127 protein-coding genes, 2 tRNA genes and 11 pseudogenes (1 of these 140 only partly in view) are annotated in these 110,676 nt (G+C 47.0%); 67 read left to right on the forward strand and 73 right to left on the reverse strand.

Going from position 1 to position 110,676, the window contains the following annotated elements:
* Window positions 1-821, forward strand: a pseudogene (locus IPL71_RS25875) (IS110 family RNA-guided transposase); the annotation flags it as partial.
* 820 nt (window positions 822-1,641) lie between these two features.
* Here IPL71_RS25875 and IPL71_RS09790 read toward each other — a convergent pair.
* The 17 genes from IPL71_RS09790 to IPL71_RS09870 form a co-directional block, all read right to left on the reverse strand.
* The gene (locus IPL71_RS09790; protein WP_345321132.1) at window positions 1,642-2,091 is read right to left on the reverse strand and encodes a hypothetical protein; all 450 of its coding nucleotides are present in this window, start codon (window positions 2,089-2,091) and stop codon (window positions 1,642-1,644) included.
* Between the two features lie 331 nt (window positions 2,092-2,422).
* Window positions 2,423-2,827, reverse strand: a complete 405-nt coding sequence (locus tag IPL71_RS09795; RefSeq protein WP_345321133.1) for an SMI1/KNR4 family protein — start codon at window positions 2,825-2,827, stop codon at window positions 2,423-2,425.
* 218 nt (window positions 2,828-3,045) lie between these two features.
* Window positions 3,046-3,567, reverse strand: coding sequence for a hypothetical protein (locus IPL71_RS09800; RefSeq protein WP_345321135.1), 522 nt, complete (start codon window positions 3,565-3,567; stop codon window positions 3,046-3,048).
* Between the two features lie 182 nt (window positions 3,568-3,749).
* Window positions 3,750-4,337: a hypothetical protein gene (locus IPL71_RS09805; protein WP_345321136.1), complete on the reverse strand. Its 588-nt coding sequence runs from the start codon at window positions 4,335-4,337 to the stop codon at window positions 3,750-3,752.
* A 175-nt stretch (window positions 4,338-4,512) separates the two neighbouring features.
* Window positions 4,513-5,196 (reverse strand): hypothetical protein, encoded by a 684-nt coding sequence (locus IPL71_RS09810; protein ID WP_345321138.1) that lies wholly within the window; start codon window positions 5,194-5,196, stop codon window positions 4,513-4,515.
* The gene (locus IPL71_RS09815; RefSeq protein WP_345321140.1) at window positions 5,126-5,422 is read right to left on the reverse strand and encodes a hypothetical protein; all 297 of its coding nucleotides are present in this window, start codon (window positions 5,420-5,422) and stop codon (window positions 5,126-5,128) included. Before IPL71_RS09815 ends, IPL71_RS09810 begins: the two co-directional genes overlap by 71 nt.
* Before the next feature lie 380 nt (window positions 5,423-5,802).
* Complete coding sequence (locus IPL71_RS09820; RefSeq protein ID WP_345321142.1) at window positions 5,803-6,255, reverse strand: ribonuclease FAU-1 family protein; 453 nt, start codon at window positions 6,253-6,255, stop codon at window positions 5,803-5,805.
* Window position 6,256: 1 nt separating this feature from the next.
* Window positions 6,257-6,448, reverse strand: coding sequence for a hypothetical protein (locus IPL71_RS09825; protein WP_345321144.1), 192 nt, complete (start codon window positions 6,446-6,448; stop codon window positions 6,257-6,259).
* Window positions 6,449-7,265: 817 nt separating this feature from the next.
* Window positions 7,266-7,748 (reverse strand): hypothetical protein, encoded by a 483-nt coding sequence (locus tag IPL71_RS09830; protein WP_345321146.1) that lies wholly within the window; start codon window positions 7,746-7,748, stop codon window positions 7,266-7,268.
* 82 nt (window positions 7,749-7,830) lie between these two features.
* On the reverse strand, window positions 7,831-8,232 hold the full coding sequence (locus tag IPL71_RS09835; protein WP_345321148.1) for a magnesium and cobalt transport protein CorA: 402 nt from the start codon (window positions 8,230-8,232) through the stop codon (window positions 7,831-7,833).
* 26 nt (window positions 8,233-8,258) lie between these two features.
* A complete protein-coding gene (locus IPL71_RS09840) occupies window positions 8,259-8,657 on the reverse strand; it encodes a hypothetical protein (protein ID WP_345321150.1) in 399 nt (132 codons plus the stop codon).
* A 244-nt stretch (window positions 8,658-8,901) separates the two neighbouring features.
* Complete coding sequence (locus IPL71_RS09845) at window positions 8,902-9,288, reverse strand: hypothetical protein (RefSeq protein WP_345321152.1); 387 nt, start codon at window positions 9,286-9,288, stop codon at window positions 8,902-8,904.
* 675 nt (window positions 9,289-9,963) lie between these two features.
* Complete coding sequence (locus IPL71_RS09850) at window positions 9,964-10,290, reverse strand: TaqI-like C-terminal specificity domain-containing protein (protein WP_345321153.1); 327 nt, start codon at window positions 10,288-10,290, stop codon at window positions 9,964-9,966.
* Window positions 10,211-11,767 (reverse strand): Eco57I restriction-modification methylase domain-containing protein, encoded by a 1,557-nt coding sequence (locus IPL71_RS09855; protein ID WP_345321155.1) that lies wholly within the window; start codon window positions 11,765-11,767, stop codon window positions 10,211-10,213. The genes IPL71_RS09850 and IPL71_RS09855 overlap by 80 nt, the downstream gene beginning before the upstream one ends.
* Window positions 11,768-11,777: 10 nt before the next feature.
* Window positions 11,778-12,701, reverse strand: a complete 924-nt coding sequence (locus IPL71_RS09860) for a type I restriction endonuclease (protein WP_345321157.1) — start codon at window positions 12,699-12,701, stop codon at window positions 11,778-11,780.
* A 194-nt stretch (window positions 12,702-12,895) separates the two neighbouring features.
* Window positions 12,896-13,123, reverse strand: a complete 228-nt coding sequence (locus IPL71_RS09865) for a type II toxin-antitoxin system MqsA family antitoxin (RefSeq protein WP_345321159.1) — start codon at window positions 13,121-13,123, stop codon at window positions 12,896-12,898.
* 18 nt (window positions 13,124-13,141) lie between these two features.
* Entirely contained in the window at window positions 13,142-13,423 is a 282-nt protein-coding gene (locus IPL71_RS09870; protein ID WP_345321161.1) for a DUF4258 domain-containing protein, read from the reverse strand.
* Window positions 13,424-14,305: 882 nt separating this feature from the next.
* Between IPL71_RS09870 and IPL71_RS09875 the strand changes: the two genes are divergently transcribed.
* On the forward strand, window positions 14,306-14,674 hold the full coding sequence (locus IPL71_RS09875) for a hypothetical protein (protein WP_345321163.1): 369 nt from the start codon (window positions 14,306-14,308) through the stop codon (window positions 14,672-14,674).
* Here IPL71_RS09875 and IPL71_RS09880 read toward each other — a convergent pair.
* Together IPL71_RS09880 and IPL71_RS09885 are read right to left on the reverse strand one after the other, a co-directional pair.
* Window positions 14,619-15,167, reverse strand: a complete 549-nt coding sequence (locus tag IPL71_RS09880; protein ID WP_345321165.1) for a ribonuclease FAU-1 family protein — start codon at window positions 15,165-15,167, stop codon at window positions 14,619-14,621. The genes IPL71_RS09875 and IPL71_RS09880 overlap by 56 nt on opposite strands.
* A gap of 654 nt (window positions 15,168-15,821) precedes the next feature.
* Entirely contained in the window at window positions 15,822-16,148 is a 327-nt protein-coding gene (locus tag IPL71_RS09885) for an alpha/beta fold hydrolase (protein WP_345321166.1), read from the reverse strand.
* Between the two features lie 146 nt (window positions 16,149-16,294).
* On the opposite strand from IPL71_RS09885, the gene IPL71_RS09890 reads away from it, so the two are divergent.
* Complete coding sequence (locus IPL71_RS09890; RefSeq protein WP_345321168.1) at window positions 16,295-17,038, forward strand: integron integrase; 744 nt, start codon at window positions 16,295-16,297, stop codon at window positions 17,036-17,038.
* Window positions 17,016-17,267 (forward strand): tyrosine-type recombinase/integrase, encoded by a 252-nt coding sequence (locus IPL71_RS09895; RefSeq protein WP_345321170.1) that lies wholly within the window; start codon window positions 17,016-17,018, stop codon window positions 17,265-17,267. Before IPL71_RS09890 ends, IPL71_RS09895 begins: the two co-directional genes overlap by 23 nt.
* Window positions 17,268-17,343: 76 nt before the next feature.
* On the opposite strand, the gene arfB is transcribed toward IPL71_RS09895, so the two are convergent.
* From arfB to IPL71_RS09935, 8 genes are all read right to left on the reverse strand, one after another.
* A complete protein-coding gene (gene arfB, locus IPL71_RS09900) occupies window positions 17,344-17,748 on the reverse strand; it encodes an alternative ribosome rescue aminoacyl-tRNA hydrolase ArfB (RefSeq protein WP_345321172.1) in 405 nt (134 codons plus the stop codon).
* 185 nt (window positions 17,749-17,933) lie between these two features.
* Window positions 17,934-19,262 (reverse strand): MFS transporter, encoded by a 1,329-nt coding sequence (locus IPL71_RS09905; protein ID WP_345321174.1) that lies wholly within the window; start codon window positions 19,260-19,262, stop codon window positions 17,934-17,936.
* Between the two features lie 93 nt (window positions 19,263-19,355).
* A complete protein-coding gene (locus IPL71_RS09910; protein ID WP_345321176.1) occupies window positions 19,356-19,532 on the reverse strand; it encodes a hypothetical protein in 177 nt (58 codons plus the stop codon).
* On the reverse strand, window positions 19,513-19,914 hold the full coding sequence (locus IPL71_RS09915) for a hypothetical protein (RefSeq protein WP_345321178.1): 402 nt from the start codon (window positions 19,912-19,914) through the stop codon (window positions 19,513-19,515). The genes IPL71_RS09910 and IPL71_RS09915 overlap by 20 nt, the downstream gene beginning before the upstream one ends.
* Window positions 19,915-19,943: 29 nt before the next feature.
* A complete protein-coding gene (locus IPL71_RS09920) occupies window positions 19,944-20,411 on the reverse strand; it encodes a thiamine pyrophosphate-dependent enzyme (protein ID WP_345321180.1) in 468 nt (155 codons plus the stop codon).
* A 33-nt stretch (window positions 20,412-20,444) separates the two neighbouring features.
* Window positions 20,445-22,397, reverse strand: a complete 1,953-nt coding sequence (locus IPL71_RS09925; protein ID WP_345321181.1) for a 2-oxoacid:acceptor oxidoreductase subunit alpha — start codon at window positions 22,395-22,397, stop codon at window positions 20,445-20,447.
* A gap of 80 nt (window positions 22,398-22,477) precedes the next feature.
* The gene (locus IPL71_RS09930) at window positions 22,478-23,149 is read right to left on the reverse strand and encodes a FadR/GntR family transcriptional regulator (RefSeq protein WP_345321183.1); all 672 of its coding nucleotides are present in this window, start codon (window positions 23,147-23,149) and stop codon (window positions 22,478-22,480) included.
* Window positions 23,150-23,409: 260 nt separating this feature from the next.
* Window positions 23,410-23,910 (reverse strand): c-type cytochrome domain-containing protein, encoded by a 501-nt coding sequence (locus IPL71_RS09935; RefSeq protein WP_345321185.1) that lies wholly within the window; start codon window positions 23,908-23,910, stop codon window positions 23,410-23,412.
* A 189-nt stretch (window positions 23,911-24,099) separates the two neighbouring features.
* On the opposite strand from IPL71_RS09935, the gene IPL71_RS09940 reads away from it, so the two are divergent.
* From IPL71_RS09940 to IPL71_RS10040, 22 genes and pseudogenes are all read left to right on the forward strand, one after another.
* The gene (locus IPL71_RS09940) at window positions 24,100-25,665 is read left to right on the forward strand and encodes a hypothetical protein (RefSeq protein ID WP_345321187.1); all 1,566 of its coding nucleotides are present in this window, start codon (window positions 24,100-24,102) and stop codon (window positions 25,663-25,665) included.
* Window positions 25,666-25,667: 2 nt separating this feature from the next.
* Window positions 25,668-26,114: a hypothetical protein gene (locus IPL71_RS09945; protein ID WP_345321189.1), complete on the forward strand. Its 447-nt coding sequence runs from the start codon at window positions 25,668-25,670 to the stop codon at window positions 26,112-26,114.
* A 117-nt stretch (window positions 26,115-26,231) separates the two neighbouring features.
* A tRNA-Arg gene (locus IPL71_RS09950) sits at window positions 26,232-26,304 on the forward strand.
* Window positions 26,305-26,341: 37 nt separating this feature from the next.
* The gene (gene tpx, locus IPL71_RS09955; RefSeq protein ID WP_345321191.1) at window positions 26,342-26,872 is read left to right on the forward strand and encodes a thiol peroxidase; all 531 of its coding nucleotides are present in this window, start codon (window positions 26,342-26,344) and stop codon (window positions 26,870-26,872) included.
* A 44-nt stretch (window positions 26,873-26,916) separates the two neighbouring features.
* Window positions 26,917-27,150 carry an Hsp20/alpha crystallin family protein gene (locus IPL71_RS09960; RefSeq protein ID WP_345321193.1) on the forward strand — a complete coding sequence of 78 codons (234 nt, stop codon included), beginning with the start codon at window positions 26,917-26,919 and terminating at the stop codon, window positions 27,148-27,150.
* Window positions 27,104-27,298: an Hsp20/alpha crystallin family protein gene (locus IPL71_RS25880; RefSeq protein WP_514130762.1), complete on the forward strand. Its 195-nt coding sequence runs from the start codon at window positions 27,104-27,106 to the stop codon at window positions 27,296-27,298. Before IPL71_RS09960 ends, IPL71_RS25880 begins: the two co-directional genes overlap by 47 nt.
* Window positions 27,299-27,312: 14 nt before the next feature.
* On the forward strand, window positions 27,313-28,569 hold the full coding sequence (locus IPL71_RS09965; protein ID WP_345321195.1) for an LON peptidase substrate-binding domain-containing protein: 1,257 nt from the start codon (window positions 27,313-27,315) through the stop codon (window positions 28,567-28,569).
* Window positions 28,566-29,039, forward strand: a complete 474-nt coding sequence (locus IPL71_RS09970; protein WP_345321196.1) for an AAA family ATPase — start codon at window positions 28,566-28,568, stop codon at window positions 29,037-29,039. The genes IPL71_RS09965 and IPL71_RS09970 overlap by 4 nt, the downstream gene beginning before the upstream one ends.
* Before the next feature lie 16 nt (window positions 29,040-29,055).
* Window positions 29,056-29,888: pseudogene (locus tag IPL71_RS09975) on the forward strand (S16 family serine protease).
* A complete protein-coding gene (locus tag IPL71_RS09980; protein ID WP_345321198.1) occupies window positions 29,860-30,225 on the forward strand; it encodes a response regulator in 366 nt (121 codons plus the stop codon). The pseudogene IPL71_RS09975 and the gene IPL71_RS09980 overlap by 29 nt, the downstream one beginning before the upstream one ends.
* Window positions 30,225-30,659, forward strand: coding sequence for a GNAT family acetyltransferase (locus IPL71_RS09985; RefSeq protein ID WP_345321199.1), 435 nt, complete (start codon window positions 30,225-30,227; stop codon window positions 30,657-30,659). The genes IPL71_RS09980 and IPL71_RS09985 overlap by 1 nt, the downstream gene beginning before the upstream one ends.
* Entirely contained in the window at window positions 30,656-31,150 is a 495-nt protein-coding gene (locus tag IPL71_RS09990; protein WP_345321200.1) for a MogA/MoaB family molybdenum cofactor biosynthesis protein, read from the forward strand. The genes IPL71_RS09985 and IPL71_RS09990 overlap by 4 nt, the downstream gene beginning before the upstream one ends.
* Before the next feature lie 94 nt (window positions 31,151-31,244).
* Complete coding sequence (locus tag IPL71_RS09995) at window positions 31,245-31,529, forward strand: hypothetical protein (protein WP_345321201.1); 285 nt, start codon at window positions 31,245-31,247, stop codon at window positions 31,527-31,529.
* A gap of 1 nt (window position 31,530) precedes the next feature.
* A complete protein-coding gene (locus IPL71_RS10000; RefSeq protein ID WP_345321203.1) occupies window positions 31,531-31,722 on the forward strand; it encodes a hypothetical protein in 192 nt (63 codons plus the stop codon).
* A 299-nt stretch (window positions 31,723-32,021) separates the two neighbouring features.
* Window positions 32,022-32,183 (forward strand): hypothetical protein, encoded by a 162-nt coding sequence (locus tag IPL71_RS10005; protein ID WP_345321205.1) that lies wholly within the window; start codon window positions 32,022-32,024, stop codon window positions 32,181-32,183.
* 27 nt (window positions 32,184-32,210) lie between these two features.
* Window positions 32,211-33,275 carry an HAD family hydrolase gene (locus IPL71_RS10010; RefSeq protein WP_345321207.1) on the forward strand — a complete coding sequence of 355 codons (1,065 nt, stop codon included), beginning with the start codon at window positions 32,211-32,213 and terminating at the stop codon, window positions 33,273-33,275.
* 236 nt (window positions 33,276-33,511) lie between these two features.
* Window positions 33,512-34,752 (forward strand): annotated as a pseudogene (gene fabF, locus IPL71_RS10015) (beta-ketoacyl-ACP synthase II).
* A gap of 33 nt (window positions 34,753-34,785) precedes the next feature.
* Window positions 34,786-35,562, forward strand: a complete 777-nt coding sequence (locus tag IPL71_RS10020) for a beta-ketoacyl-ACP synthase III (protein ID WP_345321209.1) — start codon at window positions 34,786-34,788, stop codon at window positions 35,560-35,562.
* Window positions 35,563-35,564: 2 nt separating this feature from the next.
* On the forward strand, window positions 35,565-35,864 hold the full coding sequence (locus tag IPL71_RS10025; protein WP_345321211.1) for a 3-oxoacyl-[acyl-carrier-protein] synthase III C-terminal domain-containing protein: 300 nt from the start codon (window positions 35,565-35,567) through the stop codon (window positions 35,862-35,864).
* Between the two features lie 57 nt (window positions 35,865-35,921).
* A complete protein-coding gene (gene tatA / locus IPL71_RS10030) occupies window positions 35,922-36,107 on the forward strand; it encodes a twin-arginine translocase TatA/TatE family subunit (protein WP_345321212.1) in 186 nt (61 codons plus the stop codon).
* 119 nt (window positions 36,108-36,226) lie between these two features.
* On the forward strand, window positions 36,227-37,708 hold the full coding sequence (locus IPL71_RS10035) for a DUF1800 domain-containing protein (RefSeq protein WP_345321213.1): 1,482 nt from the start codon (window positions 36,227-36,229) through the stop codon (window positions 37,706-37,708).
* Window positions 37,709-37,717: 9 nt separating this feature from the next.
* Complete coding sequence (locus tag IPL71_RS10040) at window positions 37,718-39,070, forward strand: DUF1501 domain-containing protein (RefSeq protein ID WP_345321215.1); 1,353 nt, start codon at window positions 37,718-37,720, stop codon at window positions 39,068-39,070.
* A 40-nt stretch (window positions 39,071-39,110) separates the two neighbouring features.
* Here the strand turns inward: IPL71_RS10040 and IPL71_RS10045 are convergent, their stop codons facing one another.
* A complete protein-coding gene (locus IPL71_RS10045; RefSeq protein WP_345321217.1) occupies window positions 39,111-41,129 on the reverse strand; it encodes a thioredoxin domain-containing protein in 2,019 nt (672 codons plus the stop codon).
* Window positions 41,130-41,377: 248 nt separating this feature from the next.
* On the opposite strand from IPL71_RS10045, the gene IPL71_RS10050 reads away from it, so the two are divergent.
* Complete coding sequence (locus tag IPL71_RS10050; RefSeq protein WP_345321219.1) at window positions 41,378-41,800, forward strand: hypothetical protein; 423 nt, start codon at window positions 41,378-41,380, stop codon at window positions 41,798-41,800.
* Between the two features lie 273 nt (window positions 41,801-42,073).
* On the forward strand, window positions 42,074-42,205 hold the full coding sequence (locus IPL71_RS10055; protein ID WP_345321221.1) for a hypothetical protein: 132 nt from the start codon (window positions 42,074-42,076) through the stop codon (window positions 42,203-42,205).
* Window positions 42,206-42,557: 352 nt separating this feature from the next.
* Here IPL71_RS10055 and IPL71_RS10060 read toward each other — a convergent pair whose 3' ends face one another.
* The 3 genes and pseudogenes from IPL71_RS10060 to pabB form a co-directional block, all read right to left on the reverse strand.
* Entirely contained in the window at window positions 42,558-42,752 is a 195-nt protein-coding gene (locus tag IPL71_RS10060; RefSeq protein WP_345321523.1) for an aminotransferase class IV, read from the reverse strand.
* Entirely contained in the window at window positions 42,673-43,227 is a 555-nt protein-coding gene (locus IPL71_RS10065; RefSeq protein WP_514130765.1) for an aminotransferase class IV, read from the reverse strand. The genes IPL71_RS10060 and IPL71_RS10065 overlap by 80 nt, the downstream gene beginning before the upstream one ends.
* Window positions 43,228-43,278: 51 nt before the next feature.
* A pseudogene (gene pabB / locus IPL71_RS10070) lies at window positions 43,279-44,234 on the reverse strand (aminodeoxychorismate synthase component I); the annotation flags it as partial.
* Between the two features lie 173 nt (window positions 44,235-44,407).
* Between pabB and IPL71_RS10075 the strand changes: the two are divergent.
* Both IPL71_RS10075 and IPL71_RS10080 read left to right on the forward strand, forming a co-directional pair.
* Window positions 44,408-44,731 carry a VanZ family protein gene (locus tag IPL71_RS10075; RefSeq protein WP_345321227.1) on the forward strand — a complete coding sequence of 108 codons (324 nt, stop codon included), beginning with the start codon at window positions 44,408-44,410 and terminating at the stop codon, window positions 44,729-44,731.
* Window positions 44,706-46,034 carry an FAD-dependent oxidoreductase gene (locus IPL71_RS10080; RefSeq protein ID WP_345321229.1) on the forward strand — a complete coding sequence of 443 codons (1,329 nt, stop codon included), beginning with the start codon at window positions 44,706-44,708 and terminating at the stop codon, window positions 46,032-46,034. Before IPL71_RS10075 ends, IPL71_RS10080 begins: the two co-directional genes overlap by 26 nt.
* A gap of 88 nt (window positions 46,035-46,122) precedes the next feature.
* On the opposite strand, the gene IPL71_RS10085 is transcribed toward IPL71_RS10080, so the two are convergent.
* Window positions 46,123-46,887, reverse strand: a complete 765-nt coding sequence (locus tag IPL71_RS10085; protein ID WP_345321231.1) for a segregation and condensation protein A — start codon at window positions 46,885-46,887, stop codon at window positions 46,123-46,125.
* 44 nt (window positions 46,888-46,931) lie between these two features.
* On the opposite strand from IPL71_RS10085, the gene moaC reads away from it, so the two are divergent.
* From moaC to murI, 11 genes and pseudogenes are all read left to right on the forward strand, one after another.
* Window positions 46,932-47,408 carry a cyclic pyranopterin monophosphate synthase MoaC gene (gene moaC, locus IPL71_RS10090; protein ID WP_345321233.1) on the forward strand — a complete coding sequence of 159 codons (477 nt, stop codon included), beginning with the start codon at window positions 46,932-46,934 and terminating at the stop codon, window positions 47,406-47,408.
* 68 nt (window positions 47,409-47,476) lie between these two features.
* On the forward strand, window positions 47,477-47,725 hold the full coding sequence (locus IPL71_RS10095) for a MoaD/ThiS family protein (RefSeq protein WP_345321235.1): 249 nt from the start codon (window positions 47,477-47,479) through the stop codon (window positions 47,723-47,725).
* A gap of 21 nt (window positions 47,726-47,746) precedes the next feature.
* A complete protein-coding gene (locus IPL71_RS10100) occupies window positions 47,747-48,076 on the forward strand; it encodes a molybdenum cofactor biosynthesis protein MoaE (RefSeq protein ID WP_345321237.1) in 330 nt (109 codons plus the stop codon).
* On the forward strand, window positions 47,961-48,245 hold the full coding sequence (locus IPL71_RS10105) for a molybdenum cofactor biosynthesis protein MoaE (RefSeq protein ID WP_345321239.1): 285 nt from the start codon (window positions 47,961-47,963) through the stop codon (window positions 48,243-48,245). The genes IPL71_RS10100 and IPL71_RS10105 overlap by 116 nt, the downstream gene beginning before the upstream one ends.
* Window positions 48,211-48,441, forward strand: coding sequence for a GNAT family N-acetyltransferase (locus IPL71_RS25885; protein ID WP_514130763.1), 231 nt, complete (start codon window positions 48,211-48,213; stop codon window positions 48,439-48,441). Before IPL71_RS10105 ends, IPL71_RS25885 begins: the two co-directional genes overlap by 35 nt.
* Window positions 48,396-48,791, forward strand: a pseudogene (locus IPL71_RS10110) (GNAT family N-acetyltransferase); the annotation flags it as partial. The gene IPL71_RS25885 and the pseudogene IPL71_RS10110, both read left to right, overlap by 46 nt.
* A gap of 219 nt (window positions 48,792-49,010) precedes the next feature.
* Complete coding sequence (gene fabF, locus IPL71_RS10115; protein ID WP_345321240.1) at window positions 49,011-50,177, forward strand: beta-ketoacyl-ACP synthase II; 1,167 nt, start codon at window positions 49,011-49,013, stop codon at window positions 50,175-50,177.
* A gap of 111 nt (window positions 50,178-50,288) precedes the next feature.
* Window positions 50,289-50,636 carry a 50S ribosomal protein L19 gene (gene rplS, locus IPL71_RS10120; protein WP_345321241.1) on the forward strand — a complete coding sequence of 116 codons (348 nt, stop codon included), beginning with the start codon at window positions 50,289-50,291 and terminating at the stop codon, window positions 50,634-50,636.
* 58 nt (window positions 50,637-50,694) lie between these two features.
* Window positions 50,695-51,327: a gamma-glutamyl-gamma-aminobutyrate hydrolase family protein gene (locus IPL71_RS10125; protein ID WP_345321243.1), complete on the forward strand. Its 633-nt coding sequence runs from the start codon at window positions 50,695-50,697 to the stop codon at window positions 51,325-51,327.
* Window positions 51,328-51,347: 20 nt separating this feature from the next.
* Window positions 51,348-51,800: a DUF4442 domain-containing protein gene (locus IPL71_RS10130; RefSeq protein ID WP_345321244.1), complete on the forward strand. Its 453-nt coding sequence runs from the start codon at window positions 51,348-51,350 to the stop codon at window positions 51,798-51,800.
* A gap of 30 nt (window positions 51,801-51,830) precedes the next feature.
* Window positions 51,831-52,652 carry a glutamate racemase gene (gene murI / locus IPL71_RS10135; RefSeq protein ID WP_345321246.1) on the forward strand — a complete coding sequence of 274 codons (822 nt, stop codon included), beginning with the start codon at window positions 51,831-51,833 and terminating at the stop codon, window positions 52,650-52,652.
* Here murI and IPL71_RS10140 read toward each other — a convergent pair.
* From IPL71_RS10140 to IPL71_RS10205, 14 genes and pseudogenes are all read right to left on the reverse strand, one after another.
* On the reverse strand, window positions 52,621-53,724 hold the full coding sequence (locus tag IPL71_RS10140) for a saccharopine dehydrogenase family protein (RefSeq protein WP_345321248.1): 1,104 nt from the start codon (window positions 53,722-53,724) through the stop codon (window positions 52,621-52,623). The two genes, murI and IPL71_RS10140, sit on opposite strands and share 32 nt — an antisense overlap.
* 3 nt (window positions 53,725-53,727) lie before the next feature.
* Complete coding sequence (locus IPL71_RS10145) at window positions 53,728-54,495, reverse strand: methyltransferase family protein (RefSeq protein WP_345321249.1); 768 nt, start codon at window positions 54,493-54,495, stop codon at window positions 53,728-53,730.
* 80 nt (window positions 54,496-54,575) lie between these two features.
* Window positions 54,576-54,866: a hypothetical protein gene (locus IPL71_RS10150; RefSeq protein ID WP_345321251.1), complete on the reverse strand. Its 291-nt coding sequence runs from the start codon at window positions 54,864-54,866 to the stop codon at window positions 54,576-54,578.
* Window positions 54,863-55,180 carry a CYTH domain-containing protein gene (locus IPL71_RS10155; protein ID WP_345321252.1) on the reverse strand — a complete coding sequence of 106 codons (318 nt, stop codon included), beginning with the start codon at window positions 55,178-55,180 and terminating at the stop codon, window positions 54,863-54,865. Before IPL71_RS10155 ends, IPL71_RS10150 begins: the two co-directional genes overlap by 4 nt.
* Window positions 55,180-55,677 (reverse strand): acyl-CoA carboxylase biotin carboxyl carrier protein subunit, encoded by a 498-nt coding sequence (locus IPL71_RS10160; RefSeq protein ID WP_345321254.1) that lies wholly within the window; start codon window positions 55,675-55,677, stop codon window positions 55,180-55,182. The genes IPL71_RS10155 and IPL71_RS10160 overlap by 1 nt, the downstream gene beginning before the upstream one ends.
* Before the next feature lie 87 nt (window positions 55,678-55,764).
* On the reverse strand, window positions 55,765-57,273 hold the full coding sequence (gene accC / locus IPL71_RS10165; protein ID WP_345321525.1) for an acetyl-CoA carboxylase biotin carboxylase subunit: 1,509 nt from the start codon (window positions 57,271-57,273) through the stop codon (window positions 55,765-55,767).
* 23 nt (window positions 57,274-57,296) lie between these two features.
* Window positions 57,297-58,844, reverse strand: coding sequence for an acyl-CoA carboxylase subunit beta (locus IPL71_RS10170; protein WP_345321256.1), 1,548 nt, complete (start codon window positions 58,842-58,844; stop codon window positions 57,297-57,299).
* Window positions 58,810-59,226: a hypothetical protein gene (locus tag IPL71_RS10175; RefSeq protein ID WP_345321259.1), complete on the reverse strand. Its 417-nt coding sequence runs from the start codon at window positions 59,224-59,226 to the stop codon at window positions 58,810-58,812. Before IPL71_RS10175 ends, IPL71_RS10170 begins: the two co-directional genes overlap by 35 nt.
* Window positions 59,227-59,460: 234 nt before the next feature.
* Window positions 59,461-61,566: a DUF8728 domain-containing protein gene (locus tag IPL71_RS10180; RefSeq protein ID WP_345321261.1), complete on the reverse strand. Its 2,106-nt coding sequence runs from the start codon at window positions 61,564-61,566 to the stop codon at window positions 59,461-59,463.
* A gap of 49 nt (window positions 61,567-61,615) precedes the next feature.
* Window positions 61,616-61,936 carry a zinc-binding dehydrogenase gene (locus tag IPL71_RS10185; RefSeq protein ID WP_345321263.1) on the reverse strand — a complete coding sequence of 107 codons (321 nt, stop codon included), beginning with the start codon at window positions 61,934-61,936 and terminating at the stop codon, window positions 61,616-61,618.
* Complete coding sequence (locus IPL71_RS10190; protein WP_345321265.1) at window positions 61,927-62,058, reverse strand: hypothetical protein; 132 nt, start codon at window positions 62,056-62,058, stop codon at window positions 61,927-61,929. The genes IPL71_RS10185 and IPL71_RS10190 overlap by 10 nt, the downstream gene beginning before the upstream one ends.
* Entirely contained in the window at window positions 62,039-62,644 is a 606-nt protein-coding gene (locus IPL71_RS10195; protein ID WP_345321267.1) for an alcohol dehydrogenase catalytic domain-containing protein, read from the reverse strand. Before IPL71_RS10195 ends, IPL71_RS10190 begins: the two co-directional genes overlap by 20 nt.
* Window positions 62,645-62,648: 4 nt before the next feature.
* Window positions 62,649-65,765: a glycosyltransferase family 39 protein gene (locus tag IPL71_RS10200; RefSeq protein WP_345321269.1), complete on the reverse strand. Its 3,117-nt coding sequence runs from the start codon at window positions 65,763-65,765 to the stop codon at window positions 62,649-62,651.
* A gap of 10 nt (window positions 65,766-65,775) precedes the next feature.
* Window positions 65,776-66,944 (reverse strand): annotated as a pseudogene (locus IPL71_RS10205) (acyl-CoA dehydrogenase).
* 173 nt (window positions 66,945-67,117) lie between these two features.
* On the opposite strand from IPL71_RS10205, the gene IPL71_RS10210 reads away from it, so the two are divergent.
* The 6 genes from IPL71_RS10210 to IPL71_RS10235 all read left to right on the forward strand — a co-directional run bounded on the left by IPL71_RS10210 (window position 67,118) and on the right by IPL71_RS10235 (window position 70,285).
* Window positions 67,118-67,540 carry a DUF6992 family protein gene (locus IPL71_RS10210; RefSeq protein ID WP_345321271.1) on the forward strand — a complete coding sequence of 141 codons (423 nt, stop codon included), beginning with the start codon at window positions 67,118-67,120 and terminating at the stop codon, window positions 67,538-67,540.
* Between the two features lie 174 nt (window positions 67,541-67,714).
* A complete protein-coding gene (locus IPL71_RS10215) occupies window positions 67,715-67,912 on the forward strand; it encodes an SET domain-containing protein-lysine N-methyltransferase (protein WP_345321273.1) in 198 nt (65 codons plus the stop codon).
* A gap of 168 nt (window positions 67,913-68,080) precedes the next feature.
* Window positions 68,081-68,695: a CPBP family glutamic-type intramembrane protease gene (locus IPL71_RS10220; RefSeq protein WP_345321274.1), complete on the forward strand. Its 615-nt coding sequence runs from the start codon at window positions 68,081-68,083 to the stop codon at window positions 68,693-68,695.
* A 9-nt stretch (window positions 68,696-68,704) separates the two neighbouring features.
* Window positions 68,705-69,148, forward strand: a complete 444-nt coding sequence (locus IPL71_RS10225) for a GNAT family N-acetyltransferase (RefSeq protein ID WP_345321276.1) — start codon at window positions 68,705-68,707, stop codon at window positions 69,146-69,148.
* 10 nt (window positions 69,149-69,158) lie between these two features.
* The gene (locus IPL71_RS10230; protein WP_345321277.1) at window positions 69,159-69,734 is read left to right on the forward strand and encodes a ComEA family DNA-binding protein; all 576 of its coding nucleotides are present in this window, start codon (window positions 69,159-69,161) and stop codon (window positions 69,732-69,734) included.
* A complete protein-coding gene (locus tag IPL71_RS10235) occupies window positions 69,734-70,285 on the forward strand; it encodes a class I SAM-dependent methyltransferase (RefSeq protein WP_345321279.1) in 552 nt (183 codons plus the stop codon). Before IPL71_RS10230 ends, IPL71_RS10235 begins: the two co-directional genes overlap by 1 nt.
* A 185-nt stretch (window positions 70,286-70,470) precedes the next feature.
* Here IPL71_RS10235 and IPL71_RS10240 read toward each other — a convergent pair whose 3' ends face one another.
* The 4 genes from IPL71_RS10240 to IPL71_RS10255 form a co-directional block, all read right to left on the reverse strand.
* A complete protein-coding gene (locus tag IPL71_RS10240) occupies window positions 70,471-71,622 on the reverse strand; it encodes an acyl-CoA dehydrogenase family protein (protein WP_345321281.1) in 1,152 nt (383 codons plus the stop codon).
* 146 nt (window positions 71,623-71,768) lie between these two features.
* Complete coding sequence (locus IPL71_RS10245; protein WP_345321283.1) at window positions 71,769-72,107, reverse strand: DsrE family protein; 339 nt, start codon at window positions 72,105-72,107, stop codon at window positions 71,769-71,771.
* Window positions 72,108-72,134: 27 nt separating this feature from the next.
* Window positions 72,135-72,356, reverse strand: a complete 222-nt coding sequence (locus IPL71_RS10250; protein ID WP_345321285.1) for a hypothetical protein — start codon at window positions 72,354-72,356, stop codon at window positions 72,135-72,137.
* Window positions 72,344-73,186, reverse strand: coding sequence for a YwiC-like family protein (locus tag IPL71_RS10255; protein ID WP_345321286.1), 843 nt, complete (start codon window positions 73,184-73,186; stop codon window positions 72,344-72,346). Before IPL71_RS10255 ends, IPL71_RS10250 begins: the two co-directional genes overlap by 13 nt.
* A gap of 172 nt (window positions 73,187-73,358) precedes the next feature.
* On the opposite strand from IPL71_RS10255, the gene IPL71_RS10260 reads away from it, so the two are divergent.
* Window positions 73,359-73,904: a peptidylprolyl isomerase gene (locus IPL71_RS10260; protein WP_514130766.1), complete on the forward strand. Its 546-nt coding sequence runs from the start codon at window positions 73,359-73,361 to the stop codon at window positions 73,902-73,904.
* Window positions 73,905-74,075: 171 nt separating this feature from the next.
* On the opposite strand, the gene IPL71_RS10265 is transcribed toward IPL71_RS10260, so the two are convergent.
* Window positions 74,076-74,729: an Nmad2 family putative nucleotide modification protein gene (locus IPL71_RS10265; protein ID WP_345321288.1), complete on the reverse strand. Its 654-nt coding sequence runs from the start codon at window positions 74,727-74,729 to the stop codon at window positions 74,076-74,078.
* Window positions 74,730-74,767: 38 nt separating this feature from the next.
* Complete coding sequence (locus IPL71_RS10270) at window positions 74,768-75,034, reverse strand: hypothetical protein (RefSeq protein ID WP_345321290.1); 267 nt, start codon at window positions 75,032-75,034, stop codon at window positions 74,768-74,770.
* A 117-nt stretch (window positions 75,035-75,151) separates the two neighbouring features.
* Here IPL71_RS10270 and IPL71_RS10275 point away from each other — a divergent pair, with 117 nt between their 5' ends.
* The 6 genes and pseudogenes from IPL71_RS10275 to IPL71_RS10300 all read left to right on the forward strand — a co-directional run bounded on the left by IPL71_RS10275 (window position 75,152) and on the right by IPL71_RS10300 (window position 80,432).
* A complete protein-coding gene (locus IPL71_RS10275) occupies window positions 75,152-75,394 on the forward strand; it encodes a hypothetical protein (RefSeq protein ID WP_345321292.1) in 243 nt (80 codons plus the stop codon).
* 64 nt (window positions 75,395-75,458) lie between these two features.
* Entirely contained in the window at window positions 75,459-75,974 is a 516-nt protein-coding gene (locus IPL71_RS10280) for a hypothetical protein (protein ID WP_345321294.1), read from the forward strand.
* Between the two features lie 140 nt (window positions 75,975-76,114).
* Complete coding sequence (locus tag IPL71_RS10285; protein WP_345321296.1) at window positions 76,115-77,449, forward strand: MFS transporter; 1,335 nt, start codon at window positions 76,115-76,117, stop codon at window positions 77,447-77,449.
* 77 nt (window positions 77,450-77,526) lie between these two features.
* The gene (locus tag IPL71_RS10290) at window positions 77,527-78,396 is read left to right on the forward strand and encodes an FGGY family carbohydrate kinase (protein ID WP_345321298.1); all 870 of its coding nucleotides are present in this window, start codon (window positions 77,527-77,529) and stop codon (window positions 78,394-78,396) included.
* Window positions 78,335-78,895, forward strand: coding sequence for an FGGY-family carbohydrate kinase (locus IPL71_RS10295; protein WP_345321300.1), 561 nt, complete (start codon window positions 78,335-78,337; stop codon window positions 78,893-78,895). The genes IPL71_RS10290 and IPL71_RS10295 overlap by 62 nt, the downstream gene beginning before the upstream one ends.
* Window positions 78,896-78,944: 49 nt before the next feature.
* Window positions 78,945-80,432, forward strand: a pseudogene (locus IPL71_RS10300) (aminotransferase class V-fold PLP-dependent enzyme).
* 23 nt (window positions 80,433-80,455) lie between these two features.
* Here the strand turns inward: IPL71_RS10300 and IPL71_RS10305 are convergent.
* The 11 genes from IPL71_RS10305 to IPL71_RS10355 all read right to left on the reverse strand — a co-directional run bounded on the left by IPL71_RS10305 (window position 80,456) and on the right by IPL71_RS10355 (window position 90,108).
* The gene (locus IPL71_RS10305; protein ID WP_345321302.1) at window positions 80,456-80,872 is read right to left on the reverse strand and encodes a QcrA and Rieske domain-containing protein; all 417 of its coding nucleotides are present in this window, start codon (window positions 80,870-80,872) and stop codon (window positions 80,456-80,458) included.
* A 1-nt stretch (window position 80,873) separates the two neighbouring features.
* Complete coding sequence (locus IPL71_RS10310; protein WP_345321304.1) at window positions 80,874-82,082, reverse strand: multiheme c-type cytochrome; 1,209 nt, start codon at window positions 82,080-82,082, stop codon at window positions 80,874-80,876.
* Between the two features lie 30 nt (window positions 82,083-82,112).
* On the reverse strand, window positions 82,113-83,135 hold the full coding sequence (locus tag IPL71_RS10315; protein ID WP_345321305.1) for a cytochrome b N-terminal domain-containing protein: 1,023 nt from the start codon (window positions 83,133-83,135) through the stop codon (window positions 82,113-82,115).
* Window positions 83,136-83,513: 378 nt separating this feature from the next.
* Entirely contained in the window at window positions 83,514-84,713 is a 1,200-nt protein-coding gene (gene nrfD / locus IPL71_RS10320; protein ID WP_345321307.1) for an NrfD/PsrC family molybdoenzyme membrane anchor subunit, read from the reverse strand.
* 3 nt (window positions 84,714-84,716) lie between these two features.
* Window positions 84,717-85,490 (reverse strand): 4Fe-4S dicluster domain-containing protein, encoded by a 774-nt coding sequence (locus tag IPL71_RS10325; RefSeq protein ID WP_514130767.1) that lies wholly within the window; start codon window positions 85,488-85,490, stop codon window positions 84,717-84,719.
* 11 nt (window positions 85,491-85,501) lie between these two features.
* Window positions 85,502-87,733 (reverse strand): molybdopterin-dependent oxidoreductase, encoded by a 2,232-nt coding sequence (locus IPL71_RS10330; RefSeq protein ID WP_345321311.1) that lies wholly within the window; start codon window positions 87,731-87,733, stop codon window positions 85,502-85,504.
* 74 nt (window positions 87,734-87,807) lie between these two features.
* Entirely contained in the window at window positions 87,808-87,987 is a 180-nt protein-coding gene (locus IPL71_RS10335) for a hypothetical protein (protein WP_345321313.1), read from the reverse strand.
* 93 nt (window positions 87,988-88,080) lie between these two features.
* Complete coding sequence (locus IPL71_RS10340) at window positions 88,081-88,362, reverse strand: YeeE/YedE thiosulfate transporter family protein (protein WP_345321314.1); 282 nt, start codon at window positions 88,360-88,362, stop codon at window positions 88,081-88,083.
* A gap of 116 nt (window positions 88,363-88,478) precedes the next feature.
* Window positions 88,479-88,916, reverse strand: a complete 438-nt coding sequence (locus IPL71_RS10345; protein WP_345321315.1) for a YeeE/YedE thiosulfate transporter family protein — start codon at window positions 88,914-88,916, stop codon at window positions 88,479-88,481.
* 3 nt (window positions 88,917-88,919) lie between these two features.
* Window positions 88,920-89,744, reverse strand: coding sequence for a hypothetical protein (locus IPL71_RS10350; RefSeq protein ID WP_345321316.1), 825 nt, complete (start codon window positions 89,742-89,744; stop codon window positions 88,920-88,922).
* Between the two features lie 22 nt (window positions 89,745-89,766).
* The gene (locus tag IPL71_RS10355) at window positions 89,767-90,108 is read right to left on the reverse strand and encodes an ArsR/SmtB family transcription factor (RefSeq protein ID WP_345321317.1); all 342 of its coding nucleotides are present in this window, start codon (window positions 90,106-90,108) and stop codon (window positions 89,767-89,769) included.
* A 344-nt stretch (window positions 90,109-90,452) separates the two neighbouring features.
* Here IPL71_RS10355 and relB point away from each other — a divergent pair, with 344 nt between their 5' ends.
* Window positions 90,453-90,704 carry a type II toxin-antitoxin system RelB family anti-toxin gene (relB, locus tag IPL71_RS10360; RefSeq protein WP_345321319.1) on the forward strand — a complete coding sequence of 84 codons (252 nt, stop codon included), beginning with the start codon at window positions 90,453-90,455 and terminating at the stop codon, window positions 90,702-90,704.
* Window positions 90,705-91,208: 504 nt separating this feature from the next.
* Here the strand turns inward: relB and IPL71_RS10365 are convergent.
* The 5 genes and pseudogenes from IPL71_RS10365 to IPL71_RS10380 all read right to left on the reverse strand — a co-directional run bounded on the left by IPL71_RS10365 (window position 91,209) and on the right by IPL71_RS10380 (window position 95,754).
* On the reverse strand, window positions 91,209-91,559 hold the full coding sequence (locus IPL71_RS10365; protein ID WP_345321321.1) for a metal-sulfur cluster assembly factor: 351 nt from the start codon (window positions 91,557-91,559) through the stop codon (window positions 91,209-91,211).
* A gap of 16 nt (window positions 91,560-91,575) precedes the next feature.
* Window positions 91,576-92,199, reverse strand: coding sequence for a helix-turn-helix transcriptional regulator (locus tag IPL71_RS10370; RefSeq protein ID WP_345321323.1), 624 nt, complete (start codon window positions 92,197-92,199; stop codon window positions 91,576-91,578).
* Window positions 92,200-92,572: 373 nt separating this feature from the next.
* Complete coding sequence (locus IPL71_RS10375) at window positions 92,573-95,083, reverse strand: hypothetical protein (RefSeq protein WP_514130764.1); 2,511 nt, start codon at window positions 95,081-95,083, stop codon at window positions 92,573-92,575.
* Window positions 95,084-95,242: pseudogene (locus IPL71_RS25890) on the reverse strand (alkaline phosphatase); the annotation flags it as partial. It abuts the gene before it with no gap.
* Window positions 95,236-95,754, reverse strand: coding sequence for a metallophosphoesterase (locus IPL71_RS10380; RefSeq protein ID WP_345321325.1), 519 nt, complete (start codon window positions 95,752-95,754; stop codon window positions 95,236-95,238). The pseudogene IPL71_RS25890 and the gene IPL71_RS10380, both read right to left, overlap by 7 nt.
* 269 nt (window positions 95,755-96,023) lie before the next feature.
* On the opposite strand from IPL71_RS10380, the pseudogene sufC reads away from it, so the two are divergent.
* From sufC to IPL71_RS10415, 7 genes and pseudogenes are all read left to right on the forward strand, one after another.
* Window positions 96,024-96,798, forward strand: a pseudogene (gene sufC / locus IPL71_RS10385) (Fe-S cluster assembly ATPase SufC).
* Between the two features lie 77 nt (window positions 96,799-96,875).
* The gene (gene sufB / locus IPL71_RS10390; RefSeq protein WP_345321327.1) at window positions 96,876-98,303 is read left to right on the forward strand and encodes a Fe-S cluster assembly protein SufB; all 1,428 of its coding nucleotides are present in this window, start codon (window positions 96,876-96,878) and stop codon (window positions 98,301-98,303) included.
* Between the two features lie 2 nt (window positions 98,304-98,305).
* Window positions 98,306-99,715: a Fe-S cluster assembly protein SufD gene (gene sufD, locus IPL71_RS10395; RefSeq protein WP_345321330.1), complete on the forward strand. Its 1,410-nt coding sequence runs from the start codon at window positions 98,306-98,308 to the stop codon at window positions 99,713-99,715.
* Window positions 99,716-100,212: 497 nt separating this feature from the next.
* A complete protein-coding gene (locus IPL71_RS10400) occupies window positions 100,213-100,497 on the forward strand; it encodes a hypothetical protein (protein WP_345321331.1) in 285 nt (94 codons plus the stop codon).
* Window positions 100,498-100,545: 48 nt separating this feature from the next.
* Window positions 100,546-101,785: pseudogene (locus tag IPL71_RS10405) on the forward strand (cysteine desulfurase).
* Between the two features lie 3 nt (window positions 101,786-101,788).
* Complete coding sequence (gene sufU, locus IPL71_RS10410; RefSeq protein WP_345321332.1) at window positions 101,789-102,184, forward strand: Fe-S cluster assembly sulfur transfer protein SufU; 396 nt, start codon at window positions 101,789-101,791, stop codon at window positions 102,182-102,184.
* A gap of 5 nt (window positions 102,185-102,189) precedes the next feature.
* Entirely contained in the window at window positions 102,190-102,435 is a 246-nt protein-coding gene (locus tag IPL71_RS10415) for a Rieske (2Fe-2S) protein (RefSeq protein ID WP_345321333.1), read from the forward strand.
* A 147-nt stretch (window positions 102,436-102,582) separates the two neighbouring features.
* Here IPL71_RS10415 and IPL71_RS10420 read toward each other — a convergent pair whose 3' ends face one another.
* The 5 genes from IPL71_RS10420 to IPL71_RS10440 all read right to left on the reverse strand — a co-directional run bounded on the left by IPL71_RS10420 (window position 102,583) and on the right by IPL71_RS10440 (window position 107,046).
* Complete coding sequence (locus IPL71_RS10420; RefSeq protein WP_345321335.1) at window positions 102,583-103,002, reverse strand: hypothetical protein; 420 nt, start codon at window positions 103,000-103,002, stop codon at window positions 102,583-102,585.
* A gap of 118 nt (window positions 103,003-103,120) precedes the next feature.
* Window positions 103,121-104,845: a P-loop NTPase family protein gene (locus IPL71_RS10425; protein ID WP_345321337.1), complete on the reverse strand. Its 1,725-nt coding sequence runs from the start codon at window positions 104,843-104,845 to the stop codon at window positions 103,121-103,123.
* Window positions 104,846-105,018: 173 nt separating this feature from the next.
* Window positions 105,019-105,651, reverse strand: a complete 633-nt coding sequence (locus IPL71_RS10430; RefSeq protein WP_345321339.1) for a PIG-L deacetylase family protein — start codon at window positions 105,649-105,651, stop codon at window positions 105,019-105,021.
* 123 nt (window positions 105,652-105,774) lie between these two features.
* Entirely contained in the window at window positions 105,775-106,593 is an 819-nt protein-coding gene (locus IPL71_RS10435; RefSeq protein ID WP_345321341.1) for a class I SAM-dependent methyltransferase, read from the reverse strand.
* A gap of 75 nt (window positions 106,594-106,668) precedes the next feature.
* Window positions 106,669-107,046 carry an HIT family protein gene (locus IPL71_RS10440; protein ID WP_345321343.1) on the reverse strand — a complete coding sequence of 126 codons (378 nt, stop codon included), beginning with the start codon at window positions 107,044-107,046 and terminating at the stop codon, window positions 106,669-106,671.
* A gap of 50 nt (window positions 107,047-107,096) precedes the next feature.
* Here IPL71_RS10440 and hisS point away from each other — a divergent pair, with 50 nt between their 5' ends.
* The 5 genes and pseudogenes from hisS to malQ form a co-directional block, all read left to right on the forward strand.
* Entirely contained in the window at window positions 107,097-108,368 is a 1,272-nt protein-coding gene (gene hisS, locus IPL71_RS10445; RefSeq protein WP_345321345.1) for a histidine--tRNA ligase, read from the forward strand.
* Window positions 108,369-108,372: 4 nt separating this feature from the next.
* Window positions 108,373-108,837, forward strand: coding sequence for a GNAT family N-acetyltransferase (locus tag IPL71_RS10450; protein ID WP_345321347.1), 465 nt, complete (start codon window positions 108,373-108,375; stop codon window positions 108,835-108,837).
* 49 nt (window positions 108,838-108,886) lie between these two features.
* Window positions 108,887-108,961 (forward strand) — tRNA-His (locus IPL71_RS10455).
* 58 nt (window positions 108,962-109,019) lie between these two features.
* Window positions 109,020-110,444: a glycogen synthase gene (locus IPL71_RS10460; protein WP_345321348.1), complete on the forward strand. Its 1,425-nt coding sequence runs from the start codon at window positions 109,020-109,022 to the stop codon at window positions 110,442-110,444.
* A pseudogene (malQ, locus tag IPL71_RS10465) lies at window positions 110,441-110,676 on the forward strand (4-alpha-glucanotransferase) (it continues 1,269 nt past the right edge of the window). Before IPL71_RS10460 ends, malQ begins: the two are co-directional and overlap by 4 nt.

Consider the following 110,676-nt stretch of genomic DNA (forward strand, 5'->3'; position numbering starts at 1 on the left):
GAAAATGCAAGTGCTGAAGCCAATCCTGATCGTAGTGGAAGCGACAGGAGGATATCAGAGAGCCGTCGTGCTGGGACTGTACGAAGCAGGGTTGCCAGTAGCCGTGGTTAACCCAGTGCGAGTGAGGCAATATGCTAGAGCCAGTGGACTACTTGCCAAGACGGACAAACTGGATAAGCCTCAACCTGGCAGATTTCGGGAAGCAAATGAAACCGAGGCGGTTCGAGGTAAAAAGCGAGACCGAACGATACGTATCGGCCCCTGTTGGTGCGTCGCAGACAGCTGGAAGAGATGTTAAAGCGGAAAAAAAGCCGCTTGCGGACGGTTTCAGTGGAGATGAGAGAGTCTGTAGAGCGGATGATTGAGATGTTGAAAGAAGAGATCAAGCGGCTCGAAAAAGAACTGGACCGCTTCATGAAAGAACATGAAGACTGGCAAGAACAGGAAGATATTCTGCGCAGCGCCAAAGGAGTGGGGCGGGTGACGGCAACGACCTTGTTGGCAGAGTTGCCAGAGTTGGGGAAACTGGATCGGAAGAAGATCGCAGCCTTGGCGGGCTTGGCGCCAATGAACGCGGACAGTGGGAAAAAGCGTGGCTATCGCAAGACGAAAGGTGGACGGATGGAGGTGCGGAACTGCTGTATATGTCGACTTTGGTGGCGACGAGATTCAATCCGTTGATCAAGGCACAGTATCAAGAATTGCAAAGACGAGGGAAGGTGAAGAAGGTGGCGTTAACGGCGTGCATGCGGAAGTTCCTAACCATCTTGAACGCGATGATGCGAGATCAGCAGCCTTTCCGATACACCGTTGCGCCTTGATCCACGATCAACTCCCCTAAAAATCAAACAACTGCCTTGACATTCAAGACAGTTGCTGCACGCTTTGTTGGGTGAACCCGATTTGTGCAAGACGCGCCGCCTAAAAACCAGAACCCAGCTTTTCAATGACTTGATTTTACACGCTACAAAATATTTGGCAATGCTGACTTTGCAGAAACCAAAACCGCCGAAGTACAAAAACGCGAGAAGCCTAACTTACCAAAACGCTTGCTGAAAAAGACTTTGCAAGCCCAAACCTTTGCCAGAAAAAATGAGCCAGCCAAAAAGCCCGAAGCCGATTTACCGAAACCTTGATTGAAAACCTTGAAGCCGATTTCAGAAACCCGACTTTGCCAAAAATAAACCTTGCTGTGAAAACGAACTTTGGCAAATGAAACGGCTTGCTTGCCAGAACTTTGACGAAAACCATGAAGCCAATTTTAGAGACCTGACAAAACCGAAGAAGGAACTTTCCGAGAAAAAGACAAACGCCAATTTTTGAGAACGCCAAACTTGGAAGATAGCCACTGCGAAAAGACCTGACTTTGCCAAACCCGAAACTTTGCGAAAAACCCGAAACCTGATTTTGAAGATTCAGACGCCAATTTGAAGCGAAACTTAATTTGCACAATACCCAAAGGGTTTGATGAAAGGGGACACCCAACGGTTTGCGTTACCCGCGCTGGGGCGGGCGGCGGGACGCCGTCCGACTGGGAAAATGCTGAGGCGTAGAAAAATGCTTGGAATCGCGCCAGAATCCCCAGCGTCGGGTGCACGCTTTGTTGGGCGGCTTTTGTTGCGCCAGCCCCGATGGCTGTTATCAAATACCTAAAACCCATAAGGTTTTATTCTCTTTTGCGCAGTTTTCTATTAACTCCAAGAGAGTTTGGTTGATTTCTTTCAGCGCCTTCACTACCTGATTCCATTGTAATTTCAAGTTTACCTTATCTTCCGATGCAAGTTCGCCCAGAAAGTTATTTCCCATTGGTGAGGTTGAAATCGTTTTTAAGAAAGAATCAAAGTCGAAAATTCCGCTCATCTCAGAGCCGAATTCCTTCAGTTCATTATGCAAATTTATTAACTCTAATTCTCTAAATGCTGTTGGTCCATAGTAATTGAAGTTTTCATGACTGTTATCGAAACTGTTTGAGAAAACCCCAAATACTACTTCATCTAAAAAGATTGATGAATTATCCCAGTTCTCGCCTGTTGTGTTGAATTCAACATAAGGACCTCTCTTGCGATTTTTCAAAATCTTTAATTCCACCATGTTTCTCCGTGCAATTTCACTTGCAACACAATTATTCAGCGAGCCGCCCAACGGTTTGCGTTACCTGCGTTAGCGGGGACGGCGAAGCTGTCCAACTGGAAAAATGCTAAGGCGTAGAAAACTGCTTGAGATTTGCGCAGAATCCCCAGCGTCAGGTGCACGCTTTGTTAGGCAAACCCGATGGACGCAAGACTCGCCAACCAAAAAAGTAACGCCGCCAATTTGAATAGATTTTACTTGCAATTCAATTTATGGCAATTACCAAAATTGGAAAATGATAAACCTGACCTGCCAAAACATTTGCTAATTAAAAACCTGACTTTGTAAATTCCTAATAATCAAAACGACGCCCTATTGCTTTGACGAATTCTTCAAAATTGTTTGCGATAATTCTTGCTTCGTCAGGCGACATAGACACAAATGGAATCATCACGATTTTCCAAGACTTATCTTTTTGCATGTCGAAGGCTATTAATTCGCCGCCGCCACTACTTCCAAAACCAAAGAACTCTGGAATATATTTTTCGATTTCATAATCTTTATTAAGTTGAATTACATCTTCGGCAGACCACAATCGAAACCATCCAGGCTTAATGCCAAGTTCACCTTCGCCGCCATTGCAATAAAGTAATAAGTCGAGATAATCTTTTGGTAATTCTTTTCCTGCGTCATCTACCAATTTTTGAACCGCTTCGAGTTTAGCGGATTCTTCTTTATTCCAATTTGCGTCCTTCAAAATTTCGGAAAAATTTATCATGGTGAAAATGTTGAAAGGGTTTGCCTAACGGTTTGCGTTACCCGCCCCGGGGCGGGGACGGCGAAGCCGTCCAACTGGAAAAATGCGAAGGCGTAGAAAACTGCTTGAGATGTGCGCAGACTCCCAGCGTCGGGTGCACGCTTTGTTAGCCCGCTTTTAATGATAAGCACAATTTACTGTTAGTTTTCACCAAAGTTTTAATCTAAAGTCGATTCAATTATAGTTCTGTTTATTGATTCAAGACCACCTTTGCCTGTCGTTACAAAAAGATCTGAGAAGATACTTTCCTGAAATGAGCCGTCGTAAGCATTTAGTATGATAGCTTTTTGAGGAGATGCAAATGCAAACAATAAAATATCTGTGTTTGCATACCCAAGTTTCTCGAAGTTGTTGCTTAGAGCTTCGTTTTTCCAGTTGAATTTAGAAAACCAAATGCACAGGTTTGCTTTTCTAAAAGGGAAGACTTCTAATTTTTTTAGCATTTCGTGGAAGTCTTCGCCTTTGTAGTGAATATTAATATTTTTGTTTGCAAGTTTATTAAACATGAGACTGTTAGAAATGCCTAATGGGGTGGATATTTCAAACTCTCCCTCGCAAATTGCACATGGAGTATCGACAAAATTTTGAGATATTAAACCACTAACCAAGGACATGAATTTTTCAGGTGAAAGCAACATTCCTTCTGCTGGGGAAACGAACAAATCCATCCAAACGCCCATGAAAAATTACCTCCTTTTCGGTTGAATTTATTTTGCGCGGCGGGCTAACGGTTTGCGTTACCTGCGCTGGGGCGGGCGGCGGAACGCCGTCCGATTGGAAAAATGATAAGGCGTGTGAAACTGCTTGAGATTTGCGCAGAATCCCCAGCGTCAGGTGCACGCTTTGTTAGGCGCAGTTTATTTTATAGTAAGTGCGCCCGTAAATCCGCATACGTTTCACTAACCTTTTGAAAAGCGTTGGGAAGTTCTTCGTTTAGCATACTGTCGATTGTTGGCAGTAAAATATCGGGGGAATATCCTTCAATTGAAGTGGTTTGCCATACATCTGGAATAACATCGACATCATATTTTGATTGCCAGCGTACTATTTCTATCAAATCTGAATACCACGAAATATTCCCTATCTTAGACGATGTAGAAAAATAAGCCAAGATTGCCTCGGCAAATGCCTGTAAAGCCTTTATGTCTTCATTTTTCATTCCCGCCTTCTGAACTTTCTTGAGTTTCTCCGCCATATCATTTATCAACTGTCGCTCGTGAGCGTAATCTCTACGACGTTCTTTTAGAAAATCTAATAACTCGTTAGATGGTTTTGTTCTCTTGATTAAGTGCTGTCTGAATTCAGTAAATCCAGCAATGTAGTCTTTATGTATCACTATCATTTTCTCTAACAGCGGTTCGACCTGATTCTCAAAGACATCCTTTTTTGAAGGAATATATTTTTCCAATATTTTTAATGCGAGTTCGATTACTGATATGGCTTCAATCATTTTAATCTCTATAAAAGAATTGGTTAATTTATACTTGAAGATTTTTAGAAGATACACGATGAATTACTAACAATCTCATTCTTTTATTATCTTGTTTGAATTTACTTACTTCACCTCTGCTTTCCCTGCTTCATAATACATACTTGCCTTTGACATCAACAGACCAATTTGTTCATCATTCCCAAAGACACCCGGAGTCTTTTCCTAAATAAATTCTAGCACTTTCATAATCTGGCGTATACCAAATAAGTTTGCCCGAAACTAAATCTAATTTATAAGTCCAAGAATCTAATGTGTAGTCCCATCCTTTTATAGCTAAATCAAATGAGCGCCTTCCGTTCTGATATGACATTGGCCAAGAATCAATTGACGCATAGGTTGACTTGACTTCAACTAGTTGAGTTCTAAATTCTTGATAAGATACCCCTTGCTCGGTCATAGTGTTTAGCTTTTCGGCTTCCACTAAAAAAGCATTCAATTTGGTTTTGAATTCATTTGTTGCTTGTATGTTTGAATATACTGTTATCGCTAGTATCCCAACAACACATAAAGCCGCCATTGCTGCTATAGCATAAACAATAAGTTTTTTATCAATTGTTACAGTATTTTGAGGCTGATTAGCAGAGATTCGTTCTGTAGGCTGGCTGACACCTTCCGATATTTTTTGTGGTTGAGGTGGGATAACTGGTGAAGGTGATATTTTTCTTTCAGCTTCAGCAAAATATTGTTTCACACTGTATTCTGGATGGCTTGTAATTTTTTGGTAAACAAATCCAATGGGGGAAAACTCAGCATTCTTTATAGAAAGGATTCGCTCTGAGCCTTTCAGTACCCATGTTCCACCCCACTTCAAACGCATGTGTTCGCCTAAGTAACTTCCCCAAGCATTTGCTGTTCGAGAAACCGAAATCTTTGCTTTTTCGTCTTGAACACGACTGGACAGACTCTCTATAAGCCTGTTCCAAAAAGCCTTCTAACTTAACTATACTTTGTTGGGAAAAATCTAATTCTTGTCCAAATTTTTCTTTTGCCGCTTTTATTGTGTATTCAGCGGCTGTTTTCATCTCATCGTTGATATTAGACATGAAATCTCCATGAAGATTTAGATTATGTCGGAAGGTAGCGCCTAACGGTTTGCGTTACCTGCGCTGGGGCGGGGACGGCGAAGCCGTCCAGCCAGAAAAATGATATGGCGTAGAAAACTGCTTGAGATTTTCGCCAGAATCCCCAGCGTCAGGTGCACGCTTTGTTGGCTGGCGTGGACTTGCCTAAACCTTGTTTTGCAAATTATGCTCATTCAAATTTACTTCGTCCCAAAGTGGAGATAATTTTGGAAGACTCCATTTGGGGCTTGCCTGCCATGTAGCCCATTTCTTCATACATCGAGCGTCGTTCAGATGTTATCAATTTTACTGCTTTTTCACCTTCAGCCTAAATTTCACTGCTTTCTCTTTGGAATAGTAACCTACTTTTTGGGCTTCCTAAATTCGTCTTCATCTTTCCATTCCCATGTGGTCATATCAGGGCTGATAACAACATCAAGCATATTATCCATTGTGTCAAAACCAATTTTTGTCCGATGAACTGGTTCTTGTAAATTGACGTACCAACAATCCAAATTTTTTGTGCCAGTGTCCCACATAATATAAGTGCTAAAAGAATCACTTGGCACTATCAAAAACAATACATCAGTTCTGTTCCACTGGCAATCAACAATTTTTATTTTATCTTCAACCAAATACTCTTTTGGCGTAGGCTTTTGCTTTACGTTTTTCCCAAGAACGCCAGCGGGCATATATAAAACTATTAAATCAGAAGCGTCTTGAACAACTATAGTAGGAAATGCCCAAAGAACTTTTTTTCCAACACCGCGCAAAATTGCATTTTCACCCGCCAAACGAAACGATATTGGATTCAATTTATTTCTCCCGATTAATGACCAGCCAGCCAACGGTTTGCGTTACCTGCGCTGGGGCGGGGACGGCGAAGCCGTCCAACCAGAAAAATGATAAGGCGTAGAAAACTGCTTGAAATGCCGCCAGAATCCCCAGCGTCAGGTGCACGCTTTGTTGGGCGTTTTTTTGTTGCGCCAGACTTGCTAACCGAAGCAAAATACTACTGCCAAGATGCCCAAGTTTTACAAGCAACTCAATCTTTGGAAACTAATGCAAACTTTGATAAAACCAGGCAGAATTGACTCAAAGATTTCCTAAAACCAATAATTTACGGAAGCCTGCACTAAAGAATAAAATTTGACCAAAAATTGAAGAAAACATAACCAGATTCTTTGACGGAAACAATTTATCTAAAAGCATTAACCAAAGAAACTGAATAAATTAAGGAAACTCCCTACATTACATAGGGAGTAAGTGATTCGCCAGTGAATAATTTAGAGACGCTTAACGAGCAATCCCGCAACAAGAAGTTGCAGGAGACCAACAAAAACGAACCAGAACGCAAGACCACTAACAACGGGAATAGATACGAAAGAACCAATTAAACCGAGCGAGCAGACCAAGAACAACAGAAATCCAGAAAGTAATTTGTTTAGGCGGTGAAAGTTTCATCTTTTTCTCCTGTGAAAATTTTTTACATTGAATTGTCTGGCGAATCGCTTTTTTATAACACACTATTTTTGTAAGTACAACAAAGATTGCTAACTATTTTCTTGCTTTTGCAATATTTCGTTTGCGTTCATGCAAACGCCCAACGGTTTGCGTTACCTGCGTGTGGGCGGGCGTGGATTCTGCTTGGGAGCAGGAAAAACTTGAAGCCAGAAAATGCTCCTAAATCGCGCAGACCCCACACGTCAGGTGCACGCTTTGTTAGGCGCTTTTTGATTTCACTATTTACTTTGAATATCTTTTTGCTTTTTCCTTTGCTCGATTGATGTTTTCCATCAATAAAGCCCTTCTTTCTGTTATTGTATCAATTCGTTGCTCCACGCTTTTTATTGACTTTTTTAACTTCTTCAAATTCAGTTAGTAAACTGATGGGTGATTCTAATGACCCGTAACCACTTATTTTTTCTTCAATAATACGTCTATTGGTTCTGTATTTGCACAATAAATTTCTGTGGTGCTCTTCTTCTGTTTGTATTTCTTCCAACTCTTTCCCATCTCTTGCAAGTTGAGAGAGTGCCTCCCTGATTTCGAGTTCTTCAATCTGATCTTTGATTTCAATACCTTTGAATTCTTCTGGCAGGGATGTTGGTTGTTGTGTAATTGGAGAAGGATGGCTTTTGCTTCCTTCATTCGCCTTCGCAGAGCCACTTTCGTCTTTCTCCTGAGTTCCATAGAGAAGCCATTTTACGGCTGAAACGACTTTCTTTCCTAATTCGAAAATTCCATTCTTAATTTCTTCAAGGCTTGGAAGGTTGATTTTTTGAAAAAACCATTGAATAGTTTGCATTTTTATTCCCCTAAAGATTTATTTTGCTTTCCCGATTCAAGGATGTCTTGTCTGTCGCTTTCAGAAAGGAAGTTAAAGCAGATTAATTCCTAAGCGTTTCTGAAAGACTTAATAATATTTTAGCCTGCTCAGAAGTTGTCATTGTACTTATTAGTTTTAACACGCCTTGAGGTCTCATTACATTAAATAATTCTTCTCGCTCTGCGGTAGATATGTCTAGTAGTATTTGCCTTTGCTGATCGGCATTTAATGCCAGTATGAATTTTCTTTGCTCTTTGGCTGTCAATGTTAACCAAACAAAATATTGCAATTGCACGTCAATTGTTTTCCATCGCTCCTGAAAACCAGATTCAAACAACACGCCATCCTTTTTAGCAACTGCAAAATTAATTAATCTTTGATCGTCTGAGAAAATGCTTTGCCATAGTGCTTGAATTGAAAATAAATTGTCGATATTTACTCGAAAATCTAAGTCTATTGCCATGTTTCATTCTCCTTGTATATAAAGATTTAATTATTGACAACTATTTCCTTGTTGTAAATTTTTGCCAACGTAGATTTTAATTTCGTGACAACATCTTCGATGCCTTCTTCTGCTTCTTCAAGTTCATGTAGCACTTTGTAGGGTGTGTCAAGTGTTCCATAAATCGAGATTTTCTCTTTAGCAAGTTGATATCTCTTACTGTATGTGTCCTTTAGTTTCAACAAATGTTCAAGTTCTGAAATTTCATTCTTGAGGATATTTTCGGAAATCTGAGTAGACATTGCCTCATTAATCGACCCGATAGATTCTGAACTTCTATTATTTGAGGCTTGATGACTATCTTTATTGCTGTCTTGAACATTAATATTTTTTGAGGCGCGACGTTCTCTGCGTTCTTGCAGGATTTTTTGAGCCTCTCCAAACAAAAAATCTAAAGTTTTAAGAGAATTGGTAAACCTGTTGGGTCAATCATACCTGCTCCTTTGCTTTTGGAAATAACCTTTGTTAAATTTTATCAATGACTTGCAAGTCAGCGCCTAACGGTTTGCGTTACCTGCGTTAGTGGGGACGGCGAAGCCGTCCAACCAGAAAGATGAAGAGGCGTAGAAAACTGCTTGGGATGTGCGCAGAATCCCCAGCGTCAGGTGCACGCTGTGTTGGGCAGTTTTTTTACCATAACAAATTCCAATGTAAATCACAACTATACCAATTTTCCACAAAAATAATTTTAGAAAAGTTTACGCATACTTCTTCTGGTTTTTCACTCGGATCATATAAGTATCCTGGTCCGAATTCTGCCATCATGCCGATAGACTGCATGTAGAACACGCGCCCATCAACGAGATAAACTCCACCAGTGACAGAGATATGGCGATATTCTGAAGGTAAAGCGGCTTCTTCTTCATCTTGAATGGTAATCATGATTTTTGCTGACTCTTCAAAATCCCTTTGATGGATTCTAAAAGATAAATCTAAAGAACTTACTACAAATGGAAGAATAAAAAGTGTCAAAATCCAAGTGGCACTCGAAATAGCAATGGTATCCCTGCTCGCCATGAGTCCCGCGCATATTTGACTATAAACAAAAAGAAGGAATAAACAAAAACATGCTACCTGTGCAAAGCAATAATACGCCAGTTAATAAATCTGCCTTTGCTTTATCGCCAATTATCCACCCATTATATGGCGAAAAAGACTTCGACTAAAGTAGAGAAAACAAAGGCGTGAAACACAGCAAAGATTTTGATACTAATATTTGTAATTCCCCAAATAACGGAGGAACGGAAATATCAGAGCCCGGGAGTTGTTCGAAAAGTTCATCCAGATTTTTCCGCAGTTTAGACAGAGAACATCCTTCTCTGAACATTCCTGATCGCAATTGGGACATTCTCTTTATCTCTGGATTGAGAAACTTCTTTAACACAATAGCCACCTTTGTAGTTTACGGAGCGAACTGCCCAACGGTTTGCGTTACCTGCGTGAGCGGGCGGCGGAACGCCGTCCGATTGGAAAATGATAAGGCGTAGAAAATGCTTGAAAATGCCGCAGAATCCCACACGTCAGGTGCACGCTTTGTTAGACCCCGCCCTTGACCTGCAAGACTCTTTGCCATTAAAAGACCTGAACCCATTTTACTACTGACCTTCCACAATTTTGATTTCTTCTTCATTCAACCCGTATAAATCATAAACGAGTGAATCAATCGAAGAATCTGTATCTTGAATTTGGCTTTCAAATCTTCTTTTTTTGCGGAGTTTGCGCCTTCGCAAGTCTTTTATTTAATTCCATCATTCGCTCAACAAGATTTACCATTTTTTCATACTTCGCTTTTTCTGTTGGACTGGATAAATCAAGCGGAATAATGGGTAAACTCAATAAAGCATTTTTCAAAACATCAATCGTGATAAAGAATTTTTGATAATAGTAAGTTAGCAAACGTGAGTTTATTATTCCCAACAAATATTTCAGAGATAAGTTTTTATCCTTCTTCAATAAAAGCATAGCGTCTTTGACATACAAGCCGCCAGAATCGTAATCTGCAACAAGTGATTTTCCCATTCTGGAAACAATAATTTTTTCTGACCTTGAATCTTTCCTTATCGCCAGGGCGGGCGGTTTTTCGGTTTTGTGTCATTTTCTCTGGCACATACCATACAAATTCTGTTGGCGTTTCAGTCCAGTATTTACGAACTCCAGCACTTCTTACAAACGGCTTGCTTTCCTTGTACTTCATGGATGAATGTATAAATTGTTCATCGTCACCCGTTTTGAATCCATAAGCCAAAGATACCAACTCGGAAAGCGGAATACCTTTTTCTTGTATCTTTGAAATGACGCTTTTACTTTCATTCTGACCATACAATTGAAAATTGAATAAATAGGCTTGCTCAATTTCACGCTGATAAAACTGGCGTTCAAATTGGATATTTCCGCTTTCATCAAGTTTTTCAATTGCTATCGGATTTTCTGAATGATTGCTGTTTGAGTCTTTCTGGATTGCAAAAATACAAGTTTCAACCGTTGCGTCTTCAAAAACCTTTTTTGGCAATTGTGCAAGTTTGATAACCTTTGAATTTTGGATAAGGAACTCTCGGATTTTGGTAAAACTTTCAAGTGAAGTCCATGTATGCGGAACAATAAAAGAAAATATACCGCCGTTTCTTGTAATTGTAGTGTACCACGTTCCATAAAACAAGAATACATATCTGATTTTGCTACAAAAGTTGAGTAGGTTTTCCAAAGTGCTTGCTTTTATGTTGTCGGGGATGTTGTGAGGTCGAACATAAGGCGGATTTCCAAGTACAACATCAAAACCGCCTTTAGCAAAAACTTCTTTGAAGCCGTTGCGCCAGTTAAACGGGTTAACCTTTGCCTGCTCTTCTTCGTCGGGCAATAATTGACCTTCATAATAATCGTAGCCAATTAAAGAATTGCCGCACTTGATATTATTTCCCAAGTCGGGCAAAACTCGCTCCATGCCCAAACCTAATTGACCGCTGGCATTTTCCAACACTTTGAGCAAAAGAGAAAGTTTGGTCACTTCTACCGCTTGCGCGTCAATATCCACACCATGAATATTGTTGAGCAAAATTTCTTTCTTCTTTGCGGTGGTCAATCTGTAACCATCCCCAACTTTTACAATGGCTTTGTTTTTCTCTGCTTTTTCAGGCTCATTTTCTGAATACCAGTTCAAATGCCAATCCAATAAAACCTGATATGCGCCAATTAGGAAAGTACCAGAACCGCAAGCAGGGTCAACAATTTTGAGTGAAACAACATCTTTCGGGCTTTTGTTTTCTACCTGTTTTCCAACAGTATTTTTTACGATGTACTCTACGATATAAGTAGGCGTATAAAACACTCCGCCCGCCTTGCGGACTTCAGGCTTTTCTTCAACTTTGGCTTGATGTCCCGCTGTCAGGCGAATCACTTTACCTAGAAAACGCTCGTAAACCTGCCCTAAAATATCGGAAGGAATATAAAGGAAAGCATACGGGCTTTTTGGATAATACAAGTTTGAAATGATGTCTTTCAAAACCTTATCATCAATATCCAAGAGAAAGAGTCAAATTATCGTGGCGGCTGACGATTTCTTTTTCCTGCTTGAAATGGAATAAGCCAGAGTTATATTTTGTATCTGCCCGTTTGAATAACTCGCATAATTCTTCATACGAGTTTTCATTATTGGCAATTTCCAATAACTGATTTTCTGGCTCGATTCCACGTTCTTCACAGATTCGCAAAAATACAATGCGGTCAATCGTCATTTGCACGGAATAATTCAAGCCTGCAATATCAATATCATCATTTCGCAAGGCGATATTTTTAGCAAGCAATTCCCGCCAGCGTTCAATTTCCTGTAAAAATGCGTCGTCAACGTCCGCTGTACCTTTTTTGCCTTTCATGCTTTCGGCATATTTGGCAAACGAACCTTTGCGCACCGCTTCGGGCGAAAAGATTTCTACAATCTCATTCCATCTTGAAACAAAATCTTTGTAATGAATGAGCATGATTCGCCCCATTGAAGCCTTGTCATTTATGTTTGGCTTCGTGCGGCAATCGTAAACAGCGAAATGCTCAAAGTCGGTCAAAATATTAATTGGAAGTTTTGCGCTCCAACCATAACGGCGGATTTGGAAAGCCGCTTCTTGGCTGGTTTCAACTTTTACCGATGGCTTTTTTGCTTCAACCAGAAAATCGAATTTTTCCCCACGCCCAACACGAAAAGCATAATCCGCTTTCTTCTGCTGACCTGCAACATCTACCGAAAACTCGTGGGTTACTTCTTTCCCCAATTCATCATAGCCTTTTTCATTTGCAACATCCCAACCCAACGCAGTAAAAAACTTCTCCAAAAATTCACGGCGTAATTCGGTTTCGTTTTTGCTGGAACGATACGAATCTAAATTCTGCTCGAAAGTCTCAACCAATTTATGAATAATTGCGGGGGCAGTAGTTTGTGATGTCATTCCCTGATTTTACCTGATAGAAAAAAATGAGATAGTTTTGCACGAGGGGTCTAACGGTTTGCGTTACCTGCGCTGGGGCGGGGACGGCGAAGCCGTCCAGCCAGAAAAATGATAAGGCGTAGAAAAATGCTTGAGATTGCCGCAGAATCCCCAGCGTCAGGTGCACGCTTTGTTAGCCCGCCGATTTTTGGAAATTACACAAATTCTGCAATTGCTACTTCCCGCTTTTCCGCAAAACTTTTCCGATGAAGTTTAATTCGCTCAATTTCATGTAAGGTATCCGCAGTAAAGTAACTTTCGCCACAATTAGAGCAAGTCACCATTGGGATATTTTCAATAATTAGTAAATTTTCACCTTTGCCATAGTTACGAGTAACTTGGCGAATACGAGCGCCTTCTTTGCCACAAATATCGCAAATCATAGTTTTCACCTTTACTTTTTATAAACGATAGGTCGTTATGAAAACCAATTTTCCAGTAGGGCTAATTTTGACGACAGCCACGATTTTGCCGTTGGTAACAGACTGACCTTCAACCAAATATTTCGATTCACCAGTTTCTTTATCTTTTTGCCGTTCAACAATCTCGCCTGTGAGAACACACCGTTCAAGGTCAAAAATACTTAACTCATCGTCGTTCATTTCTTCTTCGGCGTGAGCGGTCATGATGTATTGTCGAAGCCGAATCTTGTCACGGATTTCTGTCAAAATACGTTCAAACACAGTATTCTCCAAAAACAAAGTAGCGTAGTAAATGAAATGATGTAACTTTAGAAAAGTATACCAGATGGGATTGACACAGGCGGGCTAACGGTTTGCGTTACTGGCGGGTGGTGAGGAAACTGCAAGAGATGTAGAAAAAAACCGAAGCCAGAAAAATGCCAGTAAGTGACTGCGGAACCACCCGTCCAGTGCACGTATTGTTAGACCAGATGGTTGGCAGAAAAAACAAACAGACGAGAAAATGTAATTGGGGCGGAGGCACTAAACCCAGCAGGCAAGACAACGCCGCCTAAAGACCTGCCGATATTATGACACGATTGCGAGCAAGACGCCACAACCAAAAAGACCAATGCCAAAGAAATCAACTTGACGATTAGGGTCTGCCAATGAGCAAGAAATGCCATCAGGCAGACCAACTGATTACGAAGAAAAAGCTAACAGACTGAAAAATGCAAGGAGCAAGACACGGCAGACAAAACGATTGCAGGGCAAACCCGATTGCGAGCAAGGACAAAGAACGCACATTTAACAAGTGACACTGTATTCAAAAGAAAAGAAAAACATGTGGTCTAACGGTTTGCGTTACTGGCGGGTGGTGAGGAAACTGCAAGAGATGTAGAAAAAAATCGAAGCCAGAAAAATGCCAGTAAGTCGCTGCAGAACCACCCGTCCAGTGCACGTATTGTTAGACCACATGGCTGGCAGAAAAAACAAACAGACGAGAAAAATGTAATTGGTGTGGAGGCTCTAAACCCTGCTGGCAAGACAACGCCGCGAAAAAACCTGCCAATATTATGACACGAATGTGAGCAAGACGCCACAACCAAAAAGACCAATGCCAAAGAAATCAACTTGGCGATTAGGTCTGCCAATGAGCAAGAAATGCCATCAGGCAGACCAACTGATTACGAAGAAAAAGCTAACAGACTGAAAAATGCAAGGAGCAAGACACGGCAGAAAAAACGATGGCAGGGAAAACCCGATTGCGAGCAAAGACAAATAACCGATATTTTAACAAGAACGTTGTTTTCAAAAGAAAAGAAAAACATGTGGTCTAACGGTTTGCGTTACCTGCGCTGGGGCGGGGACGGCGAAGCCGTCCGACTGGAAAAAATGAAAAGGCGTAGAAAACTGCTTGAGATTTGCGCAGAATCCCCAGCGTCAGGTGCACGCTTTGTTAGCTGGCGTTTTGACCTCACAGAACCTCAGCTGTTTGAAGAAGTGCTAGACGATGACTCTGGCATAAATTGAAAAGCGCAAATCTGTCTTCAGAAATATCAACCATTAACTTCTCGCTTTCACTTATAGCCAAATCATATTCGTTCTTTGAAATTTCAGCAACAGCAAATGCGTCTTTCAATTCTTCAAAATCAAGCAATTCTATTTCGCCAGTTGGAAAAACGACAATATCTAGAAAAAGGTCGTCTAGCCAGGGAATATTATTTTCAGTTATTCCATGCTGTGAACAAATATCAATATACCATTGGACGATTTGACCTTGTTCATTGAATTGAGCAGTCATGGCGTAATATTTATCTTTTGGAAAGAGTTGTAACCACGAATAATTGTTATCGACTATACAAACTTTCTTTTTGCTTGATTTTGCCCAAAGCGGCTCACGGACTTTATCTAAACAAAGCAAAGTTGCGTAACCTGTAAATTCTTTTGATTCAAAGTAGGAACAATAAAAACGCTTTTGTAAAATTCTTTTCCAATCAGGACGATTTGCGAGAAGTCGCTTCACGAGCCATGTTTCCCTAATTTATTGTTTTGCACGAAGCCAGCTAACGGTTTGCGTTACCTGCGCTGGGGCGGGGACGGCGAAGCCGTCCGACCAGAAAAAAGCTAAGGCGTAGAAAACTGCTTGAGATTGCCGCAGAATCCCTAGCGTCAGGTGCACGCTTTGTTGGGCAGGCGGGTTTATAAAGACTCGATAAATTTATTCACACCTAACAAAGATTCACCAGATGGTAAACCATGTCCAATATCTTGCATATGGACAATATTACAATTTTGAATACGTTCCGCCATATATTTCCATATCTTTCATCATTCAAGGCTGCCAAGTTTAGGATTGCCTTGAATTAGCAAAACCTGACAAGCAATTTGCCTGAGTAGAGCGTCAGTATCGTAACCTTCTATATGACGGTCTTCTAAAATCGTCAAAACTACACCGGGGTCAACATGAGATAAAGTTACGGCTCTATTTTCCTTCTTTGCTCATCCATTTTGGGATACTGTTCAGCCATGCAGCCGTCTATTTCTTTAGCCGAATGGAATGAATTGATAACGTGATGCAACTCCGTGAAAGGCTCATACCAGATAGTATCTTTCATGGTCATGTTGTGATAATAAAACGGAATATCACCTAAAACAAGTGCCTTGACATAGTTGGGTGCTAGGATGTCACGGCTATTGCAATTTGAGCACCTAACGAATGACCATAAAGTATGCACGGCTGTCCAATATGCTTTTCAAGGAAATACTTTATATCTTCTGCATAATCGAATAGGCGATATTTTTCTGATACCCAACTTGACCCGCCATGTCCACGTAAATCAAGGACAAATACTTTGAATTTCTCAGCAAATATGGAGATTAATGGCGAGAAAGATTGCCATTCAGAAGCAGTACCATGAAGCAACACAAGAGGCTGTCCAGAAGTAGATGCTTGGATGAAATTTATCTCTACACCATTGGCATTGAATTTTTGTTCTTGAAACATGACTCTCTCTAGCCTGCCCAACTAGTGTTTATACGTCATGTCGTATAAACACCCAAAATGGGGTGTTATACGGCAGTTTTGCTGTATAATATCTTATATATTACATAACTTCATTATACAGTTACCACCAGAAAGGGGCAAGACACATGGAACAAACCTCAAAACCAAAAAAACTTCTCGACCAATACAGAGACAGCATTCGCCTCAAGCAATATTCCTTTCGCACCGAAAAAACTTATATTACCTGGGTTCGCGAATATATCCTCTTTCACAGCAAGCGCCACCCCCGCGAAATGGGCGTTATAGAGATCAACCAATTCATCACCCATCTTGTCGTTGACCGCAAAGCCTCAGCCTCCACCCAAAATCAGGCCATCAGCGCCATCCTTTTCCTATACAACAATACCTTGCACATTGAACTCGATAAATCCTCCCTCAACTTTATCAGACCCAAAAGAGGAAAGCGCGTTCCCAATGTACTTTCCGTCTCAGAAGTCCGGACCATCATCACACACATGACCGGTGTCCACAAACTTATGACTCAGATCATGTATGGCAGCGGACTTCGCCTCATGGAATGTTTACGCTTACGCGTCAAGGATTTTGACTTTGAAAACCATCGCATCATTGTCTACGACGGAAAAGGGGGTGACGACCGTATCACCATGCTCCCCGACAGCATCCTCGCCCCGCTTCGAGAACATCTAGCCCGAACAAAAGCCATACACCAAAAAGACCTCGCCAATGGGCATGGTTCCGTCCACATGCCCTTCGCCCTCGACAAAAAATACCCCACCGCCCATAAAGAATGGATCTGGCAATATGCCTTCCCCCACCACCTTAAACCCAGACCCCAACACCGGAATTGTGCATCGTCATCATATTCATGAAAGCGCCCTGCAAAGAGCCATTAGAGAAGCTACCAAACTCGCCCAAATAGACAAGCGCGTCACCCCGCACACTTTCAGACACTCCTTCGCTACCCATCTGCTGAAAAATAACTACGACATCCGCACTGTCCAGGAATTACTCGGCCACAAAGATGTAAAAACAACCATGATCTACACCCACGTCTTGGAGCGTGGCGGACTCTCCGTCAAATCTCCCCTCGACCCTTAAGTTATCAGCGTTCATCTGCGTCCAGAATTAAATTCGGGATGTATTATGGTGTTAACACGGCGAAACTAAAAATAGACTACTCGAAACTATTCCTTGAATTCCCGCGATACTTTTTTGTCTCGCCCCGCTTTTTTTTCTCTTTCAATCGTTCCTCTTTCGAGGCTTTGGTTGGTTTTGTTTTGTGACGCAGTTTCGGCTTTTCGCTGGCGTTGCTTACCAATTCATTTAATCGTCGAATGGCATCTTCGCGGTTCTTTTCCTGCGTGCGGAATTTACTGGCCTCGATGATCAGAACACCCGCATCTGTCATGCGTTTGCCGGCCAGTTTGAGCAGACGTATTTTCACATCTGCCGTCAGAGCAGGCGAGTTGGTCACATCAAAGCGCAGCTGCACAGCCGTAGCGACTTTATTTACATTCTGCCCGCCCGGCCCGCCAGCGCGGATATAGTCCAGTTGAATTTCTTGTTCAAGAGATTTCATAGAACAGATTATAAAGGGAAGAGAGTGAAAAAAGCGAAAAGCAAGTTAACCCAAAGCCGCGAAATTGCAGGGACTAAACTCTCTCCCTCACAACCTCACGGCTTCAAATAACTGATAACTGATCACTACTCACTGATCACTACCCACTTTTTACTTATTACTTCTCACTCATTACTCATCACTCATCACTTCTCCCTCACGACCCTCGGCAAAAAGAACCATAACACCGCCAGAATTCCACCGCCGACTAAAAACGGAACAGGCCCACCGAAAAGCTGGAACAGCGTCCCATAGAATAGTGGCGCGATGGCATTTGCCAGACTATAAACCGAAGTGGATACGCCCAGCATTCCGCCCACTTCACTTTTGTCAGAAGCCTTCGTGATCAAACTATTAATTGCCGGATGTAACACGCCGCCGCCCAACGCCGCCGGAAAACTGGCGATCAGTAACCAGATGATTCCCGTCCAGCCGCGTGCAGATGCATCGGGTAGCTGAATGTCTATTGTTTGCGTGGCAACTCTCAGTTCGCCCTGACCCGCCAAACTGTCGAGCACTTTTACCTTGTCATACCAGGGCACAGGCACGGCAGGCGTGAGTCCGGTTGCAATTAATCCAATGGCTAAAGTAGAGACACCCAACAGCACCAGCCAGCGGTCTCCTTTTTGTTTTGACCATCTTCCGATCAGCCCGCCCTGCACAACGATGATGAACAACCCCGCCAGAACGAACAAGCCTGATGTATCGCGCGCGTCCATACCCAGACGGGTGAGCGTGAAGAGTGAAAAAAGCTGCTCATACCCGCCGAATGCAATTTGGTAAAAGAACATGATGATTAACAAAAAGCCGATGGCGGGGCGTCCGAGGGCTTGCCGAATTGCGCCAAAAGAAAAAGGCCGTTTGCGTGCAGCTGCGGGGTCTACACCTTCCACCAGTGTTTCGCGGAACCAGAAGGTGGTTAACATGATGGACGTGAATGAGAAGAAGGCAGCGGTAAATGCAACCATTTGATAATTTTGTCCGGTGGCGGCCAGCACGATAAACGCGATGATCGGACCCAGCACAAAACCCACGCCGAAAGCTGCGCCAACGAGGCCAAGTCCTTGCGTGCGAGTCTTTTCATTTGTGCTATCGGTGATGGCAGCTTGCGCGGTTGCAATATTTGCGCCGGAAAGCCCATCAATGATGCGCGAGAGAAATAAGAGCCAGATGGAATCTGCAAAGCCGAGCAAAATAAAACCTGCGAGCGTTCCGATCTGACTGATCACCAAAACCGGTTTACGCCCGAAGCGATCTGAAAGACGACCCAAAATAGGCGCGCCTAAAAATTGCATCATTGGATATGTAGCCTGCAAAATACCGATCACCAATGGCGATGAACCAAAACGCGCCGCATACAAAGGCAATAGCGGAATAATGATGGAAAGTCCCATCAAATCAACCAGCACGATGACCAATACAGGCAGAATACGTTTGAAATCCAGTTTTTCGGTGTTTGGGGTTTCTATTGTCATTTTTTCTCTTATGATAAAAATCCTCCCCCAAATTCATCCTGAGCAAAGCCGAAAGATGAATTTGGGGGAGAACATGTTGATGCTGAGTTGGCGTTAGAACATTAACGCGTTGACTTTATCGATCATCGAACGATCAGGGCGCAAGTCTGCTTCGGTTAAACGGTTAAGCGGCGTATCTACAAGATCATATCGTGAGATCAGATTTGGTTTGGTCGTATCCAAATAAAGCAGACCGGTCAAAAGCCAATTATTACGCTGCGATTCTTCCATCACACGCAAAGCTTCGATAACGACTGGAAGTGTCATAACCTTTTTCAAGATTTTTCAAGATCACGATCGAGCCGTCGTGCATGGCAACTTCGCGCACTTCGCCCGCTTCCATTTCACGTTCAAGCATGATCTCATTGCGCGGCGCGATATAGGAAATCTCCTGCAAGGGTTCTTCATGATCCTTGCCCCACGCGTATGAGTGATAGGCATTTTCCTGATTGTTGAAGGTCACACACGGACTGATAATATCCAACACCGCAATCCCATTATGCGCCAGCGCCGCTTTAAGCAATTCCTTTACCTGCTTGGGATTGCCCGCAAAGGAACGCGCCACAAAGGTCGCATTTGAAACAAGCGCTTCCATACAAATGTCAACTGGCATGTATGGGTTTTCACCCTGCTTCTTCAGGCTTAATCCTTTTCAGCCGTCGCAGAAAACTGGCCTTTTGTCAGCCCGTATACGCCATTGTTTTCAATAATATAGACCATGTTTACATTGCGGCGCATCACATGTTTGAACTGACCCATGCCAATGCTGGCCGAGTCACCATCGCCTGAAACGCCAATGCCTTTAAGATGATAGTCGCCAAAGAGCGCGCCCGTCGCAATCGACGGCATACGCCCGTGCAGACTGTTAAAGCCAAAGGAACGGTTTAGAAAATAAGTCGGCGATTTGGAAGAACAGCCAATACCGCTGAATTTCACCACGTTCTCCGGCACAACATTCATTTCATACATCGCGGTAATGATCTGGTTCGAGATCGAATTATGTCCGCAGCCCTGGCAAAGTGTGCTGGGATTTCCGCGATAATCATTTTTTGAAAGACCGGCAAGGTTTGCATTCGCAGGTGTGCCAGCCATGGGGAGTGCTTCTGTCATTTTGTTAACTCCTTTTGATTAACGTACCGATAACTACTTCCGCTTCGATTTTGCGGATGACTTCGACTTGACAACCGCCTTCTTTACAGGCTTCTTCGCATCTTTCTTAAGCTTTGAAGCTGGCGCTGCTTTCTTTGTCACTTTCTTCGCTGTTGCCTTTTTCTTCGAAGCAACGGCCTTCTGCTTTCCGTCCGCCTTTACATACTTCGCAAGAATTCCCTCACGTACCCATTTCGCAGAAGCCGGCATTCCATCACCAAAAGCAACAGATCTAAGATTCACCGCGTATTGCGCATACTCAGTCAGCAGGATTTGATGCATCTGACCATCGCGATTCATTTCCACTACGAAGATCTGATCGTACTTCGCCAGAAAAGCATCCACTTCTTTTGTGAAAGGCACAGAGCGAATACGCATGAAGTCAGTTTTGAGTCCATGCTCAGCATCAAGTTGATACTGCGCTTCAAGCACTGCTGCTTCAGTGGAGCCATAGGCAATGATACCGACCGTCGCACCCTTCATGCTGTGCATCATTGGAGCGGGAACGTATTTCTTGGCGGTTTCATTTTTTCTCTTTAATCGATCCATGTTATCCAGATACACACTTGCTTCCTCAGTGTATTTGGCATATTCATCGTGACCTGTGCCGCGCGTGAAATATGAACTTAGCGGATGCTTATTCCCGGGGAAGGTGCGATACCCGATCCCGTCACCATCTTTATCAAGGTAACGTCCCCAGCTTCCTTTCAGGTCTTCAATATCTTTTTCAAGCAGCACTTTGCCGCGATCCATTGGCACATTTGGATATTCAAAAGGCTTGCTGATCCACTGATTCATACCCATATCCAGATCGCTGAGTACAAACACAGGGGTTTGAATTCGTTCGGCAATATCAAAAGACTTCCAGCCAAATTCAAAGCATTCAAAAACATCGCCCGGCAGAAGAATGACCGAGTGCGAATCGCCGTGTCCGATGAAATGCGTAAAGGTCAGATCGCCTTGAGATGTGCGGGTCGGCAAACCTGTGCTCGGACCAATTCGCTGCACATCCCAGATCACCACGGGCACTTCGGCATAATATGCCAGACCCGCAAACTCAGTCATCAAGGAAAGCCCCGGACCCGAAGTGGAGGTCATCGCGCGCAAACCAGCCCAGCCAGCGCCAATTGACATGCCCAAAGCCGCCAATTCATCTTCCGCCTGGATCACAGCGTATGTATGCTTCCCATCTTCACGTTTGCGAAGCTGCGGTAGATAATCATTCAAAGACTCTGCAACAGAAGTTGCAGGAGTAATTGGATACCATCCCACAAATTGCACACCGCCGAAAATGGAACCAAGCGCCGCGGCCGTATTTCCGTCCGCCATGATCAAGCCATCGGTCTTGTTCATCGGCTCAAGATAGAACGGGTCTTTCTTTTCGAGATTGGCCTTTGCCCATTCAGCGCCGGCTTTCAGCGCATTGAAGTTCATATCAATTGGCTTTTGCTTGCCCTTGAAATGAAAGGTCAACGCGGCCAGTATCTTTTCCATATCCATGTTGATCATTTGAGCAAGCACGCCCACGTAAACCATATTGCCGACCAGATCACGAAAATCTGTAGGCACATTCGGGTCGTTCTTCACAATGGTCTTGATCGGCATCGGATAAATGGCGATGTCTGTACGGGTGATGGGCTGCCTGATATCGTCCGAGTAGAAAAATGCTCCGCCCGGAACAACAGATGCCAGGTCACGCGCGAACGAATCGGGGTTCATCGTAATAACGATATCGCGTTGTTCGTGGTGGGCGATGAAACCATTCTTATTCGCTCGGATGGTGTACCAGGTTGGCAAACCCTGAATGTTGGAAGGAAAGAGATTCTTACCTGAAACGGGGATGCCCATCTTGAACACGGAGCGCAGGATGGTGTTGTTGGCGGTTGAACTGCCTGAGCCGTTCTTTGTGCCAACGGTGATCGAAAAATCATTCACTATTTTGTTCATGGAACTCCTTGTAGATTATGGAGTCTATCGGAAAAAATAACGCCGATGGATTGTGGAGCACTTCTCCACGACTCCAAAAATTATGGACGATGATATAAAAGATCGGTATGTTTGACCAACGCTTCATACCCGACCTGAAACTGGTTGCTGCAAATGGAATCAACCATCTGCTGATGATATTCCCACACTTCCTGCAAGTACTCATACCCGCCGGCAAACACATTCAAACCCACGGCTTCGTAGGCTTCCCAGTAGGCTTCAAATACACCAGTGACAAATGGATTGTCAAGCCGGCTGAAAATATGCAGATGTAACTTGCGATGTTCTTCGTGTGGCACTTGCACCGGCGTACCGCGAATTTTTTCCAGAGCGCGGGCAAGAATCGACTGTAACTCTTGCTTATCTTCATCTGTCAGCAAGGCAACAGCCTCATACCAATATGCGGCTTCAAGGTGATTTCGCATTTCTGCGAACTTACGGAAATAATCATTGTTCAATGCCAGCGCGTATCCCAGGCTTTGACGAATGGCGGGCGTGAATGAATATGTCAATCTTCGTGTGCCGGTGCGGGGACGTACTTCCACCATGCCCAGCGCACGCGCAACTTCGAGCTGTTCACGCAAAGAAGCAAGGCTCACGCCAAGTTCACGCCCTAGTTCACTTAAAGAGGGAAGTCCGCTATCGGCCTCAGCGTGAGAAGCAAGATAACGAAAAAACTCAGAAATGTCAGGGGAAACGCGCTCGCGAAGCATAAGTATGATTAATCCGATTAATAGAGTATACGAGTTTGAAACCGAATCGTCAAGGGACGAAGGTTACAAATATGTAATGATGAATGAATAAAAAAACATGCTGCATTCCGAATTTAATTTGGGATGCTGACGAGCGTGGAACAGGACAAAAAACCGCGTTTTCAGCGTTTCGCTTTGCGTGCGTCCCATTTGCTCTTAAAACAAACTCACCCGCGAAACCTTAATTTCGGGGGTGAGTCATGTTTTCTATTATGAAACGATTAGTTATTAAGTGCGCCCGCGTTAACCCAATCAATGATGATTTGAATGTCACTGTCTGAGAGTCTGTCTTCGCGTTTGGGCATTTCACCCTCAATGATCTGCTGGACAAACAAACTGTCGTTGGCATTTCCGGCTTCAAGCACTGATCCATTGAATGACCCGGCCATCAGACCATCATACGTTTTTAAATCCAGGCCTTCCTTGGTTTTTTCACCACCATGACATTTTATACAACTTGCTTCAAAAATAGGCATGACATCATTTGCAAAACTCACTTCACTTGCAGACGCAGCAACCGGAGCTTCAGTGGGCGGGGGAACAGCAGCGCTGTCTGTTGGGAGTGGCTGCGCTGTTTCCGTTGCGGCTGGCAGCTGTGTGGGCTGAATTGCTGTTTCGGTTGCAGCAGCAGGCTCAAGCGGAGTCTGAGCCGCTTGTTGCCCGCATGCAGAAAGGGCGGTAACGATCAGAATGGTCAGGATGAGTGGAAGTTTTCTTTTCATTTTTTGTGCATTCCTTTTGAACTATGATTTAACTTGGGCAAAATTTACTATATTTGTTCTGAGAAATGATGTGAAAATTATGTGTTTTCTTACGTTTGCCATGTTTTGTGAAAAATATAGAAAGTATATGCAAGGTAAGGTATAATCGCCGTGTCGCGCATTAAGCGAAAATTCATTTCAAGGCTGAGTATGGCAGGCGCATTTTCACTCCCCAACGAATACTGGTTATCTCTTCAGATCACCCCGCAAGATGTTGAAAATTTACACACTTTTCTGTTTGAGCGTGAGACGCCGTTAACCGCGCGCGATCTCTCTCTTGAGTTTATAGAGTCGCGCATTAAAGCAGAACGTGCCATCGCCGAAAGCAAGCAAAAGGCCGGCGGTAAAAATTTTCTTCCGAAAGACAAATATCAGATCGGCGACGACCTCATTTTCCCGGCACTTGCCTGGAAGCGGGGTGTGGTTACCGCATTACGTGCGGGTGTTAATCCATCTGCTGATGGATTTGATGTGATTACCGTCGCAATGGAAGATCGTTCAGAGCGAATGTTTGCGGCGAATCTTGCCGTGCATTTCCTTAATGATGCTCCAGTTGTGACTCCGGAAAATGACGAGATGAATCCCTTGTCTATTTTGCGTGAGCATGGCGATCTGGTTGAGAAAAAACTCGAGGCTGCATTTAATGCAGATGACGGGCTTGTCAAGATTGCCGGGCGCTGGTTTCCGCGCGCCTTGTTGATCGATATTAATCAGGGCCAATTAAATCTGGCTGAAGCTGTTTTGGATATGACGGGCGGCGAGCCTTTAACCACTGAAGCGTTATTTAAAGATATTGAACTGCCTGTTGGAGTGAACCCCAAGCTGGCAGAATTTTCCTTGAACTATGCCTTGCAGGATGACGAGCGTTTTGATGAGGTAGGTCCGGCGGGTCAGGTGTTGTGGTGTTTGCGCCGCCTTGAGCCGGATTTTGTAAGAGAGGTTCCGCCTTCCCTGCAATACACCAACATTGAACATGATCGCCAAAACCTTAATGATGCGATGTTGAATCTCGAAGAACAACTGGATGATGAACTGACTCCGCAGGGAGGCATTGATTCACAAAAAGAGATCACATCTGTTACGGTGGCTTTGATCTATCCACATTTGCGGGCAGGGACTTTACCCATGTCTGCCCGGGCGCAGAAGTTATTTCCAACTGCCTACGAAACTCCGCGCGTTCGTTTTACATTGGTGGATGGCAAAACCAAACAACGTATTCCCGCCTGGGTCGTTCTTGAGCATGGATATGTCTTCGGCTTGCGCGAATGGTACAAGGCGCATCAGTTAATTCCCGGTTCGCTGGTACAGATCAAACGCGGCGAGAATCCCGGTGAAGTGATCGTGGAAGTGAAGAGTCAGCGCTCTTCAAAAGATTGGGTACGCACTGTCATGGTTGGCAAGGACGGTGGATTTGTATTTGCCATGTTGAAACAGCCGATCACCGCTGAGTTCAATGACCGCATGACCATTCATGTCCCCGATTTCAAATCGTTGGATCCCGTTTGGGAAAAGAAGCGCTCCTTTGAAGAGCTTGTCCTTTTGGTGATGCGCGAATTGACGAAATCAAATCCGCAGGGTCATGTACATGCACAGGAGTTATATGCTGCGGTAAATCTCGTGCGCCGCGTTCCGCCTGCTCCGCTTTTCGCTTTGCTGGAGACCAACCCCGTCTTCAAACATGTTGGCGATCTGCATTTTCGCTTGAATGAGGAGTAGCCATGAGTTTACTGAAACCTTCCATAAAAACACCTTTTCACATTGATTTTGAATGGTGGAAGCAAAACGAACGGGATTGGCATATATTTTTACGCTCCTTGTTATGTGCTGAACATCAGGAAGCCTTCGTAAATATCGAAGAAGATGAAATGATCGATTGGATCGACCCTGAAACCGCCGAAGTAAAGCCCGTGGACGGCATCCAACACGCATTAATGAGTCATTGTGCTCTGCAGCCAGAATTCTCCAGCGACCGCACCGCGGTGGTGGAGGCGGTATTTAGGATCTTTCTCATCAATGGGAATATTCCCATGTCAGCAGAAGACATCGCGAAAAGACTTAATCGATCTGCAGATACCATCTTAAAGACGATCTCCGGTCCGCGTGTATATCGTGGCTTGAGGCCATATCAATCGAATGTTCCAGTTGTAGAAGAAACAACTGAATAAACATTATCGGAAATTAACCACGGGGGGGGGTTGGGGGGGGGGGGAAGAAAAAAAGAATTTTCCGTGCGTCCAAAAATGTCTCTGGTTTATAGCCGCTAATGTCTAATAATTAAAATTGCCCCCGTAGCTCAATGGACAGAGCACCTGCCTTCTAAGCAGTAGGTTGAAAGTTCGAATCTTTCCGAGGGCACTGATAAAAAAAACACAATTATTTTAGGAGTGGTTTCATGGCAGTCAAGAAACGTCCAGGATTAATAAAGTTTTCTGGAATAGAGCGAACCGTAATTGGGGATGATATTGTAGTAGGGCAAAAAGCCCCCGATTTCACCATTCAGAAAAACGACTGGTCAACCAGCAAGGCTTTCAAGGAAACAAAACGCAAGGTTCGTATTATTGCATCAGTTCCTTCTCTTGATACACCAGTATGTGACCGTGAGACCCGCCGCTTCAATGAAGAAGCCGCCAAACTCGGAAAAGATATTGTGGTCATGGTTGTCAGCATGGATTTACCAGTGGCGCAAAAACGCTGGTGCGGCGCGGCGGGTGTCGACCAGGTAATGACTGTGTCAGATGTTATCAAAGCTGATTTCGGCAAAAAATACGGCACACTTATGGAAGAAGTCCGCCTTTTGCGCCGCGCAGTATTCGTAGTGGATAAGAAGCGCATTGTGAAATATGTGGCTTATATGCCAACTAATGGCGATGAGCCAAATTACGAAGAAGTGTTAGCCGCCGCCAAAGAAGCTTTAGGAAAATAACCAGCACAAAGTTCATGTGGATGCGTATGTAAGGAGTTGGGAATATGCCCGCTGTCATTCGTAAAACCGGGACGGCTCTTTTACAAAATCGTCGCGAAACCCTTCATGCTGTGGGTTGGCATCTGCGCTCAACGATTTGGAGTCCGCCGACCGATGGATACGAAACAGACGAAGCATACATCGTCCGTGTGGAGATTGCAGGCATGCGCGATGAAGATTTTGTAGTGGCGGTTGAGAACCACACGTTACACATTTCCGGGAATCGTCCTGATTTTTAGAACCCGTGCATATCATCAAATGGAAATAAGGTTTGGGAAATTTGCAACCGCCATCTCCCTGCCTGAACCGGTAAACGTGGAGCTATCCCACGCTGAATATAAAGATGGATTCTTAACTGTTGTCCTCCCAAAAACCAAATCAAATTAAGGTCGAATAACAATATGCCCGCTGAACGGTGGCAATCCGGTATTCACGAATTTTTTCAATCCATCGGCGAAACAGATGATGAACTTATAAAAACGTTCATGATGTCTGCTCTTTCACGTATTCAGAAGAAGGAGGACGCATCATCCGCACCGGAAACTGGTGATAAAAACGAAGAGCAAATCTTCCCTGACATACTTCCGATCCTGCCGTTGCGCGGAGTGGTTGTATATCCGAATACCGCTGTCCCGTTGACGGTGGGACAGGCGCGCTCGATCAAATTAGTGGATGACGTTGTCGGCGGAGATAAACTCGTTGGCCTTGTGGCTGCGCTTGATCCTGAAAAGGAAACGCCCGGGCCGGGTGAGTTGTATCAAGTGGGCACAATCGCCACCGTGCATCGTTTACTGCGTGCGCCGGATGGCACAGTCCGCTTGTTGGTGCAGGGGATTAAGCGCTTCAGGCTCGGCGAATTTGTTGCAGAAGAGCCATATCTCAAAGCTCATATTCATCTGGCTCCTGAAAGTGATGAAGAAAATATTGAAACCAGTGCGCTTGCCCGTAATGCGCGCGACCAATTCCAGGAGATCACGCAGATGATCCCGTCTTTTCCAGATGAATTGGTGGGTTCAATTACTTCGCTTGAAGACCCGCTTCAAACAGCGTATACCATTGCAAATTTTCAACGCATCGCATTGAAGGACGCTCAGGAGATTCTTGAGCTTGATTCTGTTTATGAAAAGCTGAAAAAATTGATCGGGCTGCTCGTCCGTGAATCTGAAGTATTGCATATTGGGCAAAAGATCCAAAACGAAGCGCGCGGCGAGATCGAAAAAGTACAACGTGAATATTTCCTGCGCGAGCAGATGAAGGCCATCCAACGCGAGTTGGGTGATAAGGATGAACAGGCTGTAGAGACCGAAGAGTTTCGCAAAAAGATCGAAGATGCGAAAATGCCCGAAGAAGCGCTGAAGCAGGCAAAAAGGGAGTTGGACCGTTTGTCACGTCTGCCGACCGCAGCGGCTGAGTATGGCGTCATCCGCACCTATCTGGATTGGCTGGTCACGCTTCCGTGGGATAAATCCACAACTGATAATCTTGAGATCAAACACGCGCGTGAGATATTAAACAAGGATCATTTTGGGCTTGAGGATGTGAAGGATCGCATTCTTGAGTTTCTTGCGATTCGTAAACTTCGGCTTGACCGAAAAGATGACGAGAAAGAACCTTCGGAAGATATGATTCGCCGTGAGCGCGAAGGAGTGATCCTGTGATCGCGCGCGCCATGGAACGCAAATTTATCCGCGCTTCCTTGGGCGGCGTGCGTGACGAAGCCGAAATCCGTGGGCATCGCCGCACGTATATTGGCGCGATGCCCGGGCGTATTTTGCAATCCCTGCGCCGTGTCGATTCAAAGAACCCTGTCTTCATGCTTGATGAAGTGGACAAACTCACTTTTGATTTTCATGGAGATCCGGCTTCAGCTTTACTTGAAGTGTTGGACCCCGAACAGAACAGCGAGTTTCGAGATAACTACCTTGAAGTCGCTTATGATCTTTCGCAGGTGTTTTTTATAACCACCGCCAATACTCTTGAGACCATTCCAGGCGCATTGCGTGATCGTATGGAAATTATTTTCCTCTCTGGTTATACAGAGAATGAGAAGATGGCAATTGCACGCGGTTATCTTATTCCACGCCAGACCCGCGAGAACAGCCTGCGCGAGGGGAGAGATTTCCATTAATGATGATGCATTAAAGATGCTCATCCGCCAATATACGCGTGAAGCGGGAGTGCGTAACCTGGAGCGCAAGATTGGTGCTTTGTGCCGCAAGGTGGGCACAAAGATCGCAGAAGGAAGCGTTGAGAAATTCGAGATCACGCCTGAGCTTGTTGAAGAATATCTCGATCATCCCATTTTCTTTGGCACGGAAGAACTCAACAAACGGACGTCCATTCCAGGTGTGGTTCCCGGTCTCGCATGGACTTCCTTTGGCGGCGATATTCTTTTCATCGAAGCCACTGCCATGCCCGGCGGACGTGGTTTTCAAGTCACCGGCTCCATCGGCAATGTGATGCAAGAGTCTGCCCGCGCAGCTTTGTCTTATGTCCGCTCGCGTGCGGCTTCTTTGAATATTCCGAGTGAGTTTTTGAAAAATTTGATATCCACATGCACATCCCATCTGGCGCACAACCAAAGGATGGCCCTTCGGCAGGTGTGACCATGGCCACTTCTCTGGTGTCGTTGATCTCAGGGCGCAAGGTCAAGCCGCAAATTGGCATGACCGGCGAAATCACTTTACGAGGTCAGGTTTTAGCGATTGGCGGCGTCAAGGAAAAAGTGCTTGCAGCTCATCGTAATGGTCTAACCACCGTGATCCTGCCCAAACGAAATGAACAGGATATTGACGATGTGCCCGACGAGATCAGGCAATCCATGAAATTCATTTTTGCTGAATCTGTGGAAGATGTGATCGAAGCCGCTCTCGAAAAAGCAAAGCCGGTTAAAAAACAAGCCAGCAAGCCGCTTAAGAAAAAATCCAAATTAAAGAAAGTAAAAAATAATGGCAAAAGCAAAAGTACTGCTCGCTGAAGATGATATAACCATGGTCTCACTCTTGAAAACCCTGCTGAAAATGGAAGGGTTTGAAGTTGTTGCATTACAGGCTGATGCAGATGTTCCTGCCGCTGTAATCACTGAAAACCCCGATGTGCTTTTGCTGGATGTACATTTATCGCATCAGAGCGGCATCGATATTGTAGACGCACTGAGAGGTTCTCCGGTCACATCCAGTGTGCGCGTTGTGATGTCTTCAGGCGCGAATGTCAGGGAAGAATGTATGCGGCATGGCGCGGATGGATTTTTACTAAAACCATACATGCCCGATGATCTTATCTCAATATTAAAGCAGACCATGCGAAGCGCCTGATGTCTGCTCGTATACGCATACGAGAGTTTTGTTTTCCAGACGATCATGAGGCTGCGCTGAAATTATGGGGCTCCATGGAAATTGGAGTTCAAGTGGGCCGTTCGGACACACTTGAAGAGATACAAAAAAAATTACAGCGTGACCCCGATCTGTTTTTGGTTGCAGAAGAAAACGAAAATATTGTAGGCACGATCATTGGGGGATATGATGGCCGCCGTGGCATGATCTATCATCTTGCGGTTCAGGCCGGCGCTCGTCAGCGGGGTATTGGCGCCGCGCTTCTTCAGGAAGTAGAAAAACGCTTGCAAGCCCGGGGTTGTAAAAAATGTTATTTACTCGTTCCCGCTGATAATACAGAAGCAATGAAGTTTTATGAACATTATGCTTGGCGTGAAATGACCGAAGATCGAGTTTTCGGAAAAGAATTCCCATGACCATTCGAATTGGAATTTTGACTCTCTCAGACCGTTCCTCGCGCGGCGAACGGGTAGACGCATCCGGACCTGCGCTGGCGCATCTTGTCCTCGCTCAAAACTGGTCGGTCATCGAACAAGCCATTCTAGCGGACGATGAATCCACCATCCGTGCCGCATTGACTGCCTGGGCAGACAGCGGCAGATTTGACGTGATCCTCACCACAGGCGGCACCGGCTTTGCTCTGCGTGATGTAACCCCGGAAGCCACACGCGCCATTATTCAGCGTGATGCTCCCGGTCTGGCTGAAGCCATGCGCGCAGACAGCTTGAAGAAAACCCCTCATGCCATGCTGTCACGTGGAATTGCCGGCATCCGCGGCCGCACACTGATCGTCAATTTGCCCGGCAGCCCAAAAGGTGCAGTCGAAAATTTACAGACCATATTGCCCGTGCTTCCTCACGCGGTGCAACTGCTGAATGATGACCCGAATTCCGAGGCTTCTCACTAACAAGGTTTTCTCAACCTAGCCATGACCTGTAACTCATTGGTATAATCCGCCCGCTTCATAAAAAATAAATCAAACAAATAAGGAAAGTGCAAGCATGATTGATGTAAACGAACTTCGTAAAGGCGTCACATTTGAATTGGACGGTAATCTCTTGAAGGTTTTGGATTACAGCCATAATAAAACAGGCCGCGGCAACGCCAATATTAAAGTCAAAGCCCGCAATTTATTGACCGGCTCAACCATCGAGCGCACATTCAGCTCAGGACAATCTGTTCAGGATGTCAGCCTTGATTTTGCCAATGTCTCCTATTTATATAATGACGGCGACTTGTACTACTTCATGGACAATGTCACATTCGAGCAGCCCGGCATTTATTGACGTGGAACTCCCCACCTCCGTAGATTTGAAAGTTGTTGAAGCAGAAATGGCTATTCGCGGCGATACCGCCACCGGCGTGACGAAGAAAGTCACCACCGAATCCGGCGTGACCGTTCAATGTCCAAACTTTGTAGTGGTCGGCGACACCATTCGGGTAGACACACGCACAGGCGAATACGTCACACGCGTCTAATTTGTTGCACCCCGAGCGGAGCCGATGGACATTTTTTACCGCATTTTATAATTATGCATCGATTGTGTTCTTTAAAGAAATGCTCATCACTTCGCTCTGGTTGTTAAATATTAATAATTATCCAATAACCCTATGAAAACACCTGCCGGGCGCGAATGCCCACACTTCCACGGTGATTACTTTCGTGGACGCAACGTGGAAGAATGTCGTCTGCTGAAAGCCAGCGGCGAAAACTGGACAAAAGATCTGTGTAAAACCTGCCCTGGTACCGGATATTGCGCGCGAATTCCTGCAAACACATGAAATTAAATATAACAGTTGCACGGCCGCTCATTGCGCTGTTTCAGCGCCTGGTGCAGGTGAATGCATTTTGCGAAAAATCAAAACGCAATGTTGCGGAACCGCAGATCGGCTGTGGAGAGTGCCACGACTTGCCCTTCAAATTTGAAATAAAAGAATAACTCTGACTCCGGGGGAGTCTAAACCTTATGACACTAACATTACTGCTTGATCTTGATGACACACTGCTAAATACAAATCTGGAATCTTTCATCCCGGCCTATTTCCAGGCATTGGCAAGAGAACTTGCGCCGCAGATTGCTCCTGAAATTATGTTCCGTGCGTTGATCTCAGGTACGCAGAAGATGAACGAAAGCGAAGATTTTTCACACACCTTGCAGGATGTTTTTGATGCGGAGTTTTTTCCGCAAATAAACACTCCCCACGATTTGCTTGAAACCGCCATAGAAAATTTTTACGATAATATTTTTCCAGGCCTGTCGGGGTTGACCTCTCAAAAACCGGAAGCAAAGCCGTTTGTTGAGTGGGCTTTCTCTCAAGGATATCGCATCGCGATTGCAACTGATCCGCTTTTGCCGCGCAAGGCCACTTATCACAGATTACGCTGGGCGGGCTTTGAGCCTGAACAATTTGAGCTTGTTTCAACTTACGATCATTTTCATTTTTCAAAAACACACCCCGCTTACTATGCCGAAGTCCTCGGGCGCATGGGCTGGCCTGATGGTCCCGTATTGATGGTGGGAAATGACATGGAGCGCGACATCCGCCCGGCACAAATGCTTGGGCTGGCTACCTATCACGTGGATGATGAATCCGCTTCAAAGTCTGGACCGGAAGCGGGGGCACGCGGCAAATTGTCTGATCTGCGTCTGTGGCTTGAGTCCGCCGATCTCTCCGCCCTGATTCCATCCTTCAAATCAAGAGAGTCGGTTCTGGCAGTGTTATCCGCCATCCCCGCCGCGATGAATGGATTAACGTGCCGGATTGATCTCGCGGCCTGGGCGCATAAACCGACACCCGATGATTGGGCTTTGATCGAGGTGATCTGTCACCTGCGCGATACTGAACGTGAGATCAATCAAATGCAGATCAAATTATTCGCAGAACAAAGTGAGCCTTTTATTCCACGCCCTGATACCAGTGTGTGGGCCAGCCAAAGAAATTATTTGCACGAAAATGGACTTTCCGCCTTAAAGGAATTTAATGACGCCAGGCGTGAAACAATGGACTTGCTAAAAGAATGTCACGATTGAAGATTGGGAAAAAAAGCCCGCCATGCCATTTTGGCCCGACAAATTTTCTGGAAGTGGTCAGCTTTATTGCAGAGCATGACCGATTACACATCCAACAGGCTGGAACACCCTAAAAAAAATGTGATTTTATGCGTGTCTTCCAGACGATTGCAGTGTTATTACGAGAGTGAGGGACGGGTTTTATCCTTGTCCCTCATTTGTTTATAAATTAATACTTTAATTTAAGGAGAACACGAATGAGAAAACGTGTAGTTGTAACCGGGCTTGGTTGTATGAGTCCGGTGGGGAATAATGTAAAAGATACATGGCAGGCTTTGCTGGCTGGTAAGTCTGGTGCTGCCCCCATTACTGCGTTTGACGCAAGCGCACATAAAACCACATTTGCTGCCGAGGTAAGGGCTTCGACCCTGTTGCCTTATTTGGTACGCGTGATGCCCGAAAAATGGATCGTTTCACACAACTGGCTACTGCCGCCACATTGCAGGCGCTTGCTCAATCAGGTTTGGTAATTGATGAATCGAATCGTGACCGTGTTGGCATTTTGATTGGCTCAGGTATTGGCGGTATCCTTACTTTGGTTGAGCAATATGAAGTAATGCGACAACGCGGGCCTGACCGTGTCAGTCCGTTCCTGATCCCGATGATGATCTCCGATGGCGCTGCGGGGAATATCGCAATTCGTGTTGGCGCGCGCGGGACGAATATGTCGCTTGCAACGGCCTGCGCTTCAGGCACAAATGCGTTGGGTGAAGCCGCTGAAATGATTCGGCGCGGCGCGGTAGATGTGATGATCGCCGGCTCTTCAGAGGCTGCCATCAGTGCGATTGCGATGGCTGGAATGAATGCCATGACCGCTTTGTCCACGCTCAATGAAGATCCACAAAAGGCTTCACGTCCGTTTGACAAAAACCGTGACGGTTTTGTGATGGCGGAAGGCGCCGGAATTTTGATCCTTGAGTCTCTTGAATATGCACAGGCACGCGGCGCAAATATTCTATGTGAATTTACAGGCTACGGAACAACCGACGATGCGCATCACATCTCAGCACCAGCGGAAGATGGCGCGGGCGCCGCAAATTCCATGCGGCTTGCTTTGCAGGATGCCGGTTTGCAACTTGAAGAGATCGACTACATCAACGCGCATGGCACATCAACTCCGATGAATGACAAGAGTGAGACCAATGCCATCAAAGCCGTGTTTGGTGAGCAAGCCTATAAGATTCCTGTTTCCTCCACCAAATCCATGACCGGTCATTTGTTGGGCGCGTCAGGTTCGTTGGAGGCGGTTGTCAGCGTCATGACAATTTTGAATAATATTTTGCCGCCAACGATCAACTATGAAACCCCCGATCCAATTTGTGACCTGGATTACATTCCCAATCAGCCCCGCAAAGCTGAACCGCGGCATGTCATGTCCAATTCATTTGGTTTTGGCGGACACAACGCCACCCTCATCTTAAGCCGCTTTAATAAATAAAGGAGAGAGAATGCCATTCGCGCATATTACTGGTTGGGGCATGTATGTCCCGAACCCGTGCTGACCAACGATGATATATCCAAACTTGTAGACACCAACGATGAGTGGATCCGCGACCGCACCGGCATTCGCGAACGTCGCATTGCCCGCGAAAATGAATTTCCATCCACCATGGGCGTGGAAGCTGCCATCAGAGCTTTACAGGTTGCAAACCTCGCTCCAACTGAATTGGACCTGATTATCTGCACTTCATCTTCTCCAGAATATATTTTCCCTGCCACCGCTTGTATTATTCAGGATCAGATCGGCGCCACCAAGGCGGGCGCGTTTGATATTCAAGCCGCCTGCACAGGTTTTATTTTTGCAACCAACATGGGCGCGCAGGCCATTCGCAGCGGTTCGATCAAAAATGCATTAGTTGTCGGCACCGAAGTACTTTCGCGTTTTGTTAATTGGAAAGACCGCAATACCTGCATTTTGTTTGGCGATGGCGCCGGTGCATTTGTTTTGCAGGCCAGTGACGTGCCCGGCGGTGTAATGTCTGCGGTGATGCACTCAGATGGCTCCGGCGCAGACTCGCTGACCTTGCTGGGCGGCGGTTCGCGTCATCCTGCAACCGAGGCGACCATTCACGAAGGCAAGCATTTTGTTCAAATGGATGGGAAGGAAGTTTTCCGCTTTGCTACACGTGTCATGGGGCGTGCCGTATTGGAGGCGTTGGAACAGGTCAAATTGACCACCAACGATGTGCAATGGATCGTTCCACATCAGGCAACTACCGCATCATTGAAACTGCCGCAAAATATTTAAAAATGCCCCTGGATCGATTTGTGATCAATGTTGACCGTTATGGAAATACATCCACAGCTTCGATTCCAATTGCCACAGTCGAAGCGCTGCAAAAATCCCAGATCAAGCCCAAAGACAAAGTCGTGTTTGTTGGTTTCGGCGGCGGCCTCACCTGGGGCGCGATGGTCGTCGAATGGACAGGCCCGCTTCCGGTGAAGAAGTCAGTTCATCCCGAGCAATATCGTATCTTTGCACGGCTGCGCTCATTGATCCGCCGCGCCATTCGTTATATCGAAGGGCTCTTCGGAGGCAGAGAACTTTAATCACTTTTTATTCAATTGTGGTAGGATAAGATTGAAATTCACTAAAAGGAGTGTTTTATGCTAGGTTTACCGCGTGGTGCAGAATGGATCGTCATTCTCGTTATCGTCGTTCTCTTGTTTGGTCCGGGGCGTATTGGCAAAATTGCTGGGGAACTCGGGCGCAGCATTAAGAACTTCCGTGAAGGATTGGGCAATAAAGACGAGCAGACTGAAAAAGACGAAACTCAAGAAGAAATGAATTAGATAAATAAAAAAAGAAGAATGTCGCCGTTATTTTGGCGGCTTTCTTCTTTTTATTTAACAAGTTTACATAAAATTTACAGACCGCTGCTTTATTGGTAATATAATTTGAATAAAATTACATGATGAATCGATCCTTTTCCCGTCGCGATTTCCTGAAACTTGTCGGCTATACATCCACTGCTGCTGCCTTGTGGGGGTGTGCTCCGCGGTCTGCTTCGCCGACCTTTACCCCTGTCCAAGCGCCATCCAATTCAGAAGATGAATTTATTGCTGCCGCGTTAAGGCGCATCACACTCGGGCCGCTTCCCGAAGAGATTGCTCACGCAAAGCGAATCGGTTTCAAAGCCTTTGTGGAGGAGCAACTTGCGCCGCAAACATTGGATGACTCTGCGCTTGTACAGCGTCTCGAACATCTGACCGTATTGGACATGTCGGCTTCAGAACTGGTTGCGCTGGAGAAACGCTCTCGGCCAGTCACTGAATTGGTGCAGGCAACTCTGCTGCGCGCAGTGTATTCGCGCCGGCAATTATATGAACTCATGGTCAATTTCTGGTCTGACCATTTTAATATCTATGTTTTAAAGACCAAAGACCGGTTTCTTAAAGTCGTGGATGACCGCGAAGTGATCCGCCCGAATGCGCTTGGCAGTTTTCGTGAATTACTGTCTGCATCCATGCATAGTCCGGCCATGCTGATCTACCTTGATAATGCATCCAGCACAAAAGACGGCCCCACTGAAAATTATTCACGTGAATTAATGGAACTGCACACATTGGGAGTCAACGGCGGCTATTCACAAACCGATGTGGTCGAAGTTGCTCGGGCGCTCACTGGCTGGTCAGTTACCTTGCCGCGCAACGGGGGCGAAATCGGAAAATTTATTTTTCATGAACACACGCACGACAATCAAGCCAAGCAAATTCTAGGCGTGGATTTCCCTGCCGGGCAGGGCATCCAGGACGGGGAACAACTGGTGGATTTGCTTGCCAGCCATCCTTCCACAGCCGATCACATCTCTTACAAACTCGCGCGACGTTTCGTTTCAGACTCGCCGCCGCCTGCTCTTGTTTCCCGGGCATCGTCAGCATTCCAAACATCCCGTGGAGATATTACTGCCGTCCTGAGAGTTATTTTATTTTCAGATGAATTCCGCGCTTCATTGGGATTAAAACTCAAACGTCCATTTGAATACTTTGTATCCGCACTCAGACAAACCAATGCAGATGCTGCATTAAGTGGCGCTTCAAGTAAAATGCTGCGACAAATGGGACAAACCCCCTTCTTTTGGCCTTCTCCCAATGGATACCCGGATACAGCTACTGAATGGCTAAATTCAAATGACCTGATGGCACGCTGGAACTTTGCACTCGGTCTGGCCGTAAATGCATTTCCCGATACCCAAATTGACTGGGAAGAACTGGCCGGCTCCACATCCCACGCAGAGATACTTGATACATTAAGCCTGCGGTTGTTAGGTAATATTTTGGAAGAAGATATACGTCAATACATGCTTGAGCAGGCTTCAATGATCACAGGCATGGATCCTGCTTTTTCCATTGGCGCACTATTACTCGCATCCCCTTATTTTCAATATCGGTAATGAGCCCTCATGAAAAATAAATTTTCCCGCCGCGACTTCTTAAAATCAGCACTTGCCATGCCCGCCTGGATCCTTGACTCACGAACGCCGAATCAATATCGTCCGCGTTTCACTGTCCTCACGCCCAAAGGACAGGAACCACGCGCAAATATTATGGTCTGCATTTTTCTCCGTGGCGGCATGGATGGATTGAATGTTGTCATTCCGCATGGCGATGCAGATTACTATCGCTTGCGGCCATCTTTAGCCATCGCTGAACCAGACTCAGGAAAAGACACAACCGGCATTGACCTCGACGGTTTCTTTGGTTTACATCCCGCCTTGCGCCCCTTGAAAGATATCTGGGACGATAATGGGCTGGCCTTTGTTCACGCCGCCGGCTCACCCGACCCCACGCATTCCCATTTTGATGCCATGGATTACATGGAGCGTGGCACGCCCGGAGAAAAACATATTCCCACAGGCTGGCTGGCGCGGCATCTACAAGTTGCTGCAAATGAAAATGGTTCGCCCTTTCGCGCCGTAGGTTTTGGCACGCTGTTACCCTCCTCGCTTCGTGGACCAGTCCCAGCGATTGCGCTGCAGTCGATCGCCGATTTTCACTTAGGCGGAAGATATCAAGGCGGCGAAGTGGATGAATTTCAGACTGCCATTTCTGAAATGTACGCCGCCGACCCAACTCTCGGCGGCCGTGCAGATTTTACCTTTGGCGCGGTTCAATTGCTTGAGAGTGTTGTATCTGGTGAATATCAAGCCTCCAATGGAGCTAAATATCCTGAATCAGAATTTGGACAATCTCTTAAACAAGTTGCTCAATTAATAAAAGCGGAAATCGGCCTCGAAGTAGCCGCTGTAGACTTGGGCGGCTGGGACACGCATGTCGATCAGGGAAGTCTGGCGGGAAATATGCCAGGGTTGCTGGCTGACCTTTCCACCTCACTCGCCGCTTTCTATCATGATCTCGGTGACACAATGAAACGCGTTACGGTCGTCGCCATGTCTGAGTTTGGGCGCCGCGCTTCTGAAAATGGCGGGCAGGGAACCGACCACGGACACGGCAATGTGATGCTCACCATGGGCAAATCGCTCAACGGTGGAAAAGTCTATGGTCAATGGCCGGGGCTTTCCCCTGAGGCTCTTTCCGCCCCCGGTGACCTTGCCATCACAACTGATTTCCGTTCGGTGTTAAGTGAACTCGTTTCCAAACATTTGCGCAACCCCGCACTAGACCAGGTTTTTCCAGGCTTCACAGAAGCGCAGATGCTTGACCTTGCGAAAAAATATAAAAATCATCATCAGGCGGAATTTTTTTCCGGCTATGCTTTTATCTTCATCATCTGCTGGGGCCCCCCGCCCAACTGATCACACTGCACCCGTTCCTCGTGTTTTAGCGTAAATTATTTCAAATATTTCCATTCGGTAGTGGTTGGCTGCTTGCAAACACAAAGCCTTCGCAAACATAGGCCGTCGCTTTTCCATCGATCAATGCGCGGTCTTGCAATAATGCCGGCGCATCTTCAGGTGGGGGATAAGGGGAAGCGGCCACCACCACGCCCGGTCTGTATTCTGCTCGAACGACTTTGAGCAAACGCTCGAAATTTTCCTCGCCCGCTTCGCCCAACACTGCAACCTGCTTCATGTTCCCCTGCGCATTTTCCGCCGCTGACAGCCAGCGCGCAAACCCAAGCGGATAGCGCAGCGCAGAGTCGCCCATGATCGCCAGCGCCTGTTCTGCGAGATCGCGATATTTTCCATTGTCTGTGTATGCAGCCAATTTTAACAGAGCTTCGCAGGCCAGTGCATTTCCTGAAGGTGTGGCGTTATCAGAAATATCCTTCGGGCGGATTAACAATGTCTCGCCATCATGCGGTGTGTCAAAGAATCCGCCGTCGGGGTCGTTGAATTTTTCGATCATTTCATCAGTCAACTCAACCGCAGATGTGAACCACTTGTTGTTAAAGTCAGTTTGATATAACTCAAGCAGACCTAAGATCAGAGCGGCATAATCTTCGAGAAAAACGGCGTTTGTTGTTGCGCCATTGCGCCACACACGCCGCAGTTGACCATTAGGCCGCAGCGCCGTCAGTAGAAATTCCGCGCTGCGTGTAGCCACGGAGAGGTAGGTTTTGCTCTCGAAAATTCTTGCGGCTTCGGCGAAGGCTCCGAGCATGAGTCCGTTCCAGGCGGTGAGGACTTTGTCGTCGGTGCCGGGGCGAATGCGTAAGGCACGGACGGTATAAAGCCTGGAATGAGATTCTGTCAGTTTGACGGGAACAGTTTCAACGTTAAGTTTGAATCGCGCGGCGAGGGCGGAGTCATCTGCTACACGTTGGAGAACTGTCTTTCCCTCCCAGTTGCCGCCTGCGGAGATTCCGTACGCCGCTTCAAAAAAATCTGAATCTTCTTTGAGTGTTTCGCGAATTTCATCAAGCGACCAGACATAAAACTTTCCCTCTTCGCCTTCTGAATCAGCATCAAGCGAGGAAAAGAATCCGCCTTGTTCGTGAGTCATTTCGCGCATGGTGAAGCTGAGCGTTTCATCAACGATGCGTTTGAAGTGAGGTTCTTTTGTAACCTGCCACGCATGCAAATAAGCGCGGACGAGGAGGGCGTTGTCGTAAAGCATTTTTTCAAAGTGCGGCACGCGCCAGAATTTGTCGGTGCTGTAACGCGAGAAGCCGCCACCGACCACATCGTACATGCCGCCGCGTGCCATTGTTTGCAGGCAATGTTGAATGAGTTTGATGTGCTCATTTTTTCCGGTTGCGGAATCATGCTGAAGCATGAATTCGACTGCCATGGCCTGCGGAAATTTTGGCGCGTCACCCCAGCCGCCGAATCCCCAATCGTAGGAGCCGGCGATTGATTTTGCAATGGCGGCAAAATGTTCGCTTGTGAGCAGGTCGTTCTTTTCGTTTTTGTTTTGACGCAGCAGGTGACCGATGATCTGCTCACCGACTTTTTCAACTTCGCTTCTGTCGTTCTTCCACGCATTTGCAAGACCCGACAGAACATCTTTGAAGGCGGGCATGTTGTAACGGCGCACCGGCGGGAAGTATGTGCCCGCGTAAAAAGGTTTGAGATTAGGCGAAAGAAAGACAGACATCGGCCAGCCGCCGGAGCCTGTCATGGCGATCACGGCTTGCATGTAGATACCGTCAATGTCGGGGCGTTCCTCACGATCCACTTTGACGTTGATGAAGAACTCGTTCATGAATTCCGCGGTCTTTTCATCTTCAAAAGACTCATGAGCCATTACATGGCACCAATGACATGCGGCATACCCTATGCTCAGAAAGATGGGTTTATTTTCTGCTTTGGCTTTGGACAGAGCTTCTTCGCCCCAGGGATACCAGTCCACGGGGTTGTTTGCGTGTTGAAGCAAATATGGGGAGTTTTCGTTGATCAAATGATTGGACATGAGGCACCTTTAAGTATGGTTCTTGAAGTTGTTTCTAAAATTATAGTCCATGCTGTTGTAGAGTTGAGGACTGTTTGTTTTTGAAATCGGTTGTGAGGTTGGGCGATTACCATGCATTTCTTGACGTATCTTCTCTTGCTGTGTAATATAACCGAATAAAGTTCGGGTATATTGTGATAAGAAACAACCCCGATGTTTTTCATTAAAAATGTTGAATGCTTTATATCTCAAGATATAAAAGGATTTAGATGAAGAAAATTACTTCGATCGTTGTTATGCTCGTTTTTCTTTCCATCGCAGGGTACTTTATTTACGCCACCCGGCTGCCCAGTCAGGATGCGCTTACGGACGAAACCGCCTGGGTGATGGCTGTTACAAAACAAAAGAATTGGGGGTACGAAGCCAGTTTCCAAACCCAAAGCGGTGTGACCTTAACCTGCCGCGCAAAGAAAAATCCGAATGCCTGGGCAAGCCGTTGCCCGGTAATAGAACTGGAAGGGTTGGTGGGACAGCCGGTTAAGGTTTGGTATGACTCTGAAAGGCTGTATGTTATTGAGCATGAGGGTGTGGAAATACTTGGCATGGATCAACACCGGAGTGCGCAATATACCGCCTGGGGAATTGGTGTGTTGATGCTCGTCATGGCGCTTGGAGTTATGCTTATGCTCTGATCGAGAAAAGAAACGTTCTCGCCGCAGATATAAATGCGGAAATTTTCCCTTTGAGACTCTGTTTTCCCTGGGCCGCCCGTGGATAAGTGCGTATGCATGTGCCGTTGGAAGACGCGAATGCCGCCTGGGGTCAAAAACTGGCCCGTGCCGGGGACCCAAAACAGGTGTAAAGGGGAATTGGTGTTTTGTTTGTGAAAATTATACTGTATGGGGGATTAACTTCTGTTGTGGAATCACTATAATTTGAACATCTTATACCAAAGGAGAACAAAAATGAAGAAATACAGCACTTTTCTTGCCATCGTTGCTCTTGTCGTGGCTTCGCTTGCCTGTCAGACCGTGATGGGCGGCGGGGATAATGATTTTAAGTGCCCGATGGCCAAATGCGACTGCGGTTCCCGATGATAGTGGAGAAACTCACCCCCGGTTACAACTGTGACGGCGGGAACCGATGGGACGGTCAGAATATTCCCGCTGGCGGCGATTCAAATTTCCGTGGGCAGCGACCAACCGAGTCATCACGGCGATCCTAGGATGTTGCTAACTTTCAAACCAAACCGAGCATTTCAGATGATGTATTGAAAGTTCAACAGGATGAATTTTCCGCCAAGGTTACGAGGAAGATACTTCGACTGGCGATCACCTTTCTGCAAAAGCTCACGCTGGCATTTACGGAGACGCCAGCGGAAACAGGTTGTTGTCATGTTGTAGGCGCTGACTCGGGTGACGGCTCGACCTAGATTTCCGTAACGCTGCTTCAGTAATTTTGACAAGGCCAAAGGTCGCAAATTTCCTTTATGAATTTTTTTTTACGCACCCATTTTCTAACTGAATTGACAAGGTATATTTTTGTGCAGTGCGTCAATTCATCTTTATGGATTACGCGTTCCTTGATTTTTCCTGTTTCCAGCAGATGCGCTCGAAGTGTGCCGGCGAGTAATCCGCATAAAATGGGCGGCGTGACCCAGTTCGCCGTTTAACTCAACGACCAGATTGCCAATGGTGAATTCTGTCAGCTCGCTGCGCTCGTTGTAAAGCAGAACATCATCAGCCAGCGGATGCGGCGCACGCATAATTTCGTAAATTTCGCGGCGCGTGGTTTTGTGAAAGAGAAACCGGTCTCTTGAGTCTACGGGCGCATCGGCCAGGCGGACTGTGAAATTTGGCTTGTTCTCCTGGTGTGGTTTATCTTCCGCGCTTAAGGTTCCGTCACGATCAAGCAAGATACGCACCCGGCGCGCAGACTGAAATCCTGTGGCGAGTTTATTCAGATAACTTTCAAAAATATCCTGCGAAAAAACGAACCCGAAATACTCAGCCGGATCGCGGATGCGTTCGAGATGTTTCTCGCGTAGAAAATAACCGTCGGCGGGAGTCCACAACAGGGTTTCGATTAACGAAAATTCCAGCGGAGGTTCTGTCAGCACACGGGCCTTGAGCAGAGCCTCGCTGTATTCGTCTGCGCTGGTTGAATCCCAGACAATGCCGCCGCCGACTCCATATTCCAAGCTTTGCGTTTCCCTGTCAATTAATGCGGTGCGGATGGCGACATTAAATTGTGCCTTGCGATTTGGCGAAATATAGCCAATACTGCCCGTGTAAATTTTACGCGGCGTGGTTTCCAACTCCGCGATGATATTCATCGTGCTGACTTTGGGCGCGCCGGTAATCGATGCGCAGGAAATAACGCTGAAAAGATTTCATCAAGCGATGCGTGAGTCTTGGCTTGCACAGTGGATGTCATTTGAAACAGGGTGGGGTATTTCTCAATTGTGAATAACTCTGGCACCTGCACACTTCCAACTTCTGCGATGCGTCCTAAGTCATTGCGGATCATGTCCACGATCATGACATTCTCGGCGCGGTTCTTGATGGAATTGTGCAGCCATTCGGCCTGCGTTTTATCTTCACTGGTGATTTTTCCGCGCTGGGCTGTGCCTTTCATCGGGTGACTATAAATTCTGTCACCATCCAGTTTGAAAAATAATTCAGGTGATGCAGAGCAGATCACATGGCGGCCAGTGTCCATATACGCCGCGTATTTATTTTGAGTCTGCGCGAGCGTAGAGAATAAGTCCCATTCACTTCCGCTGAATTCTGATTGCAGACGCATGGTGTAGTTGACCTGATAGGTTTTTCCCAGCGCGATGTAATCTTTCACTTTTTCGATCGCGGCGTTGTAACTTTCACGCGCATCGAAACTTCGGAAGTCTGGTTGAAATCCTCCCAATTTTAATTCGTCAGAAAAGACTTCCGAAGTCTCCATGTGATTTGGTTCGGAATACAAGCCAAACCACAAAAGTGGAAAGCCCTCAGACTTCAAAACATGCAGGGCGTTGTCAAAAGCTGGCGCGGCTTCATAGCTGATAAATCCTGCCGCGTGCCAGTTATTTGTCTCGATCAGTCTTTCGATCTCGCGCAATGCTTTGCGCACATCATTAATATTTTCCGCGCTTATAATCTGATGCGGATTTGCAAAATGCAGCCACTCGTTATTGTGCTTCAATAAAACTTCGTCTTTTTGGATCAAGGCAGCCTCAAAATGAATAAATTCCTCTCAATTGTACCGCGCTGGGTTCCGGCATTTTTTCTTATGGTCGTGATTTTTTGTTTTCATCACAGTCTGGTGATGAGTTACCCAACTTCCTCGGCTGGGATTATTTTATAAAGAAATCGAGTCATGCGATTGGTTATGGTCTGCTGGCGCTGTCGTTTTTGCATTTTTTCCAATATGATAAAAAACGTTATTGGCTCGCATGGTTGATGGCAGTCGCTTATTCTACAACGGATGAGTTTCACCAATCATTTGTCGCGGGGCGCAGTGCCTCGGTCTATGATGTAGTCGTATTCGATAACCTGGGCGCGCTTATTCTGCTGTGGTTACATTTTAATTTTTGGAGAAAAGATGAAAAAGAAAATAACCAGACGTGACTTTTTAAAAGCTGCATCCATTGGGACTGCTTCCGCGATTGCATTATCCTGTGGATTAATTGAAACCCCGCATCTTTCACCGACCGAGGAGCCTGATACCATGCCAACAAACATTCCCCAATCTGATACAGGTCCGCGCGAAGCGGATGTCATTATCCTTGGCGCGGGAATCTCCAGCCTTGCCGCCGCCCGCACACTGGTTGACAGCGGACTGAGCGTGATCGTCCTCGAAGCACGTGATCGCATCGGTGGCCGCATGTGGACAAATTCCTCGCTTGGTTTGCCGCTCGACTTGGGCGCATCATGGATCCACGGTGTGAAGGGTAATCCCATTACTGATCTGGCGAAGGAGTTCGGCGCTGAAACCGTTGTCACCGATTATGAAAATGGTGTGCTATACGATCTTGATGGGCATGAAATGTCTGATGATGAATATACGGATATTGAGCAGATGTTTGAGACGATTTATGCTGAAGTTGAAGTGATGCAGGAGGATACAGATAATGACATGTCTTTGCAGCAGGCCTTTGACAAGGTTGTATCCCGCTGGAGTCTTTCTAATGAAGAATTGCATCAATTGAGTTTTTACATTCAACAGGAAACCGCTCTCGAATACGGCGCGGACCCTGATGATCTCTCACTGTGGGAGTGGGATCAGGATGAAATCTTTGGCGGTAAGGACGTTGTCTTTCCACGTGGATACAACCAGATCACAGACGGACTTGCGAAAGGCTTGGATATCCGCTTGAATGTAAAAGTGACCGGCGTCTCCTATGGCGCAGACGGTGTGGATGTGGAAACTTCGTCAGGGTTGTTTAGCGGGGATCAGGCTGTCGTTACACTTCCGCTTGGGGTGTTGAAGCAGGCCACAGTTAAGTTTGATCCGCCGCTGCCTGAGTCGAAACAGTCTGCCATTGATCGTCTGAATATGGGCGTGCTTAATAAAGTCTATTTGAAATTCCCCGCAGTGTTTTGGGATGAAGAGATCGAGATGATCGGGTATCTTGGCGAGGAGATTGGTGAGTGGTGCGACTGGCTGAATTTCACGCCATATACAGGCCAGCCTGTTCTGATGGCTTTTCATGGCGGCTCAAAAGGGTTTGCGCTTGAAGAACTTTCTGATGATGAGATCATCACCGGCGCGATGAAGACCGCCCTTCTCCAGCGGAAAGATTATGACCTGCTCGCAGAACCCGTGGACGATGTTTTATATTTTGCCGGTGAAGCCACTTCACGGAAATATCCCGCCACGGTACACGGCGCTTATTTATCAGGTATCGCCGCCGCCGAAGAAATGATGTGATAAAAAACGCGGATGTAACGTAATCGTTACATCCGCGTTGCCTTTTACTTCTCACTTATTACTTTTCACTTCTCACTTATTACTAACCTTACTCAAACTCAATTTCGATCTCTTCGTCATCTTTCCAATCGCCCATTTTCTCAAACTCAATTTCTCCGAACAATTCATTTTGAACTGCCGAGATATGATAGCGCTTGATCAACTCAAGCATGGCCAAAAACGTGACCACAATTTCAATGCGCGTGGATTTATCGGTGATCAGTCCGCTGAATGACATGCGCTGAATGTGCTTCATCGTTTTGGTGATGAAATCGATCTTCTCGCGGATGGTGATTCGCGGCGCGGAAATAATCGTGCCGAGCGCTTCTTTTTTCTTGCCTTTTGAGAAAGCAGATTCAGCGGCAGCGAGTAACCCTTCAAGTGTCAGGTTCGAGAGATCAAGTTTCGCTTCCACTTTTGGTGGCGGAGCAACGCGCAGATAGGTGCGTAAATTATTTTCCTGTCGTTCCACCAGCCATCCGGCAATTTGTTTGTAGCGTTTATACAGGATCAACAATTCAACCAGCTCAACGCCAGGGTCTTCTTCGCCCGGTTCACGCTCGATCGGGCGCGGTAATAATGCTTCTGATTTGATCTGCACCAGTTTGGCCGCGATCACCAGAAACGACGAAATTTCATCGGGCTTCATTTGTTCAAGCCCGTGCAAATATGATAAATATTGATCCGTTACAGTCGCAAGCGAAATGGCGGTGATATTTAATTCAGAGCGTTCGATCAGGCTTAGCAAAAGGTCAAGCGGACCTTCGTAAACAGAGGTCTGCACCTTGTAGCCGGTGATTTGATGTCCTAACATGTTTTCCATAGCGCGCGAATTATACCCAGTGTATAATCCTGCCCATGTCAAAACTTACTCATCTTGATGAACAGGGCCGCGCTCACATGGTGGATGTCGGCGCGAAGCCGGATACCGAGAGAACTGCTGTGGCACGCGGTGAAATCCACATGAAGCAGGAAACTTTTGAACTGATCCGCGACGGTCAGATCAAAAAAGGGGATGTCTTGACTGTGGCACAGATCGCCGGAATCAGCGCATCAAAACGGACCTCGGAGCTGATTCCGTTATGTCATCCGCTCTTCCTTTCAAAAGTGGATGTAGACCTCGTGCTCGACGAATCTCTTCCGGGTGTTGTCATTACCGCCACTGCAAAAGTGACCGGCAAAACCGGCGTCGAAATGGAAGCGCTGACCGCAGTCTCTGTCGCTGCGCTGACGGTGTACGATATGGCAAAAGCCGCCGAGAAGACCATGCGCATTCAGAACATTCGTCTGCTTGAAAAGCATGGCGGGCAATCGGGTGATGTGGTGAATGAATAAGAATTCTGTCAAAGGTCAAAAGTCCAAATCTTGCTGTCGACTTTGACTTATTGACAAAAGGACTTTAAATGAATCGTATAAAACTTTTATTTTTTGCTACCATTCGTGACCGGGCAGGAGTGAAAACTCTTGATCTTGATATTCCCATGGATCTGACCATTCAAGGCCTTAAAGATAAATTGGCGGCGGATTATCCGAACTTGAAAGAATCCATGAAATCTGTGTTGATCACCATCAATCGTGAGTATGCATTTGATGAAGCTGTTGTGCCGCAAAATGCTGAGATCGGCATGTTCCCGCCTGTATCTGGCGGATAAAATATTTACGGACTTGAAGATATGTCATCTTTCCCAACTGTTTACTCCATTACCGAATCTGAAATTGATTTAAATGATTTGCTGGCTCAGGTTACGTTAACATCCACGGGCGCGGCGGCCATCTTTACAGGTATGGTGCGCGGTGAGACCAAACGCGGCGATGCGCACGATACAGAATACCTTGAATACGAGGCATACGTCCCGATGGCTGAGGCGAAGATGAAACAGGTCGCAGATGAGATCCGCGAACGCTGGCCTGTCATCGAAGGCATTGCAATTGTTCAGCGCATTGGGAAGTTGTATCCCAAAAACGCCAACGGTGTTGATCGCCTGTACGGCGGCACATCGTGATACGGGTGTGTTTGATGCGGCGCGTTATGGCATAGACCGTTTGAAAGAGATCGTGCCTGTCTGGAAAAAAGAGATTGGTCTCGGCGGGGCGGAGTGGGTGGAGGGAGAGTACATTCCCAAGCCGGGGAGTAGGGATGTATCTGCAAACAGAGCGGTTAACCCTGCGTAATTTTATAGATCAAGATCTTGAGACATTCTTTGCGTATCGGAATGATCCAGTTGTTGCAAAATATCAAGGCTGGGGAATTCCGTATCCGCGCGAGAAGGCAGAGGCTTTTGTTATTTCCGATGAAGGAAAGCAAAATCCCCTAAACAGGGCGGCTGGATCCAGTTTGCGGTGGCGCCTAAATCCACGGATGAGTTGATCGGCGATCTGGGTTGTTATGTAAAAAAAGACGATCTTCGACAGGCCAAAATCGGGTTTACGCTTGCCGCCAAATATTGGCGCAAAGGATATATTACCGAGACAATTCCAAGTTTGTTGGAATATCTTTTTGATGATCTGGATATGCATCGTGTCGCGGCAGATTGTGATGTGGAGAATGTCGCTTCCTATCAGGCGCTGGAAAAACTCGGATTTCGAAGAGAAGCCCATTTTCTGGAAAGTTATTTGATCAATGGCGTTTATTACAGTGAATATCATTACGGCTTATTGCAGCGGGAGTGGCGGGAAAATCTAAGGGAGATAATGCCTATTTTGGGTGAGCAGGTTTGAGGGCGCTTGATGCGCTGTTAGTCAGGCGTCACGTTTTTTGTGTTTTGGGGTTTTACAGATTGCCGCAAAATACCATCAAGTCTTCACTTAATTGCTTGCGAATTTGCGCATAACTTATAAATTTAAAAATCATCATCGGAGGCGAAATGCAGGAGCGTATCGTAATTACAGGAATGGGGAACAGTTAATCCTCTTGGTTTGAATGTGCAGGAGACGTGGGTGAATTTGGTATCTGGGGTATCGGGCGTTGGGCCGATCACGCTCTTTGATTCATCTCCTTTGCAGGTGCATATTGCCGCCGAAGTAAAAGGGTTTAAACCCGAAAACTTTATGGACGCAAAAGAAGCCCGTCGGCGTGATCGCTTTGAGCAATTCACAGTGGCGGCGGCGCGTGAGGCTTTGCTCAGCTCCGGTCTTGAGATCACAGATTCAAATGCCGGCCGTGTCGGTGTTATTATTTCTTCCGCGATCGGTGGGCTACATTCCTTGCAGGAAGCTATTTTGATGAATCATACGGAAGGTCCGCGCAAGGTCAGTCCGTTTTTGATCCCGATGTTGATGGCAAATGGCGGTGCAGGGATGACCGCGATTGAGTTTGGAATCAAAGGCCCTTGTTTTTCTGTAGCCTCTGCCTGTGCCTCCGGCTCTGATGGCATTGGTACGGCATTGATGATGTTACGCACAGGTATGATCGATGCTGCGCTGGCGGGTGCTTCGGAAGCCACCATCACATCCACGGGTGTGGCTGCGTTTGACCGCGTGGGGGCGATGTCTCGCAATAACAATGATTATTCAATGACCCCGCAGCCTTTCGATAAAAATCGTGATGGATTGGTGATGGGTGAAGGCGCTGCGGTGCTGGTACTTGAGCGGGAGTCGGATGCGAAGGCGCGCGGTGCAAACATCCTTGCTGAATTGGCGGGCTATGGCGCAACAGCCGATGCTTATCATGTGACTGCTCCGCACGAACATGGAGCGGGCGGTGCCTCTGCCATTCGCATGGCGCTGGCTTCTGCCAAAGCCAATGCGCAGGATGTAGGCTATATTAATGCGCACGGCACGGGGACTCTTCTAAACGATCAAGCCGAAACGCGCGCCGTAAAATCTGCCTTTGGTGATCTGGCCTACAAAACCCCGATCTCATCCACCAAATCCATGACAGGGCACATGATGGGCGCAACCGGCGCGCTGGAGGCGATCTTCTGCGTGCAGGCTATTCGGGAAGGTATTTTGCCGCCCACGATCCACTATGAAACGCCTGACCCTGAATGTGACCTTGATTACATTCCCAACAAGTCGCGTGAGGCTAAAATCTCGCTCGCGATCAGTAATGCGTTTGGTTTTGGCGGACACAATGCTGTTTTGGCGGTCAGAAAATACGCGTAAAATTGGCGACTCAAAAACCAAAATAGTCTTGTGATATCAGAAAATGCGTGCTATACTTCGCAGTCGCATTTCAGAAATCTAAACAAATATAAAACGTAAGGAAGAGCGAAAATGACAGACTTTATTAAGGCCGTTGAGGCCAAAATTAATGAGAAAATCCCACAATTGAATCCCGGTGATACGGTCAGCGTCCACGTCAAGATCAAAGAAGGTGACCGCGAGCGTATTCAGGAATTCAAGGGAATTGTGATCCGCCTTCGCAAGAGCGGCAACGACGCGTCTGTAACAGTGCGTCGCATGGCCAGCAATGGTGTGGGTGTGGAACGCACATTCCTGCTCCGCTCTCCGCGCATCGACAAGATTGTGGTGGAACGCCACGGCAAAGTCCGCCGTGCGCAGTTGTACTTCATGCGAGACCGCACAGGAAAGAGCGCGCGCCTCAAGCAGAAGTTCGACTAATCAATATCCAAAAGAAGGGCGCCAATCAGCGCCCTTTTTGTTTTCAAGGAGCAGACACATGCCAAAACCATTGATTGGAATTACGACACGCAACGGCAAAGATTCTGACGGGCATCCCACGATGGTAGTTCAGCATTCCTATATAAATGCTGTCGTCAACGCCGGCGGAGTTGCGATCCCGATCCCTTCCATTTTGCCTAAAGAGGATTTGCAACAGTTGTATTCCCAACTAAATGGGATCCTCTTTACTGGCGGCGGGGATGTCTCTTTGGATTATTTTCCCGGATCTCCCCACCCGAGAATTGATGGCGTGGACAATGCGCGGGATTTTACTGAGATCAGTTTGATGCGCGCATCGGTGAGCGATGGCAAACCTTTATTGGGAATTTGCCGCGGCGCACAGGTGATGAATATTGCTTTGGGCGGAACCCTTTACACACATATCATTGATCAACTCAAAGGCGCGATCGATCATGATTACCCCGGAAATTTGCGCAAGACAATCGTCCACCCGGTGAATGTGGACGAGTCTTCCCGCTCTGCTGAAATATTTGGCGAAACTCTGTTGAATGTGAACAGTCTGCATCATCAAGGCTTAAAGGATATTGCCCCCGGATTGCGCGTGGTGGGTCACGCTCCCGATGGATTGGCAGAAGTGTGGATGCCTCTGCAAAATAGAATGTTAATTTAACAGGGTTTCTTTGAGAAGAAGTGAATTCCTTCCTGTTTCGTCTCCGTGAAAGACTTGTAAATTTTTATCCGCCGCTTTTTGGAGCCGGAATACGTTCCCGTAATGTTGATCAGTACACGATCCATGTTGAAATGAAATTAACTGCGTTCAACCGGAATATTGTTGGTGTGCATTTTGGCGGTTCCCTGTATGCAATGTGTGACCCATGGTTTATGTTGATCATGATGCGCGGACTGGGCTCTGATTACATTGTGTGGGATAAGGCCGCAAGCATTAAATTTATCAACCCGGGGCGCGGAACCGTGAAAGCGGTGTTTCAAATTTCACAGGAGAAGATCGAAGATATCCGCGCTGCTGCGGATGGCGGCGGGAAGATTGAACCGGTATTTTCCGTGGATGTGATAGATGAACAGGGGCAGGTTGTGGCTCAGGTTGAAAAACTGCTTTATGTGCGCCGAAAATTGCCGCAATAGTCAAGCATTTTCCCGTAGTATGATTGTCAAATGAAATCAACAAAAAATCCAATTGGTGTATTTGATTCAGGTGTCGGCGGACTCTCTGTCCTGCGGGCGATCCGGGCTTTGATGCCATCAGAGAATATGGTGTATGTTGGCGATCAGGGGCATGTGCCATATGGTCCACGTCCGATGGGGGAGATACAGAAATTCTCAGAAGGCATTACACGCTTTTTACTTGAGCAAAATTGCAAGCTGATCGTTGTGGCTTGTAATACCGCATCCGCTGCTGCATTAACGTATCTGCGCGGCCAGTTTCCTGATGTCTCATTTGTTGGTATGGAACCGGCAGTTAAACCTGCGGCTGAGATAACAAAAACGGGCAAGGTTGGTGTGCTGGCAACGCCCGCAACTTTTCAAGGCGCTTTGTATGCTTCAGTGGTTGAAAGATTTGGCGCAGGTGTTGAATTATTTCAACACACCTGTCCAGGACTGGTTGGTCAAATTGAAAAAGGGGAGTTGGTTACCAATGATACGCGTATCATTTTAGAAGATGCGCTTCTCCCCATGCTTGAAAAAAATATAGACACTGTTGTCTTGGGCTGCACCCATTATCCGTTTGTGATTCCGCTGATCGAGCAGATCGTGGGTGGACATGTTCGGGTGATCGACCCGGCCCCATCGGTGGCGAGACAGGCTAAACGTTTGCTTGAGGCGGGGGGGAATCTGAATCAGAGTAGTGAAATGTCTGAAATCCGATTTTTTACTTCCGGTGATTCTGACTCAATGAAATCCCTGCTGCCTTTGTTGTTGGGAATGAATGCTGATGTTGAGTCGATCACGTGGGAAGAAGGTCGAGTGACTCGATAACCTGTACGCCCATTTTTTGCATATCATCAAACAATCTTACAGGTTCAACAATATGCCCCATCATGTAGACGCCGTCCTTGCGCGATGTGCCGTCAAGATATTGTTTTAGATACGCGACAACGGGAATTGCGGTGAGTTCGTATCCATCGGGATGCGCGATTCGTGCGTGGACTTCGGCCGGGCTGCCGTTTAATTTGCCTTTGGCTTCCACTTTGAGAGCCACCAGATACGGCGGCTTTGTTTTCCCCATGGCCCACCACATTAATTTTCCCAGCGGACGGATGCCGCGTTTGGGCGCGAGTTTGAGTCCCACTAGAACTAATGGAGTGATGATGAGGTCTGAGAGCCAGTTTGAACCTGAGATATAAAAACCGGTTTCTTTAAGGGACGGGATCATATTTGGTATGTCACGCAGCTCTTCAAAGAACATGGAATAGGCCGTACGTTCTCCAATGTCATCACCAAAATTGAATTTACACGAATCCCATGCTGTGGGTTTTGTCCATGCGCCGTTTTTATAGACCTGTGCCTGATACTCGATGAAGCCTTCCATGAGTTCGTCCACGGCTTCGGTGTAGGGCAGGTTTTGCATGTTGAGATAGCCGGCCGTGATGGCAGATTCAAGAATATCCAATTTTTGCGCGGCATAGCGGATCAGTGCAGCGGGCAGGCCGGGGTGATAGCCTGCTTCGGTGATGAAGCACAGACCGGCTTTTTTTATTTCTTCTTGTGCATCGTATAAGGCTTTTAATTTGCTGGATGAATATTGCACATCGAGATAATCCACGCGGGCATCGATGCACGCGCGGACGACTGTCTCAGCGTGGTGAGTAGTTGGGGCGGCGACCAGGCATAAGGTCACGTTTTGAAGCGCTTGTGTCAGGCTGGTGAGATCGGCTGCGTCGGCTTGTCTTGCGCTTACGCGTGAGTCGTGCAATTCATCCGCAAAGGATTTTGCTTTTTCCAGATTGCGGCCGGCAATGATGATTTCCACATCAGTTTGAGCGAGCAGATGTTTGGTAAGAAACTTTCCAGTGTATCCATACCCGCCCAGGATCAGGATCTTTGACATTTTTTATCTCCCTGTGAAAAGAAATTTATAAAATTTCCCCGTGTTTTGTAAGCGCGGCCAAAAAGCAGGGACTTGTTTTCTGTAATCAAGATACGGTTTGCCAAAGCGTTCGATCAATTCCTTTTCTTCCACGAGGCGGATCCAGCCTGTGAGCCCGAGCGGCACAAAGATCGTGAAGATGATCGAGTTTGCATTACCGTTTAGAAGTGCAAGCCCAACCCAAATGCGCAGCGCACTGGCGTAGATCGGGTGACGTAGAATGCTGTAAATACTTGAGGTGACAATGTGACCCTCTTCGGGATGGTAGACGTATAAAAGCATGAGATTATCCACGCCAAATGTGAATACACTCCGGATCCATAATAATGTACCGATGCCGACCATGAACCAGCCCAGTGCAGAAAAGACAACGGTCCACCAGCCTACAGGCACAAATGGACCATTCATGTAGCCGGCATGAGCTACTGCGCTAAAGATGAGTGCAAGGCCGGGGATTGCAAAATGAGCAAAGGCGTTGCGATAGGCGAGTTCTTTATATTTTTCTTTGTAGGTTTGCTTGCGGGAGAAGAAGAAACTGAGGATGAGAAATCCCAGGGCGCTGATGATGATCTCGCTGTCTATGCTCCAGGTGGGGATATTGTCGGAGACGAGAAAGTAAGCTGTCACCAATGCGGACAATCCCAGTGCATAGAGGATGATCTTTAATTTTCCACCCGTTGAGTTTAATTCAGGAACGTGTCTGGCAAGTGCATCGAAACCATTTGATTCCATTTTTGCCTCCAGCCGGAGTATAGTATTTTGTTGGGCGCTGTCAAGCGAAAATCTGACTTAAACCATCCTGAAGGCTTGTATTAATCTGCAATGCGCAGATCCAATTCTTCGGGAGTGGGTTTCTTTTCGCCAAGCGCCTCAAAGGTCAGATCACTGGGGGGAAGCCCATACTTGAGATTGTAATTATCGAATATTCTTGAATACCCGGCACCGGCTGCTGCTTCAAAATTTAATTCGAGCTGGGATGAGACCATGCGAATTGTTGATGTATCTGTACCTTCAACTTCAACGAAGTCACCGTATGGAAGTTCGTCCAGCATAATGTGGCAGCCATTTAGATCGTACGTGGCGCGATACTTTTCATAGATCATGATCTGAACATATCCCAATGCTTTAAAAGACGCTGGGTAGTTTCAAAATCACCAACTGTGGTTTCCAGTTCTGTGCGTGAGAATACTCCATCCACAATTTCGCTTGGGCCTTTGTAGGTCAGAATGGCATTTGTATCCTGTCTTAATCGCAGTACCCGGCCATTGGTTCTCATGCTTCCATCGGGCAGGTCGTAGCGAAAGTTGATTTCATGCACGCGGGGTTGAATCAATTGCGCCTTCAAATCAAGAAGGCGCAATTCGATCTTTTTTAAATCACGGACGTAAAACTTAACTTCAATTTCCTGGCTGTTCATTAATGCACGCTCAACAGGGTTTGTCTTTGTTCCACGCTCTCGCCGGCCTTGACGCGCACACGTCCCATGATGCCGTCACGCGGGGCCTTGAGTTCGTTCTGCATCTTCATGGATTCGAGGATCAGCATGACCTGTCCCTTTTTCACTTCTTCGCCTTCATTAATGAGAACGGAGACGACAAGACCCGGCATCGGCGCTTTAAGATGGAACTCGCCTCCTTCCACGGACCCTCCGCCTGCTGCGGCTTTCAGACGCTTTTCCCGTTCATCCTCGATCTTGACCTGGTACTGTCTGCCGCGGATCTGAACTTCCCAATCTTCCTCGCCCTGATATACAAAAGACTCGTATGATTTGCCATCGAGGATCAGTGAAAAGACGGGTTGTCCGCTTACGGATTCAAAGTCAACTTCAAGCAGGCGGTCACCAATGCGGATGTGACTCTCATCCACGATCTCAATTTCAAATTCCTTGTTGTCAATCGTTGTAATATATTTCATTATTTAACCTCAATCGTGGTTTTTGCACGACCTCTAAAATCGTTCAGGTTACTTAACCACTAATCGCAAATCCAAAATCGCTAATCATTAGCGGTGCATACGTTCCCAGCGGCCAACCCATTTCCAGTTGCTTGTATCGCGTTCGTTCCTGCGGACAATGTTTGCATTGCGTTCGCTTTGTTGATGAGCAACCAGTGTGGCGAGAATGGCTGCAATTTCAAGGTTCTCCGTGCGTGACTCCATCGCATCATCCATTGAGAATCGTTCTTCCACGAAGCGCGTGTCAAACTGTCCGCCCATGAAGCGATGTGAATCCATCAATGTTTGGTGGAATGGAATGTTGGTGCGCACGCCGACGATGCGATATTCTTCCAGTGCGCGGCGCATACGCAGAATGGCCTGTGCGCGTGTTTCACCCCAAACGATCAGTTTGGCGATCATCGGGTCGTAGAAAGGCGTGATCTCGAAGCCGGGATAAACACCTGTATCCACGCGCACACCGGGGCCGGTGGGCAGCAGACTGTGTGTAATACGCCCTGTGGACGGCATGAAGCCGTTGAAGGGGTCTTCCGCGTTGACACGACACTCGATGGCATGCCCGTTAAATTTGATCTGTTCCTGGGTGTAGCTTAGTTGTCGTCCACGCGCGATGCGGATCTGCTCGGCGACAATATCCACGCCGGTGACCATCTCTGTAATGGGATGTTCCACCTGCAAACGTGTGTTCATTTCAAGGAAGTAGAAATTGCGATCCTTGTCCACCAGAAACTCGATCGTGCCTGCGTTGACATAATCCACAGCTTGTGCAGATTTTACGGCAATGCTTCCCATTTTCTCGCGCAGTTCATCATCAATAAAAGATGAGGGTGATTCTTCCAACAGTTTTTGATGACGGCGTTGAATGGAACATTCACGCTCGCCCAGATGAATCACGTTGCCAAACGAATCCGCCATGATCTGGAATTCGATATGACGCGCGCCTTCAATTAATTTTTCAAGATAGACATTCCCGTCACCAAAAGCGGATTCCGCTTCGCGTCTCGCGGACGCAAGCAGGGTCGGCATTTCCTCCAGGCTTCTTACTTCTCTCATGCCTTTTCCGCCGCCACCCGCAGTGGCTTTGATCAGCAATGGAAATCCGATGGTCGGAGCGATGCGCAGAAGATCATCGTTGGTCATGTTGCCAACATCTTCCGTGCCGGGCACAACCGGCACGCCGGCTTTGATCACCGTGGCGCGTGCCTTGCCTTTATCTCCCATCGCCGCAATGGAAGAAGGTTTTGGTCCAATAAAGGTAATGCCCAGTTCTGCGCATCTTGCAGCGAAATCTTCGCGTTCAGCGAGGAAGCCATACCCGGGGTGGATCGCATCCGCGCCGGATTTTTTTGCAACTTCAAAGATCTTGTCGGCCCGCAAGTATGATTCGCGTGAGGGGGCAGGTCCGATCAAATAGGCTTCATCTGCATAGCGGACGTGCAGTGCGTTACGGTCTGCTTCTGAAAACACAGCGACCGTCCCAATGCCAAGTTCACGGCAGGCGCGAATAATACGCACCGCGATCTCGCCGCGATTTGCAACCAGAACTTTTGTAAACATGAGTGATTTTTTTGTTTTCATATTTATAACGGTATGTTTCCGTGTTTCTTGGCTGGATTTCCATCACGCTTGTTGCTTAACATTTCCAGCGCATTGATCAGGCGCGGACGGGTTTCCTTCGGCTCGATCACATCGTCAATATATCCACGCTGTGCAGCGACATAAGGATTTGCAAATTTCTCTTTATACTCCGCCACCAGTTCAGCCTTCCTTTGGATGGGGTCTTCAGCGGCATCAAGTTCCTTGCGGAAGATGATATTTACTGCACCGTCAGGTCCCATGACGGCGATCTCGGCTGTCGGCCATGCGAAGTTTGCATCACTGCGGATGTGCTTGGATGACATAACACAATACGCGCCGCCGTATGCCTTGCGTGTGATGACTGTCAACTTGGGGACTGTCGCTTCACAATAGGCGTAAAGCAGTTTTGCGCCGGAGCGAATAATGCCGTGATGTTCCTGGAAGGTTCCGGGCAGGAAGCCGGGCACATCTTCAAAGGTGATGATCGGAATATTGAACGCATCACAGAAGCGCACAAAACGTGCCGCTTTTTCACTTGCGTCAATATCGAGTACGCCAGCCAATACTGCAGGTTGATTGGCAATGATGCCAATTGAGTGTCCGCCCAAACGGGCAAAACCTACAACAACATTCTGCGCATAATTCTCATGGATCTCATAAAACTGTCCGTTATCCATGATCATATTAATAACTTCTTTAATATCATAAGGCTTGTTCGCATCATCAGGGACGATGGTATTTAGTGCCTCTTCCATTCGCAAAGGATCGTCACCTAAAACGAAAGGAGCATCTTCCATATTGTTTTGCGGCAGGAAGCCGAGCAGTTTGCGGATGAGATACAAGGTGTCTGCTTCACTGTCAGCGGCGACATGGCACACACCTGATTTTTCAGAATGCACACTCGCGCCGCCCAGTTCTTCCTGCGTTACTTCTTCGTGAGTTACTGCCTTTACAACATCGGGACCGGTAACAAACATATAGGAAGTATCACGCGCCATGAAAATAAAATCAGTCAGCGCCGGAGAGTAAACTGCGCCGCCGGCGCATGGCCCCATAATGGCCGAAATTTGCGGGATGACACCCGAAGCCATTGTGTTACGCAGGAAGATATCAGAGTAGCCTGCGAGAGCCACTACGCCTTCCTGAATGCGCGCGCCGCCTGAGTCATTCAGACCGATCATCGGTGCGCCGTTTTTCATTGCCATATCCATGATCTTGCAGATCTTGGCGGCGTGTACCTCACCCAGGCTTCCGCCAAAGACTGTGAAATCCTGTGAGTACACATACACAAGGCGGCCTTCGATCGTGCCCCAGCCGGTCACCACAGAGTCACCGATAAATTTTTGTTCATCCAACCCAAAGTCATGTGTGCGATGAACGATGAAAGCGTCCACTTCGCGGAAGGAGCCCTTGTCTAATAGTAGATCAAGGCGTTCACGGGCGGTCAGGCGTCCCTTCTTGTGCTGCGCATCAATGCGGGCTTGTCCGCCGCCAAGGCGTGACTGTGCTTTCAGGTCAGTTAACTGTTGGATTTTCGATTTTTTGCTCATAAGCCTCTCTCGACAATGTTTTTATATTGAACAGGATGAAAATAATTACTGCCAGATTTACTATAACAGCGAATAACCAGTTTGGATGCGGATTTTGCCAGACGAACCGCTCGGTCCAATACCAGACGGTGTAGCCTGCTGCGGCCCCGATCAGCAGTTTCGTGGCCCATGCTTTTTTCTGCAAAATGCTCCAGACGAGAATGATACCTGTAATTACCCAAAATGCGCCGCTGCTCGCTGTGACCATGGGTGATGGCTGTACTGAGAACTCGTTTAAAACATTCTGCCACGCAAGGGAAGTCCACAGGCGCAGGGCATTCCATGTTGTTAGGGATAACACCATCAATAGCAGGAGGGTTACTCGTAAAGGTAATTTGTTCATTGGTTTTCTTTCGTCAAAATAATTGTATGGCGGGTAAAAAAATTTGCAGGTCTTTTTCTGTTGATCATCAAAATAGTTAATTGAAATCCTGAAGGGCAAATATTGAAGCTGGGATATTTTTTCGAAACAGGAGCAGGTTATCGGCCTGGATGATGCGTTGTTTGAGGACGAAGCATACTGGAGGTGAAATTAAATCTGCTTTGGAGGGGAATCTGGCGGCGAAGCCATCCCTCACTATTTTTGTTGTGGATATTTCGGCTCCGGCCAGAGATACAGCAATCCTTTTCCGCCGTAAACGGTGTAGCTTTCAAGGTATGGATCGAATTGACCAAAGTAGGGCGGTTGTTTGAGCAGGCGTGTGTTTGCAAAGACGATGGTCATGCCGCGTTCGCTGAGGAATTGAGAGGCTTCTCCGTTTTGCAGTGCCTGGAAATATTCATGGCTGTTGATCAGTCCGTCCATGTTGACGATGGTGCGGTCTCGAATAAAGTACCCTACATTTCCACCGCCTGTCATGCCGATAATTGCGCCGGGCGGTGTATTCTCTTCAATGTAAGTGGCGACTTCCATATAAGATTGACTTTCGGGGTAATAGTTGTGGCGCATGATGGCAGCAATGTAAGTTGTGTGGGTGTAGGCTAGAGAAACGCAAAGCGCAAGTGATGCAAATTCAAATATACGGCGGGTGTTTTTTATTTTCTTTGTTATCGGTCGTAGAACAAGGTGAAACAGAAGGCTGCCGATCAGTACGATCAATATCATTTCGCTTGCCCAGTACCATTCTTTTGCGCCGCCATACGCGGTGGTGGTGTATGAGAAAATTTGCAATCCACAGCCTGCTATTAATGGAATGAGCGCCATATTTGAAAATGCGCGCAGGGTTTGACGGGCGTTGGCAAATAAAAGGATGAGGATCACGATTGAAAAAAACAGCATGGCGATGTAGTAGCGTTCGTCAAGTGTGTCAGCGCCAGGGTAGATCGGACGCAGTAGTTTGGCAACCGGTATTAATAGATTTGATGCAGGTTTCCAGGCGTCGTATACCCACTGATAGTTGATGCCAAAGAAGGAAGGCCAGTTTGATGCGGGGTAGTCGTAGACTGTGTTTTTGAGCAAGCCCCACCAGCGTTTGATCTGCCCGCTGACCGGACTGCTTGTGCCGAATGTGAGTTTGTTGTACAGCATGTATAAGGCAAGCGCGCCGCCGACGATTCCGTAATAGATCAGCGCTTCTGAGAACCAGTTTTTCCAATTGGATCGAAATTCTGTCATGGGTGTTGGTTGTTGCAATTCAATTTTTATTTTCTCATTGCCAAACCAATGCGCGGCGAGACGAACGGCAAGGATGAGTATGACGCTGATTCCCCAATCAAGGAGAAAGGCGCTGCGCGGAAAACTTTCTCCAATTCCAAACCGGGAAAGAATGAGATATATGCCGGCGATCAACACGGTACTTATCGTAAGCGCGGATAAAGTTTGCCGAATGATTTTCCAGATCGGGTTTGTACGTGGATGTTGGTATGCTCCCAAAAAATAGAGAACACTGAGTTTAATTCCCATCGCGATGAGGGTAACTTCCACGGCTGATGCGGCATAGGTGCTGTTGTAGGTGTCCAGTCCTGTGCGAATCGCGACAGAGAAGGTCATTGAGATGAAAATAATGACCATATCGAGCGGTGCAAGAAAACGGACCGGGCTGCCACGCAGGATGATCCAAAGCCCGCCTAGAATTGCGATAAAAACAAGGTCCAGGCGGCTAAACATAACCATGACCGCAATCAGCGCCAGCAGACTGATTTGATGTGCAGTGACTGGTTTTGCTCCTTTGGGCTGCCATTCTTTTTCAAATTGTGAAAGTTTGTAAATGAAAAGTACGATCGTAAAAGCGGCGAGTGGAGTTTCAAGGCCGGTTTCGTAAACTGTGGCGTGAATATTTAAATTAAATGCCCAGAATGAAGCGGCGAGATAAGCCGCCGAAAGTGACAGGTTTTCCTTGACCAACCTGTAAATCAATACCGCAGTTGCGGCATTGAAGAGCGCCATGACTACCAGCAGAACACGCAGCGGCAGGATCAGGTCAAAACGGGCAAGGGCAAAGATCGGAATGCAAACGATCATCCATAACGGATGATACCCATTGGATAAGTTGATACCGTCGAAGGTGCTGCCGAGTCCCTGCGTAATATTTTGAGCGACCTTAAAATAATAATACGCATCGTCGCGCGTAAACCAATTGTTTGGAAAGTTATATGCGTCTGAAAAAGCGGCATAAAGATGAGTGCCAAGAATTACCGCGATCAATAGGCTTTCAAAAAGAGAGAATCGTTTTAAGAAATTCATTTTTATTTTTTATGCACAGGCATTCGAGAAAGCCCGTTACCGGTTCCTATTAAATATGGAGTGTGATTTTACCGAAGTTTTCGCCGTTCCATAATCTTTCCTGAGCAGCGGCGGCTTCTTCAAGCGGAAATGTGCTGTCCACGACAGGCTTGAGTTTACCTGAGATCACCAAACTCATCACTTCACTAAAATCTGCAAGTGTGCTCATGGTGGAGCCGATGATCGAAAGATGTTTGGCGAATATAAAACGATTGTCAATTTCAAAACGCGGTGCGCCGCTATTTCCAACGGTCAGCAGGCGTCCGCCTTTTTTGAGCGCTCGTAAACTGAGCGGAAAAGTAGTTCCCACATTATCCACAATTACATCCATGCCGCGTTTTTATTTGCGATAAATAAAGCCTTTGCCCAATCTTCGTTTTGCGAGCGGTCGATTAAGATGTCTGCGCCGAGCGCTTCTGCATTTTTTAATTTTTTAACGCTTGACCCGATCACAGCGACGCGCGCGCCAAGATATTTGGCGATTTGGATACTGGCGGAATTTACGCCCTCCTCCCGCGCCGACAATTGCCACTGTTTCTCCGGCTTTTATCTCCCCGCGCTTGACCATTGAATGCCATGCGGTTTGATAGACCAATGCGCTGGCCGCCTCGGCATGGAAATCAAAATCTTCCGGCAATTTGAAGAGTTGACGCTCAGGCACACAAATATATTCAGCATATGTTCCGCGGATCGTTTCGCCCAGCAAATGCCAATTGGAGCACAGATTATCCCGCTGACTTAAGCAGTACTCACATTCTCCACAGCCAATATTGGCATTGATGACGACTCTGTCGCCGATTTCAAAATCGTTTGTATCTGTCCCCAGGCCTGCTACTTCTCCTGCACCGTCTGCGCCATTGATGTGGGGTAATTCCAGCTTTAGTCCCGGCCAACCGTTGCGGACGAAGATATCCATGCGGTTAAGTGCCGCAGCGTGCAAACGTACGAGGACTTCACCTGCTTTGGGTGCAGGCATAGAAAACTCAGTGTATTCAAGAACTTCCGGGCCGCCGTGCTTATAAAAGAGGACAGTTTTCATATCACTACGGTTTGATTTCGATCACAACAAAATTCGACATCACAGGAGCGTGCCCGAGATTGTCCACGAGATTCTGTTCTCCGTCCACGCTGACCTGGCATTGATAAATGCCAGGTTCCAGATCAAGCGCTATCTGTCCTGCGCTTTGTCCGCCGGGAAATAAGAAGTGTTGTGCCGGAATCGGCGCATAATAATTTTGTTCCGGCATTAGATTCACATCGGGGGTAAAGACAAGTGTATCAAGGAAGATCGCCATAAATCCAGATGGATCATCCATGTAGGGCCGTGTGATTATCAGTGTGTTCTTGTTTTCAGAGATATCAAATGGGCCGACCCGTTCCCAGACCCATTTGTTGAGATTATCTTCAACCGTCTGGCTGACAGTCCCTGCCTGCCCGTTGACTTGTAATTGCAGAGGCGAATGATCCGCTTCTCTTTTCAAGGTGCGCGCCCAAATATAAATTTGTCCGGCGGTGGAGGTTTCAAATTCATAAAGCACTGGTTCACTTAAATAATTATCAGCCAGATACCCGCTGGCGTTCCAGCCTTGTACAAATGCAGTATCTGCCTGCCAACCTGACGGTGGTGGAAGTGTCTCTGCTTCAAGCCAGACATGTTCTGTGGTTTGCACTCCGCACTGAAGTGAAAGGCTTGTCACTGTGCTTTTTGACAACTCCCAACTTAATTGTTGGCTTGAGTTGGTTTGATGAAGTGTTAAGTTCGCGCTCAAGCAGGCTGGTTCTGCCAATGCTGAAGCGGGCAGGCTAAAACGGTCAAAGAAAATCCCTTCGATCAAGATGCCTTTCGGGTAGCAATGCTTTAATGTTTGGGCAATTTCATCCCGTTTTATGCGATCGCTGTCAGTGACCTTGTCGAGAATGATCTCAAGGTTGGGGCGGTCTGTCAGGTCATCGGGCAGGGCTGGCATCAGGTCGTCCAGTGCCACGTATTGATAGGAATTTTGAATTTCCTCCGTGGGTATTTTGGCGAGCATGAAAAGCTCGATCATTTGATATTCATTATTTAATGGTTCGTTACCGTGTGGAATGTTCGGTAGAACAATGAGTGTATCCATGTCTGCTGCACTGCCGGCGATCTCGCCGATCTCGCGCCGTACTTGACGATTCTGCTCATCGCCAGTTTCATTGAAATAAATATAAAGGTTCATCAGCGGCAGCCAGATCAATACAACGAGCGCAATGGTGACCGATAAAGGCTGGAGTATTTTCCCGATAAAGCTCAGACTGTCATACGCGAACAGGAATAATCCCAGCGCCGCCAGCGCATAGACAGCCGGAAGCCCGGGATAGTACACACGTCCAAGCGGGGAGTGTGCTGCGATGGGCACAGGAAAAATAAATACAGCGAGCCAGATCAATGTCCAGTAGGAGAATCGCTGGCGGAGGGTTGCCAGGGAAACGAAAAACCCCATTGTGATCCAGGGAAGCAGGAATGCGTTAACGAGCGGTCCCATGCGGTTGTATAGAAAATCTACATTGGCGTAGATATACCAGCTTTTAAGTACTTTGGAAAAATATAACCAAAGCGTTGAGAATCCTTCTTCCCAGCCCTTCGCGTTGAAATCGTAATAACCCAGGCGGCTTGCAAGGTATGGAAGCAGAATGGGCAGTGCAAAGATGGAAGGCGCAAGCAGGGCTGTGACGAAGCGAGCCTTTTCTGTTCGAGTAACATCCTGACGATTGATCTCAATCATACAAATGCTAACTGCCGCCAGCAGCAAAGGCCAGACTGTGTCATACGTGAGCAGTCCGAGCGCCAGCGCGATACCACTGACCGCATAGAGATGCCAACGGCGCGCACGAATTGCCCAGGCCAAAAGCAACAGTGTAAGGATCGGCCACAGCTTAACGTGACTTTCCACATTTGCGAGGCGGCTGGCGCTGATATCAAAAATGGAAGCACTTAATAGCCAGGCTGAAAGCAGGGCCAGCGGAATATTCGTGAGGCGGCGCAGCAGCAGATAGAAAAGAAAAGTTGCCAGAATACTAAAGAAGGCCACTTCAAAACGTGCTGAAAAAATTGACGGCCCCAATAATTGATGGAACGGAGTTTGCATAAAAAAACTGACAGGCAGCGCGTCGCGATGATACAGCCCTGAATAATCAGGTAGACCGCGAATTCCCAACCAGACCACTTCGCCCGTCCATTTGGCTTCGTCCCCTTCAATGCCGTATGGAATGGAATCCAACTCAAAAAGACGCCCAAAGGATGCGAGTGCAATAACGGCTACGACCAGGGTGATCTCAAGACCGCGCTTCACATAAATAGGCTGATTCAAGCTGAATACGATTTGTTGCTTTGCCAATTGTGCCCAAATGAAAAACCCAAGAGCCGCCGCCAGATATAACTCAATCCCCATTCTGTGTTCAGGTTCTCTGCCAAGACACCACTGCGCACACATGGCCAGACTCAGTGAAGTCCAGAGCAGGGCGGTTTTTATGCGGCTTGGTGAACGGCGAACCAGGGCCAGAATTACAATGGATAATGCCAGCAATCCTGTTAGGACTGTGCTTGCAATTGCAGCTTCATAGTAGAGAAAATTCAGCGAGCCGCGCTGCCAATGCAGGAAATAAAACGGGCGGCCAGGTTCCATTGGATTGATCGGAATTCCACCCGCCATTTGTGCAGGTGCAAATATCAAAAAATAAGCTGCCAGCATTGTTACCACACCAGCCAGCAGAATTTCCCAACGGAATTGTGAAACATAAAAAGTGAGACGTTGTTTTAGGATCTGCCTATTAACATGAGTCTCCGCTTCTTTTTCGACGTGAGGAGTTGTTTCTGTCACCGGTACATCAACCCATCTTTGACGATGTGCCGCGACAAAAAGCAACAGTGTTCCAGCCAGCGCCAAAAGAGTTGGGATCAGACTCCAGAAAGGTATGTGCTTGTAAAAGACAAAATATAAATGTCCAGCCCAAACCGTCCACAATGTAATTATGAAGAGTTCAAATTTGTAATTCTTTATCCAGGCAGAAAAATTTGCAATTCGAGCCCATGTGAGGATATGAGCATGGGGCTTTCTCCGCCTGATTAAAAGCCAATCCAAATATACAGCCGTGAGAAGCGCGAGGATCAATACCAGGTAACCGGAAGACATTAAAACACCTTTAGCGAAGACCGGTTTCCATGCGCGAAATGACAAGGCGTTGAATTTCGCTTGTGCCCTCATAAATCTCTGTGATCTTTGCATCACGGAAATATCTTTCGATTGGCAATTCCTTGCTATATCCCATGCCGCCGTGGATCTGTACTGCTTGATGTGTAACGAACATGGCGGTTTCAGATGCAAACAACTTCGCCATGGATGCTTCAAGGGAATATCTTCCATCCGTTTGTTTGGAATTTTCTTTTGCAATCGCCGCATTGTAGATCAGCAGACGCGATGCCTCAATGCGTGTTTTCATATCTGCGATCTTGAATCCTGTTCCCTGAAACGCGCCGATTGGCTGACCAAACGATTCACGCTGACCCACATACTGGCGGGAAGCTTCGTATGCCGCTTCTGCAATTCGAGCGCCTGAGTTGCAATGCCGATACGGCCCGCATCCAACACGGTCATGGCGATCTTGAAACCTTCGCCTTCCGCGCCGAGTCTGTTGTCAGCTGGGACCCTGCAATTGTCGAAGATCAACTCACTGGTAGCCGAGGCGCGGATTCCAAGTTTCGGTTCCTTCTTGCCGCGTTTTAATCCGTTTGTTTTTCCATCCACCAAAAAAGCGCTGACCCCTTTTTGTTTTTTCTCAGGATCGGTCATCATAAAGACCACGAAATAATCGGCTACTGGGCCGCTGGTAACCCAGGATTTGGAGCCATTCAAAATATAAGAATCACCGTCGCGGGTGGCGCGGCTTTTCATTGTGCCCGCATCTGAACCGCTTTGAGCTTCGGTCAGGGAATATGCGCCAATAGCCTTGCCCGATGCAATGGGTGTGATAAATTTTTTCTTCTGTTCTTCTGTGCCAAATTTTAATATGCCGTGACAGTATAAGGAATTGTTTACCGACATGATAACGCCGTGTGCTGCATCCACTTTGCAGATTTCTTCAAGAGCCAGAACATAGGCGAGTGCATCCATACCCGCGCCGCCATATTGCTCGGGAACTTCGATTCCCATAAATCCCATTTCTCCCATTTTTTTCATCGTCGCGTGCGGAAATTCTCCGCTTTCATCATGTTCGGCTGCGATTGGGGAGATTTCTTTTTGGGCAAAATCGCGCGCCGCATCGCGGATCATTTTGTGTTCGGCTGTAAGTGGGTGGATGGGAAGATCGGTCATTTGTTATCTCTCCGGAAGAAAATAGTTTTCAAGATTATACCGCTTTGGGCGTGTAAGCTGGCGCGTTGTAATAATCGGAAAATGGCAATTGACTTCTCTCCATCGTCCAATATAATTACGTGATTAAGATGGCTTATGCAAAGGCGGTTTGAAACTATTTTATAATCTCTTATATGAACTCTCGCATCTGGCAATTTGAAACTATATTAACAAACCGCCTTCTCGTCTGGAGCATTCTCAGCGTTCTCTTCGGACTTGCAGCCTGCTTCGCCTCCGATAACTTTTTGCGCGGCTTCGGCATTCAGGGCGTCGCCTGGGGACTCATTGATTTTGCCATTGCTTTCCTCGGCGCAAAATCTGCCGCTCGACGCAAATCCACAGCCGACCCGATGCGTGAAGCGCAAAGCATCCGCAAAATCCTGTGGGTCAACTTTGGTCTGGACGTGTTGTATATCCTCGCTGGATTTTTTATTATCCAAAATTATGCTGAAGCGTTTTGGATTGGCACGGGCTGGGGTATTATTCTACAAGGCGCGTTTTTATTTTTCTTTGATCTTATTCACGCGTTAAGCGTGCCCAATATAGAGGCTATATGATCTTTTCCTATCTTAACTCCAAGTGCGAAGCTCGTGACCATGCCGAAGGCGGATGTGAGTCTTCGCGGTTGCAAATATTACCAAAGGTGAACTCGTCTCTCTCTGGGGCGGGCGGATTGTCCGCAAAGATGAGCTTGATCCATCCATGCCGCGCTTCACGCAGCGCGTCCTTAAATGGACGAAGATCTGTATTTGCTGACCGCGGAAGAGAAGGAGCCCAATGATTGTTTCAATCATTCCTGTAACCCCAATTTGGGATTCTTCGGACAGATCGGTTTGGTGGCTTTACGCGATATTAAGACAGGCGAAGAATTGATGTTTGATTACGCGATGTCTGAGGGCGGAAGATACGAGGAGTTTGAATGTTATTGAGGCGCGGTGAAGTGTCGAAAAAGAGGGACGTGCAACGATTGGAAACTTCCTGAATTGTGGTAGGAGTATAGAGGTTATTGTTGTCCCTATCTCGAGCGGCGGATTAAATCGTTGCGTGCCAATACCCCCGTGGAGCGCGGAATTTAGTCCGCACTATAAGACATTGAAATGAAATATTTACTCGGTGAAAAACTAAATATTGACTGGAAAGTTGCGATTGTCACCATCGTCAGCACTTCGTTGTTGATCATTGACCATTACTATACGTTTACTGACTATAAATACTGGGATCGTTTAATTCTTTATTTTGCCATTCCGCTATTGCTGATATTGATTCTGTTTCGTGAAAACCCGAAAGAATATGGCTTCTCCTTTGGCGACTGGAAACTGGGATTAACCTACACCGTGCTCGGGATTCTTGTCATGGCTCCTGTCATTTATTATCTGGGAAGCGGCAACGCGGCCATGAAGACATATTACGAAAGATTTTTGCCCGGCCTGCCGTGGACAACTTTTATTGATCTGCTTGGTTGGGAGTTCTTCTTTCGCGGTTGGATTCTTTTTGCCTATACACGTAAATTCGGGCATGACGGATTGTGGCTGCACGCTGTTCCATTTGCGCTGGCACATATTGGCAAACCAGATATTGAAACACTCTCCACCATCTTTGGCGGATTCGCATTTGGCTGGGTGGCATACCGCACAAGGTCGTTTGTCTGGCCCTTTCTGATTCATTGGTTTATTGCTACGTTTGTCATTCTGGTTGCTGCTGGCGTGATATAAAGAGTAGATATGAATACTTATCCTGTTCGTCCGGCTTTGGAGTCAGAATCCTCTCAAATTAAAGGCTTGATCAATTTGGTCGGGATCAATCCCACAGGACTGGATTGGAAGCGTTTTATCGTTGTGGTCAATGAAAAGGGGCAGGTCATTGCCTGCGGGCAGATCAAGCCTCATGGAGAAGACATCCGCGAACTGGCTTCGATTGCAGTTAACCCTGAATATCGCGGGCAGGGATTAGCGCGTGTTGTGATTGAGATGCTTTTGCATGAAAACCCGAGACCGTTATATCTAATGTGTGTTTCGCATAATGGGCCGATGTATGAAAAGTTTGGCTTTCAAGTGATCGCAGATAAGGCCATGCCGCGCTATTTTGCGCGAATTAAAAAGTTGTTTAAACTTTCCGATGTATTTAGAAGATCAGGTCAAGAATTGCTTGTCATGAAGTTGGAGTAAAATCATTCGTATGAAGAATGCTTTATATGTTTTGCTTGGAGTGATGGCGGGCTTTGTGCTGGCGGGTGTGCTTGTTTTTGTGGCGCGTGCGCCGGCTGGAGAACCGGTCGTTTTACTTCCTGCGCCCACCAAGGCACCAGTTGCTGTGCATGTGATTGGCGCAGTGCCGCGCCCGGGTTTGTATGAGTTTGCTCAGGGCGCACGCGTGCAGAATGCGATTGATGCCGCCGGTGGAATTCTGGCCGAAGCCAATGTGGATGCGGTCAATTTGGCCGCGCTGCTTGAAGATGGTCAGCAGTTGGTGATTCCATATCAGGATGGCAGCGTACCTTCTGAAGTACCATCGGTTGATCTTCCATCTTCCACTGAAGAGCCAGCCAATAATTCAGGAACGGAACTCATTAATATCAACACTGCCGGTGTTGACGAATTGGATACGCTTCCCGGAATTGGACCGACCACCGCGCAAAAAATAATCGACTATCGCACCGAAAATGGACCATTCGCAAGCATAGAAGATATTATGAAAGTTTCTGGAATTGGTGTATCTACATTTGATAATATTAAAGGACTGATAAAAATCTAATGCCTGCTTTCGATCATTTTTCAGCCATCGCTTCGATCTATGCCCGCGTAACATATTCAAAAGCAAATCTTATACGCGAAGTTGGCGCACTGCCTATTTCTGGAAAACTGCTGGATGTGGGCGGCGGCACGGGACGTGTCGCATCCGCGATCCGTGATCTTGTGGACGAAGTGATCATTACGGATGTATCTTTCGGAATGCTGGACAAAGCGGATCGCTCCGCGTTCAAGCCTGTCTGCGGCGGTTCTGAATCATTACCCTTCGCTGATAATTCCTTCGAGCGTGTCATCATGGTGGACGCACTGCATCACGTGATCGATCAAGTTGATAGCGCGCGTGAAATGCTGCGCGTGCTCAAACCCGGCGGACTGCTCGTGATCGAAGAACCCGATATCCGCACCTTTGGCGTGAAGTTAATTGCGATTGCAGAGAAACTTCTTTTAATGCGCAGTCACTTTCTTGCGCCAGATCAGATCGTAAAATTATTTCCAGATCAAGAGACAAATATCCGCGTAGAAGATGGGACAGCCTGGATCATCATCAAAAAATAAAATCACGCTTTTTTAATAAAATATAAAAAACATCCCAAAAATTGTCATCAGACAACCTTCGGGATGTTTTCTTAATTACAGAGTATCAGCAACTTGCAATTATGGAGTCCATCAGCTCATGTGCCCTGTGGGTGCTGATGGTTTACACGGACAACACCCAACACGGACGGCAATCTAGCCCTTTTTTACTCACTCGCCAGTACATGCCTTGCAATGACCAAACGCTGAATTTCGCTGGTGCCTTCGCCGATGGTCATCAGGCGCGCATCGCGGTACATTCTTTCTACATTGTATTCGCGGCTGTATCCATTTCCACCGTGGATCTGGATCGACTCATAACAGACGCGTTCTGCCATTTCGGTGGCGTACAACTTCGCCATCGCGGCTTCTTTATTGTAGGGGCGTCCCTGATCTTTGAGCCACGCAGCTTTATGCAGAATGGTTCGCGCGAGTTCGATCTCTGTTGCCATGTTAGCTAATTTAAACTGAATAGCCTGAAACTCCGAAATAGACTGGCCGAACGCCTTGCGCTCCCGCGCATAGTCTACAGCGGCTTCGAGTGCGGCTTGTGCCAGCCCGATGGAGATTCCGCCAATGCTGATGCGGCCTGCATCGAGTGTGGCGAGGGTTTGCTGTAATCCGCGTCCTTCCACGCCCACCAAATTCCCCAACGGCACGCGGACATTGTCATAGGTGATGCCGTGAGCGGGGGAGCCGCGCAGTCCCATCTTTTTTTCAGCGGGACCAACTTTCATTCCCTTCGTATCAGTTGGGACAAGGATCATGCTCAAAGACTTTGATCCGCCCTTCGGGTCTGTGCGGACTAAAGTAATCACATATTCGGCAATGCCGGCGTTGGTACACCACATCTTCGCGCCATTGATTACCCATTCATCGCCCTGTTTTTCGGCTTTGGTAATGACTCCGCCTTGAATATCAGAGCCGGCCCCGGGTTCGGTCAATGCGAGTGCGCCGAGTTTGTTCTTGCCTTCTGAAACCAATGGCAGCCATTTTGCTTTCAACTCTTCCGAGCCATACAAAGCGATGGGCGCGGTGCCCAGCCCGTTGTGGGCGGTGAAAGCCAAAGCAGTGGAACCGCAGCCCCAGCCCAATTCTTCCATGGCAATGGCCGATGAGATCATGTCCACGTTTGAGCCGCCGTAGGCTTCGGGAATGCTCATGCCGAGCAGACCGAGCGGCCCGCCCTTGCGGACAGCGTCCCAGTTGAAGGTTTCGTTTTCATCCATTTCACGTGCTTTTGGTTTTACAACCTTTGCCACAAACTCGTGGACAGATTTCTTCCATGCTTTTTGTTCGTCGTTTAGATCAAAATCCATAATACTTCTCCTGCGTTGATTTATTCAGTTTGCGATGGAGTCCATCAGCTTGCTGATGGGTTAATTTCTGCAGGTAAAGAAACCCACAAAGCGATACACGGGTAGCACCCACGCGGACAGCAAGCTGTCCGACTCCATAGTGTTTTCTATATTGTAATCACTTTGGCGGCTTTTGTTTGCGCCTCGATAATATCCGGCATACCGCCCACGATCCCAACCTGATTCTGCCCGCTGAGATTGTAAAAATCAAGACAGGTGGAGCAGATGATCAACCGCACGCCTTTGGCTTCCAGCGCCTTAAGCTGCTCCAATACTGGAGAATCTGCTACGGTCAACATTACACCTTCGGTGTAGAAACAAATTGCGGCCGGCGGATTTGTATTTTGTAAAAGCAATTCAAAATATTTAGCGGCCAGTTTTTGTTGTAACGCAAGGTCTGCCTTGCCCATGCCGTTATTGGTGACGAGTATGACTGTGTCTTTCATATTTATCTCCTTTGATTTATTCCGAATCTATTTTTTTGTCGTATTCTGCAAGAAGACTACGCGCCTTTTTGCATCCTTCTTTTCAACGTAAATTTCCACTCTGCCAAAAGTGACCGGCATGACGTTCAACGAGGTTGCTTCCTGAAACAATTCCACTTCGATCTCATTAGACTGGAAATAGAGTTTCAACAATTCAGCTTCCATTTGTCCCAGCACTTCGGTTAGAAGTTCGTACTTTAATTCGTCCATGATGTCCTCCAGCAAATGATGAACAGGATCGTCCACAAGGTGCTGACCACAAACTGACGCATTCCAATGCGGACGGGTTTCCAGCCAATGGATGGATGGGTGATGCCCCAAAGTGTTTCAAGCCATTGAATTAAAAACGGGATGAAGATCAACTGCGGAATTAAATTTGCCCAACCCAATAAAAGCGACGCGCATAAATTGAATGACGTGTAGACGAGCGCGCGTCTGCCCATCTTCCACAAAACGCTTCTTTCCTGACCTGTAGCCTGATCCTGTTTCAATTCGCGTTGTTCCAGCCTGAGATATGCATAGACGATGCTCGCCGCGGCTTGCAGCCATGTCCACACGAGGAGCCACCAGCCAAGCGGATTGTACTCTCCGAGCCCGACCCAATAGGCGGCGGGTGCTGCAAGTGACAAGACACCGGTGGCGACGATCTCAATGCCGGCCTGCTTTCGTTCAGAACGTTGACTCACCAGCCAGAGATGCCAGGCAAAGACCGGCGCGGCGGGAATTGCCAGATAGAGAATATAGCCAAAGCCTGCGAGGATTAAGGCGGTCAATGCCAGGGCTGAGATGATGCCATAGACCAGCGCCCAGAAACGGGCGGGGGGTAGATCCGTGTTTGGGCGTCTGCCAGAGATCACTTTGACGATCACTGTGATCGGTTGACGAATCATGAACGCAGACATGGCCGCGATGATCAAATTAAATGTTGCATAATTGAATGTGCCGCTTGCAAAGATCCCAACCAGTAGAGGGGTGAGGATGAATACCCACGAGCCGTGGTCTTGCGGAAGAGCAATCTGCTTTTTGAAATTTGCAAGCATTGTTTAACAAGCATAAAGAAAACCCCGATGTGTGCAAGGTTGTTATAATATCTGTAAATCATTTAAGGAGAGATACGCATGGCAAAAAAGAAAAGGTAAATCAGACACAGACTCAGAAGGCGAATAAGACGATTCAATACGCGGCTCTGGCTTAATGCTGGTTGTTGTGGCTATGGTTGTGTGGGTAAACTCCTCTGGCACTTCGGGGCCGAAGCAATATACAGCTGCACCGCCCATGACCATTGATGTGAACAAGACTTATATGGCTACTGTAGAAATGGAAAAAGGCGGGCAGTTTGTGCTTGAGTTGTACGCCGATAAGGCGCCGATCACTGTGAATAGTTTTGTGTTTCTTGCGCGTGAAGGATTTTATGATGGTGTGACTTTCCATCGTGTGCTTGATGGCTTTATGGCGCAAGGCGGCGACCCGACGGGTACGGGTCAGGGCGGCCCCGGTTATGAATTCGTAAATGAAAACAGTGACCTGGTCTTCGATAAGCCCGGTGTGTTGGCGATGGCCAACGCCGGCCCCGATACGAATGGCAGTCAGTTCTTTATCACGTTTGATGCAGCTGATTTTCTGAATGGCGGTTACACCATCTTTGGTCAGGTGGTCGAAGGCATGGATGTGGTCAATGGCATCACGCGCCGTGATCCCGATCAAAACCCGTCCACACCTGGTGATGCGATCAAGACGATCACAATCACTGAAGAATAAGCAGTTTATACGGAGTCAGGCAGCTCATGTGACTTGTGGGTGCTGTTTGTGAGACAGCCATCAGCGAGCTGATGGACTCCATAAAATAAAAAGAGAGGATGAAGTTTTATCGCTTCATCCTCTCTTTTTCTCTCTTTTTGCGGACTGAAGTCCGCGCTCCAGTTTTACTGGTTAATCGTCTTCTTCCAGATCGCGCATGGAGCAAAGGGATTGCAGTTCTTTTTCGCGTGCGTATTGTTTTTTGAGCAATGGATCAGCAAGGACTTTATTTGGGATCACATCTAAATTTTCGATCCAGTTTACAAATGATTCCAGATAAGGTTGATTTTCGTCTGATTTGTGTCCTTGTGTTGAATGCATGATTGGGCGGAGCTCATCCGGAAGTTTTTCAGGCTCATTGCCGAAATAATAGAATTGCTTGGAGGCAAGCGCGTATAGCCCGCTCAGGTCTTTTTCCTTATTTTCTTCCTTGTGGACGCCGGTGCGCATTTTGGGATCTGAGCCGCCTGTATAGTTATAGATGCAATCGCCCATGCGCATACGATAATCGATATTGCGCCAGTCTGGTTTTTTCTTTGGCACAAAGGTCTTGCAGAACTGGTCATACTCTTCCATTGTCATTTTGCTGGTGACTTTCATGGCATACACTAAATGGTCTGAAATATCACCGATGGGAGATGTCGCTGACCCGAGGCCGACGACCCAATCATCCACTTCAGCGGCGCGGCGGATGGCGGGTTTACAGATCACAAGTGTGCAAATGCCCCAGAATGGATTGGGGGCGGCTCCGCCATCATAGCGTACTGTGTACGAAAATAATTTCATAAGTTTCCTTTTTTTGAAACGTGATTATCAATCCGAGATCAATATAAATCTTCATCGTCTACAATGGCGGGCGGCTCGGTGACCAGCGCATGAGGCCAGGCTCCGCTTTCATTTAACATGGCAGCCAGTTCGTAGGGTGTGAGTAGATATTCCAACTCCTGCGCTTCAAGAAAGTCCACGATCAGTTTGTGAGGCGGTTTTTCCGTTTTGAAGCTTTTTTGAACGCGGCCAAGAAAGAATTTTGCGCTTTCCTGTGAAATTTGAAATCGCGAAGCGATTTTCTCGAAGGGTTTGTGGGTATCCATATTTTTATTTTACCGCTTGTTGCGTAAATTGTTTTATTCCCCTTTGTGCGATACTCCATATCTGAAAAAGTGTTGTAAAGTGTTGTATAGTATGTATAAAATAACGGAGGTGCCCCAATGACTGAGAAATACACCAAAGGCGAAATGCATGGCTGCGTTGTCTGCGGAAAGTTGTACCAACTTTATGTGATCACAGATGCAAACGGAAAATATGTGGATGCAAAAGTAATGAGCGCGGGTGGAAAACTTGTGCCTCATTCGCAGCGTCCACTGGTTGCGTGTGATACTCATCCAGATGAGCAGGTCGAGCTTGCCGTGTCGCGTGCGTATGGTCTGCAAAAAGAGGACGATGAAGATTGACAGTCATTTAAGAGACGGATTATATTAAAATGGCTATATATATTATTATGACTGGAGGTTTAGAATGAAAAATAGAATCTTTGGAGCTGCGTTGGTTTTTCTGTCTCTGGTGCTTGGTGCATGTAATTTACCCAGTGGCGCGCCGGTTACAGAAGCCCCGTCTGTTCTGGCAGATACGTCCACGCCGACCGCCGCGCTCTTCGTTGAAACATCTACATCAACACCTGAGGCTTTGGTAGTGTCTACAGATACCGCTTCGCCGGTGCCGCCGCCGCAGGATCCGCTGGTGCTGCGTGCTACTCTGTGCTGGCAGGGTCCAGGTCCGATATATGATGTGGTCAGCGCATTGAAGCAAAATGAACGGGTAAAACTACTCGGTCGCGGCAGTATTTCTGGCTGGTTTGTAATAGAGAATCCCATCTATAAAGATCCGTGCTGGGTTGCAGAAGGTGAGTTGCAGATTGATGCCGGAACTGACCTGACGAACTTAAAGATATTTAATCCGCCGCCCACTGCCACTCCCACCAAACCGCCAACATATACACCAACACCTGTGCCAACCCTTACTCCAGTTCCTTAATTTCCCGCAGTTTTTAATCCCCAAATAACACCTTCCAGTTCGGGAGGTGTTATTTGATTCGGGCTGATCACCTTAATTTGTAAGAAAATCACATACCTGACAGTCTCAATATTTATCTTGCACAAAAGGAAACCCCTGATTTGAACGAAAACATCGAACGCCCGTCCTTGTTACAAACCTATACACGTAGTTTTAGTCCGCTCAAGAATCGCAACTTACGCATTTACCTTGGCGGACAAGCGATTTCCCTATTAGGCACATGGATGCAAACTGCCGCGCAAAGTTGGGTCATCTGGGAACTTACCAAATCTGAAAAAGCGCTTGGCATTGTGGTCATGTTAAACAGCCTGCCGTTGTTACTGCTTGCTCCCTGGGCCGGCGGAATTGCTGACCGCTTCAACCGCCGCTTTATTCTGATCGCCACACAGATCATTGCCATGCTTTCGGCTTTTACCCTCGCAATTCTGATCCAGACCGGTCTGATCGAGATCTGGCATATTTACGTTTCAGCTCTTGTCCTCGGTATTATCTCCGCACTGGATTTCCCCGCACAACAGGCATTCATCGGTGATATGTCTGGTATGGGGCAGGTGCGTCAGGCGGTGACTCTCAACATTATGGCGCTGCAACTCGCCCGTATGCTGGGCCCGGCTCTCGGCGGTTTCCTGCTTAAAGCTGTGGGCAATTCCATTTCTTTTTGGATCAATGGCTTTAGTTTTCTGGTGGTCATTATTAGCTTGATGTTTGTCCGCTCACATCAAGCCGAGCACAAAGGCGGAAGTTCACGCGGACAATTTCGCGAGACCGTGGATTTTCTCCGCTCGCAGCCGCGCATGATCGACTTAATGATCTTCGCTTCGCTCGTGACCTTTTTCGGGCTCTCCATCTTCAACATTCTCCCCGCTGTGGCAGACCACGTGCTGCACGGAGATTCGCAAACTTACGGGCTTTTATTCGGCGCATCAGGCGCAGGGGCATTGATGTCCACGCTGTTCCTGCTTCCGCTTTCGCAAGCCGCGAAACGCATCGGCCTCATCATCACTGCCGCCGCCGCATGGATGGGAACTTTCTTCCTGCTATTGTCACAGTCCTCATTTATTTCGCTTTCGATGGTTTCCATATTCTTCGTCAGCCTTGGCGCACCATTGGTATTAACCACAGGATTGGGTGTGATGCAGCTTATGGCCCCCGGTGACATCGCGCGCATCATCAGCCTCTTCACCATGTTAACCTTTGGCTTACAGCCCATTTCCTCCATCATTATTGGTTACTCTGCAGAAACTCTGGGTACGCAAAATGCGATCTTGCTCAATGCTTTGTGCCTCATTACCGGCGCTTCACTGATGTTCTTCTTCCGTAATGGATTACGTCAATGGGAACTGAAACCCATAGTCCCGCCGATCATCTCTTCAAAGGAAATTAAAAAAACATACCGATCAAAAAAGTTCTTGAGGCAATCTCAAGAACTTTTTTGATCGGTGATTATATTTGGCTTTAATTCATGTTGGAGTATCATCGCCGTATTTAAAAATCCCCAATTGAGGTGTGCAAAATGTCATCCGCAGATAAATTCATTCTTGCAATTGATCTTGGTACGTCCGGTCCCAAAGTTGCCCTGCTTTCTGTACAAGGTGAATTGATTGGGAGTGAGTTTGAAGAAACGCCGGTTTTACTTCCACCTGGCGGAGGAGCCGAACAGTCGCCGCAGGTTTGGTGGGATGCGATTGAAACCGCGGGCAAACGTCTGCTTGCGAAAGGGCTTATCTCCAATGATGATATTGTAGCCATTGCATCTACGTCGCAGTGGTCGGGCACGGTAGCTGTCGATCGGGAGGGTGACGCAATCGGTAACGCCATCATCTGGATGGACTCACGCGGCGCACCTTACATCCACAAACTGATGGATGGTCCGCTCAAAGTAGAAGGATATGCGCTCACCAAACTTATCAAGTGGATTCGTCTAACGGGCGGCGCACCGGGGAATTCCGGCAAGGATCCGCTCGCGCACATTTTATATCTTCAAGATGTTCACCCTGAAATCTATCAACGTGCATATAAATTCCTTGAACCTATTGATTACATCGGGTTGCGGCTTACCGGTCAATTTGCTGCATCGTTTAATTCAATTACTTTAAATTGGATGACAGACAACCGCAACATTGAAAATGTGACTTATCACGATGGCTGGATGACTTGTCACGTCCCGTTTAAAAGACAGACCTGTTTCATAATCTGGCCGCTCTGCCTTCCGCTATTCCCGGCCGCTATCTTCTCACAAATGAACAGGAATGTGCCGGCGGATGCCTGCAATATTTGCGTAATAATATTCTTTTTCCACAAGATGAATTATCTCAGGAGAGATGCCCGCAAATGCTTATCAATTACTCGACCAAATTGCCGAACGCACGTCCGCAGGCAGTGATAAATTAATTTTCACACCCTGGCTTTATGGTGAACGCACTCCCGTTGACGATCATCTCGTGCGCGGCGGATTTCATAACCAATCCTTAAATACAACCCGTGCGCATATGGTGCGCGCTGTTTTTGAAGGGGTTGCTTATAATATGCGCTGGTTATTGAAGTATGTGGAGCAATTCAACAAACGGCCGGTGACTTCTCTTAATATGGTTGGCGGCGGGGCGAAATCAAATATCTGGTGCCAGATCCATGCGGATGTATTGAACCGGTCCATTCAGCAGATGAAAGATCCGATTGAAACCAATGTGCGCGGCGCGGCACTGCTTGCGTCGGCCGGACTTGGATATTTGAAGTACGATGAGATCGGTACACACGTCAAGATTGCAAACACATATACGCCTAATCCCGATCACCGCAAAATTTATGATGAATTATTTGCCGAGTTTATTGCGATCTATGAAAGCAACCGCAAAATTCACGCACGATTGAATCGGCAGCATTAATTATTTACAGCGCGGACTTCAAAGTCCGCGTTATATTGGAGGATCATTCATGAGTTGGAAAGACAGCATCTTTAAACAACTGGGGAAACTTAATCCGCGCTTTTTGGCTTCGATTGAAAAAAGCATGAAAGCTATTCCCGGCATTAGCCAAAGAATAGACGGTGAATACGCAGAGATCATGGTTGAGTTGGAAAATTCGGCCAAGCCATACAGAAATAAATTTACAACCTTTGCGCAAATCCCGCAAAAAGGACGTGACCACTCTGATATTTTGCGTGAAATGGAATCGATGCGTGAAATGGAAGAATCCCACTGGAAAGACGGGTTTATTTCAGGCGCGGTCTATCATGGCGATCAGGAGCATATTGATTTTCTAAACCAAGTCTATGCCATTAACTCACAGAGCAATCCACTCCACGCAGATGTCTGGCCGAGTGCGACCAAATTCGAAGCCGAGATCGTGGCGATGACCGGTGATATGCTCGGCGGCGCAGGACAGGATGTCTGCGGTACGCTTTCATCGGGCGGCACGGAAAGTATTATGCTGGCGATGAAAACTTATCGTGATTGGGCGTTGGAAACAAAGGGAATCACCAGACCCGAGATGATCGTTCCGATCACTGCACACGCGGCGTTCGATAAAGCCAGTCAATACTTTAATATCAAGACCATCCATGTGCTCGTGGACGAAAACTTTCGTGCGGATGTGAATGCAGTGCGAAAGGCGATCACATCGAATACGATTGTCATTGTCGGTTCCGCGCCGTCCTTTCCGCACGGAGCAATTGATCCGATTGAGGAGTTATCCGCGCTTGCGCTCAGAATAAGATCGGCTTTCATGTGGATGCCTGCCTCGGCGGATTTATCCTGCCGTGGGCTGAGAAATTAGGCTACCCTGTACCTTCGTTTGATTTCCGTCTGCCAGGTGTGACTTCCATGTCTGCGGATACGCACAAGTATGGATATGCAGCAAAAGGCACCTCGGTCATTTTGTATCGCGGACAGGAATTAAGGCATTTTCAGTATTACACCACCACAGAGTGGCCCGGCGGTTTGTACTTTTCGCCAACCTTTGCCGGCAGCCGCCCCGGTGCATTGAGCGCCGCCTGTTGGGCTGCGCTGACCACCATCGGCGCGGAAGGATATTTATCTGCGACCAAAAAGATTATGGAAACAGCAGCCATGATCAAGCAGGGAATTCGTGAGATTCCCGAACTGCACATCCTGGGTGATCCGCTCTTTGTTGTGGCATTTGCGTCAAAACAAAGTGCTCGATTATATGTCTCATAAAAAATGGAGCTTGAATGGTTTGCACAAGCCGACTTGTGTGCATATTTGCATCACTTTAAGGCACACACAGCCCGGCGTTGCAGAACGCTTCCTCTCTGATTTGCGTGAGGCAGTTGAGCACGTCAAAGCAAACCCGTCTGAAAAAGGGACCATGGCGCCTGTTTATGGAATGGCTGCAACATTGCCTTTGCGCGGCATGGTGAGTGATTTGCTTAAGAAGTATTTGGATGTGATCTATAAAGTTTGATGTGTATCTATTGATAAACCCCATTAACTTGTGAATAAATATAAATGTCCATCGGGTGTTTTTTCGACCCGCAATGATTGAAGTTTTTTATTGGCTGGCCCCTGTTTCACCTTCCCGTCCGCGTCAAACTTTGATCCGTGGCATGGACAGGTAAAGCCATCTGTTTGCGGCTCGACGGCACAGCCGAGATGTGTGCAAACCAGACTCAAGACTGAAAATCCGCTTTCGGTGTGCAGCAGAATGGCAGGGATTTCTTCAAGCACCGTGCGTGAATTCAATGGATACTTTTCTACAGGGCCAAGGTTAAATTCTGTTTGACGGGCAGGTTCAGTTTGGAAACTGAGAAAACGAAGCAAGCCGCCCAGTGTGAGTGCGCCGCTTAAATAGAGAAATCCATCACGGGTTAGTTTTAGAAAATCACGGCGGGATAGGTTGGTCATCTTATTTTTCCACGGCATGGCATTCGTGACAATATTGCGAGCTCTGTTCATCGGGTTTTTGCTCACAGGCTGTGCCCATTACAGGGCGGAAATTAAATTTCTGATTCGTAACTTTGCCGATCATTTCATACGTTCCGTCTGATAAGACATGGGTATTCCAAAGCGGTTCGCCTTGTTCAGTGACAAGGATCGTATCGCCAATTTTTAGATCAACCACGGGGTTGAGGAATGACATACGGAAAGCAACATCGTTTGGGTCGTTCAATGTTTTGGTCAGCGGTAATTCTGTCAGCGTACCGTGGCATGTTTGGCATTGCACGTATTGAATATCTTTTTGATTGTTGTGCAAGTCACCATCGCCCATCACCTCAGAACGCGTGTGGCAATCTACGCAATCAAGTGTATATTCGCATTGCGTAAATTGTGCGATCGGCTGGTAGTAATCTTCAATACGTTTTGTCGGGGTATCGGTTCGTTCAATAAATGTCATTGTCCGCAGGTCGTAGTTGCCGCGATTGTGGCAGGCATTGCATTGGGTGTATGGAATGGCGGTTGTGAGTTTATGCTGCTCAGTGGAATGACACGCGGCGCAGCCCGTTTGGCGTGCAAACGATTCGCCTTCACGCGGCACGGCGTTGATATGGCATGTCAAACATTCTTCGCCAAATTTTTGAATCATTGGATTGGTTTCCAACGCAGGGTCAAATACATCCAAAGATGTGATGCCCGTTTGCGTGTGTTCATCCGTAATGGCGTTGATGCCAAAGCGGGATGTCAGATCAGTCTGTGCGCCAAACGTGTAGCGGATGTTTGCAATTGCGCCCGCATACGTGGATTGGACACTGGTCATCACACGCTGGATATGATGACGATCATCCGCTTCGCTGCCGCTGTGACAGTTGCTTCCGCCGCAGGAAGTTTCTACTACGCTGAGATCGGATGGGTTCGCTCCGCCGCGCATGGGGCTGTGCGCGAGGTCGGCGTTAAGCGCGAGTCGTTCGCCGCCATGACAACTGACGCAGCCAAATGTTTCGACAGGATGTGAGGCGCTGATCTCTGGCAAGTCTGCATGGCAGGTAGTGCAATATTCGGTTTCGCCTGAGAGGGTTGGGGTAAGGGCGATAGGGTTGGGTTGGCGGGAGTCGTTCCACCATACAAATAAGATGGCGAGAAGTAAGAAGAAAGAGGAAAGAAGTAGGAGGCGGCGCATGGAGGAAAGGATGAATACCTGTCTATCTGTCTACCTGTTTATAACTGTGAGAACAAAAATGAACAAGGCAATAAATCCAATGGTTACTTGTGCCACTCGATTTGATTTTGGGAACCAGGTGCCGATGTCAGAGTCAGCGGGTTTGGGGAAAATGTATGGGATAAGGGCGACGAGGGTGAGAATGCCAAGCGGGACAAGAATACCAAAGATAAACGGGTCGCCCCATTTGAGCATTTGTTGAATCCAGAGGAAGAACCACGGAGCTTGGGCTTCGCCTGTGACGGTGGTGCCTTGTGTCATTGCTGCGGCAATGGGTGCGGGAATAAAAATGGATAGCAGAATAAGCGCAATGCCAACGATGAACATTGCCAGCACTTCGCGGCGGACGAGTTCGTTGCGGGAGATGCGGGCATTATCGGTGCGGACTTGCGGCGGTGGGACAGCAATGCCGCCATCTCTACGGACGCGGAAGGCGTGCCAGATGCCGAGGATGATGACGGGCAGAGTCAAGCCGAAGATATGCCAGACGTACATGCGCAGCAATCCTGTGGAGCAGGCTTCGCCTCCGCCGATGGCGATGACATGCAGAGAGTCTCCAATGAGCGGAATGGTTTTGAGCAGGTTCGTGCCTGTCAACAGCGGATAGCAAATGTCCACGTCCCAGCGCAGGATGTAGCCTGTGAAATCCAGCAGAATGGAGATGACGAAGAGAGCCAGCCCAAGCAGATAGTTGAAGCGGCGCGGGTGGCTGTATGAAGCGGTAAAGACAACGCGCAGAAGATGAACGGCTGAAACTATCAATAATAATTGCGCCGACCAGTAATGCAAGTTGCGGATAAATCCACCGAAGGGAACGTGATATGTGAGGGATTGAACTGAAAGCGCGGCTTCGGCTGGATTGGGAACGTAGTAGAACATTTCCAAGATGCCGGTGACGCCGAGAATGAGCATGAGGAAGACGGCTGTCCCGCCTGCGCCTAATGTGTGCCGCCAGCGTGCTTGTTCGGTTGGGATGGTTGGGGGGTGAAGGTGATGGAAGAAGGAGGGGCGCATGTGGGAAAGGATGAATGATAAATGATGAAGGATAAAAGAGTAGTTAGTAATTGGTAAATCGTGAGTGGGGATTGTAACCCCGAAGAGTGAAATGATTAAAGCAACGGTATGTTTTCAAAACCCGTAGGGTTGACATAGTTTGTAGAGACAAACACCTCCCGCTGGATGTTCGAGCGGGAGGTTTCTCAGTGTGAGTAAATGCCTGACGAAACAGAATCAGGTTTCAGATTAAGACAGAAGCGCTTCTCTTAATCGCCTGCTCAGGCTGCTGTGAGATGTTAATCCTCGAAGACGGGGAAGTTTTACTTACTCCGTATGTAGGTTGATATGTAAATTAAGAAAGCAAGCTGCGAGTTTATAAGTTAGTTCTCTATATCATTAATCTGCCGCAGAAGATGGAACAAGTTTAAGTGCAACGAGTTCAGATTGCGGGAGGTCTTTGACGGGCAGGGTTTCTGAAAATACCGGGAAGAAATGCGCCGCCAAGGAGAAAAACACGATCAAACCAGAAGTTACGCCCACAAGCAGAGCAATTTCTATAAATGAGGGGAAATAGGTTGCGCCATCGATTGACTTCATGGCAAACCAGGTGACATCAAAACGATTGAGCACAATACCCGCTGCAATAATTAATGCGCCATTCAATGCGTTTTTGCGAGTGGCTCGCAATTTTTTGACGGAGAACCAGATGATCGCAGCCAAAGTCAAAAGCAGTTCTGCAATATACAGGACGCTGAGTATTCCACTTGTGAAAAGCAGGCCCAGTTTATTACCGAGAATCAGGTCGCCAATTTTCATCAACAGATAGAGACCAAATATCCACGGGACAAAACTTCCCAGTTTCTCAATAATTTTTTCACTGAGAGTCTGCTTGAACATCCAAATGCTGACATAAGAGCCGATAATAATGGTAGAGATGCCCGCAGCCATGGATGATACGAGGAAGAACTCTGGCTGTGCGAGAGAATACCATAGTGGATGCAGGCGGTGAATTTGAATTACGAACAGGGAACCGAGCGACGATTGATGCATGGAGGAAAGCGTGATGCCCGCAATGACCATCCCAATGGTCATTTTTTGGACAATTTTTGAAATCTTCTCGTTCTTGAATTTATCCAAAATCACCGGACTGAATTCAAAGGTCAGAATTGCGCTGTAGATGGCGATACACCAACTGACTTCAAAGAGAGCTGAAGAAAGATTGGGGTAGACTAAAAAGTGCCAGAAGCGATCCCAACGTCCAAGATCAAAGAATAGAATAACCAAAACCGAACTGTATCCCAGCAGGCCAAAGAGTACCGTGGGACGAACTGCAGCGTGCAAGTCATGCATGTGGAAGATATAAACCAGCATGGATAAAGTAAACGCCGCGCCGGAAAATGCAACATTTGTCAAGTCAAAACTAATCCATAATCCCCAGGGGAAGACAGTGCTTAGGTTTGTAGTGTCGGCAAGCCCTGCGTATAAACGGTATAAACCTGCGCTCATCCCCAATGCGGCAATCACGGCCAGAACATAAACAAAGCGCGGCAGACCTTTCAGTGCATTAAAACTTTTAATTTTGATATTGATACCCATGGCTTACTCCTTGCCTGCGCTGTCATGTTTTGTCTCAACATGTTCAATTTTATCTGTGCCGTTTTTCTTTTGGTTATGTTCAATAGCCAGATAAATACCCGTCATACCAATCGCCGCGCCTGCGGCAATAATAGGAGTACCTTCTTCAGTAGCGATGCGATTGAAGTGAGCCGGGGATTCCATGGTTTCAGTGGAGGGGAAGCCAAGTTGCTCGAATGGAACGGGGGATATATAGAAGGTGGATGTGCCGCCGTTCTCATGTTCACCAAAGACATGATCAACGTAACGCGAAGACTCGTCCTTGATGCGATTATGTGCCATTGCCAACATATCTTCCCGTTTTCCGAACTGAATAGCATCTGTTGGACAGGTTGCAGCACAGGCGGGTTCCGCCTCGCCTTCTCCAAGACGGGAGACGCACAAGTCGCATTTGGTAATCAAAGCAAATTGCTGGTCCCATTCAAAATGAGGAACTTCAAAGGGGCAGGCATACATGCAATAACGGCAGCCAATACAAGCTTCATTGTCGTATGTAATAATGCCGTCTTCATTTTTTTGTAAAGCGCCAACTGTACAGGCAGATACACAAGATGGATCTATGCAATGCATACAATGAAAGGGCGCTGTATGGCGCTCCAAATTTGGAAACTCACCGGTAACACCGCTATCCTTGATCCAGATACGCGTGCTCTTCATTGGGACATTGTTTTCTACACTGCAAGCCACAAGACAGGCGCGGCAATCAATACAGCGTGATGCGTCAATTAAAAACCGTATTTAGCCATTTTCTACTCTCCTAAATAAAGTGGTTTGAGTGTCTCTGCGTTTGATGCGTCTTCAACCTTTTTTACCGTTACAAATGTCTGGCTGAGCGCTTGTCCACCGCTGATCGGATCGGTGTAGGTGACATGTAAAACCGAGTCACTTGCGCCAACACCGTAGGCCGTTGTCAACCCTTTGGAGAGATGTCCGTAGCCTGGCGTCATAAATACACAATCTGAACGAATAGCTTGTGTCACCAGCACCGGAATATGGATTTGGCCGACCTCACTTGTTACTTCAACCCAATCATCGGTAGCAAGGTCAAGTTTGGCTGCGACTTGAGCGTTTATCCACATACGCGGCTCGTCTGAATATTTATTAAGCAATTGATTATTCTGCGTACCAAACTGGGTTGATTGTGCTACTTTCCCTGTCAATAAATAGAATTGACCTTCGGCGGGTTGGGGTGGTTCATCCCATGTAGGCACGCCAGAGAAACCTACTTTGGCAAGTGTGTCGGAGAAGAGTTCAATTTTTCCACTGGGAGTGTTCCAGCGTTTCTCGGCGGATTCTCCAGCGTGTGGAGTTTCGGGCGCTTCGGCATAGCCTTTGGCTTTGACTTCTTCCAGGGTAACGCCGAGCGGTTTGAGCTGCTGGCGGATGTAATCTTCTTCATCTTCGTACTGGAAGTAATCGCTGAGTCCGAGGCGTTCACCCAACTGCTTGTAAATCCACAATGCAGATTTGGCTTGGCCTTGTGGTTCGATCACAGGTTGGCGTAAAAATACTTTGTCGCCAAATGGAAGGAGTGGATCGTAGCGTTCAAGGTAGGATGCTTCGGGTAGAACTACATCGGAGAACCAGGCGGTATCGTTTAGGACAATATCCACGGTGACGATGAAATCCAATTTACCAAAGGCTTCGAGTGTCTTGCTGCGATCGGGTATTGACATGATCGGATTCTGGCGTGAGATAAACCAGCCATGCGCCTGATATGGGTCGCCGCTGACGATGTTGTCGCGCAGTTCCTGAAATACACCGATCTTGAACGGCACAACGGGATATTTCCACGGCACGCCGTCAAGACGTAGTGCAGAGACACGCGGGTAGGCAGGCTGCGGAGGTGCGCCTAATGTACCGCTTTCTTCGCCGCCGCCTTCGGTTAATACGATATCCCAGTTTCCAATCAATGCGTTCAAGATCGAAATGGCGCGTTGGGTGTGGAATGAATTGACAAAGTTGGATGTACGCCAGCCGTTGTGCGCCAATGCGTGAGGCGCGGCGTCTGCAAATTCATGTGCGATGCGTGTGATGGTTTCGGCAGGAATACCAGTCAATGCAGCAGCCCATTCAGGGGTGTAGCGGCTGACTTCTTTTTTCAGTTCGTCAAAGCCAACTGTGTTCTTTTCAACGAAAGAGCGGTTGTATAACTTTTCACCGATGATGATGTGCAGCAAAGCCAAATGAAAGGCGAGATCATTTCCGGGTTTGATGGGCAGCCACTCGGTCGCTTTTGAGGCGGTCTTGGTGTAGCGCGGATCGAGATAAACCACCTTCGCACCACGGTCAATTGCGTGACTTAAGTCAGATGTCTCAGAGGTGGAAATCGCTTCGAGCAGATTGCGTCCCGTCAACAAAATGTATTTGAGTTTGTCATCGTAGATGCGTGCGGGTTCTTCCATGCCGTAGGTCATCGTGTTGGCGACGATCATCGCGTTGAAACACAGTGAGCGCTGGGTGCCGTAGTTTGGCGAACCGAATGCATACAATAGATTTTCAAACAACGGTTGACTCAAATTGTGCGTGGATGAAAAGACCATCGCTTCTGCGCCATACTTGTTCTTGATCTCGGTCATCTTGCTCGCGACCAGATCGAGTGCCTCTTCCCACGACGCCTCGCGGAATTTTCCTTCGCCGCGTTTGCCCACACGAATGAGCGGAGTCAACACACGGTCAGGATCGTACGTGTTCATTAATCCAGATTGCCCGCGCGGACAAAGATTTCCGTTTGAATGTGGATGCTCAGGGTTGCCATCCAATTTGACGACACGGCCATCTTTGATTTTTGCCAATACACCGCAGCGCCAAACGCACATCTCGCACATGGTCGAGATAACACCATCACCAGCAGCATTTAATACTCCGCTTTCTTTGGCGGCTTTCGCCACCATTGGCGGAAGCATTTGGCCGACAGCCAACGCTCCAACTGATGCCGCGCTTATTTTTAGAAAATCTCGTCTTGAGATTGTTTTTGTCATAGAATTCTCCGAAGTCAGTGGGAAGTTTATGATGGATAGTTTTGTTCTTCCTGATAACTGGCACTATCCACTGCTTACTCGCCTTTTTCAGCGCGTTTCCATCCTGCACGATCGATCAAATAGAAAAGCAGAAGTGACATCAGTGCAAAGACCAAAACTGTCAGGAAAGGATTCAAATTCCACAGATCAGGCATGGTCACGTTGCCATAATTTGCAATCGCAGAGATCGCGGGAAAAACTTGTTGATAGGTCAAGCCGTAAAGTACGGCGCCAACGAGAAAACCGAATAAACCAGGGACAATGTAATCTAATTTGCCTTCGCCGCCACCGGCAGCGCAAGTACCCGGTCAGAATCCGGTGAGAGCCATGCCTATACCGAATATCAAACCCCCGATGATGTTTCCTACCACGTATGTCGCAGGGACAGCGGGGAAGGTGACCAGGCCCAAACCGCGCAAGGCGAAGAGTCCGCTCATGGCAACGACAAGCGCGGTCATCATGAATTGAAGCACAGCCATATCGGTAAAGCTGAATACATTTACGATCTTGTTGTATTTGGTAAGTCCGGCTTTATTGAGTGAAAAGCCGAAGAACACACCAAGAACAAGAGCAGTGATAAAGTTTGTCATATCAGCCTCCTAATAGTTCTTGCGATAAATAATCAGAGCGGTCACAATGCCAGATGCAAACATTCCGGCGATGAACAGGAATGCGGCCGGGGCCAGTAACATGCCGCCTGAGATTGCTAATCCGCTGGTGCAGCCGCCGGCGATGCCCGCAGCGTATTCCAAAATGATCGCGCCAAGAAAGCCAGTACCCAGCGCTTCCAGGTCTGTGCGCCAAAGATGCGCTTCCATTGCAGGTCAGAATTCACAGCATCTTTCTTGCCCCATTTGAGCGTGCCGCTGGTCGCCGCACCGATCAAACCGCCGAAAAATACACCCACCAGCAAAATAACGCCGACAGTAATGCCGGGCGGCATGATGAAGTTGAAATACAAATTGTCAAACAATTTTGGTGCAGCGGCTTTGCCGATCAGTCCGGCCAAATTTTCAAATGCACCGGAAGCACCCAGTAGGCTATTGCTGATCCAAACTGCGGCAATCCCCACCAGTCCGAGCAAAACACCAGCCACGTATGGCGACCAGGTTTCCTTGCGGATGTAATTCAAAATAAAATTCATGATTTACTCCTCATCTTTTTTGATAACAGCGTCCATCAGGTCGAGCACCTTGTCCGCTTTTTTATTTTCCAAAACATTCTTCAAAGACTTGCGCGCGCCCGCTTTAAGTCCCGCGATCTGCGGCAGCATCTCTACCACATCGGCAGGATATTCAGCGTCCACAGCCTTGGTATCGCCAAACTTCACATTGACCAATTTCTCACGGGTCACAACAAATCCGCCGCCGCCCACCAACAACATGCCGATCATGCCCATCAAAATCATGTTGCCCCAATTGGTCGGTTTCTTGCCCAATACGATCTCTTCATAATTTTGAGCATAATTAATCGTATTGGGATCATCAACCACGACTTCATTACAGCTTTGATCGGATGCCGCAACAGGAGCAGATTCTGCGCTGACAACAACCGCTTCGGTTTCCCCGCCGGAAACTGGTGGCAAAGAACCCGAACCTATTTCCACGCCCAAAGTGGTGGCGTAGACCTGCGCGCGCGCATCCAAATCCGCAACGTGGCACTGCTGGCAGGAGGCTGCTACGTCTGAAAGAGGAGCAACCATCCCTTCGTGTGCAGCGGCTTTATCAGTCGCTTGATTATTGCCCGCGTGACAGATATAGCAAAAATCACCGAACGCATGAGATTGATGCCAGCCCGTTCCATCCGCATTCACTGGCATTTCAGCTTGCGCCTCATGACAATTCTTGCAGGAGGAAGCCTGCGATCCACATTGCGCGCTGACCGGTGTGGCTGTTGTCAAATAAAAACCTACAGCGATGACAATTGCCAGTCCGGTAAAAAGAAAAGAGAGTGCGGTGTTCTTGTATTGCATGGTTTCTCCTCAATAGAAGTTTTTAGGAATTTATTGTTTCTTCCATTAAACCTGCTTGATATGTAAGCCGTTCACGCATGACCGTCCGTAACAAGTCCAGCGCCTGAATGAGTCTTTGATCTGAAAGGTGATAGGTGACGGTAGTGCCCGTGCGGACAGTTTGTACCAAACCCCGTTCACGCAAGACTTTGAGATGCCGCGAAGTTGTGGGTTGATTTAATCCAAGCTCGTTGGCTAACTCGGTAACATTACGTGCCCCCTCATTGAGAGCATATAAAATAAGAAGGCGGTTGGGGTCGGAGAGTGCCGCGCAAAAATTAGCTTCAAGTTGGGTGATTTCTTGTTGTAAAGTAGGGGTGACCATGAGAACCTGCTTATATGTGAATAAACGAATATTACCTCCCACATCATACTCTTGTGACGATTTGCACAATAGTGGATTGTGTCATATTAAGTTTCGTTTAATGTCATATATTGTTAGTGTATAATGCGGCAATATTCAGGCAAATTTATTACAGCAGACCTCTTGCAAAAGTCCATTTTTTCCCACAGCCCGCAGGGTAATACGGCACAAAGTCTCAACACTTACACCGCGCTGCGGTTCAGTGAGGTGAGACTCAAGGGAAAAAGCTTAGTGACTTTGTGGTTTACAGCGCTTTACTTATTGCAAGCGGTTAAGTAAAAAAAGATGATAGGAAGGAGTAACGGATGGAATCATTTGTGCGCGAAGCAGCTTCAGTGGATGTCGCTTCAAGTTTGCGTGAGCTGCGTGAGGCACGTGGCATATCGATGCGTACGCTGGCTACAAAAAGCGGACTTTCTGCAAATGCGTTAAGCATGATCGAACGCGGCAAGACTTCGCCTTCGGTCAGCACGCTCTATAAATTGGCAGATGCGTTGGGAGTTTCGATCACGGCATTTTTCGGCCCGGAGACTGAGAAGAAACAGGTTGTTTTTTAAAAGCAGATATACGTACGCGCGTACCTTTTACACGCGGGGTATTTGAAGCTTTGGGTGGAGAACAGTTTGCCGGCCGAGTGGAACCGTTTATGCTTACGCTGGAGAGCGGTGCGTCCAGCGGACCCAATACGATTGCGCATACAGGGCACGAGTTTGTCTTTTGTTTACGAGGTCAACTGGAATACTATGTAGAGAAGCAGGTATTTTTTGCTTTCAGCAGGAGATAGTTTATTATTCGCTTCAAAACTGGAGCATCGTTGGAAAAACCCTTCAAAGAATGTAGTCAATGCGTTGATCATAATTTCAGGGTTTGCAGAAGGCGAGCAATTGCATTCTATGCACTGGAGAAAAGGGGAGTGAAAATACAAGGATAAATTGTGAAGGGCGAAAGACTCTTGCCCTGCACCGCCAGCGTGCAGTTAAAAAATACGCCTATCCATTTGGATAGGCGTATTTTGATATTTGACTTTCGGTTTTTAACTTATTTTGACTTGCAGCTTTTTCTTACGCGTACATTCCCCAGTCCAGCGCAGAGGGGTCTTCCATCATTGAAAAGTCCCACATGTCCATGCCCATTTCAATGTTGACAGGCATATTAAGACCTTCAACGGCCTTGGCTTTGGTCATTTCGATCATCGCCGGGCCGTAAGGACAGAAAGGCGTGGTCAGGATCATCTTGACATGCCCGATACCGTCTGTTGTGATTTCAACATCACGGATCAAACCAAGCTGAATGATGTTCATGCCGATTTCCGGATCAATGACCTCGGAAAGGCGGGCGCGGACTTCCTGCACGCGTTCCGGGTGTGTCTGGTGGAGTGTCCACTGGATTTCTTTTACTTCAGAGTCTGCCATTTTGGCTCCTTATTGTTTAGTTTTTTACTTCAGCTGGTTGAATAACGTACGTGCAATGAGCGGCTCCGCTCAAAATACACTGAACTTTATTGGCGGGCAAAGCCAGCATCTTTGAAATTAGGGTTTGGTCAACAGTGCATACTTCAGGATGGGCTATGCCAATTTGATAATAGGGGCAGGAAATTTCATGAATTTCATACTGCGTGCCTTTCTTTTCCCATTCCACGGTGAAACCTTCACGTGCCAGCATCGCTTTGACGAAATCGAGCCGTTCCTCCATACTCAGGCCTTGCATATCTTTGGAATATTGACCAGCAAGGTCTTCAGCGATCTGGTTAAACAATTTGGTTATAACCGGCCCAGGCATGGTGTCTTTTATCTGAGAAAGCAAGCGTGTGGTGAGCTGCATGTAGCGCGTGGGGAAGCGTTCCATACCTTCGTCTGTCAGTATGTAAACCAAGCGCGGACGTCCCACACCGTGGCGTTCTTCCTGTCCCTCCACAAGCCCTTCCATTTGGAGGTTTGTGAGGTGATGACGCACAGAAATGGGATTAATGCCAACAGCTTCAGCCAGAGTATTAATGGTGGAACGTGGTTTCTGTAGTAAAGTTTGTAAAATCTTATCACGCGTTGATTTCATAATGTCAGTATAACCAAGTCAACAGGGATTGTCAATATATTAGATAAATATCATAAATATCCCGCCCGTTTCTTGTTTTTTGCGCTTTACAAATGTTCTTTTGCCAAATACTTTCCCTAAAATTGGCCTAGCCCTCCGACACTTTTCTTTTTGGACGCTGAGCGTTTCATGCGCGTCCCGTTTTTTAAACTTTCAGATGGGTAGAAATTTGCTGCGTTTTATAAATTAGACTTTATCAATAATAGGAAAAATATCCCAAAGGTTGCCATCAGGCGACAAAATTACTCAATATAAACCTTCCGAATGGTGTTTGTGTTTTATTCGCTTAAGGCCTATTTCATGCAGCATCGTAAGGTAAGTTATTAAACGGTCTTTAAGGAATTGTGATGGTATTGGGTGTCGACCAGCTGCTCCAATTATTTGCCATGTCTTTTGCTCGAACGTGCCAAAAATAAATCCCTGCACGAACAGTAAAGATTTGATAGGTGGTGTCTTGTCTCAGTGAGCTCCATTCGGGGCTTGAAAAATCAGCATTATTATCAATTTCAATTTGATACCTGGTGGCGGTGCTAATTTTTTCCCAAATGAATTTTAATCTGGCATTTGCCTTGGTATTATTCGTTGGGCTGAGCAGGTCAGGCGGCGTAGGCGGAATTGTATCCACGATAAATGAATTACTTAAAGAGAACTTCCCGGGTTGGAGATTTGAGTTGTACGCACACACACGCCAATAATAAATTCCATCAGTCAATAGAACATTGCTGGTGTAGGATAATCCGCTCACAGTCTGTCTGTTGATGATTTGCGAAAAATTATCATCTGCTGCGATCACGATCTCGTAGGCAACCGCGTCACGGACCTTTGCCCATGAAAAAACAAGTCCTGAATTATTGGTTAAAAAATTACGTTGTGGTTCGCGCAAAGTGGGGGGCGAAAAATTAACTGGAGTTTTTGAAATCATAATCGTATCGCCATTCATGAAACTTCCATTTCCAAGGCCGCTGCCGCCCAATGTATTTATCGAAGAATTTACGATGCTGTCGTTGTCTAATAGATCAAGGCGGATCGTTCCAGTGCCGGCCCCGCTGTTTACTGTGACGATATAGAACGGGTCAAAATTATTAACAGATTTAATCGAAGCATTGATGATATTGACTGTGCTTAAACTAAAATCTGAAGCGTCAACACCTGTTACTGATTCTGAGAATGTAACGATAAAGTCCACGCTGGATGCGCTTGACGGGCTGGAACTTGCGCGAGTGATGGACGTTACACTTGGAATGGATTTCTCAATGGCGTAACTTTCTCCGTTTGTAAAATTCCCGTTTCCAGCGCCCGTCCCTCCCAGCTTGTTTCCTGCGGGGTCTGCAATACTGTCATCATCCAACAGATCCAGGCGGATGCTGCCTATTCCGTTTCCTGTGTTGACATTAACAATATAGAATGGGTCGGATGTGTTTATGGAATTGACGGATGCATCATTGATATTTACAGTGTTTAGACTGAAGTCGGTTCCTTCCACGCCGGTAACTGATTCTGAAAAAGTGACAATGTAATCTACGCTGGAAAATGTGGATGGAGTTACGCCAGCGCGAATTACAGATGTAACGATCGGCGCAGTTTTGTCAATTGCGTAAGCTTCTCCGTTTGTAAAATTCCCGTTACTTATACCGGCATCGCCCAGTGGGCAGTCAATTTTATTAATGATGCTGTCGTTGTTGATCAGGTCAAGACGAATATCTCCGTCTCCAAAACCTGTTTGGACGGAGATTGTGTAAGTGTCGTCTGACTTGCTTACAGCTTGGAGTGAAACGGTATTAACGTCAAGGGCAGATATTGCAAAATCGGAAATATCCACTCCGGTTACTGATTCAGAAAATTTAACGATAAAGTCCACACTGGCAGTGTTGGATGGGTTGGAGTTGGCACGAACAATGGAAATGACACGCGGGATGGATTCTTCAATAATATAAATTTCATTATTAGGCATGCTGGATGCATCCAGCATGTTTCCTGCAAAGTCAGTAATGCTATTGTTGAGTGTCGGGTCAAGGCGGATCGTACCCGCGCCGTTTCCGGTATTAACGGTTACAACGTATGAAGAATTTATACCGTTTATGCTGTTGATGCTCGCATTGTTGATATTGGTTGTGCTTAGTGTGAAGTCGGAAATATCCAACCCGAGAACGGGTTCTGAAAAATTGACAATGAAATTCACGCTTGCCGCACCGGAAGGGGAGGTGTCAGCGCGGATGATGCTTGTTATGCGCGGCGTAATTTTATCTATGGTGTAGGTTTCGCCATTCATAAAATTTCCATTGCCGATACCGGTGCCGCCGAGCTTGTTCTGATAATTATTGACGATGCTGTCGTTGTCTATCAGATCAAGGTCGAGCGTTCCATCGCCTGTGCCGGTGTTGACCGTGACGGTGTAGTCTGCGCCGGATCCGTTTACATTCATTATGGATGCGCCGCTGATGCCGATCGGGGTTAAGAGAAAGTCTGAAATATCCACGCCGGTTACAGATTCAGAAAAGCGAACCATGTAATCCACGCTTACTGCGTTTGCAGGGTTCGAGCCAGCGCGGACAATGGATGTGCCACTTGGAATGATCTTGCTGATCGTATATTCGTCTATTAGAAGATTGGCTCGGGTGAAAAATTGAAATTTTACAGATGTGTTATTTGCTTCGACACGCATTGCACCATAATCTTGATTGAAAAGAACCCGGCTTTCCGCAAGAGGAGACCCGAGGGTGTAAAGAGAATCTCCTCCCAGTCCATTTACAAAGTAGGGGATATCGTTGATTAAGAGTCTTTCATACAAATGATCATGCCCGCTTAAGACTGCTTGTGCGCCCCAGTCTTTGAAAGGCCATTGCATGTAACTTGTGGAACCATGTGTGCCGGATGAGTAGGGAGCATGGTGCAGGATAACAATATTAAATGGAGAGGTGGATGCGGCAAGTCCATTCTTTAACCATCGGGCTTGTTTACCTGTGGCTGAGGTTTCATCTGGTTCGTTGCGGTCACTGTCTAAAATAAAAAATGAATTGAGCCGCCAACAAAATCATAATATCTTTCATTGCCAGGCAGTGTGAAGTAGTCAAGATAGGGTTTGATCCCATTGTTTCCCCAATCGTGGTTTCCCAGTGCCGGGAAAAATCGATTGGTGCTGGAGCCGTTTCCGTACTTACCGGTGTAGCGAAATATATAATCGTGGTAGTACTGGCCGATATTTTGATCTATGGTTTCAGCCAGTCCCTTTTCGTAATTATTATCTCCGACGGTCACAATAAAGTTTGGATTCCAACTTTTGACAAGATTCGCTACATCCTCTTCGTTTTGACTGGCGAGACCGTAATCTCCAATAACAGCAAAAACAATATTTTCTGTCTGTTGCTGATGGATCGTATTGTTAGCGTCTATAAATAAATTGTCATTATTAGAGGCGGAGACATTATGCACGGAAGTGGGCGCGAATGCGCTCACAGTCAATATCAAAATCATCAGGATCAAGTATGGTAATCTGTGCTGTGTAAGAGAATTTTTCATACGCTTGCTTTTGTCCTTAAGAATGGCTTCAGTGTATTACAGGTATGTTTTCATGGCATTGCGATACCGGATTAATTTCTTTTTGTCATTCTGATGCGATTTGCGATAAATGTATGTATTCTTGTTGCGCGTAGACAGAATATACTAGAAAAATATCATAAATATTGACGTATTTGCCCAACCCTGCTATAATGCTTGAATATTGATAAAAACGCCAGTAATGGCTTACAAAGTACCGCGCGAGCGGTGAATTCTCAGGAGCCCAAGGTATGTCGCAACTTGAAATTAAGAACTTGCATGTAAGTATTGAAGGTAAGGAAATTCTCAAAGGTCTTTCGTTGACCATTAATCAAGGCGAAATTCACGCCATTATGGGGCCAAACGGCACAGGAAAATCTACCCTGGCTTATACATTGATGGGACACCCCAACTACAGTTACTGAAGGTGAGATCATTTTGAAGGGCCAGAATGTTTTGGAACTTGAGCCCGATGAACGCTCCCGCGCTGGAATTTTCCTCGCGTTTCAGTACCCGGTCGCAATTCCAGGTGTGACCGTGGCTAACTTCCTGCGCACTGCGTTGAACGCCCGCCGTCGCGCTGTAAACCCTGAAGATAAGGGTATTTCCATTCTTGAATTCCGCAAGATGCTCAAGGAAAGAATGGATACGCTTAAGATGGATCATGCCTTTGCTGGCCGTTATCTCAATGACGGTTTCTCTGGCGGCGAAAAGAAGCGCGCCGAAATTTTGCAGATGGCAACCCTCAAGCCCGAATTCGCTATTTTGGATGAAACCGACTCAGGTTTGGATATTGATGCGCTGCGCATTGTTTCCGAAGGCGTCAACGCTCTTGCTGGACCTGAACTGGGCGTGCTCGTCATCACACATTATCAGCGCCTGTTGAATTACATCAAGCCCAATTTCGTTCACATCATGTTGGATGGCCGCATTGTTGAATCTGGCGGCGCCGACCTTGCGTTACATCTCGAAGAGCAGGGTTATGACTGGGTGCGCGAGAAGTACGAAGAAACGGCTGAGGCCTAGACTCTCTTATTAAACGGTAGCAGTTTGAAGGTCCGCTTGAAGCGGGTCTTCATCAGATATAAAAAATGGTGAACCCAATGGCTGAAGATACCAAGTTGAATGAAGACACCAAGATCCTCGATGAAATTGGTGATTATAAATATGGTTTTCATGACCGCGACGATAACTATGTGTTCAAATCTGAAAGAGGTTTGAGCCGTGAAGTTGTAGAAAATATTTCACGCATGAAAAAAGAGCCGCAGTGGATGCTCGATTTTCGTTTAAAGGCGTTGGAACATTATCTTTCACGCCCCATGCCGACCTGGGGACCTGACGTTTCAAACCTTGATCTTGACAATATTTTTTACTACGTCAAGCCGACCGAGAAAAGCGAAAAGAATTGGGACGATGTTCCCGATGATATTAAGAATACTTTCAACAAGTTAGGCATTCCCGAAGCCGAGCAGAAATTTCTGGCGGGCGTGGGTGCTCAATATGAATCAGAAATGGTTTATCACTCGATTTTGGAACATCTTGAAAAACAAGGTGTGATCTTCCTTTCGATTGAAGATGGCCTCAAACAATATCCTGATCTGTTCAAGGAATATTTCGGCACAGTGGTTCCGATTGAAGATAATAAATTTGCCGCGTTGAACAGTGCTGTTTGGTCCGGCGGTTCATTTGTTTATATTCCGAAAGGCGTGAAAGTTGACCTTCCGCTTCAGGCATATTTCCGTTTGAACACTGCCAATGTTGGTCAGTTTGAACGCACGCTTATTATTGTGGATGAAGGCGCTTCAGTGCATTATGTTGAAGGCTGTACTGCTCCGCAATATACAACCAACTCTTTCCACTCAGGTGTGATCGAGATCGTGGTGAAGAAAGGCGCTCGTTCACGTTACTCGACCATTCAAAACTGGTCGACCAATGTGTTCAACCTCGTTACTCAACGCGCCGTGGTTTTTGCGGATGCCTCTCATGAATGGGTCGATGCGAACCTCGGCTCGAAACTCACTATGAAATACCCTTCCTGCTATTTGATGGAACCTGGCGCACGCGGCGAAATGCTTTCAATGGCATTCGCAGGCCCGGGACAGGTGCAGGATGCAGGCTCGAAGATGGTGCATTTCGCGCCAAATACAACCAGCAAGATCACATCCAAGTCGATCAGCAAAGGCGGCGGACGTGCTTCTTATCGTGGTTTGGTGAAAGTTTATAAAGGCTCCAAAGGTGTCAAATCGAATGTGGTGTGTGATGCGCTTTTGCTTGATCCCAAATCCCGCTCCGATACATATCCATCGATTGAAATTGACGAAGATGATGTTACCATCGGTCACGAGGCTTCGGTCTCCAAGGTTGGCGAAGAGCAGCTTTTCTATCTTATGTCTCGCGGCTTGAGCGAAGAAGAAGCCACGGGTATGGTTGTCTCCGGTTTCATTGAGCCACTGGTCAAAGAATTGCCGATGGAATATGCGGTTGAAATGAATAGATTAATTCAACTACAAATGGAGGGGTCAATCGGATAGAGATGTCAAAAGTCAAAGGTCACAAGTCCGTGATCTTTGACCTTCGACTTTCGACCTTTGACGCTTGTCTTTTAATGCAAGAGAAACCAAAAGTATCTGTTACTCGAACTCGACGTGATTCGGCCGCGAAGGAATTTTCCTTTACGGCTGATTCCATTCCCGCTGGCGGCCTGAAGGATGTCCGCGCGAAGGCTTGGGATGCGTTTACAAAATTTTCCATGCCCATCACTACTGATGAAGCCTGGCGCCGTACCGACTTAAGATTATTGCCTGCGTCTGATTTCAAAATTCCGAAAGAAGGTGCGTTTGAAGATTTGCCGGTCGTGCCTGAGAGTCTGCTCAAGCCGCTGACTGGCGAACAACACGGCGGACAGATCACCCTCCTGCCCGGCGGTTCACGTGTGGACCTTGATCCTGATCTGGTCTCGAAGGGTGTGATCTTCACTGATATCCGCACCGCAGAGCGCGAACATACTGAGTTACTCAATAAATTGATCGGCACCATTGTCAAACCTGAAGATGGAAAATTTGCCGCGCTGGCTTCTGCCCTGGCAGGAAATGGCGTGTTGTTGTATGTTCCAAAGAACGTGCAAGTGGAAACTCCGCTTCACTCTGTGCTTTGGGGACCCGGCACTGATCTGGCGCATTTCTCACATTTGATCGTCTATGTTGAAGATGGCGCTTCGGTGACGTATGTTCACGAAGCCGCTTCACCCAATGAGACTGGTCATGCCATGCATGCCGGTATTGTTGAAATTCATGTCGGCAAAGATGCAAATTTACGTTTTGTAGAATTGCAATCATGGGGACGTCACGTGTGGAATTTTTCTCACGAGCGTGCCCGTGTTGAACGCGGCGGCAATCTGGATTGGATATTCGGTGCAGTGGGTTCACGTCTCACCAAGAACTTCTCAGACCTGGATCTGGCTGGCGAAGGCTCGGTAGGGCGTATGTCAGGTTTTTATTTTACTGATGGCACCCAGCACCTTGACCATGATACACAACAGAATCATCTTGCTCCTCACACCACCAGTGACTTATTGTTCAAAGGTGCGTTGAAGGGCAAGAGTCGCTCTGTGTGGCAGGGCATGATCTATGTGGCTCCCGGCGCACAAAAGACTGATGGATATCAGGCGAATCGCAATTTGATTCTCGATGAGCAGGCTCGCGCAGATTCGATTCCCGGCCTTGAGATTCTCGCGGACGATGTCCGCTGTACACATGGCGCAACAGTAGGTAAATTTGAAAAAGAGCCGCTGTTTTATCTCAAGAGTCTTGGTATTGCGCAGGCAGAAGCAGAGCGTTTGGTCGTTGAAGGTTTTTTCGATCCGATTATGCAGCGTATCCCGTTTGAAGGTGTGCGTGAAAGATTTCAACAGGCAATTCAGGATAAATTGTCTGTAGATAAATAGCAGGATAGAAATGCAAGACCATCCTGTAAATCATCAATTTGCAGGATGGTCATTAACCGCCAGCGAGGATTAAGCTGAAGGGTTGCAGCAACTACCAGTTAAGAAAGAGGCGGAGGGCGTCTCTATAATCCAAGATAGGATGTGAGTCATGGCAGTGAAACCGAAAGTCAAATTGAAGGCGAAGATCAAGGCGAGACCAAAGTCAACTGGCAAATCCAAAGTGGCGGTAAAAGTTAAAGTTGCAAAAAAAATAATCTTAAAACCTGCTAAAAAAGCAAAACCAACAAGGAAATTAATGACAAAACCCAGCTGTAAAAGAAAGACCTTCCTCTGCATTAATTGTAAAGCCGGAGGCTATTGTTGAAGCGCCTGTTGCTGTAAAAACAAAACTGGTTGGCCTGCAAGGCTGTGGTTCCGCTTGTGAAACGCCCGGTTAATCCCTTGTTGAACGACGCCGCCCGGCAAAACGTTCTACGCGTGGCAATCAATTTAACTTCATGAAAGCGCCGGAGCTTGAAAGCGCCTTTGAAGTAGGCGATACCGTGGAAGTGTTTTGCGATCACGATAAAAATAAGGAACGTATTCGCGGCTGGATCAAGGGAATTGTGGTGCAGGTGGATCACAAAATGGTTGCTGTACAATTCCGTTCCAATGTTTATCTGACCGACGGCTGGATGGTTCCTGATCGTATTCTTTGCTATCCGGTAAATTCTGAACATATTCGCGCAGTGGCCGGTAAGAAAGTTGTCAAGGATAAAATAGATTTTATCCCAGATTATTAGTTGACAGTATACACAGGCAGACATTTGTCTGCCTGTGTACTCTGTTTTCTGTGTAAACCCCATGAAACTAAATATAACGAAACCCGAAAAGATTTTCCCATTCTTGAGCGTGAAGTGCGCCCGGGAGTACGATTGACATATTTGGATTCCACGGCCACTTCACAGAAGCCTTTGTCTGTGATTCAGGCGATGGATGATTTTTATCGCATGTCCAATGCAAATATTCATCGCGGTGTGCATTCACTTGCAGAAGAATCGACTACGTTGTATGAAGGTGCGCGCGAAAGAATTGCAAAATTTATCAACTCGGCTTCGGCGCGGCAGGTGATCTACACGCGCAATACAACCGAGTCCATTAATTTGGTCGCGTATAGTTGGGCGCGCGCAAATCTAAAACAAGGCGACCTTGTCATTTTGACCGAGATGGAACACCACAGCAATCTTGTTCCGTGGCACATGCTTCAGGCCGAGCGTGGGATTGAATTGGATTTTGTCCCTGTGACAGAAGACGGTTTGCTGGATATGGAGACGTATAAAACGCTTCTTTCCCGGAACCCCGAAACTGGTCTCGTTTACACACATGTCCAACGTCCTGGGCACGATCAACCCCGCTGCTGAGATCATTCGACTCGCTCATGCAGCAGGTGCCATTACGCTGGTGGATGGCGCACAGTCTGCTCCGCACTTGCAGGTGGATGTGCAGGATCTTGACGCAGACTTTTTTGCTTTTTCAGCACACAAGATGTGCGGTCCAACTGGCATTGGTGTGTTGTATGGCAAGGCTGCACTGCTTGAATCCATGCCCCCGTTTTTGGGCGGCGGCGATATGATCAGAGAAGTGAAATTACGCTCGTTTCGCGCAAATTCACTTCCTCATAAATTTGAAGCAGGGACGCCCGCCATTGCTGAGGCGATCGGCTTTGGTGCAGCAGTGGATTATCTGGCAACTCTTGGTATGGAAAATATTGCTGCGCACGAACATGAGGTTACTGAATACGCCCTGGAACGCCTGGAAGAGATTCCCGGTGTGAAATTATTTGGCCCTTCTGCGGATAAAAAAGGCGGGGTGGCTGCTTTTACACTGGATGGTGTTCATCCGCATGATGTGGCGCAGATCTTGGATCAGGATGGGATCGCCGTGCGGGCGGGGCATCATTGTGCGCAACCTTTACATGAAAAGTTTGGAATTCCTGCCACCAGTCGTGCTTCTTTCTATTTGTATAATACAAAAGAAGAAGTGGATATGCTGGTGAACGGAATCTATAAAGTTAAAAAGATGTTTGGGTAAATTATGGACGATCTCTATCGTGAAGTAATCATTGAACACTACAAGAATCCCTCGTATCGCGGAAAATTAGATCCGTATGATATTTCCTTTGCAGATAATAATCCACTCTGCGGCGATCACATCCAGATTGATTTGCGCGTAGGCGCTGACGGGGTTGTGACTGACGCCCGCTTTGATGGTCACGGATGCGCCATCTCGCAGGCTTCGGCTGATCTATTAATGGAGTTTGTTATAGGCAAGCCGCTTGAAGAAGTGAAGAAACTTAATAAGGAATCTATTTTGGAATTACTTGGCATTGAACTTGGCCCTGTCCGCTTGAAGTGTGCGCTGCTTTCGTTAAAGGTTTTGAAAGCCGGCGTGTACGGGTTGGGAGAAGCCGGCGATGATCTGGTGGAGTGAGGAATATGTTTAACTATAAAGTTGTTGATGAATCAAAGATCGATTTCGTGGAAATTGCCCCGGCTTCAGAGCTCCCTAACGGAGAACGCTTATTTGTTGAGCTTGGCGATAAACCGGTTGTCATCTTCAATATTGCAGGACAGTATTTTGCAATTGGTGATATTTGCACGCATGACGACGGTCCGTTGGGTGATGGGGTACTCGAAGGTGACAATATCGTTTGTCCACGCCACGGGCTGAGTTTGATATAAAGACAGGGAAAGCCATGGCCATGCCCGCTGTGATAGATATCCCTGCATATCCCGTGCAGATACGGGAGGGACTATTTTTGTTGGCATATTAAAGGAATAGATCACAAAAAATGCTCCCGTCCGGGAGCATTTTTATTTATATATAGATCATCGCGGGTTTCTGTCCCATAGTTTAACAACTGCCCAAACAGCGTAATCATATGGAGATGGGTCTAGTGATTCCACTTCGAGCCTGAATTGGTATACACCTTTTTGGACACTGACTTGTTTAATGGTGTTTATTGGCTTGTCTCCAAACTTGTAAAACTCCTCAAGCATCAACCTGTCGTTGATGTATATCCTGAATACAGCGCCTTCTGTCGATTCAATAAAAATATCCTTGTATCCAGCTTGTAGTTCCAAATATCCGTTGGGCGCGGACTGGTCAATGCTGACCTTTTCGTAGTTGCCGAATACTTTGAAGTAATCAAAATATGGATAGGTCAATAGCACCCGTTTTTGAATGTTTCCGTTCATTAAGGTTACATTTGGTTCCCAGCCTACATAATTATTCTCGCTTTTGGCCATGTAGGTTTCCGGGTCAGGAGAGACTGGCTCGAAAAAAAATGTCAGATCGTTTTCGAATTCACCATCGCTGTTTTTTGTGTAATTGAACCAATACGCTTCGTCCGCGTGGTCAATAAAATCATAAAGTAATACCGGTATAGGTGTGTTGGTGGGGCTTGGCGTGACCGATGCGGTTGGCGTGGATGTTGGCGTTATGGTCGGAGATGGAGTTTCCGATGGTGTGGGAATTTTTGTGGGTGTAATATTTTGCGGAATAATAAAAGTAAAGACCAGCCAGGCCAGTGTGAGCGCAGCCGTCACCACAACTGCTGTGCCGCATCCCCAGGATGCATATTTTTTTACAGCCGGAAGCATCTCCTTTCAAAGGCGCGATAATTCCGTTCAGCGTGTTGATGTTATGTTGGGTGAGGGCCAGTCCCGCCTTGTCGCCAATGGCTTGGCGGATATTTAAGGCCTGCGACAAAAGAGTTTTTGCTTCACTGGCGTATCCTAGATATAAGGCGCGGCTTCCCAGTTGGTGAAGTGCCCATGCTTGCACTTGGCTGTTGTTCAATGCTTTTGCAGCAGTGAGGATCAAATTTAAAATATCAGACCATGTTTGCCAGCGTTTGTAAAGAATCATGAACTTCTCAAGCGCACGGCCAAGCTGGATCACTTCGCGCCATTTCTTTCTTTCACCGGCGTTCTTGATCGTGTGGATTAAAAGCCCGCTCGATTCTTCCACTAAAGCTGAAGCTGGTTGCTGATTTAGCCAATTAATCGCGTAGTTTAGCAGGACGTCCTGCCAGGAGGTAATTTCCCACGCACTGGTAATTGAGGACACAAGCGCATCGTTTATGCTGTAGCGTGGACTGTGTGACTGGACAAGCCCGAGCTTGATCAGCTTTTGTAGATTCTCCTGTTCTTTTCCACTCTTGAGAATCCCCGTTACATGTTGCAATGGAACGATATTTCCGCCGGCTGCTGCCAGCAGTGCGAGGATTTGTTTCTCCGAGTCGCTCAGGTTTGCCATACCCATATAGACCATGGACCTGTTTTCTTCCTTCTCACTCTTTACTTCGTTGAGAAGGCTTTCAAGAGGCTTTCCGCTGTCTCTGGCGAGCGATGCGGCTTGTAAAATCTGAAGTGGATGTCCCTGCAGAACAGTGCAGAGTGTTGCGGCAGTTACTTTTTCCTGTTCATTCAATGCACGCGACAATTCCTTTTCAAAAAGTTTGAGCGCATCTTTTTCGGGCAATCCGCGCAATGGAATAATTTCGCCTTCACCCCATAGACTGCGCTCGATGGAGGAAAAGATAAAAAGGGAGTTGGGTGCTGCGTTCAAAACGGAAATGGCTTCATCCCGCCCGATTTGTAGATCATCCAGAATTACAAGCGCTTTTATGCTTTGCAGTTCACGGAGGATTTCTGTCGTTGAAGGTTTGTAGGACGAGTCACTATCAAAAAAGGAATCAAACAAGGCTTGTAACAGGTCTTCATACCCAAGCCCGGATGTGTTGATGTAAATCGTGCCGCTTGTGAAATTAGCTGAGTCCAGAGAATGTATTAAATGGCGGATAAAAGACGTCTTCCCGATACCGTCCTGCCCCCAAATGGAAACGGGACTGGAAAACTGCGTCGCCTTTTTGATGGCTTCAAATTCGTATTCGCGGTCAATCAGCGACGGGAAGTCGCGCGGTTTTATTGTCACTGGCGCGATGCGTGCTGAATATTTTGGCTTGTCAGAGGGTTTGATGATATTAACGATACCGCCGTTAACATCCCCGATTTTGACGACATAATTATCGTTTCCGAACACCATTACGCTGTCTGTTACATTACCGCCGATGGATACATTTGCCACATTGACCTCTTGCTCTGAGTATTCTTGTTTATAAAAATAAGCCTGCTACTGTAAATTTACCAATTTCCCCGTTCAACAATCATTATGATGAATTATTATATGGTTTCCTGGCGTGGTTTGTCAATAAAAAATTCCCAGCGTGTTTTTCGCTGGGAATTTTCAAATTTGAATATTTACTTTTCGAATGTGCCCACGATCCTCAAAATATCGAACCCCTCTGCAAATGGACATTCCGCCAGCGCACCGTGACGCACCATAATGGAGCGGGTCAGTTCGTTGTTGAAGTAATATCGGTCGCGGTATGTTTCATACTCTGCCAACGCTTCGATCTTCTTATTCACATCCTCTTCAGTTACTTGGGCAAGAAAATTTGGGAAGAATCCATACGAAGAGCGGACAACGTCAAAGCCCAGCACGGTGATGCCACGAAAAGCGCGCAGAGCTTCATCGGTCATGGTGTTGTGATCCTGATGCACATCCTGTTTGCTGTGAGTGAAGATCAAATCAGGCTGGAATTCTTTGCGGAGTTTTAGAAAGTACTCCAAAATTTCCTGTCGTGCGTCTGGAAAGACGCGGGTTTGAAAAGTTCCAAATACCACCTTTTCTTCCGGCACGCCCAGTATTTTCATCGAGCGTATATGCTCATTCCTGACTTGTTTCAGATCCGGATTTTTTTGATTGTCCGAAAGTGTGACGCATAACACATCCGTTTCTTTCACGATGTGATGTAACAAAGCGCCGCATCCCAACTCAATATCATCAGGGTGCGCACCTAAAAAGAGAACACGTTTACCAAAAAAATTCATCCGTTTCCTATCCGTTGTTCAATCTATCCGTTTGCAGTCCGTTGTGTTTTCCGTTTTGCTGCAGCAATCCATTGCAAAATCCGTTCATCTGTTCCGCGCAGCGATCCGTTGAAACATCCGTTTTTATTTTGTTGCCAGAATACCGCCAACGACCTTGGTCATCACCAGTTTGCCATCGCGTTCAAACCACATCTTGGCAACGGCTTCGATCTTGCCGATCAATGCTTCGTATTCATCTTTACCGTTGAACATGGATGTCCACAGTTTGCGGTCTTCACTTAATGAAGCGCGGACATAATCAATGAACGGTGCGACTTCAGGGAAGGTGAGGTGATTCTCAAATTTATGCAATTCGGTCTTGGCGAAGATATTGCTGATGGTGTTGAAGATATCACCCTTGAAGCGTGAAGAACCGGGCATGGGCGGAATGGCCGCGCCAGTGGCTTCTTTGATGATGTCATAGAACATTTGCTTGTTCTCAGGCAATGGCCCGGAGACAAAGAGTCGTCCGCCAGAGTTCCCCGAAACAGCATTACGCAGCACCCGATGAGCCTCACCAAATGTAAAGTCCAGATCTGAGGCGTAGTAGATGGCGAAGGCGCTGGTGCAAAGGTCAAATGTATTGTCTTCAAATTTGAAGGGCTGGTTAAAATCCAAAAATTGAAAATCAATACTTGCGCCGACTTTCTTGTTTTTCTCGCGTGCCTTGTCGAGCAGTTCTTCAGAGAAATCGCCGCCGGTGATCTTTGCTTCGCCTTTGGTGTATTCGTTAAAAAGAAAGGATAGTTTTCCTGCACCGCAGCCTACATCGAGAATTTTCATTCCGGCTTGAGGCTTGAGCAGTTCATTTGTCCACACGTCAATATTGGCGGAGCCATATTTTTCGTGAATGTCGATGCGCATGAGCAGGTCTTTGCTTGGTTCCTGATAATCAATTTTCATTTGTCTCTCCTTGAAAGTAATAAAAGGATTATACCAAAAGCGCTTCAAAATTCAACCGCTGAATTTTGAAGCCAATTAACGTCTGTTTTCTTCACGACTCAGCCAGTAGCGAATACCCTTCCCGGCGAACGGCTCATCTTTATAGCGCGGAATGATGTGCAGATGCGCGTGGAAGATGTGCTGTCCGCCGACTGCGCCGCAGTTCCAGCCCAGGTTGTATCCATCGGGTTGGTGGGTTTCATCCAGTAATTTTTTTGCTTGATGAATCATGCTGTGGGTGGCACTCCACTCTTCAGGGGTGAGGTCGAAAACCGTTTCACGATGCGCGCGCGGAATGATCAGCCCCGAGCCGATCAAGATCGTATTCTCACGGCGCAAAAATATACAAAGGTCATTCTCAAGGATCACTTCGTTTCGGTCAATCTGGTTTTCGCAAAACGGGCAGTCGTTCATTTTTATTTCTCCTTGAAATCTCATGATAGAATTCGCGCATTGGAGTCACTATGGCGAGCAAAATACAATCTGTAAAAGGCACAAGAGAATTTTATCCCGAAGAAATGGCTTTGCGTAATTTCATTTACGAAAAGGTCGGCGCGGCTGCGCGTTCCTTCGGTTATCAGGAATGGGATGCCCCTTTCATTGAAACGATTGATCTTTATGCGGCGAAATCCGGTGAGGAACTTGTTAAGAAGCAATCATTTACTTTCACCGACCGCGGCGGAGATTTTGTCACATTACGGCCCGAGCTCACGCCAAGCCTGGCGCGTATGATCGCGGCCAAACAGGGTGAGTTGACTTTCCCTGTGCGCTGGTGGTCGTTTGGCCCGTTCTGGCGTTACGAGCAGCCCCAAAAGGGACGTACCCGCGAATTTTTCCAGTGGAATATTGACATGCTCGGAGTCAGCTCGCCGGAAGCGGATGCGGAATTAATCGCAGTCGGTGCTACATTCCTGCGCTCGGTCGGACTTAATCCCGAGCAGGCTACCATTTATGTGAATAATCGGCGGCTGATGGATTCTGAATTTGATGCATTAGGTATCGCTGTCGAAAAGCGCATGGATGTTTCTAATTTAGTAGATCGCCGCTCCAAGATGGAACCCGCCAAATGGGACACATATGCGCTTGAACTTGGCTTGAATCAAACTCAACTCGATGGTTTGAAAAATATCCTCGGTAATTTTGACCTGTGGAAAAACAGTGACGAGCTTGTGCGTTTATTTGCCGCACTCGAAGCTCTGGGTGTCAAAGACTATGTTAAGTTTGATCCCAACATCATGCGCGGACTTTTGTATTACACCGGCACGGTTTTTGAAGCCTTCGATACCAGCGGTTCTGTCAAACGCGCCATCCTCGGCGGCGGACGGTACGATAATCTGCTCGCAGATGTCGGTGGACAGCCTCTCTCTGGCGTTGGTTTTGCCATGGGCGATGTGGTGATGGGAATTGTCTTGAGAGAAAGAGGACTATTGCCCGAATTCATTCCCAGCCCCGCGCCTGTGCTTGTTACGATTTTTGACGAGAGTCTTTTGCGCGAATCCTATGCTTTGGCAAGTGAGTTGCGTGCTGCCGGCTTGAAAGTTTTGTGCTACCCCGAACCCGCCAAACTGCAAAAGCAGTTCAAATTTGCAGACAAGATGAAAGTCAGTGTGGTGGTCACTGTCGGGCCGGATGAGGCGGCGAATGCTCAGGTGGCGGTGAAAAATTTGATTAATGGCGAGCAAGTTACAGTTAAGCGCGAAGCGGCGGCTGAAGTCATCCGCAAAATTATTGGGTGAGTCCATGTCTGTTGAATTACGTCCTGTTACTGCTGAAAATTGGGAGGCGTTGATCAAACTGCAAGTTCGCGAAGATCAACGTGGATTTGTAGCCTCCAACGTCTACTCAATTGCTGAAGCACAATTTGGTTTTGAAGATGAAGGCCATTGGGATTTTTATCCTTTTGGTGTTTATGCAGATGGAGAGCCGGTTGGCTTCCTCATGTATTGTTTGAATTTTGCACATTCCCGTTTTCAGGGATTTGTTATACGTTTAATGGTGGATGAACGTTTTCAAGGCAAAGGTTATGGGCGGACTGCGATGGAGCAGGCGCTTGAAATATTCCGTGCCGATGAAAGAATTCTTCAGGTAGGGATTAGCTACGAGCCGCATAATAAGGCCGCCCAGGCTTTGTATGCCAGTTTGGGGTTTGTTGAACCGGGTGAACTGATGGACGGCGAGACTTTGGCAATTTTGAAACTGCGCTAAAGTTTCTTGAACAAAAAAATCATTCTATGATAAAATACTGCTCGCTATGGAGCCTGTAGCTCAACGGCAGAGCGCTACACTGTGGCTGTAGATGTTGAGGGTTCGAAACCCTTCAGGCTCCCCAATCCCCAGACCCTAAAGGCTTCAAAACCTTTAGGGTCTTATGGTAGTAAAATAAAAATATGCCTAAAACCATCAATGTTCTTTTCCTTGCAGCGGAAGCTGAGCCTTTTATCAAAGTGGGGGGATTAGGTGATGTGGCTGGTTCTCTCCCTCGCGCATTGCGCGCCCTTTCCAATGAAGATATAAAACTCGATGTGCGGCTTGTTTTGCCGTATCACCCCGCTGTAAAAGCGGACAACCTCAAGCCGTTGGGGATGTTTTCGCTTGTGCGCGGCGCGGCCGAGATTCAAGTGGAAGCGTTTGAAACCGTGCTGCATGGTATGCCGGTTTACTTTATCGGCGGAGAGCCGATCCGCGCGAATGGTTCGGTCTATTCGCTCGATGCGAACCTCGACGCAGAAAAATATGCTTTCTTCTCCTTTGCTGCGCTGGAACTATCAAGACAGATAAATTGGGAGCCTGATGTCATTCACGGCAATGACTGGCATACCGCTTTAAGTATGTACGCCTCGCTGACAAAACGCTGGGAGGAAGGTTCCCGTCACGTTGCATCTGTACTTACACTGCACAACCTTCCTTTTATGGGACCGAATGTTAGTGAGATCGTAGAGAGTTACGGACTAAAACTCGCGCAGACAGATTTGCCTGATTGGGCACGTGTCATGCCTCTGCCTTTGGGGCTTTGGGCATCTGATGCGATCGTGGCTGTCTCGCCGACCTACGGCAAGGAAATCCTCACACAAGAATACGGCTGCGGACTGGATGAATTCCTGCGCTCTCGTGGCGAGTCTGTCAGCGGTATTTTGAATGGGTTGGATACAACTTCTTTTAATCCCGCAGATGACACAGCCTTGGGCGTTAATTTTGATATCAACACTTTGGAGAAACGCGCTGCAAACAAAGGTCTGTTACAGGAAAGACTCGGTTTGCCGCGCGAACCTGAAACACCTTTGCTGGCAATGGTTTCCCGCATGGATGTGCAAAAAGGTGTGGATCTTGTTTTCGCCGCGCTGAAGAACATGAAAAAATCCAATTGGCAGGCGATCATCCTGGGAACGGGCGATCCCAAATTGGAAGAAGCCGCCATGAAATTACAGGAACTGTTTCCTGAGCGGGTCAAAGTGGAAACTCGTTATGATGCCGGCCTCGCTCGTCAAATTTACGCCGGTTCAGATATGTTCTTGATGCCTTCACGCTATGAGCCCTGCGGACTTTCACAAATGATCTCTATGCGTTACGGCTGCGTTCCGATTGTTCGCGCAGCAGGCGGGTTGAACGATACAGTGATTCACAACAAGACCGGTTTCGTTTTCGAAAAAATTCATCATATGTCTTTAGTGGCAGCCATTAATTCCGCATTCAAAGTGTATGCAGAACGCGAACAATGGCAGACCATTCAACGCGCAGGCATGGCTCAGGATCTTTCCTGGGAAAGCTCCGCGAAAAAATATCTCGAACTCTATCAATCCATTATTAAATCATGACCTTCAAACGCTCCTCTGGAATTCTCCTTCATCCCTCCAGCCTGCCAAGCCCCTATGGTATCGGTGACCTCGGCCCGCAGGCATTTCGTTTTGTAGACTGGCTCTCATCCACTGGCTGCAAACTCTGGCAGGTGCTTCCGCTTGGCCCCACCGGCTATGGCGATTCGCCTTATCAATGTTTTTCCGCCTTCGCTGGGAATCCATATCTAATCAGCCTCGATGATCTTTTTGC

The organism is Candidatus Villigracilis proximus (genome assembly GCF_016717045.1).
GTDB lineage: Bacteria > Chloroflexota > Anaerolineae > Anaerolineales > Villigracilaceae > Villigracilis > Villigracilis proximus.

Excerpts from the sequence above, each read along its gene's own strand:
- IPL71_RS10355 (WP_345321317.1), bottom strand. The coding sequence starts at position 90,108 with ATGGTCACCCCTACTTTACAACAAGAAATCACCCAACTTGAAGCTAAT.
- IPL71_RS10370 (WP_345321323.1), bottom strand. The coding sequence starts at position 92,199 with ATGAAATCAACGCGTGATAAGATTTTACAAACTTTACTACAGAAACCA.
- IPL71_RS10125 (WP_345321243.1), top strand. The coding sequence starts at position 50,695 with ATGCCAAAACCATTGATTGGAATTACGACACGCAACGGCAAAGATTCT.
- IPL71_RS09915 (WP_345321178.1), bottom strand. The coding sequence starts at position 19,914 with ATGCCAGTTGACATTTGTATGGAAGCGCTTGTTTCAAATGCGACCTTT.
- IPL71_RS09940 (WP_345321187.1), top strand. The coding sequence starts at position 24,100 with ATGGCAGGCGCATTTTCACTCCCCAACGAATACTGGTTATCTCTTCAG.
- relB (WP_345321319.1), top strand. The coding sequence starts at position 90,453 with ATGGAATCATTTGTGCGCGAAGCAGCTTCAGTGGATGTCGCTTCAAGT.
- IPL71_RS10280 (WP_345321294.1), top strand. The coding sequence starts at position 75,459 with ATGAAAAATAGAATCTTTGGAGCTGCGTTGGTTTTTCTGTCTCTGGTG.
- IPL71_RS10250 (WP_345321285.1), bottom strand. The coding sequence starts at position 72,356 with ATGGACGAATTAAAGTACGAACTTCTAACCGAAGTGCTGGGACAAATG.
- IPL71_RS10440 (WP_345321343.1), bottom strand. The coding sequence starts at position 107,046 with ATGAACGACTGCCCGTTTTGCGAAAACCAGATTGACCGAAACGAAGTG.
- IPL71_RS10350 (WP_345321316.1), bottom strand. The coding sequence starts at position 89,744 with ATGCAATACAAGAACACCGCACTCTCTTTTCTTTTTACCGGACTGGCA.
- IPL71_RS10235 (WP_345321279.1), top strand. The coding sequence starts at position 69,734 with ATGCCTGCTTTCGATCATTTTTCAGCCATCGCTTCGATCTATGCCCGC.
- IPL71_RS09830 (WP_345321146.1), bottom strand. The coding sequence starts at position 7,748 with ATGCAAACTATTCAATGGTTTTTTCAAAAAATCAACCTTCCAAGCCTT.
- IPL71_RS10050 (WP_345321219.1), top strand. The coding sequence starts at position 41,378 with ATGAAGAAAATTACTTCGATCGTTGTTATGCTCGTTTTTCTTTCCATC.
- IPL71_RS09990 (WP_345321200.1), top strand. The coding sequence starts at position 30,656 with ATGACCATTCGAATTGGAATTTTGACTCTCTCAGACCGTTCCTCGCGC.
- IPL71_RS10025 (WP_345321211.1), top strand. The coding sequence starts at position 35,565 with ATGCCCCTGGATCGATTTGTGATCAATGTTGACCGTTATGGAAATACA.
- IPL71_RS09800 (WP_345321135.1), bottom strand. The coding sequence starts at position 3,567 with ATGGGCGTTTGGATGGATTTGTTCGTTTCCCCAGCAGAAGGAATGTTG.
- moaC (WP_345321233.1), top strand. The coding sequence starts at position 46,932 with ATGTCAAAACTTACTCATCTTGATGAACAGGGCCGCGCTCACATGGTG.
- IPL71_RS10175 (WP_345321259.1), bottom strand. The coding sequence starts at position 59,226 with ATGAACAAATTACCTTTACGAGTAACCCTCCTGCTATTGATGGTGTTA.
- IPL71_RS09845 (WP_345321152.1), bottom strand. The coding sequence starts at position 9,288 with ATGGCGAGCAGGGATACCATTGCTATTTCGAGTGCCACTTGGATTTTG.
- IPL71_RS10230 (WP_345321277.1), top strand. The coding sequence starts at position 69,159 with ATGAAGAATGCTTTATATGTTTTGCTTGGAGTGATGGCGGGCTTTGTG.
- IPL71_RS10240 (WP_345321281.1), bottom strand. The coding sequence starts at position 71,622 with ATGGATTTTGATCTAAACGACGAACAAAAAGCATGGAAGAAATCTGTC.
- hisS (WP_345321345.1), top strand. The coding sequence starts at position 107,097 with ATGGCGAGCAAAATACAATCTGTAAAAGGCACAAGAGAATTTTATCCC.
- IPL71_RS10040 (WP_345321215.1), top strand. The coding sequence starts at position 37,718 with ATGAAAAATAAATTTTCCCGCCGCGACTTCTTAAAATCAGCACTTGCC.
- IPL71_RS10045 (WP_345321217.1), bottom strand. The coding sequence starts at position 41,129 with ATGTCCAATCATTTGATCAACGAAAACTCCCCATATTTGCTTCAACAC.
- IPL71_RS09925 (WP_345321181.1), bottom strand. The coding sequence starts at position 22,397 with ATGAACAAAATAGTGAATGATTTTTCGATCACCGTTGGCACAAAGAAC.
- IPL71_RS09860 (WP_345321157.1), bottom strand. The coding sequence starts at position 12,701 with ATGACATCACAAACTACTGCCCCCGCAATTATTCATAAATTGGTTGAG.
- IPL71_RS10310 (WP_345321304.1), bottom strand. The coding sequence starts at position 82,082 with ATGCGCCGCCTCCTACTTCTTTCCTCTTTCTTCTTACTTCTCGCCATC.
- IPL71_RS09960 (WP_345321193.1), top strand. The coding sequence starts at position 26,917 with ATGCCCGCTGTCATTCGTAAAACCGGGACGGCTCTTTTACAAAATCGT.
- IPL71_RS10265 (WP_345321288.1), bottom strand. The coding sequence starts at position 74,729 with ATGAAATTATTTTCGTACACAGTACGCTATGATGGCGGAGCCGCCCCC.
- IPL71_RS10315 (WP_345321305.1), bottom strand. The coding sequence starts at position 83,135 with ATGCGCCCCTCCTTCTTCCATCACCTTCACCCCCCAACCATCCCAACC.
- IPL71_RS09885 (WP_345321166.1), bottom strand. The coding sequence starts at position 16,148 with ATGTTTCAAGAACAAAAATTCAATGCCAATGGTGTAGAGATAAATTTC.
- IPL71_RS10100 (WP_345321237.1), top strand. The coding sequence starts at position 47,747 with ATGTCATCTTTCCCAACTGTTTACTCCATTACCGAATCTGAAATTGAT.
- IPL71_RS10330 (WP_345321311.1), bottom strand. The coding sequence starts at position 87,733 with ATGACAAAAACAATCTCAAGACGAGATTTTCTAAAAATAAGCGCGGCA.
- IPL71_RS10270 (WP_345321290.1), bottom strand. The coding sequence starts at position 75,034 with ATGGATACCCACAAACCCTTCGAGAAAATCGCTTCGCGATTTCAAATT.
- IPL71_RS10200 (WP_345321269.1), bottom strand. The coding sequence starts at position 65,765 with ATGTCTTCCGGTTACCTGGTATTGATCCTCGCGCTTCTCACGGCTGTA.
- IPL71_RS10340 (WP_345321314.1), bottom strand. The coding sequence starts at position 88,362 with ATGACAAACTTTATCACTGCTCTTGTTCTTGGTGTGTTCTTCGGCTTT.
- IPL71_RS10375 (WP_514130764.1), bottom strand. The coding sequence starts at position 95,083 with ATGCAATGGCCTTTCAAAGACTGGGGCGCACAAGCAGTCTTAAGCGGG.
- IPL71_RS09945 (WP_345321189.1), top strand. The coding sequence starts at position 25,668 with ATGAGTTTACTGAAACCTTCCATAAAAACACCTTTTCACATTGATTTT.
- IPL71_RS10085 (WP_345321231.1), bottom strand. The coding sequence starts at position 46,887 with ATGTTAGGACATCAAATCACCGGCTACAAGGTGCAGACCTCTGTTTAC.
- IPL71_RS10275 (WP_345321292.1), top strand. The coding sequence starts at position 75,152 with ATGACTGAGAAATACACCAAAGGCGAAATGCATGGCTGCGTTGTCTGC.
- IPL71_RS10260 (WP_514130766.1), top strand. The coding sequence starts at position 73,359 with ATGGTTGTGTGGGTAAACTCCTCTGGCACTTCGGGGCCGAAGCAATAT.
- IPL71_RS10055 (WP_345321221.1), top strand. The coding sequence starts at position 42,074 with ATGAAGAAATACAGCACTTTTCTTGCCATCGTTGCTCTTGTCGTGGCT.
- IPL71_RS10140 (WP_345321248.1), bottom strand. The coding sequence starts at position 53,724 with ATGTCAAAGATCCTGATCCTGGGCGGGTATGGATACACTGGAAAGTTT.
- IPL71_RS09980 (WP_345321198.1), top strand. The coding sequence starts at position 29,860 with ATGGCAAAAGCAAAAGTACTGCTCGCTGAAGATGATATAACCATGGTC.
- sufU (WP_345321332.1), top strand. The coding sequence starts at position 101,789 with ATGGACGATCTCTATCGTGAAGTAATCATTGAACACTACAAGAATCCC.
- IPL71_RS09810 (WP_345321138.1), bottom strand. The coding sequence starts at position 5,196 with ATGCGTTTGAAGTGGGGTGGAACATGGGTACTGAAAGGCTCAGAGCGA.
- IPL71_RS10225 (WP_345321276.1), top strand. The coding sequence starts at position 68,705 with ATGAATACTTATCCTGTTCGTCCGGCTTTGGAGTCAGAATCCTCTCAA.
- IPL71_RS10215 (WP_345321273.1), top strand. The coding sequence starts at position 67,715 with ATGGACGAAGATCTGTATTTGCTGACCGCGGAAGAGAAGGAGCCCAAT.
- IPL71_RS09875 (WP_345321163.1), top strand. The coding sequence starts at position 14,306 with ATGCCATCAGGCAGACCAACTGATTACGAAGAAAAAGCTAACAGACTG.
- IPL71_RS10450 (WP_345321347.1), top strand. The coding sequence starts at position 108,373 with ATGTCTGTTGAATTACGTCCTGTTACTGCTGAAAATTGGGAGGCGTTG.
- rplS (WP_345321241.1), top strand. The coding sequence starts at position 50,289 with ATGACAGACTTTATTAAGGCCGTTGAGGCCAAAATTAATGAGAAAATC.
- IPL71_RS09805 (WP_345321136.1), bottom strand. The coding sequence starts at position 4,337 with ATGATTGAAGCCATATCAGTAATCGAACTCGCATTAAAAATATTGGAA.
- IPL71_RS10195 (WP_345321267.1), bottom strand. The coding sequence starts at position 62,644 with ATGAAAACTGTCCTCTTTTATAAGCACGGCGGCCCGGAAGTTCTTGAA.
- IPL71_RS09835 (WP_345321148.1), bottom strand. The coding sequence starts at position 8,232 with ATGGCAATAGACTTAGATTTTCGAGTAAATATCGACAATTTATTTTCA.
- IPL71_RS10290 (WP_345321298.1), top strand. The coding sequence starts at position 77,527 with ATGTCATCCGCAGATAAATTCATTCTTGCAATTGATCTTGGTACGTCC.
- IPL71_RS09935 (WP_345321185.1), bottom strand. The coding sequence starts at position 23,910 with ATGAAAAGAAAACTTCCACTCATCCTGACCATTCTGATCGTTACCGCC.
- IPL71_RS10220 (WP_345321274.1), top strand. The coding sequence starts at position 68,081 with ATGAAATATTTACTCGGTGAAAAACTAAATATTGACTGGAAAGTTGCG.
- sufB (WP_345321327.1), top strand. The coding sequence starts at position 96,876 with ATGGCTGAAGATACCAAGTTGAATGAAGACACCAAGATCCTCGATGAA.
- IPL71_RS09905 (WP_345321174.1), bottom strand. The coding sequence starts at position 19,262 with ATGACAATAGAAACCCCAAACACCGAAAAACTGGATTTCAAACGTATT.
- IPL71_RS10005 (WP_345321205.1), top strand. The coding sequence starts at position 32,022 with ATGAAATTAAATATAACAGTTGCACGGCCGCTCATTGCGCTGTTTCAG.
- IPL71_RS10010 (WP_345321207.1), top strand. The coding sequence starts at position 32,211 with ATGACACTAACATTACTGCTTGATCTTGATGACACACTGCTAAATACA.
- IPL71_RS10210 (WP_345321271.1), top strand. The coding sequence starts at position 67,118 with ATGAACTCTCGCATCTGGCAATTTGAAACTATATTAACAAACCGCCTT.
- IPL71_RS09850 (WP_345321153.1), bottom strand. The coding sequence starts at position 10,290 with ATGGGAAAATCACTTGTTGCAGATTACGATTCTGGCGGCTTGTATGTC.
- IPL71_RS25885 (WP_514130763.1), top strand. The coding sequence starts at position 48,211 with ATGTATCTGCAAACAGAGCGGTTAACCCTGCGTAATTTTATAGATCAA.
- IPL71_RS10255 (WP_345321286.1), bottom strand. The coding sequence starts at position 73,186 with ATGCTTGCAAATTTCAAAAAGCAGATTGCTCTTCCGCAAGACCACGGC.
- IPL71_RS10460 (WP_345321348.1), top strand. The coding sequence starts at position 109,020 with ATGCCTAAAACCATCAATGTTCTTTTCCTTGCAGCGGAAGCTGAGCCT.
- IPL71_RS10365 (WP_345321321.1), bottom strand. The coding sequence starts at position 91,559 with ATGGCAGACTCTGAAGTAAAAGAAATCCAGTGGACACTCCACCAGACA.
- IPL71_RS09890 (WP_345321168.1), top strand. The coding sequence starts at position 16,295 with ATGGAACAAACCTCAAAACCAAAAAAACTTCTCGACCAATACAGAGAC.
- accC (WP_345321525.1), bottom strand. The coding sequence starts at position 57,273 with ATGTTTACAAAAGTTCTGGTTGCAAATCGCGGCGAGATCGCGGTGCGT.
- arfB (WP_345321172.1), bottom strand. The coding sequence starts at position 17,748 with ATGAAATCTCTTGAACAAGAAATTCAACTGGACTATATCCGCGCTGGC.
- IPL71_RS10345 (WP_345321315.1), bottom strand. The coding sequence starts at position 88,916 with ATGAATTTTATTTTGAATTACATCCGCAAGGAAACCTGGTCGCCATAC.
- IPL71_RS10095 (WP_345321235.1), top strand. The coding sequence starts at position 47,477 with ATGAATCGTATAAAACTTTTATTTTTTGCTACCATTCGTGACCGGGCA.
- IPL71_RS10435 (WP_345321341.1), bottom strand. The coding sequence starts at position 106,593 with ATGAAAATTGATTATCAGGAACCAAGCAAAGACCTGCTCATGCGCATC.
- IPL71_RS09910 (WP_345321176.1), bottom strand. The coding sequence starts at position 19,532 with ATGGAAGAATCGCAGCGTAATAATTGGCTTTTGACCGGTCTGCTTTAT.
- IPL71_RS09815 (WP_345321140.1), bottom strand. The coding sequence starts at position 5,422 with ATGTCTAATATCAACGATGAGATGAAAACAGCCGCTGAATACACAATA.
- IPL71_RS09965 (WP_345321195.1), top strand. The coding sequence starts at position 27,313 with ATGCCCGCTGAACGGTGGCAATCCGGTATTCACGAATTTTTTCAATCC.
- IPL71_RS10295 (WP_345321300.1), top strand. The coding sequence starts at position 78,335 with ATGCCCGCAAATGCTTATCAATTACTCGACCAAATTGCCGAACGCACG.
- murI (WP_345321246.1), top strand. The coding sequence starts at position 51,831 with ATGAAATCAACAAAAAATCCAATTGGTGTATTTGATTCAGGTGTCGGC.
- IPL71_RS10180 (WP_345321261.1), bottom strand. The coding sequence starts at position 61,566 with ATGAATTTCTTAAAACGATTCTCTCTTTTTGAAAGCCTATTGATCGCG.
- IPL71_RS10380 (WP_345321325.1), bottom strand. The coding sequence starts at position 95,754 with ATGAAAAATTCTCTTACACAGCACAGATTACCATACTTGATCCTGATG.
- IPL71_RS09995 (WP_345321201.1), top strand. The coding sequence starts at position 31,245 with ATGATTGATGTAAACGAACTTCGTAAAGGCGTCACATTTGAATTGGAC.
- IPL71_RS10145 (WP_345321249.1), bottom strand. The coding sequence starts at position 54,495 with ATGGAATCAAATGGTTTCGATGCACTTGCCAGACACGTTCCTGAATTA.
- IPL71_RS10150 (WP_345321251.1), bottom strand. The coding sequence starts at position 54,866 with ATGATCTATGAAAAGTATCGCGCCACGTACGATCTAAATGGCTGCCAC.
- IPL71_RS10185 (WP_345321263.1), bottom strand. The coding sequence starts at position 61,936 with ATGGATGTAATTGTGGATAATGTGGGAACTACTTTTCCGCTCAGTTTA.
- IPL71_RS10430 (WP_345321339.1), bottom strand. The coding sequence starts at position 105,651 with ATGAATTTTTTTGGTAAACGTGTTCTCTTTTTAGGTGCGCACCCTGAT.
- IPL71_RS10080 (WP_345321229.1), top strand. The coding sequence starts at position 44,706 with ATGAAAAAGAAAATAACCAGACGTGACTTTTTAAAAGCTGCATCCATT.
- IPL71_RS10305 (WP_345321302.1), bottom strand. The coding sequence starts at position 80,872 with ATGACCAACCTATCCCGCCGTGATTTTCTAAAACTAACCCGTGATGGA.
- IPL71_RS09865 (WP_345321159.1), bottom strand. The coding sequence starts at position 13,123 with ATGATTTGCGATATTTGTGGCAAAGAAGGCGCTCGTATTCGCCAAGTT.
- IPL71_RS09930 (WP_345321183.1), bottom strand. The coding sequence starts at position 23,149 with ATGCTTCGCGAGCGCGTTTCCCCTGACATTTCTGAGTTTTTTCGTTAT.
- IPL71_RS10035 (WP_345321213.1), top strand. The coding sequence starts at position 36,227 with ATGATGAATCGATCCTTTTCCCGTCGCGATTTCCTGAAACTTGTCGGC.
- IPL71_RS10160 (WP_345321254.1), bottom strand. The coding sequence starts at position 55,677 with ATGAAATATATTACAACGATTGACAACAAGGAATTTGAAATTGAGATC.
- nrfD (WP_345321307.1), bottom strand. The coding sequence starts at position 84,713 with ATGGGTATCAATATCAAAATTAAAAGTTTTAATGCACTGAAAGGTCTG.
- sufD (WP_345321330.1), top strand. The coding sequence starts at position 98,306 with ATGTCAAAAGTCAAAGGTCACAAGTCCGTGATCTTTGACCTTCGACTT.
- IPL71_RS10400 (WP_345321331.1), top strand. The coding sequence starts at position 100,213 with ATGAAAGCGCCGGAGCTTGAAAGCGCCTTTGAAGTAGGCGATACCGTG.
- IPL71_RS09920 (WP_345321180.1), bottom strand. The coding sequence starts at position 20,411 with ATGACAGAAGCACTCCCCATGGCTGGCACACCTGCGAATGCAAACCTT.
- tpx (WP_345321191.1), top strand. The coding sequence starts at position 26,342 with ATGGCAGTCAAGAAACGTCCAGGATTAATAAAGTTTTCTGGAATAGAG.
- IPL71_RS10420 (WP_345321335.1), bottom strand. The coding sequence starts at position 103,002 with ATGGCCAAAAGCGAGAATAATTATGTAGGCTGGGAACCAAATGTAACC.
- tatA (WP_345321212.1), top strand. The coding sequence starts at position 35,922 with ATGCTAGGTTTACCGCGTGGTGCAGAATGGATCGTCATTCTCGTTATC.
- IPL71_RS09790 (WP_345321132.1), bottom strand. The coding sequence starts at position 2,091 with ATGGTGGAATTAAAGATTTTGAAAAATCGCAAGAGAGGTCCTTATGTT.
- IPL71_RS10415 (WP_345321333.1), top strand. The coding sequence starts at position 102,190 with ATGTTTAACTATAAAGTTGTTGATGAATCAAAGATCGATTTCGTGGAA.
- IPL71_RS10170 (WP_345321256.1), bottom strand. The coding sequence starts at position 58,844 with ATGAGCAAAAAATCGAAAATCCAACAGTTAACTGACCTGAAAGCACAG.
- IPL71_RS09985 (WP_345321199.1), top strand. The coding sequence starts at position 30,225 with ATGTCTGCTCGTATACGCATACGAGAGTTTTGTTTTCCAGACGATCAT.
- IPL71_RS10105 (WP_345321239.1), top strand. The coding sequence starts at position 47,961 with ATGAGATCCGCGAACGCTGGCCTGTCATCGAAGGCATTGCAATTGTTC.
- IPL71_RS10155 (WP_345321252.1), bottom strand. The coding sequence starts at position 55,180 with ATGAACAGCCAGGAAATTGAAGTTAAGTTTTACGTCCGTGATTTAAAA.
- IPL71_RS10245 (WP_345321283.1), bottom strand. The coding sequence starts at position 72,107 with ATGAAAGACACAGTCATACTCGTCACCAATAACGGCATGGGCAAGGCA.